General features: G+C 60.2%; 94 protein-coding genes and 1 pseudogene (2 of these 95 only partly in view). 46 read left to right on the forward strand and 49 right to left on the reverse strand.

Going from position 1 to position 115,343, the window contains the following annotated elements:
* The 3 genes in view from BM132_RS04190 to BM132_RS04200 are tightly spaced (at most 10 nt apart) and all read left to right on the forward strand, a layout consistent with a single transcriptional unit that may run on beyond the window.
* Positions 1–353, forward strand: the 3' end of a protein-coding gene (locus BM132_RS04190) for a helix-turn-helix transcriptional regulator (protein ID WP_092453479.1). It extends 730 nt beyond the left edge of the window; the window shows 353 of its 1,083 coding nt (coding positions 731–1,083); its start codon lies off the left edge, out of view; the stop codon is at positions 351–353.
* Positions 346–1,761 (forward strand): hypothetical protein, encoded by a 1,416-nt coding sequence (locus tag BM132_RS04195; protein WP_092453481.1) that lies wholly within the window; start codon positions 346–348, stop codon positions 1,759–1,761. Before BM132_RS04190 ends, BM132_RS04195 begins: the two co-directional genes overlap by 8 nt.
* A 10-nt stretch (positions 1,762–1,771) precedes the next feature.
* Positions 1,772–4,984 (forward strand): beta propeller repeat protein, encoded by a 3,213-nt coding sequence (locus BM132_RS04200; protein WP_092453483.1) that lies wholly within the window; start codon positions 1,772–1,774, stop codon positions 4,982–4,984.
* A 99-nt stretch (positions 4,985–5,083) separates the two neighbouring features.
* On the opposite strand, the gene BM132_RS04205 is transcribed toward BM132_RS04200, so the two are convergent.
* Positions 5,084–5,998: a LysR family transcriptional regulator gene (locus BM132_RS04205; RefSeq protein ID WP_047226434.1), complete on the reverse strand. Its 915-nt coding sequence runs from the start codon at positions 5,996–5,998 to the stop codon at positions 5,084–5,086.
* 245 nt (positions 5,999–6,243) lie between these two features.
* Between BM132_RS04205 and BM132_RS04210 the strand changes: the two genes are divergently transcribed.
* The 5 genes from BM132_RS04210 to BM132_RS04230 all read left to right on the forward strand — a co-directional run bounded on the left by BM132_RS04210 (position 6,244) and on the right by BM132_RS04230 (position 15,325).
* On the forward strand, positions 6,244–7,269 hold the full coding sequence (locus BM132_RS04210; RefSeq protein WP_047226435.1) for a zinc-dependent alcohol dehydrogenase family protein: 1,026 nt from the start codon (positions 6,244–6,246) through the stop codon (positions 7,267–7,269).
* Positions 7,270–7,953: 684 nt separating this feature from the next.
* Entirely contained in the window at positions 7,954–9,441 is a 1,488-nt protein-coding gene (locus BM132_RS04215; RefSeq protein ID WP_092453485.1) for a hypothetical protein, read from the forward strand.
* Positions 9,442–9,489: 48 nt separating this feature from the next.
* Positions 9,490–10,887 carry an aminotransferase-like domain-containing protein gene (locus BM132_RS04220; RefSeq protein ID WP_092453487.1) on the forward strand — a complete coding sequence of 466 codons (1,398 nt, stop codon included), beginning with the start codon at positions 9,490–9,492 and terminating at the stop codon, positions 10,885–10,887.
* Between the two features lie 91 nt (positions 10,888–10,978).
* Positions 10,979–12,625: a phosphoglucomutase (alpha-D-glucose-1,6-bisphosphate-dependent) gene (gene pgm / locus BM132_RS04225; RefSeq protein ID WP_092453489.1), complete on the forward strand. Its 1,647-nt coding sequence runs from the start codon at positions 10,979–10,981 to the stop codon at positions 12,623–12,625.
* A 231-nt stretch (positions 12,626–12,856) separates the two neighbouring features.
* Positions 12,857–15,325 (forward strand): UvrD-helicase domain-containing protein, encoded by a 2,469-nt coding sequence (locus BM132_RS04230; protein ID WP_092453491.1) that lies wholly within the window; start codon positions 12,857–12,859, stop codon positions 15,323–15,325.
* Between the two features lie 63 nt (positions 15,326–15,388).
* Here BM132_RS04230 and BM132_RS04235 read toward each other — a convergent pair whose 3' ends face one another.
* On the reverse strand, positions 15,389–15,667 hold the full coding sequence (locus tag BM132_RS04235; RefSeq protein WP_047226440.1) for a DUF1652 domain-containing protein: 279 nt from the start codon (positions 15,665–15,667) through the stop codon (positions 15,389–15,391).
* A gap of 189 nt (positions 15,668–15,856) precedes the next feature.
* The gene (locus BM132_RS04240; RefSeq protein WP_092453493.1) at positions 15,857–17,323 is read right to left on the reverse strand and encodes an MFS transporter; all 1,467 of its coding nucleotides are present in this window, start codon (positions 17,321–17,323) and stop codon (positions 15,857–15,859) included.
* A gap of 133 nt (positions 17,324–17,456) precedes the next feature.
* Here BM132_RS04240 and BM132_RS04245 point away from each other — a divergent pair, with 133 nt between their 5' ends.
* From BM132_RS04245 to BM132_RS04280, 8 genes are all read left to right on the forward strand, one after another.
* Positions 17,457–18,362, forward strand: coding sequence for a LysR family transcriptional regulator (locus BM132_RS04245; protein WP_092453495.1), 906 nt, complete (start codon positions 17,457–17,459; stop codon positions 18,360–18,362).
* A gap of 334 nt (positions 18,363–18,696) precedes the next feature.
* Positions 18,697–20,154, forward strand: a complete 1,458-nt coding sequence (locus BM132_RS04250; protein WP_092453497.1) for a serralysin family metalloprotease — start codon at positions 18,697–18,699, stop codon at positions 20,152–20,154.
* A 58-nt stretch (positions 20,155–20,212) separates the two neighbouring features.
* Positions 20,213–20,650 (forward strand): AprI/Inh family metalloprotease inhibitor, encoded by a 438-nt coding sequence (locus BM132_RS04255; protein ID WP_092453499.1) that lies wholly within the window; start codon positions 20,213–20,215, stop codon positions 20,648–20,650.
* A 133-nt stretch (positions 20,651–20,783) separates the two neighbouring features.
* Entirely contained in the window at positions 20,784–22,559 is a 1,776-nt protein-coding gene (locus BM132_RS04260) for a type I secretion system permease/ATPase (RefSeq protein WP_092453501.1), read from the forward strand.
* Positions 22,556–23,890, forward strand: coding sequence for an HlyD family type I secretion periplasmic adaptor subunit (locus BM132_RS04265; RefSeq protein WP_092453503.1), 1,335 nt, complete (start codon positions 22,556–22,558; stop codon positions 23,888–23,890). The genes BM132_RS04260 and BM132_RS04265 overlap by 4 nt, the downstream gene beginning before the upstream one ends.
* Before the next feature lie 14 nt (positions 23,891–23,904).
* Positions 23,905–25,254 carry a TolC family outer membrane protein gene (locus tag BM132_RS04270; protein WP_092453903.1) on the forward strand — a complete coding sequence of 450 codons (1,350 nt, stop codon included), beginning with the start codon at positions 23,905–23,907 and terminating at the stop codon, positions 25,252–25,254.
* Between the two features lie 116 nt (positions 25,255–25,370).
* The gene (locus BM132_RS04275; RefSeq protein ID WP_092453504.1) at positions 25,371–27,221 is read left to right on the forward strand and encodes a polyurethane esterase; all 1,851 of its coding nucleotides are present in this window, start codon (positions 25,371–25,373) and stop codon (positions 27,219–27,221) included.
* Positions 27,222–27,297: 76 nt separating this feature from the next.
* On the forward strand, positions 27,298–27,684 hold the full coding sequence (locus BM132_RS04280) for a hypothetical protein (protein WP_256244123.1): 387 nt from the start codon (positions 27,298–27,300) through the stop codon (positions 27,682–27,684).
* Positions 27,685–27,724: 40 nt separating this feature from the next.
* On the opposite strand, the gene BM132_RS04285 is transcribed toward BM132_RS04280, so the two are convergent.
* Entirely contained in the window at positions 27,725–27,949 is a 225-nt protein-coding gene (locus BM132_RS04285; RefSeq protein WP_092398217.1) for a YgdI/YgdR family lipoprotein, read from the reverse strand.
* Positions 27,950–28,172: 223 nt separating this feature from the next.
* Between BM132_RS04285 and BM132_RS04290 the strand changes: the two genes are divergently transcribed.
* The 3 genes from BM132_RS04290 to BM132_RS04300 all read left to right on the forward strand — a co-directional run bounded on the left by BM132_RS04290 (position 28,173) and on the right by BM132_RS04300 (position 34,184).
* A complete protein-coding gene (locus BM132_RS04290) occupies positions 28,173–29,825 on the forward strand; it encodes a VRR-NUC domain-containing protein (protein WP_092453506.1) in 1,653 nt (550 codons plus the stop codon).
* Positions 29,822–32,143 (forward strand): ATP-dependent DNA helicase, encoded by a 2,322-nt coding sequence (locus tag BM132_RS04295; protein WP_092453508.1) that lies wholly within the window; start codon positions 29,822–29,824, stop codon positions 32,141–32,143. The genes BM132_RS04290 and BM132_RS04295 overlap by 4 nt, the downstream gene beginning before the upstream one ends.
* A 109-nt stretch (positions 32,144–32,252) precedes the next feature.
* Positions 32,253–34,184, forward strand: a complete 1,932-nt coding sequence (locus BM132_RS04300) for a hybrid sensor histidine kinase/response regulator (protein ID WP_092453510.1) — start codon at positions 32,253–32,255, stop codon at positions 34,182–34,184.
* 25 nt (positions 34,185–34,209) lie between these two features.
* Here BM132_RS04300 and BM132_RS04305 read toward each other — a convergent pair whose 3' ends face one another.
* Entirely contained in the window at positions 34,210–34,440 is a 231-nt protein-coding gene (locus BM132_RS04305; RefSeq protein ID WP_092453513.1) for a hypothetical protein, read from the reverse strand.
* A 156-nt stretch (positions 34,441–34,596) separates the two neighbouring features.
* Here BM132_RS04305 and BM132_RS04310 point away from each other — a divergent pair, with 156 nt between their 5' ends.
* Positions 34,597–35,133, forward strand: coding sequence for a hypothetical protein (locus tag BM132_RS04310; RefSeq protein WP_092453516.1), 537 nt, complete (start codon positions 34,597–34,599; stop codon positions 35,131–35,133).
* A 4-nt stretch (positions 35,134–35,137) separates the two neighbouring features.
* Here the strand turns inward: BM132_RS04310 and BM132_RS04315 are convergent, their stop codons facing one another.
* Entirely contained in the window at positions 35,138–36,475 is a 1,338-nt protein-coding gene (locus tag BM132_RS04315) for a cation:proton antiporter (RefSeq protein ID WP_092453519.1), read from the reverse strand.
* Between the two features lie 219 nt (positions 36,476–36,694).
* Here BM132_RS04315 and BM132_RS04320 point away from each other — a divergent pair, with 219 nt between their 5' ends.
* The 4 genes from BM132_RS04320 to ligD are packed head-to-tail and all read left to right on the forward strand — an operon-like array spanning position 36,695 to position 42,777.
* Entirely contained in the window at positions 36,695–38,080 is a 1,386-nt protein-coding gene (locus tag BM132_RS04320; protein ID WP_092453521.1) for an iron-containing redox enzyme family protein, read from the forward strand.
* A gap of 8 nt (positions 38,081–38,088) precedes the next feature.
* Positions 38,089–39,090: a methyltransferase gene (locus BM132_RS04325; RefSeq protein WP_092453523.1), complete on the forward strand. Its 1,002-nt coding sequence runs from the start codon at positions 38,089–38,091 to the stop codon at positions 39,088–39,090.
* Positions 39,062–40,225: a carboxylate-amine ligase gene (locus BM132_RS04330; protein ID WP_092398234.1), complete on the forward strand. Its 1,164-nt coding sequence runs from the start codon at positions 39,062–39,064 to the stop codon at positions 40,223–40,225. Before BM132_RS04325 ends, BM132_RS04330 begins: the two co-directional genes overlap by 29 nt.
* Positions 40,222–42,777: a DNA ligase D gene (gene ligD, locus BM132_RS04335; protein WP_092453525.1), complete on the forward strand. Its 2,556-nt coding sequence runs from the start codon at positions 40,222–40,224 to the stop codon at positions 42,775–42,777. Before BM132_RS04330 ends, ligD begins: the two co-directional genes overlap by 4 nt.
* Before the next feature lie 23 nt (positions 42,778–42,800).
* On the opposite strand, the gene BM132_RS04340 is transcribed toward ligD, so the two are convergent.
* Entirely contained in the window at positions 42,801–43,412 is a 612-nt protein-coding gene (locus BM132_RS04340) for a Yip1 family protein (protein ID WP_092398238.1), read from the reverse strand.
* Positions 43,413–43,574: 162 nt separating this feature from the next.
* Here BM132_RS04340 and BM132_RS04345 point away from each other — a divergent pair, with 162 nt between their 5' ends.
* The 3 genes from BM132_RS04345 to BM132_RS04355 are packed head-to-tail and all read left to right on the forward strand — an operon-like array spanning position 43,575 to position 45,056.
* The gene (locus BM132_RS04345; RefSeq protein WP_092398240.1) at positions 43,575–44,075 is read left to right on the forward strand and encodes a CinA family protein; all 501 of its coding nucleotides are present in this window, start codon (positions 43,575–43,577) and stop codon (positions 44,073–44,075) included.
* A gap of 8 nt (positions 44,076–44,083) precedes the next feature.
* The gene (locus BM132_RS04350) at positions 44,084–44,602 is read left to right on the forward strand and encodes a hypothetical protein (RefSeq protein ID WP_092453527.1); all 519 of its coding nucleotides are present in this window, start codon (positions 44,084–44,086) and stop codon (positions 44,600–44,602) included.
* A 7-nt stretch (positions 44,603–44,609) separates the two neighbouring features.
* Positions 44,610–45,056, forward strand: coding sequence for a DUF421 domain-containing protein (locus BM132_RS04355; protein ID WP_092398244.1), 447 nt, complete (start codon positions 44,610–44,612; stop codon positions 45,054–45,056).
* Between the two features lie 69 nt (positions 45,057–45,125).
* Here the strand turns inward: BM132_RS04355 and BM132_RS04360 are convergent, their stop codons facing one another.
* Positions 45,126–45,983, reverse strand: coding sequence for an SDR family oxidoreductase (locus BM132_RS04360; protein WP_092398246.1), 858 nt, complete (start codon positions 45,981–45,983; stop codon positions 45,126–45,128).
* Between the two features lie 154 nt (positions 45,984–46,137).
* Here BM132_RS04360 and BM132_RS04365 point away from each other — a divergent pair, with 154 nt between their 5' ends.
* Positions 46,138–46,542: a VOC family protein gene (locus BM132_RS04365; RefSeq protein ID WP_092453530.1), complete on the forward strand. Its 405-nt coding sequence runs from the start codon at positions 46,138–46,140 to the stop codon at positions 46,540–46,542.
* Positions 46,543–46,731: 189 nt separating this feature from the next.
* Here BM132_RS04365 and BM132_RS04370 read toward each other — a convergent pair whose 3' ends face one another.
* On the reverse strand, positions 46,732–47,880 hold the full coding sequence (locus BM132_RS04370) for a MalY/PatB family protein (protein ID WP_092453532.1): 1,149 nt from the start codon (positions 47,878–47,880) through the stop codon (positions 46,732–46,734).
* A gap of 180 nt (positions 47,881–48,060) precedes the next feature.
* Between BM132_RS04370 and BM132_RS04375 the strand changes: the two genes are divergently transcribed.
* From BM132_RS04375 to BM132_RS04390, 4 genes are all read left to right on the forward strand, one after another.
* Complete coding sequence (locus BM132_RS04375) at positions 48,061–49,572, forward strand: methyl-accepting chemotaxis protein (protein WP_092453534.1); 1,512 nt, start codon at positions 48,061–48,063, stop codon at positions 49,570–49,572.
* Positions 49,573–49,723: 151 nt separating this feature from the next.
* The gene (locus BM132_RS04380) at positions 49,724–50,563 is read left to right on the forward strand and encodes a hypothetical protein (protein WP_092453536.1); all 840 of its coding nucleotides are present in this window, start codon (positions 49,724–49,726) and stop codon (positions 50,561–50,563) included.
* Between the two features lie 215 nt (positions 50,564–50,778).
* Positions 50,779–51,525 carry a YkgJ family cysteine cluster protein gene (locus tag BM132_RS04385; RefSeq protein ID WP_092453538.1) on the forward strand — a complete coding sequence of 249 codons (747 nt, stop codon included), beginning with the start codon at positions 50,779–50,781 and terminating at the stop codon, positions 51,523–51,525.
* Positions 51,526–51,774: 249 nt separating this feature from the next.
* Positions 51,775–52,683 (forward strand): AraC family transcriptional regulator, encoded by a 909-nt coding sequence (locus tag BM132_RS04390; RefSeq protein ID WP_092453540.1) that lies wholly within the window; start codon positions 51,775–51,777, stop codon positions 52,681–52,683.
* A gap of 50 nt (positions 52,684–52,733) precedes the next feature.
* Here the strand turns inward: BM132_RS04390 and BM132_RS04395 are convergent, their stop codons facing one another.
* The 10 genes from BM132_RS04395 to BM132_RS04440 form a co-directional block, all read right to left on the reverse strand.
* Positions 52,734–54,974 (reverse strand): xanthine dehydrogenase family protein molybdopterin-binding subunit, encoded by a 2,241-nt coding sequence (locus BM132_RS04395; RefSeq protein WP_092398260.1) that lies wholly within the window; start codon positions 54,972–54,974, stop codon positions 52,734–52,736.
* A gap of 12 nt (positions 54,975–54,986) precedes the next feature.
* On the reverse strand, positions 54,987–55,460 hold the full coding sequence (locus tag BM132_RS04400; protein WP_092453542.1) for a (2Fe-2S)-binding protein: 474 nt from the start codon (positions 55,458–55,460) through the stop codon (positions 54,987–54,989).
* 185 nt (positions 55,461–55,645) lie between these two features.
* Positions 55,646–56,965 carry an OprD family porin gene (locus BM132_RS04405; RefSeq protein WP_092453544.1) on the reverse strand — a complete coding sequence of 440 codons (1,320 nt, stop codon included), beginning with the start codon at positions 56,963–56,965 and terminating at the stop codon, positions 55,646–55,648.
* Between the two features lie 178 nt (positions 56,966–57,143).
* Positions 57,144–57,974 carry a phosphodiesterase gene (locus BM132_RS04410; protein WP_092453546.1) on the reverse strand — a complete coding sequence of 277 codons (831 nt, stop codon included), beginning with the start codon at positions 57,972–57,974 and terminating at the stop codon, positions 57,144–57,146.
* Between the two features lie 25 nt (positions 57,975–57,999).
* The gene (locus BM132_RS04415; RefSeq protein ID WP_092453548.1) at positions 58,000–59,031 is read right to left on the reverse strand and encodes an ABC transporter ATP-binding protein; all 1,032 of its coding nucleotides are present in this window, start codon (positions 59,029–59,031) and stop codon (positions 58,000–58,002) included.
* A complete protein-coding gene (locus BM132_RS04420) occupies positions 59,028–59,822 on the reverse strand; it encodes an ABC transporter permease (protein ID WP_092453550.1) in 795 nt (264 codons plus the stop codon). Before BM132_RS04420 ends, BM132_RS04415 begins: the two co-directional genes overlap by 4 nt.
* Complete coding sequence (locus BM132_RS04425) at positions 59,819–60,640, reverse strand: ABC transporter permease (protein ID WP_092453552.1); 822 nt, start codon at positions 60,638–60,640, stop codon at positions 59,819–59,821. The genes BM132_RS04420 and BM132_RS04425 overlap by 4 nt, the downstream gene beginning before the upstream one ends.
* A 48-nt stretch (positions 60,641–60,688) precedes the next feature.
* Positions 60,689–61,693, reverse strand: coding sequence for an ABC transporter substrate-binding protein (locus BM132_RS04430; protein WP_092453554.1), 1,005 nt, complete (start codon positions 61,691–61,693; stop codon positions 60,689–60,691).
* Positions 61,677–62,696, reverse strand: coding sequence for a LacI family DNA-binding transcriptional regulator (locus tag BM132_RS04435; RefSeq protein ID WP_092453556.1), 1,020 nt, complete (start codon positions 62,694–62,696; stop codon positions 61,677–61,679). The genes BM132_RS04430 and BM132_RS04435 overlap by 17 nt, the downstream gene beginning before the upstream one ends.
* A gap of 113 nt (positions 62,697–62,809) precedes the next feature.
* Positions 62,810–64,024 carry an MFS transporter gene (locus tag BM132_RS04440; RefSeq protein WP_092453558.1) on the reverse strand — a complete coding sequence of 405 codons (1,215 nt, stop codon included), beginning with the start codon at positions 64,022–64,024 and terminating at the stop codon, positions 62,810–62,812.
* A 152-nt stretch (positions 64,025–64,176) separates the two neighbouring features.
* On the opposite strand from BM132_RS04440, the gene BM132_RS04445 reads away from it, so the two are divergent.
* A complete protein-coding gene (locus BM132_RS04445) occupies positions 64,177–65,058 on the forward strand; it encodes a LysR family transcriptional regulator (RefSeq protein WP_092453560.1) in 882 nt (293 codons plus the stop codon).
* A gap of 43 nt (positions 65,059–65,101) precedes the next feature.
* Here BM132_RS04445 and BM132_RS04450 read toward each other — a convergent pair whose 3' ends face one another.
* The 14 genes and pseudogenes from BM132_RS04450 to BM132_RS04515 all read right to left on the reverse strand — a co-directional run bounded on the left by BM132_RS04450 (position 65,102) and on the right by BM132_RS04515 (position 81,555).
* A complete protein-coding gene (locus tag BM132_RS04450) occupies positions 65,102–65,881 on the reverse strand; it encodes an SDR family NAD(P)-dependent oxidoreductase (protein WP_092398282.1) in 780 nt (259 codons plus the stop codon).
* A gap of 75 nt (positions 65,882–65,956) precedes the next feature.
* Positions 65,957–67,219 (reverse strand): TIGR02270 family protein, encoded by a 1,263-nt coding sequence (locus BM132_RS04455; RefSeq protein ID WP_092453562.1) that lies wholly within the window; start codon positions 67,217–67,219, stop codon positions 65,957–65,959.
* Entirely contained in the window at positions 67,219–67,935 is a 717-nt protein-coding gene (locus tag BM132_RS04460) for a hypothetical protein (protein ID WP_092398286.1), read from the reverse strand. The genes BM132_RS04455 and BM132_RS04460 overlap by 1 nt, the downstream gene beginning before the upstream one ends.
* Before the next feature lie 560 nt (positions 67,936–68,495).
* Positions 68,496–68,916, reverse strand: a pseudogene (locus BM132_RS04465) (DUF4150 domain-containing protein); the annotation flags it as partial.
* Positions 68,916–69,956 carry a 3-oxoacyl-ACP synthase gene (locus tag BM132_RS04470; protein ID WP_092453564.1) on the reverse strand — a complete coding sequence of 347 codons (1,041 nt, stop codon included), beginning with the start codon at positions 69,954–69,956 and terminating at the stop codon, positions 68,916–68,918. The pseudogene BM132_RS04465 and the gene BM132_RS04470, both read right to left, overlap by 1 nt.
* Complete coding sequence (locus tag BM132_RS04475) at positions 69,953–71,065, reverse strand: DUF2169 family type VI secretion system accessory protein (protein WP_092453566.1); 1,113 nt, start codon at positions 71,063–71,065, stop codon at positions 69,953–69,955. Before BM132_RS04475 ends, BM132_RS04470 begins: the two co-directional genes overlap by 4 nt.
* Positions 71,066–71,080: 15 nt before the next feature.
* On the reverse strand, positions 71,081–71,527 hold the full coding sequence (locus tag BM132_RS04480) for a DUF6484 domain-containing protein (protein WP_092453568.1): 447 nt from the start codon (positions 71,525–71,527) through the stop codon (positions 71,081–71,083).
* An 18-nt stretch (positions 71,528–71,545) separates the two neighbouring features.
* Complete coding sequence (locus BM132_RS04485; RefSeq protein ID WP_092453570.1) at positions 71,546–73,771, reverse strand: type VI secretion system Vgr family protein; 2,226 nt, start codon at positions 73,769–73,771, stop codon at positions 71,546–71,548.
* 297 nt (positions 73,772–74,068) lie between these two features.
* Positions 74,069–77,164, reverse strand: coding sequence for an efflux RND transporter permease subunit (locus BM132_RS04490; protein ID WP_092453572.1), 3,096 nt, complete (start codon positions 77,162–77,164; stop codon positions 74,069–74,071).
* Positions 77,164–78,426: an efflux RND transporter periplasmic adaptor subunit gene (locus BM132_RS04495; protein WP_256244125.1), complete on the reverse strand. Its 1,263-nt coding sequence runs from the start codon at positions 78,424–78,426 to the stop codon at positions 77,164–77,166. The genes BM132_RS04490 and BM132_RS04495 overlap by 1 nt, the downstream gene beginning before the upstream one ends.
* Complete coding sequence (locus BM132_RS04500; RefSeq protein ID WP_256244127.1) at positions 78,423–79,652, reverse strand: alpha/beta fold hydrolase; 1,230 nt, start codon at positions 79,650–79,652, stop codon at positions 78,423–78,425. Before BM132_RS04500 ends, BM132_RS04495 begins: the two co-directional genes overlap by 4 nt.
* Positions 79,653–79,716: 64 nt before the next feature.
* Entirely contained in the window at positions 79,717–80,475 is a 759-nt protein-coding gene (locus BM132_RS04505) for a molybdopterin cofactor-binding domain-containing protein (protein WP_143092316.1), read from the reverse strand.
* 182 nt (positions 80,476–80,657) lie between these two features.
* Complete coding sequence (locus BM132_RS04510) at positions 80,658–80,891, reverse strand: hypothetical protein (protein WP_092453574.1); 234 nt, start codon at positions 80,889–80,891, stop codon at positions 80,658–80,660.
* Positions 80,878–81,555, reverse strand: coding sequence for a heavy metal response regulator transcription factor (locus BM132_RS04515; protein ID WP_092398302.1), 678 nt, complete (start codon positions 81,553–81,555; stop codon positions 80,878–80,880). The genes BM132_RS04510 and BM132_RS04515 overlap by 14 nt, the downstream gene beginning before the upstream one ends.
* A gap of 206 nt (positions 81,556–81,761) precedes the next feature.
* Here BM132_RS04515 and BM132_RS04520 point away from each other — a divergent pair, with 206 nt between their 5' ends.
* The 4 genes from BM132_RS04520 (at position 81,762) to BM132_RS04535 (ending at position 85,235) form a co-directional block, all read left to right on the forward strand.
* On the forward strand, positions 81,762–82,121 hold the full coding sequence (locus BM132_RS04520; protein ID WP_092398304.1) for a co-regulatory protein PtrA N-terminal domain-containing protein: 360 nt from the start codon (positions 81,762–81,764) through the stop codon (positions 82,119–82,121).
* An 84-nt stretch (positions 82,122–82,205) separates the two neighbouring features.
* Positions 82,206–82,454, forward strand: coding sequence for a DUF2933 domain-containing protein (locus tag BM132_RS04525; protein ID WP_092453576.1), 249 nt, complete (start codon positions 82,206–82,208; stop codon positions 82,452–82,454).
* A gap of 5 nt (positions 82,455–82,459) precedes the next feature.
* Positions 82,460–84,823 carry a heavy metal translocating P-type ATPase gene (locus BM132_RS04530; protein WP_092453578.1) on the forward strand — a complete coding sequence of 788 codons (2,364 nt, stop codon included), beginning with the start codon at positions 82,460–82,462 and terminating at the stop codon, positions 84,821–84,823.
* 205 nt (positions 84,824–85,028) lie between these two features.
* Entirely contained in the window at positions 85,029–85,235 is a 207-nt protein-coding gene (locus BM132_RS04535; protein ID WP_092453580.1) for a co-regulatory protein PtrA N-terminal domain-containing protein, read from the forward strand.
* Between the two features lie 259 nt (positions 85,236–85,494).
* On the opposite strand, the gene BM132_RS04540 is transcribed toward BM132_RS04535, so the two are convergent.
* The 6 genes from BM132_RS04540 to BM132_RS04575 all read right to left on the reverse strand — a co-directional run bounded on the left by BM132_RS04540 (position 85,495) and on the right by BM132_RS04575 (position 94,899).
* On the reverse strand, positions 85,495–85,827 hold the full coding sequence (locus BM132_RS04540) for a DUF2790 domain-containing protein (protein ID WP_092453582.1): 333 nt from the start codon (positions 85,825–85,827) through the stop codon (positions 85,495–85,497).
* Between the two features lie 146 nt (positions 85,828–85,973).
* Positions 85,974–89,123 (reverse strand): efflux RND transporter permease subunit, encoded by a 3,150-nt coding sequence (locus BM132_RS04545; protein WP_092453584.1) that lies wholly within the window; start codon positions 89,121–89,123, stop codon positions 85,974–85,976.
* On the reverse strand, positions 89,120–90,379 hold the full coding sequence (locus BM132_RS04550; RefSeq protein ID WP_092453586.1) for an efflux RND transporter periplasmic adaptor subunit: 1,260 nt from the start codon (positions 90,377–90,379) through the stop codon (positions 89,120–89,122). Before BM132_RS04550 ends, BM132_RS04545 begins: the two co-directional genes overlap by 4 nt.
* Positions 90,376–91,638, reverse strand: a complete 1,263-nt coding sequence (locus BM132_RS04555; protein ID WP_092453588.1) for a TolC family protein — start codon at positions 91,636–91,638, stop codon at positions 90,376–90,378. Before BM132_RS04555 ends, BM132_RS04550 begins: the two co-directional genes overlap by 4 nt.
* 651 nt (positions 91,639–92,289) lie before the next feature.
* Entirely contained in the window at positions 92,290–93,591 is a 1,302-nt protein-coding gene (locus BM132_RS04565) for an OprD family porin (protein ID WP_092453590.1), read from the reverse strand.
* Positions 93,592–94,149: 558 nt separating this feature from the next.
* Positions 94,150–94,899, reverse strand: a complete 750-nt coding sequence (locus tag BM132_RS04575) for an SDR family NAD(P)-dependent oxidoreductase (RefSeq protein WP_092398324.1) — start codon at positions 94,897–94,899, stop codon at positions 94,150–94,152.
* A 99-nt stretch (positions 94,900–94,998) separates the two neighbouring features.
* On the opposite strand from BM132_RS04575, the gene BM132_RS04580 reads away from it, so the two are divergent.
* A complete protein-coding gene (locus tag BM132_RS04580) occupies positions 94,999–95,358 on the forward strand; it encodes a winged helix-turn-helix transcriptional regulator (protein WP_092453593.1) in 360 nt (119 codons plus the stop codon).
* An 80-nt stretch (positions 95,359–95,438) separates the two neighbouring features.
* Here the strand turns inward: BM132_RS04580 and BM132_RS04585 are convergent, their stop codons facing one another.
* Positions 95,439–97,667, reverse strand: a complete 2,229-nt coding sequence (locus BM132_RS04585) for a TonB-dependent receptor (protein WP_256244129.1) — start codon at positions 97,665–97,667, stop codon at positions 95,439–95,441.
* 448 nt (positions 97,668–98,115) lie between these two features.
* On the opposite strand from BM132_RS04585, the gene BM132_RS04590 reads away from it, so the two are divergent.
* Genes BM132_RS04590 through phnE form a run of 4 tightly spaced genes read left to right on the forward strand, consistent with a single transcriptional unit; the run spans position 98,116 to position 101,346 of the window.
* Positions 98,116–98,967, forward strand: a complete 852-nt coding sequence (locus tag BM132_RS04590) for a putative selenate ABC transporter substrate-binding protein (RefSeq protein WP_092453598.1) — start codon at positions 98,116–98,118, stop codon at positions 98,965–98,967.
* The gene (locus BM132_RS04595) at positions 98,964–99,761 is read left to right on the forward strand and encodes a phosphonate ABC transporter ATP-binding protein (RefSeq protein WP_092453601.1); all 798 of its coding nucleotides are present in this window, start codon (positions 98,964–98,966) and stop codon (positions 99,759–99,761) included. The genes BM132_RS04590 and BM132_RS04595 overlap by 4 nt, the downstream gene beginning before the upstream one ends.
* Positions 99,755–100,582, forward strand: a complete 828-nt coding sequence (locus tag BM132_RS04600) for a PhnE/PtxC family ABC transporter permease (RefSeq protein ID WP_092453603.1) — start codon at positions 99,755–99,757, stop codon at positions 100,580–100,582. The genes BM132_RS04595 and BM132_RS04600 overlap by 7 nt, the downstream gene beginning before the upstream one ends.
* Positions 100,579–101,346: a phosphonate ABC transporter, permease protein PhnE gene (gene phnE, locus BM132_RS04605; RefSeq protein ID WP_092453605.1), complete on the forward strand. Its 768-nt coding sequence runs from the start codon at positions 100,579–100,581 to the stop codon at positions 101,344–101,346. Before BM132_RS04600 ends, phnE begins: the two co-directional genes overlap by 4 nt.
* Before the next feature lie 149 nt (positions 101,347–101,495).
* On the opposite strand, the gene BM132_RS28425 is transcribed toward phnE, so the two are convergent.
* The 6 genes from BM132_RS28425 to BM132_RS04635 are packed head-to-tail and all read right to left on the reverse strand — an operon-like array spanning position 101,496 to position 107,135.
* The gene (locus tag BM132_RS28425; protein ID WP_092453607.1) at positions 101,496–103,592 is read right to left on the reverse strand and encodes a hypothetical protein; all 2,097 of its coding nucleotides are present in this window, start codon (positions 103,590–103,592) and stop codon (positions 101,496–101,498) included.
* A 16-nt stretch (positions 103,593–103,608) separates the two neighbouring features.
* Complete coding sequence (locus BM132_RS04615; RefSeq protein ID WP_092453609.1) at positions 103,609–104,637, reverse strand: carboxypeptidase-like regulatory domain-containing protein; 1,029 nt, start codon at positions 104,635–104,637, stop codon at positions 103,609–103,611.
* Positions 104,638–104,659: 22 nt separating this feature from the next.
* Positions 104,660–105,070, reverse strand: coding sequence for a hypothetical protein (locus tag BM132_RS04620; protein ID WP_092453611.1), 411 nt, complete (start codon positions 105,068–105,070; stop codon positions 104,660–104,662).
* Positions 105,071–105,080: 10 nt separating this feature from the next.
* Positions 105,081–105,857 (reverse strand): GNAT family N-acetyltransferase, encoded by a 777-nt coding sequence (locus BM132_RS04625; RefSeq protein WP_092453613.1) that lies wholly within the window; start codon positions 105,855–105,857, stop codon positions 105,081–105,083.
* A gap of 49 nt (positions 105,858–105,906) precedes the next feature.
* Positions 105,907–106,425 carry a DUF4123 domain-containing protein gene (locus tag BM132_RS04630; RefSeq protein WP_177193349.1) on the reverse strand — a complete coding sequence of 173 codons (519 nt, stop codon included), beginning with the start codon at positions 106,423–106,425 and terminating at the stop codon, positions 105,907–105,909.
* 23 nt (positions 106,426–106,448) lie between these two features.
* Positions 106,449–107,135 (reverse strand): hypothetical protein, encoded by a 687-nt coding sequence (locus BM132_RS04635; RefSeq protein ID WP_092453615.1) that lies wholly within the window; start codon positions 107,133–107,135, stop codon positions 106,449–106,451.
* 187 nt (positions 107,136–107,322) lie between these two features.
* On the opposite strand from BM132_RS04635, the gene BM132_RS04640 reads away from it, so the two are divergent.
* The 4 genes from BM132_RS04640 to BM132_RS04655 all read left to right on the forward strand — a co-directional run bounded on the left by BM132_RS04640 (position 107,323) and on the right by BM132_RS04655 (position 111,978).
* Positions 107,323–108,702 (forward strand): UDP-glucose dehydrogenase family protein, encoded by a 1,380-nt coding sequence (locus BM132_RS04640; protein WP_092453617.1) that lies wholly within the window; start codon positions 107,323–107,325, stop codon positions 108,700–108,702.
* A gap of 172 nt (positions 108,703–108,874) precedes the next feature.
* Positions 108,875–109,582, forward strand: a complete 708-nt coding sequence (locus tag BM132_RS04645) for an HPP family protein (RefSeq protein WP_092453619.1) — start codon at positions 108,875–108,877, stop codon at positions 109,580–109,582.
* 134 nt (positions 109,583–109,716) lie between these two features.
* The gene (locus BM132_RS04650) at positions 109,717–110,823 is read left to right on the forward strand and encodes an enoyl-CoA hydratase/isomerase family protein (protein ID WP_092453621.1); all 1,107 of its coding nucleotides are present in this window, start codon (positions 109,717–109,719) and stop codon (positions 110,821–110,823) included.
* Between the two features lie 3 nt (positions 110,824–110,826).
* Complete coding sequence (locus BM132_RS04655; RefSeq protein ID WP_092453623.1) at positions 110,827–111,978, forward strand: acyl-CoA dehydrogenase family protein; 1,152 nt, start codon at positions 110,827–110,829, stop codon at positions 111,976–111,978.
* Between the two features lie 260 nt (positions 111,979–112,238).
* Here the strand turns inward: BM132_RS04655 and BM132_RS04660 are convergent, their stop codons facing one another.
* From BM132_RS04660 to BM132_RS04670, 3 genes are all read right to left on the reverse strand, one after another.
* Positions 112,239–113,012: an enoyl-CoA hydratase gene (locus BM132_RS04660; RefSeq protein ID WP_092453625.1), complete on the reverse strand. Its 774-nt coding sequence runs from the start codon at positions 113,010–113,012 to the stop codon at positions 112,239–112,241.
* A 124-nt stretch (positions 113,013–113,136) separates the two neighbouring features.
* Complete coding sequence (locus BM132_RS04665; protein WP_092453627.1) at positions 113,137–114,264, reverse strand: acyl-CoA dehydrogenase; 1,128 nt, start codon at positions 114,262–114,264, stop codon at positions 113,137–113,139.
* Between the two features lie 9 nt (positions 114,265–114,273).
* Positions 114,274–115,343, reverse strand: the 3' portion of a protein-coding gene (locus tag BM132_RS04670; protein WP_092453629.1) for an acetyl-CoA C-acyltransferase. Its footprint extends 118 nt past the window's final position; the window shows 1,070 of its 1,188 coding nt (coding positions 119–1,188); the start codon falls outside the window, past its right edge; the stop codon is at positions 114,274–114,276.

Genomic DNA, 115,343 nt, shown 5'->3' on the forward strand with positions numbered 1-115,343 from the left:
TCAGCCACCGCCAGGCCGAGACTCAAGTGGAACTGATCGCCGATGTCAGCGCGCAGATCGCCGTGCTGCTCGAAGAAACCCCACTCAGTGCGCAACAGTCCCTGGAGGTCATTCCCGGACAGGCGTGGAAGCGCCTGCGCGCCTGGGTGCCCCAGGATCGCGACACCCTGTGGTGGATCTTTGGCCTCAACGACAACATTCGTGTCCACGCGCCACAGGCCTGGGTCGACGAGATCGTCCAGCGCCTGCACAGCATGCACACGCTTTACCGGATGCCTGGCCTCGACGGCCGGCAACCTCTTTCAGCGGACACCGCTATCCAGGAACACAGCCTGAGGAATACCCATGGATAAAGAACGCCAACGCGCGCTTGAACAGTCCGTCAGCCTGTGCCCGATCTGGACCGTGCAAGCCGCGGACAAGGCCGGGCGCATGCTTGCGGAAATCGGCCAGGCCAACGGCATCCTCGCCAAGGTCTCGTCCACCGCCCAAAACGCCGCGATCAAGGGCGGCTTCGCGGCGGAGACTTGGCACGCCGAGTCATTCAATCTCGACGCGATCCTGAAGGACAAGGACGTGCGCGCCTTCACCGACAACTTCTCCAACACGCCGCTGGGCCGCAACGACATGACCCACGACATTGTGGTCATGCGCGGTGACGACCAGTTGGTGGGCGCGCAGCTTAAGTACTTCAAGAATGCCGAAGCGACGCAGAAGGCGTTTCGTTCCACTAAGGACGGCGTGCACGCCTACGAACATAGCGACCTATTCCTCGGCCCCTCGGACCAGATCGAAGGTGTGCGTCTCTCGGCTGAGCGCGACGTCCTGAGGAACCAGCAGACCCGGCCGGAGGTGTCCCGGGCCGCGGAAAAGGTCCGGGACAACACCAGCGGGCAACTGAACGTCGATGGCGTGCAATCCACTTCCTTGAGCAAGCGCGAGGCCGAGCACCTGGGCACCGCGAGCAAAACCGGCCAGGAGCTACACGACAACCTGCAAACTGGCTACCTGAACAAGGCGACGGTGCAGCAAAGCCTGCGCGCCGCTGGCTCGGCGGCGGTCATCACCACGGTGATCGCCGGCAGCATTAACACCTTCCAGTACATCAAGCAGTTCAAGGACGGCCAGATCACGGCAGAACAAGCCACCCTTCGCATCCTTGAGAACACGGTTATAGCCGCTGGCGACAGTGCCCTCAAGGCCGGCGTAGCCAACGCCAGCGTGAGTATCGCCGCGCGTTCGATGCCCGGCCTGTTCACGGGCACTCTGTTCCAGCGCAGCCTGGCCAACGGCGGCGTCGCCGGTGCGGCTGTGTGTGCGGTCGACCTGGTGCAGTGCCTGGTGCTGTTCTCGGCCGGCAAGATGAGTGCGCAGGAAATGGAAACCCGCACCGGCAAGAACCTGTTCCATACCGGCGCAGGCGTGGTCGGCGCGTCGGTCGGTGCCACTGTGGGGGCCATCGGCGGCCCGCCCGGGGCGCTGGTGGGTAGTCTGATTGGCGGCCTGATCACCACCCTCGCGATGAACATCGCCCTGGATAACCACATCGAGAAAGAGTTCCAGCTCACTCTCGCCAGCACCGAGCAGGTGGTGGGCAGCGCTATGGGCATGCATCAAACGCTAGAGTTCCTGCAGGTTTCCCAGCAGTTCTATGCCGACTTTCACAAGGGCCTGTACCTGTCCGAGCGCCACTTCGCCGGGCAGGCCCGGACCCTGGCAGGGCAAAGCAAACGACTGAAACACCAGATTGAAAACCTTTAAGGCCAATGAAATGACCGATACCACTGTTGAGGTACCGCAAGAGATCTTCGAACAGCCTCTCGAAGACGCAGACGCTCGAGCGATCGAAGCCCTGGTGAACCAGCACAAGGGCAATGCCGCCCTGACCCAGCAGTTGGCCCTCGACGCCTCGCGGGTCCTGGCGTCCAGCCAGGAACGCTTGGCCAGGCAGACCGGGGCGGGTTTTTTCAAGCGCCTGGGCAACAAGGTCAGCGGCAAGACTAGCCAGGACCAGTTGCACAACCAGGTCGACATGCTGCAGATGCAGAAATTCGCCTGGCACTACCTCAAGCAATTGCAGCAGCAAAACCTGATCAATGCCCAGAGCATCGCGGTGATCCGCAACAACCTGGGGACGATGAACGAATACATCATCGAGACCCGGGATTTCCTCTCGCAGGCGGTCGACAAGATCAACAGTCGCCTGGTGCAGGTCGAGAACCACGCCAGTTTCACCAACTGGTCGCTGCACATCGAAGCCAACAAGCGTCGCTTCAAGTCGATCCCGCGCAACCTGCTTGTGCTGCACCTCACCTATGACTTCATACGCAGCCACCACAATGTGGTGCTGACCTCGCGGGACGTCAACCATCTGGTCGTCACCCTCGACAAGCTGGGGATCGACTGCGACGAAGATGTCCGCCTGCTGGACTTCATTATGGAGCTGATCGAGGGAATCGAGCTTGCCGGCATCGATCGCTTCCGCGAAATGATAGCGCTGGGCTTCGACGAGCATGTGGTGGATTCGCACTTTATCCAGAAGAACATCTCGGGCATCGGTTTCAATGCGCTGTATTTCTTGTCCGATCAGTACGAGCGCATCGTCAGCCTCATTGATGACGAAGAGATCTGCCGCAGCGACGAAGACCGCGAGAAAATCATCTCGAAGTTGTTCGGTGAGGAGTTCTCCGGGCTGTCGACCACCTATGGCATCCGTGATCTGATCGGCGAGGTGATCGGCGGCAGCGCATTGGCCATCGACATCTACAAGGACGTCAATGGGCTCAACGTAATCGAGGAGGACGAGGAGCAGGAGCAGGAGCACCAAGAGGGCGAGCCGCTGTCGCTGACCTCGGAGTTGCCGGAGATCAAGGTGCACAGCTTCTTCGACACTACACCCGACGAAGAACCCCGGCGCATCTACCTGCGCCTGTTCGCCCTGGCCATCGAGGGTTCCGCAGCGCTGAACAAAGCAGGCGTGGAGTTCCTCGAACACCTGGCGGAAAAGGCCGGTTGTCCGGACATCGTCGGGCAGATCGGCCAGATCGCCGACAGTCCGCGCAAGCTGCAGGACTACCTGCCAATCATGCAGACGCTGCTCAACGAGAATGACCGCACCTACACCTGGCTGCTGGATGCCTTTTTCCTGCTGACCCTGTGCGGCCGGAAAATCGAGAACCCGTACATGGCGCGGATTCTCGCGACCCTCAAGCCGGCGCAGTTTCGCGACAACTTCCCACACCTGCAGACGCTGCTCCGGGAGACCGAGGAAAAGCCGTTGCTTGATGCCGCCGCGAAACTGGCCGCACAGACCCGTGGCTGGAAAAACATCGTTCGTTACCGCGTCCTGAGCTTCGAGCAGACCTACGAGGATATCGGCAAGAAGCTGCACACCGCCAGTTGGGCCGCGACGACCCTGAGCTTCGACCTGATTGCGGTCAGCAGCAAGGCATCGGACCATTCGTTCTACATGGAATCGTTCGACGATGGCTTCTTGGCCAAGGTCAGTTCGGCGGTCACAGCGTCCGCCTGCTCGGTAGGCCGCGGCCTGGCGCTGTCGAGCCTCAACACCATGCGCAAGAAGGCCAGCGAGCTGATTTCAGAACACAGCGGAGCCCTGAATTCGGCCAACGGCATGATTCGACGCATGACTCTGCCGCCGATCAACTTCGACAGCGAACTGAGCTACAGCGACTTCGACCTGGACAACTCGGCCTCGAACGACGACTGGCATGAACAGTTCTGCCGTTACGAAAGGCAGGTCGACAGTACCCTGAGCGCCTTCTCTGAAGCGTGTTCCGCTGCGGATCGCCAGATCGACCTGTTCAAGGCTGGTGAATTCGACAGGTCTGTTGTGGAGATCGAGGCGCAGGAGCGTGCCGCCCGCGAACTGGCCCGGCAGCAGGAGCGACTGGAGAAGTCGGCCGTCGTGGTCGAGATCGAGGGGCGCGCGCACCGCTTCAGCATCGAATGGCAAAACCTCGACAATCCACCCTGTGATCCGGAAAACATCCGCCAGATCAAGACCAACGGTAAGATCTGGCTGCTGGTCGACGACGATGGCGTGTTCCATCGCAGCGAAGACGGTCTGCACTGGCAGGTCGTGCGGCCGGATCCGCAGGAAGAGAAGCTACACGGCAAAACGCTGTCCGTCGTCGACGGGGTGTGGATCCTTATCGCGGCTTACGGCGACAGTTTCCACTTCTCCCATGATGGCTTGACCTGGCAGCGCAGCCAGGCGCCGGAGTTGCCCGACAGCTATGGCTATTCGGCGACCGAGGACGTCGTGCACTTCAGCGGCCAATGGCTCTGGCGCTTCACCGAGCGAGCCGAATACTCGTATGTCGAGAAGGGCATCATCTTCGACTCCACTAGGACGTCCACCTACTACAAGCCGCTGATCTACTGTGCCGAGCGCCTCGATGGCCCCTGGACCCGCTGGGATGGTACGCCGAACCTGCCCGAGGGGGTGGAGGCGAAGAGCATGCGCTCGCTACCGGGCTTGCCGTGCCTCCTGCTGTTCTGCAGCTACAGCTACTCGTACGTCCGGGACAGGAAGAAGAACGACGCCAAGTCGTTCGTCAATTACTACCTGCCTGGCAAGAGTGGGCGCACCTGCACCTGGGACAGCGACAAGGACGACTTCGACAATCCGCTGATCACCCGCATGAGCGGCAAGTTGATGTGCGTCTGCTGGGACCAGTATCTAACTTCGGACAAGGGTTACGACTGGAAACTCCAGGCGCAGGAATTGCGCGTCGACAGCGTCTTCCACCTGGAGCGCCTGAGCCTGTTCACCAGAGCCAACGACGCACAGCGCATCTACCTGAGCGAGGACGGCGAAGCATTTAAGGAGTTCATGCTCGAAGAGGGGCGCTGGCGGTATCTGGCGGCGAAGGACCATGCCATGTTGAGCGTCTACGAACTCAACGCCCATGAAACCTTCCTGCGCATCGGGCGCATCGTTTGCGAGCCGATGGGGTGATGGGAGGGGGGCGTCGATGCCTTGCCTCTGGAAGTGAATGGAACTCCATGGTTTGTGGAAAGGCAGAAATGATCAGCTAAGCAGCCTGCCCGACAACGCCTAGAGACTCTCAGGATCCCCAAAAAACATCTGAATCCGCGAACGCAACCAGCGCTCGCCCGGGTCGTTGTCCTGGGAGCCGCGCCAGGCCATGTGCAGCTCGAAGCTGCGCACCGGGATCGGCGGGTCTTCGGCGCGAACGCCGCCGGCGGCGGTCAGTGCGTCGGCGGTGTAGTCGGGCACGATGGCGATGATGTCAGTGCCCGCCAGCAGCGTGCTCAGGCCATTGAACTGCGGCACGGCCAAGACCACGTGACGCTTGCGGTCCAGTTTCTCCAGTTCTTCATCGATGAAACCGCTCAGGTCCCCGGCGAAGGACACCAGCGCATGGGGTCGGGCGCAGAATTCGTCCAGATTCAGTCGTCCTGGGGCCGTGTCGGCCCGCAGCACTTTGGGCATGCTGCGCCGCAAGACTTTACGCTTGGCGTTGGCCGGCAGATCCTCGGTGTAGCTGACGCCGATGGAGATTTCACCGGACGCCAGCAAGCCTGGCATCAGAATGTAGTTGACCCGGCGCACGACCAGGACAATGCCCGGGGCTTCGGCCCGCAGGCGCTTGAGCAGCATCGGCAACAGCGCGAACTCGGCGTCGTCCGACAGGCCGATGCGGAACACCGAGGTGCTGGTGGCCGGGTCGAACTCCGCCGCGCGGCTGACCGCCGTGGAGATCGAATCAAGGGCTGGGGAGAGCAGGGCGAAGATTTCGACCGCCCGGGCCGACGGTTCCATGCTACGACCGGTGCGCACGAACAGCGGGTCATCAAACAGGTTGCGCAGGCGTGACAGCGCGGCACTGATGGCCGGCTGGCCGAGGAACAGCTTCTCGGCGGCTCGGGTCACACTGCGTTCATGCATCAATGTTTCGAACACGATCAACAGGTTCAGGTCGACACGACGCAGGTCATTACGATTCATCTGGGGTCCTGGCAGATTCAGCAAGCTTGACGTGAGCGGCCATATGAGAACAATGACCGGCATGAATCTTACGGGGAAAGGCTGGTACTCTGCACCGGCTAATTTGAATATTCCTACAGGACGGATCCGATTTCTTGCTGCGGAATCAATGACAGGCATGTCGACTATTAATAGCCACTGATGGTCTTGGGTACAAAGCCCGGATAGAGTTCATGGCATTAGAGGTTACTTTGACGAGGTTTGCGATGTCCCGCACGATCCGTTTTCACAAGTTTGGTGGTGCCGAGGTGCTCAAATGCGAAGAGCATGCGGCGGCTCTTCCTGCGCCAGGAGAAGTGCAGGTCCGTGTCGAAGCGATCGGCATCAGCTGGTATGACACCCTGTGGCGCCAGAATCTGGCGTCGTCCCAGGCGCGCCTGCCTTCGGGCCTTGGTCATGAAATGGCCGGGGTGGTGACGGCTGTTGGAGACGGTGTCGACGACTTGGCTGTAGGCGACAAAGTCGCCAGTTTCCCTGCCGAGAGCCCTAACGATTACCCGGTGTACGGTGAGATCATCGTGCTGCCGCGTACCGCGCTGACCCGTTATCCCGACGTGCTCACCCCGATCGAAGCCGCTGTGCACTACACGCCACTGCTGATCGCCTATTTCGCCTACGTGGACTTGGCACGGGTCAAACCGGGGCAGTTTGCCCTGGTCACTGATGCCAGTCATTGTGCCGGCCCATCCTTCGTACAACTGGGCAAGGCCTTGGGTGTACGGGTGATCGCGGCCACCAAGACCGCTGATGAGCGTGAGTACCTGCTGTCGCTCGGCGCCGAAAAAGTCATCGTCACCGAAGAGCAGGACTTGCTGATGCAAATCAACAAGCTCACTGATAACCGTGGCGTCGACGTGGTGTTCGATGGCCTCGGCGGGCCGCAAATGTCGCTGCTCGGTGATGTGCTGGCGCCGCGGGGCAGCCTGGTGCTGTATGGCTTGCAAGGCGGCAACCAGACGCCGTTTCCGGCCTGTGCGGCGTTCCAGAAGAACATTCAGTTCTTTGTGCACTGCATCGGCAATTTTACCGGCAAACCGGAACTGGGCATCATCCAGGACCAGGTGGCATTGCAGCGGGCGCTGCGTGATATCAATCAACTGACCGCCGATCGCGTGCTGTTGCCGCTCAAGACCCGGGTGTTTCCGTTCTCCGAGTTTGTCGAAGCCCACCGTTACATGGGCGAATGCCCTTGCCGTGAACGCGTCGCCCTTCAGGTAGTCGATCCCGCCTGATTCCTCCCCCGCGCAAGAGTCAGCATGGAGACTCTTGCGCTGCCTTCGGCCTGAACCTGCTTTTCTTCCTCTCTTCTGCCATTGCCGCTCCGTCCGGCAATGACGCCCTTGTGCGCGGCAACCACGCCCTTGCCTGGGCGGTCCAGTTCGCTCAACACCCGAAAAGTGTTTATTTCCCAGGGAACTGAACTGGTTTTTGCCCTCAATCTGTATCTTCTAATCGTTATTTAAGTCCTGATAATTGAACGCTGATTTCCATCTCAAGGAAGAAGTCGTGGCGCAGTACAAGTTTTTAGAAAATCGTCATCCTTCGGGCAAAGGTGCATCAAGCGTTAATTGTTTTAACGCTATCAATCGACTGCGGGGAAAACTGACTGGGGCAGGGGGGCAGTTGAAGTTAGGCATGTTCTTTGTTTTTTGTACTCATTGTCTGAAGGACGCTGTCGGAAACTTCCTAGGACGCAACACTGAATCGCTGAAACCCAATGGCTCAGAGGCTTGCAGGCGCGTACCAAGGCGAAGCGGGCGAACTCCCCAGCTTATGTATCAAATAATTACGACAAGCAAAGCTTGAGCGTATTACCAATACTCTTTGCAGCACTAGAACAATTTTCCAGATCAACCCGTCGCTCGGTCACGCTATGCCAGTGCGACGCCGATATTTGAATTTCCAGGTATATGGCTATGAGTTCAATTCATGAGCAGGCAATGAATCACGTGTATCAACAGATATTGCAGCGATTGTCAGGTTTTTATTCCCGCGCGGAACGGACGGCGTTGCAGCTTTTGATCCAGCGTTTAATTGTCGCCGCCGGCGGCATCGACCGGATCGGCGACTATCGCGTGTTGACGGTCCAGAACGGCAGCCGGGACAGCTTTTATGTCCTGACCGCCTTGCGGGCCGCACAGTTGAGCATCGCGGGCAGGCATCCGGTGACCTTCGACTTGCGCGTCGCCACGCCACGCCTGAGCGAAACCACCCAGGCGACCCTGGAAAACATCCACCGCTGTTACAGCGCGCTGTTCGTCTACGACGACCCTCGGGTGGAACTGCTGATGGCGGATAACCGCGAGGTGGTGCCGTTCAATCACAAGCAGCCGTTGTCGGCGGCCGGGCATGAGGCCAATCGCATGGACACGTTGGTTCTGGGCCACCTTCGCTCGGTCGACAGTCCCCTGGAGGTAGGCGATCACGGCTACCTGGCGATGGCGGAGTTCTATCGGCATATGGCTCGCTGGGAGCGTGGCGTGGACTCGTTAGTCAGCAGTGATACGCCGCGCGAGCAAAAACAGTTCATGTCGGGCCTTCGGCGTGCTGCCCGCAAGGTCGGCCTGGCGACTGATCCATCCAGCGGTTTCGACAGTCTCTTCGCGCAACTCGATTCCTTGGGCGCTAATCCTTACCTGGGCTTCTATGGTCAGGACCACGGGGACGCATGGAGACCCGAGGGGCATTTCGAGGCGTGTCGGCGCGTGAGTCACATTGGTATCGACGACCTGATCGTCGACAGTTCGCAAGAAACCAACTGGCCGCTGTTCAGTGAATTCCTTCGGGTGCGGACCGATGAGCTCGTCGCATCGGCGCCGGAAAACGAATACCTGAGCCCACTGCTGTCAGCCCACCTGCATGGCCTGCAGGCCTGCTATCTGCAGGGGCGCAGCTATGAAGCGGGCTATGGCGACTATGTACAACGGGCGATCATGATCATGCATCGCAAGCAGTTGCCCGAGCACGTCTGCGAGCAGGCACGAATGCTGTTCGGCCCACCCACGGCCATCCCCGAGCGGCGCGCCCAGGCTGCCAGCGACGCGCACAAGACCCTGGGGCTCAATGAAACGCAACTGGTGTGCATGTTGTTCGCTCCTTTCGTGGAGCAAGGCGCCGGCCTGGAACACTTCCTGCGCTGCTGTCATCCCGGCATGCTGGTGGCGCTGCCGGATTTGCACAAGGCCATGCAGGGCGCGGCCATCGCCGATCAGGTGGCGCAATGGATGGTCGACGTCAGCGGCCTGTCCATCGACATGCTCGGCAAGCTGTATCGGGCCAGTATCACGCCGCCGGAGCAGGAACAGGCATCGGGAATGGATGCGCAGCAGCCTGTCGATGACGTCGACATTGAAGAAGCCGGGCAGGGCGACGATGCCATGCGCGAACGTGCGGCACGGCATTGAGGGACAGGATTTGACGGATTCATTCGCCACGTCGCCTGGCCCAACCCCATGAAAGGTTGCCGGGAAACAGACTTCGCGTATCAGGCGGTTTATCGTTACCTCACCACCCTGATCAACGAACTGGGCGCCGACGCCCGAGTGCGTTTGCCGTCATTACGGCAACTGGCCGAGCGCCTGAACGTGTCGATCTCTACCATCCAGTACGCTTATTCGTTGCTGGAGAAGGAAGGGCGGGTCTATTCGGTCGCCAAATCCGGTTATTACGCATTGCCAGTACCCTGCGTCGCGACACTGGGCGGCGGTGATGATTTGCTCGAGACCCTGTATGTCAATGCACGGCGACCGGGAATGCTGGTACTCAGCGCTGACGAGCCTGCGTCGATGCAACCGCTGGACAGCCCGCTGTTGTTACTGGAGCGTGAGCTGCTGCGTCAGTATCCGCGCTCCTCACAGATGCCCTCGCAGCCTTGGGGCGAGCTGGAACTGCGCACCGCGCTGGCGGCTCGCTATACGTCTTCGCCGGCCCGTTGCTGGAACGCCGACGATGTTTATATCGGCGCTGATCTGCGCGGTGTATTGGAGATTCTGATCGCCGTGCTGGCGCTCAAGGGCGCCACGGTGCTGATCGAGTCCCCCTGCGACTGGACGGTTCTGCGCTTGCTGCAGGCGGCCGATATCGACGTGATCGAGCTGCCACTGCTGGCGAATGGGGAGATCAATGTCGAGCAACTGGAACAATTGCTGACGAGTAAAGCGGTACGCCTGGTCATCCTGTCCTCGGTCCTGAATATGCCCAGGGGCACGCTCGTTCCTGAAAACAACCGTCGCGCCGTAGCGCGCTTGCTGGAGCTGCACGGCACATGGGTGCTGGAGAACGACAGTTATACAGACCTGGCGTTCGAAGCCGGGGTTACGCCTTTTCGAGACTTGCTCGACCCGGACCGGCTGATCGTCTATTCCACTTTCGAAAAAACCATCGGCCCCGAGGCCCCCTACGGCTATGTGTTGTCGCGACAGCTGACGCTGGAGCTGCAGCGACATTTCCTGCTGCGCGCGTTTCGTCTGTCACCGATTCGCCAGAAGGCCATCGCACGTTTGTACAGCAACGGACGGATCGATCAGCACTTGCTGGTGCTGCGACGATTGTTGCGTGAAGGTGCGCTATCGACAACGCAAATGCTGCGCGAGCGGCTAGGGGACAGCCTGCAATGGCTGGAGCCCCAAGGGGGCGCAACGATCTGGACCCGATCTTCGCGGCACGTCGATCTGCGACGGGTCTTCCAGCGGCTGCTGGCGCAGCGAATCGTCATTGCGCCGGGAGAGCTGTTCAGTTTGCAAGGGTTGTATGCACAACATCTGCGCCTGACCCACGCCTTGAGCGGTTCACACGATCTGGATACTGCACTCTGTGCGCTGGCCGATGCCTTGAGACTTGAGCAATCGTAACGGAGGGCGATGGATCGAACCCGTCGCGCCACGGTCGAACTGTCAGTAAACTGCATCCATTTTATCGAGCCACTCCATTCAGAGGTTTTGCATGACAGTCAGTCCATTTGCGGGCAAGCCGGCACCGGCAGAGTTGTTGATCGATATCCCGCGACTGGTGACGGCCTATTACACCGGCCGACCCGACGCCTCGGTGTCGACCCAGCGTGTGGCTTTCGGCACATCCGGGCACCGTGGCAGTTCCTTCGACCTGGGGTTCAACGAATGGCATGTGCTGGCTATCAGCCAAGCGATCTGCCTGTACCGTGAAGCCCAGGGTATCAACGGTCCCTTGTTCCTGGGGATCGATACCCATGCGCTGTCCACCCCGGCAGGCGCCAGCGCGCTGGAGGTGTTCGCTGCCAACGGGGTCACCGTGATGATTGCCGAGGCCGATGACTACACGCCCACGCCGGCGATTTCCCACGCCATTCTTTGCTACAACCGCGGCCGCACCACCGGTCTGGCGGACGGCATCGTCATCACCCCGTCCCACAATCCGCCGCAGAGTGGGGGCTACAAGTACAACCCCACCAACGGCGGCCCGGCCGATACCCACATCACCAAATGGATCGAAGCCAAGGCCAACGAGCTGCTGGCAAGCCAGTTGGCCGGCGTCAAGCGCGTCAGCTATGAGCAGGCCCTGAGGGCCGACACCACTCACCGTCACGACTACGTCAACACCTACGTGGCGGATCTGATCAATGTCATCGACTTCGATGCCATTCGCGCTGCCGGCTTGCGCCTGGGCGTGGATCCGCTGGGCGGAGCAGGGGTGCGCTACTGGCCCGCCATTGCCGAGCATTACCGCCTGGATCTGGACGTGGTCAACACTCAGGTGGATTCCACCTTCCGCTTCATGACCGTCGACTGGGATGGGCAGATCCGCATGGACCCGTCCTCCAGCCATGCCATGCAAGGCTTGATTGGCCTCAAAGAGCGTTTCGATGTGGCCTTCGCCTGCGACCCGGACCATGATCGCCACGGCATCGTGACGCCGTCCGGCGGTTTGCTGGCGCCGAACAACTATCTGGCGGTGTCCATCGACTACCTGTTCCAGAACCGTCCGCAGTGGCGTGCCGATGCCGCCGTGGGCAAGACGGTAGTCAGCAGCGGGCTGATCGATCGCGTAGCCAAGCGTCTGGGTCGGCGCCTGTATGAAGTGCCGGTTGGCTTCAAGTGGTTCGCCGACGGCTTGTTCGACGGTTCCTTGGGCTTTGGTGGCGAAGAAAGCGCCGGCGCCTCGTTCCTGCGCAAGGACGGCGGTGTGTGGAGTACCGACAAAGACGGCCTGATCCCGGCGTTGCTGGCGGCCGAAATGACCGCGCGCACCGGTCGCGACCCAAGCCAGGCCTACCGCGCCCTGACGGATGAACTGGGTGAGCCGTTCTCCGTGCGCGTCGATGCCAAGGCGAGCCCGCAACAGAAGGCGCTGCTGAGCAAGCTGGCACCGGATCAGGTCGCATCCACCGAATTGGCCGGGGAGACCATCCAGAGCATCCTCAGCCATGCACCGGGCAATGACCAGGCCATCGGCGGCCTGAAAGTCATGACTGAAAACGGCTGGTTCGCCGCGCGACCATCAGGCACTGAGGACATCTACAAGATTTACGCCGAAAGCTTCATCAGTGATGAGCACCTCAAGCAATTGGTGGTCGAGGCGCAGGCATTGGTCGACAGCGCCATTTCCGGACAGTGATTCAAACCCATCGCGAGCAGGCTCGCTCCCACATTGGCTTTGCGGTGCACGCAGGCCTCTGTGGGAGCGAGCCTGCTCGCGATGACGGTGGGTCGGGCGACACTGATGGCGATGTGCGACACCACTTTCACTTCATCGCCTAAATCCATGACTTACAAGCTTTTGAGTGGAATCCGCTGGCAAATACAGACACCATAGCCGCCATGGTTCTGAACACCGGAGTCCCTCAGCGTGTCGCAACACACTCCCGATCTTCCCCCCGAACTTCTGCCCCTGGCGCAGATGTCTTTACTCAAGCGCCTGGCCGCGCGTTTTTTGGGGCATGGCCTGACGCGACTTCGAGCCCAGCATCGGGCTTCCTGGCTGCACGGCCAGGCCGACGGCTTTCGCAGTGGCCATAGCGCCGGTTTTGACTACGGCCATAAGGAAGGCAAGGCCGAAGGGTTGGAAGAGGGCCGTCAGGTCCTGTTGATTCGGGATTCCCGAAGCACTGAACACCCGGCACCGAAAGTCGATGATCTGTTGTTCGATGACTGGCGCCTGCCGTTGACCGCCGAACTCAAGAAACGCATCAAGGCCGATGTTGCCCGATTGCTTCCTGCTCACGCCCAGCCGAGCGCCGCGCAGTGGAAGATGATCCTGAGCGATACGCCGTCTACCTCGGTCGTTGCCGGCGCAGGCGCCGGGAAGTCCACAACCCTGGTGCTACGTATTGTGCTGCTGTCTCATTACCTGGGTTTTGAGCTGGACTCGATGACCGTGGTGACCTTCACACGGGAGTCGCGCAAGGATTTCATTCACAAACTCATTGAGGTTTTCGCCCTCTGGGGGCGGACAATCAGCCTCAAGGAAGCTCGCGACCTGGTGCGAACCTTCCATTCACGCATCTTGCCCATGGTGCGCAGCCTGCCCGGGTTCGAGCGGCTCCAGGCGTTTGAAACCCTAAGCCATCGCACCGAATCGCCGGATGATGACGCCCAAGGCAATCCCTTTGAATTGCGCATCAACGATGCTCAGCGCCAACAGCTCAATGCCTGCTATCACGGTCTTTATCAGCGCGACGAGCGTTTTCGCGAACTGATCAAGCCGATGTCCCGCCATGCCTTGCAGCTCAAGGAGCTGGAACGCGACCACCCTGATGTGCAGAAACGTGTAGCCGTGACCGAGCTGGCCGCCCAGCGCGATGAAGAGCTGTGCGATGCGATCGAAGACCTGTGGTTTCGCGCCGGTGCCTGGCCGATCAAGGGCATCGTGCCAAAGCGTCAGGCATTCCAGATCAATGGCGCGACCTTTCATTGTCACGGCTATGTTCCAACTCTGGACGCCTGGCTGATGCTGGGTTTCGATCCGCGGGAAGACGCCCGACTCAGCCGGCCGGGCGCCAAACTGAGTATCCGTGCGGAGTGGGCGGTCAAGCGCACCCTGTTTCAAGCTTTCTGCTCTAAGCCATTGATATGGCTCGATAGTTATGAGGCGTCAAAGCGTGTATTGAGCGTGTTGGCCGGGGATGCCAGCGCAGGCCCAGGGTTCGATTACAAAGTGAAAGGCGAACTGGGTTCGGCACCGTTGCTGGATTGTTTCGTCGCGGCCGCCGGCTTTATCGAGAACCTGGGCCTGGACGTCCCGGACGCCGTGGGCCGGATGTGTTTTGCCCAGGATGACCCGGATCGTTATTTCTTTGAGGCCCTGAGTCGCTACTGGCGGGCATTTGAAGATCATTTGCTGGATCAGTCGCCGCCCGTCATGACTTATAACCGAATGTTCGCGCTGTTCAGTGAGCATTCCCCCGAGAACTTCAAGCTGTTGAGCGATGCGATACTGCGTCCTCTGTCGCACTTGATGATCGACGAGTTTCAAGATGTCTCGCCGCAGATCGTCTCCTGGCTTCGCGCCAGCCTGCGGGAAGTGCGCAGCCGCGGTCCCGCCATGCATGTGGGACGGGGCGCCCAACGTTCCTCCTTGCTGTGCGTGGGCGATGATTGGCAGTCGATTTACGGCTGGCGCGGCAGCTCCCCGAGTTATTTCATGGCGTTCAACAAACAGTTTCCTTCACCGGCAAACACCAGGGTCATGCTCACCGACAACTACCGTAGCCATCAGCACATCATTGACGCCGCCGAACACGTCGTGCGCGCGGCTGCGGCGATTCCCGGCAAAAAGGCCAAGGCCAGCGGCACGCCTCGAACCTTGAGCCCGGTTAATGTGCTGGACAGAGACGACGAAGGCCTGGCGAAGCGGCTGGACGAACACTACCGCAAAGGCGATTCAATCTTGATGCTCTATCGAAAAAGCAGCGATAAGCTTTTGATTGAAAAGCACATTCAACCAACAGTTAATGTGGATTCTAGCTTGCCGCACCCCGTGCGACGCCTCCGGCAGATGACTTACCACAGCGCCAAGGGACTTCAGGCCGATGCGGTGTTTTTGCTCGGTGACTGCCAGCACTCAACCAGTTCCCCCTACAAGAATCAGGTCTACCGAATGGCCGGGCTTGGCCAGGAGGGCGATGCCGAGCCGTACGACACGGTACAGAAAGACGAGATTCTGCGTCTGGCCTATGTCGGCATTACCCGGGCGGTGCAGCACTGCTATTGGTATGTCGATGGGCAGGACACACAGGTCAACAAGGCGCCCAAGGCGTCGGATCGGATAGGGACCGGCAAGCCGTTCTTTGCCGATCATCGCCGCGCCCGCAGCTGAGAACCTCGAGGCACGAACAAAACCGTCAGCCAAAAAGAAGCCCACTGCTGTGGGCTTCTTTTTTCAGGAGGCAAATCGTCGCAAGCCAACCGGTGGCACGAAGGCTTCCAACTCGGCTTCCACCGCTTCGATTATTCGCTCCACGTCAGGGGCGTTCATCACTGTCGCGCAGGGGATGCCTGCAATCGCGATCATGGTTTCGCCGCTGGCACGGTCAAACAGCCGGGCGACCATACTGCCCGGTGCGTCCATGCTGGCCTCGAATCCCATGGGATGAAAGTGCCAGCGCATCAACTGGCAGGCGTTGGGAAACGTAACCTTGCTGAAAGATCCTCTATTCATCTGTTGCCCACCTTCTTCATCAAGCGCTTCCGTTTGCTCATATCAGGAAGGAAGAGCCATCATGGCTCTACCAGTGAGAACTAAAAATAGCACCTGAAAATGAATGTCATGTGGCTTTTTTCAGGCCGTTTGGCGATTGGTTCACTTTTTTTGATTTGCATCACGACTTATGCCGTTTCGATCAGGCCCTCACTTTCTCTGGGCAAGGATGTCATTCCGCCCATCCAGAGGCTCTGGTTCACGGCATTGCAAGACCACTAGCCAGGCTAATAGCATCAACGATGTGGCTACGGCGAAGGTCAGATGCAAGCCATTTGTTACCGCTTCGGGGGAGGCGCGGACGATGCCATTCGTCGGTACAGTCAGGGCAAACACCGCGCCGAGTGCCGATGCACCGGTCAGGAAACCCAGATTGCGCGACAAGTTGAGCAGCCCTGAGAAGACGCCACGTTTGTCTGCTGGCACGTTCGCCATCACTGCGGTGTTGTTGGCCGTCTGGAACAGCGCATAGCCAAGGGTCGTTACCGCGATAGCACCGACATAGCCGCCCACACCGAGGGCCGGTGACATCAGAGACAGCATCAGGCAGCCGACAATCATGACCAGCAGCCCGGCGAGCCGCACAGGGCGCACGCCGAACCGGTCCACCAGCCGCCCGGCAGGCACACCCGTCAGCGCAGCCACCGACGGTCCCGCCGCCAACGCCAGCCCCACCAGCGCGGCAGGCAATCCAAGGGCGACGGACAGGTAGAAGGGCCCCACCAGCAGCGTCGCCATCATGACCGTTGCCACCAGAGCACTGGTCACCAGCCCGCAAACCAGCAGCCGGTCTCCCAGCAACGCCACGGGGATCAACGGCGCCGCGACCCGCCGCTGGGCCAAAACAAACAGACTGCCGCCCAGGATCGCCGTCAGCAACAGCGCCATATTCGGCCAGCCGAAGTTCCCTCGTCCCAACGTCGTGGCTAATGCATAGGCAGCAAGCGTTGCTGCCAATAACAGCGTGCCCAAGGCATCAAAGCGCGGGCGCCCGACTACCCGCATGGATGATTGGGCTGGCAATGAACGCCAGGCCAGGACAAACGTCAGCAGTCCAAGAGGAACATTAATCAAAAATAGCGCCTGCCAACCGAAACCGCTGATAAGCGCACCACCCAGTGAGGGACCAAGGGCGGTTCCGACTGCGGAGAGGGTGCCCAACAGCCCCATCGCGCTGCCGGTCTTTTCCTTGCTGACGGTTTCAGCCACCAGGGCCAGGGTTAACGTCATCATGATGGCCGCACCAAGACCCTGTAATGCCCGGCCTGCGATCAACAGCCAAAGCGAAGGCGCCATGCCGCATAGCGCTGATGCGAGGGTGAACAGCACGATCCCCGCCAGTAGTAACCGGCTACGACCGAGCAAGTCCCCCAATCGCCCGAGGCTGACAATCAGGGTGGTAATTGCCAGTAAATAGGCAAGGATGACCCACTGCACTTGCTGGAAGGAGGCCTCGAACGCATGGGCCAGGGTCGGCAAACCCACCGTCGCCACGCTGGCGCCCAGTGAGGCCAGCAAGGTCGACAGTGAAAGGCTGGTCAAGGCCCAGCGCGGTGAGAAGACCCGTTCTGCGCCCGTCGCGCTTGGCAGGCTGGGTTGGGTATTGGCTGGTTTCATCATGTCCTCTGGCTCTGCCGCTCTAAAAATGGAGCTGTCCGAACGTTACGCCCGGGCATAACATGGCGGAAGACGCATGGATTGCACTTTATAACTGCATACAGCGCCATCTATTCCAAACCAGGGCTGCGCCATGTCCACACCCGACCTCAATCTGCTGGTTACTCTCGATGTCTTGCTGTCGGAAGGCAGCGTGGCCCGCGCCGCTCGGCGACTGCGACTCAGCCCTTCGGCCATGAGCCGGGCGCTGGCGCGGTTGCGCGAAACCACGGGTGATCCGCTGCTGGTGCGAGCCGGGCGGGGCCTGGTGCCCACACCCCGCGCTTTGGCGTTGCGTGAGCAGGTCAGCCAACTGGTGCAGGATGCCCAAGCGGCGCTGCGCCCGTCCCAGGTGCCGGATCTGCGCCGACTGAGCCGCACCTTCACCCTGCGCACTCGGGAAGGGTTCGTTGAAAACTTCGCCATCGACTTGATCAACCGCATCAACGAGCAGGCGCCCGGTGTGCGGCTGCATTTCCTGGACAAGGCCGACAAGGACAGTACGGCGCTGCGAGAGGGCAGCGTGGATCTGGAAACGGCGGTCGTGGACAAGGACACCAGCCCGGAGCTACGAACCCAGGCGTTGTTCACTGATCGCCTCATTGGCGTGGTGCGCACGGGTCACCCGCTGAGTCGGGCCGAGGTGTGTACCGCCGGTTATGCGGCAGGCGGGCACATCGGCGTTTCCTTGCGGGGGCTGGACCACAGCGTCATCGACCAGGCCTTGCGGTCCTTGAACCTGACACGGCCGATCGCGATCACCGTCCCAGGCTTCTCCACTGCACTGGGCCTTGCCCGGTCCAGCGACCTGATCGCCAGCGTCCCTGAACGCTATACCACCCGCCTGCGCGTCGGCATGCACAGCTTTGCGTTGCCGTTTGCGCTACCGACATTCACGATTTCCATGCTTTGGCACCCCCGAATGGATGCCGATCCTGTGCACCGCTGGTTTCGCGGTTGTCTGCGGGAAGTGTGTTCAGGCAAAACCGTAGAGATTTAGCCGCCATTAGTTAGTAGCGTTTCGCTGGCACTTAGTTGCTAGAAGTGCGACGTGATTGGCAAATAGGTGGTTAACCTCATTTAATATTTAAATAGAATCTTGTCCTACAATCTTTAATGTCGCCCGCGAAATACCTGTACTAACGGGGCGCCGTGTATCTTTTGCCGTTGTTGAAGGCGTGAGTGTGTAAAGGGGTCAAAAAAATTCGCTGGACGTTTGATTTCCAATTGTGTCAGTTTTCTTGCGTCCTCAATTGGGCGAGTGATAGGACGCTCTCGCCAGAGATTGTTCTATCTGACAAAAACTGTTCCATTGCAAACAAGGAAGTGTGTTTATGTCGAAAGTCAAAACCAACGCTATTGATTCTGCCGAACAATTGCTCTGGGCGCCGCAATCACTGGCGGCGGCCAGCAGTGCATTCAATCAGATCAATAGTTTCAGCCACCAATACGATCGGGGCGGCAACCTGACCGTCAATGGCAAACCCTCGTACTCCGTGGACGAAGCGGCCACCCAGTTGCTGCGCGACGGTGCGGCCTACCAGGACCGGGACGCCAGCGGCAAGATTGAGCTGACGTACACGTTCCTGACCTCTGCCTCTTCGAGCACCATGAATAAGCACGGCATCAGCGGTTTCAGCCAGTTCAGCGCCCAGCAGAAAGGCCAGGCGGTCCTGGCTATGCAATCCTGGGCGGACGTGGCCAATGTCACGTTCACCGAAAGGACCAGCGGCGGCGACGGCCACATGACCTTCGGCAACTACAGCAGCGGCCAGGACGGCGCAGCGGCATTTGCCTATCTACCGGGCACGGGCGCCGGTTATGACGGGACTTCCTGGTACCTGATCAACAGCCGCTACACCCAGAACAAGAACCCGGAACTGAACAACTATGGCCGTCAGACCCTGACCCATGAAATCGGTCACAGCCTGGGCCTGGCGCATCCTGGCGACTATAACGCCGGCGAAGGCAGCCCGACCTACGATGACGCCACCTATGCTCAGGACACCCGAGGCTACAGCCTCATGAGTTACTGGAGTGAAACCAACACCAGCCAGGACTTCAGCAAGGGCGGCGTCGAAGCCTATGCCTCGGGCCCGCTGATGGATGACATTGCGGCCATTCAGAAGCTCTACGGTGCCAACACCAGCACCCGGACCGGCGACTCGACCTACGGCTTCAACTCCAACACCGGTCGCGACTTCTACAGCGCATCCTCGTCTTCGGACAAAGTCGTGTTCTCGGTATGGGACGCCGGTGGCCGCGACACTCTGGATTTTTCAGGCTTCACACAAAACCAGAAAATCAACCTCAATGGCGCCTCGTTTTCCGACGTAGGCGGCATGGTGGGTAACGTGTCCATCGCTCAGGGGGTGACCATCGAGAATGCCATTGGCGGCTCGGGCAGTGACTTGCTGATCGGCAACTCCGTGGCCAACGAACTCAAGGGCGGTGCCGGCAACGACATCCTTTGGGGCGCCGGCGGTGCCGACAAACTGTGGGGCGGTTCGGGCTCGGACACCTTCGTGTTCGCCGCCAGTTCTGACTCACGGCCAGGTGCGGTCGATCAGATCCTCGATTTCGTCAGCGGCCTGGACAAGATCGACCTGACCGCCATCACCAAAGGCGCGGGCCTGCACTTTGTGAACGCATTCACCGGTACGGCGGGTGATGCGGTGCTGTCGACATCAGGTGGCAACAGCCTGCTGTCGGTGGACTTCTCCGGGCACGGCGTGGCTGACTTCCTGGTCAGTACCGTCGGCCAGGCGGCTGTCTCGGATATCGTGGCCTGATGTCCTCGATCCCGTGGGAGCGGCCAGCGCTCTTGCGGGATCCTTCAGGATTGAACCTATGTGCAAAAGCCCTAAGCCCCGAGGTGTCCAGGCAGGTGCCTGGTTACTCGCTACGCTGATGATGTTTACCGGAGAAGTCGCCATGGCGCGCAGCCTGTTGTTAGCAGAACCTTCGCAGTTGGCCGGCCAGTGGCAGGCTATTCTGTCGGGGCCGCAGGAGTCTGCGCAGCCCCCATCGTCCCAAGACGCGCCGTCCAGCATCTGCTTTGTCGAGCTTCGGGCAGATCAAACCCTGGTCGGGCAAACCACCTGCCTGGGACAGTGGCTGGGCGATGAGCCGGTCCATTGGTTCACCGAGCCAGACGGCCTTTCACTGATTGGCAAACAGAACAACCGGATTCACTTGCAACTGCGTCAAGAGCAACACTATCAAGTCACCTTGAAATCAGGTCAGGTAGTGACGCTCGAACGGCGTCCACCCCAAACCATTCCTTAACACGTTGGTACAGTGTGCCAATGCCCCAGGCGCGCCTGTTTAAACAGGTGTGCACCGCACCGCGGCCCGATGTAAATCATTTAAAGATTGGCAAGTTGAATAACCTGGCAAAGCCAACAGCAAGGATATCTACATGAACATGACAAGGCGCGCTGCGACGGTGCCGCTGTTTAGAGCGCTGGGCAACTATAAAAGTATTCTGATCAGCGTCGGTTGTTTTACCGCACTGATTAATGTCCTGATGTTGGCGCCTTCGATTTATATGCTCCAAGTGTATGACCGGGGCCTGTCATCACAAAACGAAACCACGCTGTGGATGTTGTCGTTGATGGTGGTGGGCTTCTTCGTATTTATCGGGCTGCTGGAAATGCTGCGCAGCTTCATTGTTATCCGTATCGGCAGCCAGCTGGAAAGACGCTTGAACCTTCAGGTGTACAAGGCCGCGTTCGAGCGCAACCTGTGCCAGGGCGAGGGCAACGCCGGGCAGTCGCTGGGTGACCTTACCCACATCCGCCAGTTCGTCACCGGACCTGCGCTGTTCGCATTCTTCGATGCCCCGTGGTTTCCCGTGTATTTGCTGGTGATCTACCTGTTCAACGTCTGGTTGGGCGTGTTCGCCAGCGTTGGCACCTTGTTGCTCATCGGCCTGGCCTGTCTCAACGAAGTCATGACCAAAAAGCCGCTGGGGCAGGCCAGTGTTTACTCGCAACAGTCCAGCCAACTGGCGACCAGCCACTTGCACAACGCCGAGACCATCCAGGCCATGGGCATGCTCGGCGCATTGCGCGGGCGCTGGTTTGCCGTGCATTCGCGCTTTCTCGGCCTGCAAAACCAAGCCAGTGATACCGGCGCGGTGATCAGCTCCCTGAGCAAGACTCTGCGCCTGTGTCTGCAATCGCTGGTACTGGGGTTGGGGGCGCTGTTGGTGATCAGGGGCGACATGACCGCTGGAATGATGATTGCCGGCTCAATCCTGATGGGTCGGGTGCTAAGCCCCATCGACCAGTTGATCGCCGTGTGGAAGCAGTGGAGTGGGGCCAAACTGGCCTATCGCCGTCTCGACGCGCTGTTGCAGGCTTACCCAGCCCAAAACGAAGCGATGACATTGCCGCCGCCCAAGGGCCAGGTGAGCTTTGAACAGGTCAGCGCCGGCCCACCGGGGCGGCGCAACGCGACGCTGCATCAGCTCGGTTTCAGCCTGGACGCCGGGGAAGTGCTCGGGGTGCTGGGTGCGTCGGGGTCCGGCAAATCCACCCTGGCCCGCGTGTTGGTGGGGGTATGGCCGACCTTCGCAGGCACAGTGCGGCTCGACGGGGCCGACATCCATCGCTGGAATCGCGACCAGCTCGGCCCGCACATTGGCTATCTGCCCCAAGACATTGAGTTGTTCAGCGGCAGCATTGCCGAAAACATTGCCCGTTTTCGCCAGGCCGATCCGCAAAAGGTCGTCGCGGCCGCACAACAGGCCGGTGTGCATGAACTGATCCTGCGCATGCCTCAAGGCTACGACACCGTGCTGGGAGAGGATGGCAGCGGTTTGTCCGGTGGCCAGAAACAGCGCGTCGCCCTGGCCCGGGCAATGTATGACCAACCGAGCCTGGTGGTGCTCGATGAACCCAACTCCAATCTCGACACAGTCGGTGAAGCGGCACTGGCCGGCGCCATCGCGCAGATGAAAGCCCAGGGCACCACGGTCGTGCTGGTGACCCATCGCTCCTCGGCGCTGGCTCAGGCCGACAAGCTGCTGGTGCTCAATGAAGGCCACCTACAAGCGTTCGGTCCAAGTCAGGAGGTGCTGCGGGCTTTGTCCGGCCAACCGCAATCGCAACGCGACAAACCCCAGGCAGCCCCCAACGGGCTGAGCATGAGTCGCCAGTACTCGGCGGCCAGCAAACCCAGCGGCGCATGAGCAAGGATCGCGACATGAATCTGCAACACTCTCAAGACCTCGAACATCCCGAGCGCGATGCCCGTTTCTTCACCCGCCTGGGATGGGCACTGGCGATCATTGGTGCCGGCAGTTTTTTCACCTGGGCCAGCCTGGCGCCGCTGGACCAAGGTATTGCGGTGCAAGGCACCGTGGTGGTGTCCGGCAAGCGCAAGGCCGTGCAATCGATGAGCAGCGGCGTGATCAGCCGGATTCTGGTGCGTGAAGGCGAGACAGTGAGGCAGGGCCAACCGCTGTTCCAACTGGACCAGACTCAGGCTGCGGCCGATGTGCAATCGCTGCAAGCCCAGTACCGCATGGCCTGGGCCAGCCTGGCACGCTGGCAAAGCGAGCGGGACAACCTCCCACAGGTCAGCTTTGCGGCTGAACTGAGCCACGACCCCGACCCGCGCCTGGCGCTGGTGCTCGAAGGCCAGCGGCAGTTGTTCAGCAGCCGCCGCGAAGCGGTGGCCCGGGAGCAGGCCGCGTTGCGCGCCAATATCGAAGGCGCCACGGCGCAACTGGCGGGCATGCGCCGGGCTCGCAATGACCTCAATGCCCAGGCCCAGTCCCTGCGCCAGCAGCTCAGCAACCTGCAACCGTTGGCGGACAACGGCTACATCCCGCGCAACCGTCTGCTGGATTATCAACGGCAACTGTCGCAAGTGCAGCAGGAACTGGCGCAGAACAGTGGCGAAAGCGGCCGGGTGGAGCAGGGCATCGTCGAGTCCCGCCTCACGCTTGAACAACACAATGAGGAATACCAGAAGGAGGTTCGCAGTCAGTTGGCCGAGGCGCAACTCAAGCGCGAAACCCTGCAACAGCAGCTCAAGTCTGCCGCGTTTGAGCTGCAACACAGCGAGATCCTTGCCACCGCCGACGGCATCGCCGTGAACTTGGGCGTACACACCGAAGGCGCCGTGGTCCGTCAGGGCGATACCTTGCTGGAAATCGTGCCCCAAGACACGCGCCTGGAAGTGGAAGGGCGCCTGCCGGTCAACCTGATCGACAAGGTGGGCACCCAGTTGCCAGTGGACATCCTCTTCACCGCCTTCAACCAGAACCGCACGCCGAGGGTCCCGGGGCAGGTCAGCTTGATTTCCGCCGACCAGATGATCGATGAAAGAACCGCTGAGCCGTATTACATCCTGCGCAGCAGCGTCAGCGAAGTGGCGATGGAAAAACTCAACGGGCTGGTGATCAAGCCCGGAATGCCGGCGCAAATGTTCGTGCGCACGGGTGAGCGCTCGCTCATGAACTACCTGTTCAAACCGCTGCTCGACCGAGCCGGCTCCGCGTTGACCGAAGAATGAGGATGTTCGGGGGTATGAAGGGACGTTATTGGCTCGCCGCGCTGGCGGCGGTTATCTGCAACAATGCCTGGGCCATGGGGCCATTCGAGTTCTATGAACAAGCCCTGCGCAATGACCCGGTCTACCTGGGCGCGATCAAGGAGCGCGATGCCGGCCTGGAGAACCGCGCCATTGGCCGCGCCGGGCTGCTGCCGCACCTGGGCTACAGCTACAACAAGGGCCGCAACCAGTCCAAGGTCACCTACCTCAACGAGCGCGGCGCCAGCCAGCATGACGACCGCAACTACAGCAGCTATGGCTCCAGCCTGACCCTGCAACAACCGCTGTTGGACTACGAGGCCTACGCCGCCTACCGCAAAGGCGTGGCCCAGGCGCTGTTTGCCGACGAAAACTTTCGTGGCAAGAGCCAGGAGTTGCTGGTGCGGGTGTTGAGTGCCTACACCCAGGCGTTGTTCGCCCAGGATCAGATCGACATTGCCCAGGCCAGGAAAAAAGCTTTCGAACAACAGTTTCATCAGAACGAGCACCTGTTTGCCCAAGGCGAAGGTACGCGCACCGACATCCTTGAAGCCGAGTCGCGCTATGAGTTGGCGATTGCCGAAGAGATCGAGGCTCGCAACGAGCAGGACGCTTCCTTGCGCGAACTGGGCTCGCTGATTGGCGTCCCGACCCTGAACATTGGCGACCTGGCGCCCCTGAACGAAACGTTCCAGACCTTTGCCTTGCAGCCGGCCAGTTTTCAGGCATGGCACGAACTGGCCGTGAGCAACAACCCGACCCTGGCATCCCAGCGCCAGGCCGTGGACGTGGCGCGCTACGAAGTCGAACGCAACCGCGCCGGACACCTGCCCAAGGTCAGCGCCTACGCGACGATGCGCCAGAACGAGTCGGAAAGCGGTAACACCTACAACCAGCGCTACGACACCAACACCATTGGACTTGAGATCAGCGTGCCGCTGTACGCCGGTGGCGGCGTCTCGGCGTCGACCCGTCAGGCCAGCCGCAACATGGAGCGGGCCGAATATGAACTGGACGCCAAAACCCGGGAAACCCTGATCGAGCTGCGCCGACAGTTCAGCGCCTGCATGTCGGGGGTGAACAAACTGCGGGCATACCGCAAAGCCCTCAGCGCCGCCGAGGCGTTGGTGGTATCGACCCGGCAAAGCATCCTCGGCGGCGAACGGGTCAACCTCGATGCCCTGAACGCCGAAGAACAGCTCTACACCACCCGACGCGACCTGGCCCAGGCCCGTTATGACTACCTCATGGCCTGGACAAAGTTGCACTACTACGCCGGCACCTTGGGCGCGCAAGACCTGGCCCAGGTGGATGAGGCGTTTGTGCCGCCGGCGCTGACCCAATGACTGGCAGTGCTGTGTGACGAGGGGATTTATCCCCGCTGGGTTGCGAAGCAGCCCCACCCACAAGAGCTTCGCCGCTATCAGCAACCTTTCCAACAACAAAAAAAGAGGTCATCACGATGGGTATCTACGACTATAAAAACCTCGGCACCACCGAGTCCAAGGCGCTGGTCAGCGATGCAATGGCGATCATGCTGTATTCCTACCACAATCTGGACCACGGCTTTGCCGCCGGCTACCAGCAGAACGGCTTCGGTGCGGGGCTGCCCGCCACGCTGGTGACGGCGCTGCTGGGCAGCACCGATTCGCAAGGGGTGATCCCCGGCGTGCCGTGGAATCCCGACTCGGAACAGCTCGCCCTGGAGGCGGTGCAAGAGGCCGGCTGGACCCCGATCAGCGCATCGCAACTGGGCTACACCGGCAAGGTGGATGACCGGGGAACGTTTTTTGGTGAGAAGGCCGGCTACACCACCGCGCAGGTGGAAATTCTCGGCAAGTACGACGGCGATGGGCAACTGACACAAATCGGAGTGTCGTTTCGTGGCACCAGCGGCCCACGGGAGACTCTGATCAGCGACTCCATTGGCGACGTCATCAGCGATCTGATGGCGGCTTTCGGCCCCCAGGACTACGCGAAAAACTACGTCGGCCAAGCATTCGGCAACTTGCTCGGGGACGTCGCGGCGTTTGCCCAGTCCCACGGCTTGACGGGCCAGGACGTGCTGGTCAGTGGCCACAGCCTCGGTGGGCTGGCGGTCAACAGCCTGGCGGACTTGAGCAGCAGCCAATGGTCGGGGTTCTACAGCAGCGCCAATTACATCGCTTACGCCTCACCCACCCAAAGCAGCACCGACAAGGTACTGAACATCGGTTATGAAAATGACCCGGTGTTCCGGGCACTGGACGGCTCCACGTTCACCCCCGCATCGGTGGGCGTACATGATGCTCCGCAGGCGTCAGCCACCAACAACATCGTCAGCTTCAACGACCACTATGCCTCGGCGGCCTGGAACGTGTTGCCGTTTTCCATCCTCAACATCCCCACCTGGATATCCCACCTGCCCACCGGTTACGGCGATGGCATGGGCCGGATCCTCGATTCGGCGTTCTACGACCTCTCCGAGAAAGACTCCACGATCATCGTCGCCAACCTGTCGGATCCCGCACGCTGCAATACGTGGGTCCAGGACCTCAATCGCAACGCCGAAACCCACACCGGCAGCACGTTTATCATCGGCACTGACCGTGATGATCTGATCCAGGGCGGACAGGGCAATGACTATCTGGAGGGCCGCGCCGGCAATGACACCTTTCGCGACGCTGGTGGGTACAACGTGATACTGGGCGGGCAGGGCAGCAATACCCTGCAACTGCAGGCCTCGGTGAAGGATGCAAGCTTCGTCCAGGACGGCGCCGGGACCTTGTACGTGCGCGATGCCCAGGGTGCAATCAGCGTGACCCGCGACATCGATACGCTCGTCAGCAAAGAACCCGGTTTGTTCTGGGGGCTGGTCAAGGACGAGGTGAGCCACAGTGTCACGGCCAACGGCCTGGTGGCGGGCGGCAAGCTCACGGCGTATGCATCGTCGACCACCGGCACCTCGGCTGACGATACCTTGACCGCGCGATCATCGGGGGACTGGCTGTTCGGGCATGACGGCAACGATGTGCTACTGGGCGGTACGGGTAACGACACCTTTGTCGGCGGCTTGGGCAATGACCGGCTGCAATCGGGCGGTGGCGCTGACACATTCCTTTTCAATGGCGCGTTCGGCCACGATCTGATCAGTGGGTATGATGCCGGCGACAAACTGGTGTTCCTGGGCGTGCAGGGCGCCGGGGCAGGTTACGACTACCGCCAGCACCTGTCTCAGGTCGGCGGTGACACGCTGCTAGAGGTTGGTGACAGTTCGGTGACCCTGGTGGGGGTCAACCCCGGCCAGGTGGGAGGCGACATTGTATTTGCCTGATTCAGGATCGTTTTGAGTAGCCTGTGGCGAGGGGATTTCCCTCGCCACAGTAATTGATTTGAGGAGAAGTGAAGCAGTGAGCAGCAAGAAAAGCCCCATCATCGGCCTGATGGGGGCCTTGGCCTCGGCTGGCGCCTTGGCCGAATTGCCGGATCAATCGATTCTGACCCGCTATGGCATCACGCCCGAGCAATTGCCCGCCGCCGAACGAGGCAAACCGTTCGATGCGCCTTCGTACCTGCCTCGCTTTGAGATACAGACGCCCAAGTCATGGGTCTCTGTAGGCGTTGATGAAGCGAAGAGACCCGACATGACCGGGAATATCAGCATTGATCGTTCCACTCAACTGGAATACGAGCACTGCCTGCGAATGCAGGAACGGTCGTTGCGACGAAAAGGCGGGAAGATCAGTTGCGACGAGGGCGGCTTGGCGCTGGAGATGAGCCTGGATCCTATCCGCTGATTTCAAACAGGCCCTCTGCGGACAGAGGGCTGGAATAAACTCAGTCTTCCTTACGCACCGTCGCCACTTCATCGGCGCGGACCCGCACTTTTCTGCCGGAAATGTCTTCGAACTCATAGAAGCCGTCAGCGGTACGGGTGTTGGGGGCATCCTTGGTCAAATACTGGGTACCGTTCTGCAAGGTCACCACAGTTGGTGATGAGCAGCCGGCCAGAGCCAGTAACGCAGCGGCGACCAGGGGCAGACCCAGAATCCTGATGTTCATATCCGTAACCTCTCAATCAAAAAGGCGCAGTTCAGTTGATTAGACCGTGCCATCACTGTAGTTAACCGCCATTGGTCTCGCTTGCCGTAGGAAAGTTCATCGCCAGTGCTGGATTTTCCTCCTGAATGCGGGCGACCGCTCATCTTTTGCAGTTGCCTGCGCCCGCCGTAGCTGATATCTGTGCGCATAACCAGTACTCCGGCAGGCAACGGCACCTCTTTCCGTGACAAATAACCCTCTCGATGATCCCTTCTACTATCTGAACAACTTTGAGCAAGTGCTCGCCTGGTTGGCAGCGCGCTATGCCGATGTGCTCAGCGTCGAGGAGCAACGCTTCATCGACGATTTCGCCAGCTTGCCCCGTGCATCCCAGGGGTTGTTGGTGCGCATGGTGATGCGCAAGGGGCGGCATTTTCGCCATAGCAAGCTGCTGTACCCTGAGATTGGTGATATTGGCAGCGCGGTCGAACCTTTGTTGGCGCTGGGCTGGGTCGAGGATCAGGCGCCTCTCGGGCTTGTCGAGCTGTTTGAGGTGTTGCGCAAACAGGAAATCATCCTGTGCCTGGGTCACCTGATCGAACACCCCAAGGCGAAAAAGGGCCAGTGGCTCGAATCCTTGCAGGGCCATTTCGATCAACCACAGCCTTTTTGCACCTGGTGCCCGCTGCTGGAAGAGCGACTTTTCAGCCTGACGATCATGAACCTCTGCGACCGCCTGCGGTTGCTGTTTTTTGGCAATCTTTATCAGGACTGGTCGGAGTTCGTGCTGGCGGACCTGGGCATCTTCACCTATGAAACCGTTGAATTCAGTGTCCAGTCCCGTGGCCTGCGCAGCCGTCAGGATGTCGATGCCTGCCTCTTCCTCCACGAATGTCAGCAGCGTTTCGAAGCCGGCGAGCCTCTTGAAGAGATCGTTGCCCAAATCCATGCCTTGAGCCTGGACAACACCTGGCTGGAGCGACGCCGGGGCAAGCTGCTGTTTCAGATCGGCCAGCACGCGGAGCGCAGCGGCGACTTCACCTTGGCCTTGCGCATTTATCAGGATTGCAGCTACCCCGGCGCACGGCTGCGGATGATCCGGGTGATGGAACGCATCGGTGAGTACGCCCTGGCCCTGGAATGGGCGCAGGCGGCGGCACAAAAGCCGCAAAGCGCCGCCGAAACCCAGGCCCTGCTCAGGATCCTGCCCCGGCTGCGGCGCAAGCTGGGCGGCCCTCCGGTGCCGCGCACCATGGCGCGCAAGGTCGAGCGGTTGGACCTGCACCTGCCGCGTGTCGATCCGGCCTTGTCGGTGGAGTATCACGTTCAGGCCCATCTGCACGATGAAACCGCGCCGGTGCATTACGTGGAGAACAGCCTGATCAACTCGCTGTTTGGCCTGCTGTGCTGGCCGGTGATATTTGCGCCGTTGCCGGGAGCGTTTTTCCACCCATTTCAGCGCGGGCCGGTGGACCTGCTCAACGAGGACTTTCACGAGCGACGCGCCGAGCTGTTCGCGGCCTGTTTCGCGCAGCTCGACGATGGACGCTACCGGGACACCATTGTCCGTCGTTACACAGAAAAGTGGGGCGTGCAGTCGCCTTTCGTGTTCTGGGGCGCGCTGTCCGAAGAGTTGCTCCATCAAGCCCTCGACTGCCTGCCTGCTGAACACCTCAAGCACTGGTTCAGCCGCCTGCTGCTGGATATCAAGGCCAACCGCGCCGGCATGCCGGACCTGATCCAGTTCTGGCCGCAGCACAAGACCTACCGCATGATCGAAGTCAAAGGCCCCGGCGACCGCCTGCAAGACAATCAACTGCGCTGGCTGGAGTTCTGTCATGAACACCAGATGCCCGTTGCCGTCTGCTATGTGCAGTGGGCGGAGCAGGGCGCATGACCCAGGCGCCGGGCTACAGCATCGCCGTTCGGGCACTGTGCGAGTTCACCGCCAAGACCGGCGACCTGGACCTGCGCTTCACGCCGTCGCCCACGGCCATGGAGGGGATCGTCGGCCACCGTACCGTGGCCTCGCGGCGTAGCGAGGGTTACCAGGCCGAAGTGAGCCTGGAGGGCCGCTACCAGACGCTACAGATCAAAGGCCGGGCAGATGGCTACGACCCGGCCTGCAATCGCATCGAAGAAGTGAAGACCTACCGGGGCGACCTGGACAAGCAACCGGCCAATCATCGCCAGCTGCATTGGGCCCAGGCAAAAATCTACGGTTGGCTGATGTGCCAGAAGTTGCAATTGCCACGGATCGACGTGGCGCTGGTCTACTTCGACATCGTCAGCGAAAAGGAAACCTGCCTGACGCAAAGCGTTGAAGCGGTGGAGCTTGAGGCTTTCTTTGAGGCGCAGTGTGCGCTGTTCCTCGCCTGGGCCGAACAGGAGATGGCTCACCGACAGGCGCGCAACCTCGGTGCTCAGACGCTGGCGTTTCCTCACGCCGGCTTCAGGACCGGGCAACGACACCTGGCTGAGTCGGTTTTCAAGGCCATCAGCACCGGCCGCTGCCTGATGGCCCAGGCGCCCACCGGCATTGGCAAAACCGTGGGCACCTTGTTTCCGATGCTCAAGGCATTGGCGCCACAGCGACTGGACAAGGTGTTCTTCCTCACGGCCAAGACCCCAGGACGCAAACTGGCGCTGGATGCGGCCCGAGTGATTACCCAAAGCGCACCGTCGATGCCGTTGCGGGTGCTGGAGATGATCGCTCGGGACAAAGCCTGCGAGCACCCGGACAAGGCCTGCCATGGTGAAGCCTGCCCGTTGGCCCGCGGGTTCTATGATCGACTGCCGCACGCCCGTGCGGCGGCGAGCCAGGTCACGCTGCTCGATCAGGCGGCGTTGCGCGATATTGCTCTGGCCCATGATATCTGCCCGTACTACCTGAGCCAGGAAATGGCCCGCTGGGCAGACGTGGTGGTCGCCGACTACAACTATTACTTTGACTTCAGCGCCTTGCTCTTTGGTCTGGCCCAGGCCAATGGCTGGACCGTCGCGACCCTGGTGGACGAAGCCCACAATCTGGTGGAGCGGGGACGGCAGATGTACAGCGCGACCCTCGATCAGTCCGTCTTGGCAGCAGTGCGCAAAACCGCGCCCGAGACGTTGAAGAAAGCCCTGCAGCGAGTCAATCGCCAGTGGAACGCGCTGCATGAGCCCCAGGTTGCGGTCTATCAGGCGTATGAAAAACCACCGGAGAAACTGCTCCAGGCGCTGTCGCTGTGCACCACGGCTATCAGCGATTACCTCAATGACCATCCTCAGGGCCTGGATAGCGGTTTACAGGCGTTTTACTTCGATGCTTTGCAGTTTGCCCGGGTGGCGGAGTCCTTTGATGAGCACTTTCTGTTCGACATACACAAGCGTGAATATGGCCGTCAGCGAAGCGCATCGACCCTGTGCCTGCGTAATGTAGTGCCGGCCGCTTTCCTGCGACCCAGGCTGACGGCGGCCCGCAGCAGCGTGATGTTTTCCGCCACCCTGAGCCCCCGGCATTATTATGCTGACCTGTTGGGCGTCCCGGCGGACACTGTGTGGATCGACGTGGAGTCGCCATTCCAGGCGCAACAGCTTGATGTACAGGTTGTCAGCCGGATCTCGACCCGGTTTGCCCATCGCCAGGCGTCCCTGGAACCTATCGTCGCGTTGATGGCCCGCCAGTTCAGCGAGCGCCCGGGCAATTACCTGGCCTTCTTCAGCAGTTTTGATTACTTGCAGCAAGTGGCCGGACTGTTTGCCGAGCGGCATCCGCAGATTGCCACCTGGTCGCAATCACGCGGCATGGGCGAAGCCCCCCGGCAGGCGTTCCTTGAACGATTCATGGAACACAGCCAGGGGATTGGGTTTGCGGTGTTGGGCGGTGCGTTCGGGGAGGGCATCGATTTACCGGGCTCCCGCCTGATCGGTGCGTTTATCGCGACCCTGGGGATGGCGCAGTTCAACCCGGTCAACGAGCAGATGAAGCTGCGCATGGCGGCTATTTTCGGCGATGGCTACGATTACACTTACCTGTATCCCGGCCTGCAAAAAGTGGTGCAGGCTGCGGGTCGTGTCATTCGTACGCAGCAGGATCGTGGGGTGGTGATGTTGATCGACGATCGCTTCGGTGAGCCGAGAGTGCAGCACTTGTTGCCGCGCTGGTGGTCAGTTAGTCAAGAGCAGCACAACTGCTGTGGGAGTGAGCGTGCTCCCACAGGGGATCTGTGGTAAATCCCATATCGCGACCAAGCTGCTGATTCCCACGGATCTAATCACTATTTCCGATGCCACACTTGCTCCATACTTCGCAAAAAATTCTTCTGGATGCCTTGGCCAAAAAATGCTCGAAGACGCCCCCAAGACCGCACTCATCAACCAGGAACAGCGTTTTCGCCTGCTCATCGACGCCGTGGTCGACTACGCCATCTACATGACCGACCCCTCGGGCATCATCACCAGTTGGAACTCCGGCGCCCGGCGTTTCAAGGGCTACGAGGAATCCGAGATCCTCGGCCAACACTTTTCACGGTTCTACACCGACCAGGATCGCGCAGACGGTCTTCCGCAACGGGCGCTGGACACGGCCTTACGCGAGGGCCGTTTCGAAGGTGAAGGCTGGCGGGTGCGCAAGGACGGAACGTTGTTCTGGTCCCATGTCGTCATTGACCCGATCATCGATAGCCAGAGCGGCGACTTGCTGGGTTTTGCCAAGATCACCCGCGACCTGACCGATCGCAAGATGGCCGAGGAAACCCTCAAGCAAAGCGAACAGCAGTTTCGCCTGCTGGTGCAAAGTGTCACCGACTACGCCATCTATATGCTCGACCCCGACGGCCAGGTGACCAACTGGAACCTGGGTGCGCAACGGATCAAGGGTTATCTTCCGGCGGAAGCCATCGGCCGGCATTTTTCGATGTTCTATACCCCTGAGGACCGCCAGGCCGGTGAGCCACAACGAGCTTTGAGCATCGCCGCCAATGAAGGGCGCTTCGAAAAAAGGGGCTGGCGGTTACGCAAGGATGGCACGCGGTTCATGGCGCATGTGGTCATTGATGCGATCCGCAGCGACACGGGGACACTGCTGGGTTTTGCCAAGATCACCCGCGACATCACCGATGCCACGCGAGCGCAGCAAGCCTTGGAGCAGGCACGCGAAGCGCTGTTCCAGTCCCAGAAACTGCAAGCCATCGGCCAGCTCACCGGTGGCATCGCCCATGACTTCAATAACCTGCTGACGGTGATCCTCGGCAACCTGGAAATTGTGCGCAAACGCATGCCCAGCGACCCCAAGCTCATGCAATTGCTGGATAACGCCAGCCAGGGCGCGCTTCGCGGTGTTTCGCTGACGCAACGCATGCTGGCATTTGCCCGCAGACAGAAACTGTCCTCCGAATCGGTGGAACTGTCGGCGCTGGTGCAGGGCATCAGTGGTTTGCTGCAAAGCTCCATCGGCCCTTCGATACACATCCAGACCGACTTTGCCCAAGCGCTTTCGCCGGTGCTGGCCGATGTCAACCAACTGGAACTCGCCATCCTGAATCTGGCGACGAACGCTCGGGATGCCATGCCACATGGTGGGCGGATACTGATCACCGCCCGGGAACGCTCAGGCACCGAGGCCGGAAAGGACACGCCGATGGCACCAGGGCAATACATTTGCCTGTCCATCACCGACGAGGGCGAAGGCATGGACGAGGCCACGCTGGCTTCGGCCGTGGACCCGTTCTTCACCACCAAGGGCGTCGGCAAGGGCACGGGCCTGGGCTTGTCCATGGTGCACGGCCTGGCCGAGCAATTGGGTGGCCGCCTGATGCTCAAGAGCCGCAAAGGTGAAGGCACTACCGCTGAGCTGTGGTTGCCAATAGCTGACAGTTCAGCGCCAGACAAGGCGCCGCCCCAGGCCACGACCACACAGCCGGTGAACGAGCTACGGGTGTTGGTTGTGGACGATGACAGCCTGGTGCTGACCAGCACCCGGCTGCTGATCGAAGACCTGGGCCACCGCGTGCTTTGCGCCCCATCAGCGGCTCAGGCGCTGCAGATGTTCGAGCTCAACCCGGACATCGATCTGGTGATCACCGACATGGCCATGCCGCAGATGGATGGTGCGCAATTGGCGAAACTGTTGCGTGACCGGCACCCGACCCTGCCCATCATCCTGGCCACCGGTTATGCCGAGCGCCTGGAAGGGTTCGCCACGCAATTGCCGCGGCTGACCAAACCGTTCAAGCAGATCGACCTGGTGCGGATCATTGGGCAGGCGATGAAGTAGCCTCAGGCATGCACCTGCCACAGGTTCATTCGGTATTTTTCTTGAACCCGCGCAGATTCATCGCACACAGGCAGAATTGCAGCACGATCAGCGCATAGGCGTCGGTATGCAGCCCCCAGACGACCCACAGGATATTGCTCGCGATAAAGCAACTGAACCCGGCCACCCGCCGTCGGGGCTGACGTGAGCCGATCAGCCAGGCGGCCAGAACCGTGACCACCATCGCCGGCCATTGCACCCATCCAAGATAATCCACCGGTTTCTCCTCAGGTTTTTGATGATTTAGAGACCTTGCCCCTTGGTGAGTGTTTCGTTGGACCGTGGCCGCACCTCTGGTCTGTTGGTTGGAACTTGCCTGTGCGGCCTTTCTTCTAAGGAGTCCCAAGCCCTGACTCGAGGCGCAGCCTGCGCAATGCCCAGAATACTCACCCGTCAGCCCCAGGATGAAGAACTGACGGAACACAATGCCAAGCTGTTCGGCTCGCCCAAGGACCGCCTGGATTTCTATCGCCGGGAGATCCAGTACGAAACCAGCATCCTGGCCAATCGAACCGATGCGTACCTGGCCGCCCAGTCCTTCCTGGTGATCGCCTTTGCTTCATGCATGGCCAACCTGAACCCGGAGTGGGGCAAGTTGTTCACGTTGATCGTGCCGCCATTCCTGGCGCTGCTGGGCTTCTTGAGCTCGCTCAACGCCTGGCCGGGGATTCGCGCGGCTTACGAGATCATCGATCATTGGCATTTCAAGCAAAGCGAGTTGTTGCGCGCAGAGCCGTTGATGGGCCTGGCCTACGATGAATCCCCGCTGTTCAGCGAACAGGAATCAACCCACAAGGGTTATCGCAAGTCGTTGCTGTTTTCGCTGCGTACCCCATGGATCTTTGCCACGTTCTGGGTGTTGCTGGGGGTGTACTCGATCTATATCCAAGTGAGTGATCCAGGCGGCTGAAGGCTCAGTTCGATTTTTTGTGGCGCTCATACCAGGCCAGTATGGGTTGGGTGCTCAGGCCATGAACCAGAATGCTCAGGGCCACCACTGACAGCGTGATATCGATGCACAGCCGGACCAGCTCTGGCTGCAAATCATGGTTCACGGCATAGAACAGATAAAACAGACTGCCGATGCCGCGTATGCCGAACCAGCCGATCAGCAGCCGTTGCGGCCTGTCCAGCAGCCGGCCCCATGGCAACACCAACAAGCTCAACGGGCGAATCACGGCAAACAGCAGGCCGCCGATGACCAGCGCCCGCCAGTCCCAATGAGTGGCAAGCACCACGCCCAACAGCGTCACCAAAAACACTTCCATGGAACGCTCCACCAGACTGCCGAAGGCGAGCATGTCGCTCATCATGACCCCGGCGGCCACCTGACCCTCTTCCAGAGTCTCGGCGTCACCCCGGACCGCGTCCCGGGGGGTGACCGCTTCGTGCCCCACGACCGGTTGCACCAGGTGTTCGGCCGGAAGTGAGTGTTCATCCGTCGATTGCACCTCGGCCTGGCGCAGGCCCAGGCCGGCGGCGAACACCGAAAGAAAGCCATAACCCTGGAGGGCTTCGGCCACGACATAAGCCAGGGCAATCAGTGCCAGGGCCAGGTAATCGTTGGGCGAGAGCGTGCTGTCGGCGTTCTTGATGCGCATCGACAGGGTTAACCAGCCGATACCACGCCCCATCCAGTAACCGGTGAGCAAACCGACCGGCACCGCCCACAGCACATCCTGCAGCATCCAGTCGCCGAGAAAACCAAGGCCGTCCTCGCCCAGCAACAACAAACCCAGAATCACAAAGGGGAAGGCCGTGCCGTCGTTCAAACCGGCTTCCCCCGACAGGCCAAACCGCACCTGGTCGTCATCCCGGGCATCGTTGACCTGCACCAGCGCGGCAAGCACCGGGTCAGTCGGCGCCAGGATTGCCCCGATCAACACCGACACGCCCCAACCGAGGCCGAACAGGTAATGCAGTATCAGGCTCAGGCCCGCGATGGTCAGGATCATCACCGGCCCGGCCAGGGTATAAGCCACGCGCCAACTTCGGTCCCTGAGGGGCAAGCGTAACTTGAGGCCGCTGACGAACAACGAAAACACCACCGCGACTTCCGTGAGGTGTTCCATCCAGGCCGAGGAGTCGGCAATGTCCAGCCTCAACAGCTCCAGGCCCGCCGGCCCGATGGCGACGCCCAAACCCAGGCAGATTGCCGAGGTGGTCACCGGCATCCAGCGCAGGTAGGAGGACGTTAGGGCCAAGGTCAGCAATACGGCGCCGAGCACCGCTACCCATACCGTAAAAATCATTGCTGCTCCTTGGATAGCGGACAGGTCAAACAGGGGAGCCAATGTTCGGCTCCTGTCAGTGATTCGAGCGCCGCAGCGAAGCAGGGGTTCCCATCGAAGCGGTACGCTCCCGTTTGTCCGGCAGCATTTCACCCCAAGGGAATTTTTCGTCATTCCCGGCGCTCTGCAAAAGGAGAGACGTGTTGATTCAGCGTCCTGCCGAGAACCCAAGAGGCCCTTATGACTGCGCTGACACCCCTCCAATCCCGGCCTGCCACCGTGCATTCATTCATGGATGCCGGGAACGTGCGCCAATGCTATGAACGGCTGCTCCATGGCCCCGACGATGCTGACAAGCAGGCCGTCGCCCAGGCCTTCCTCCAGCAATGCCTAGGGCAGGCCTCGACGCTGCCCCTGGAAATGCCCGGCGACCCTGCGGCCCTGCAAGCCTGGGTCGAGCAACACAGCGCCGGTGTGGCCCGCCAGTACGCCGAGTATCTGGAGCGGCGCAAGAACGCCGGTCCGCGAGAGTTTTTCACTTGCAAGGCCCACGCCTTGTATTTCCTGCAGGCGGTTGCGCCGACCAAACGGGTGGATGGCGCGTGGTTGTATGGCGTGCTCAAGCATTGGCACGACCATCGTTTCGAAGGGCTGCTGTGCACCTATCTGGAAGAGCTGGGGGACGGCAATCCTTCGCAAAACCATGTGGTGATCTATCGCAAGCTGCTCGCCGAACACGACCTGTCGGACGCGCCCGACATTGAAGACGAGCGCTACCTGCAAGGTGCCGTGCAATTGGCCCTGGGCTATGCCGGCGATGAATACCTGCCTGAAGTGATCGGTTACAACCTGGGTTACGAACAATTGCCCTTGCACCTGTTGATCAGCGCTTATGAGCTGACTGAGCTGGACATCGACCCTTACTACTTCACTCTCCACGTCACGATCGACAACGCGAGCACCGGTCATGCCCGCAAGGCCATCCAGTCGCTGCTGCAACTGCTGCCGATGGAAGCGGATCGCGAAGCCTTCTGGCGCCGGGTCACCCTGGGTTATCGCCTCAATGACCTGGGCCAAGGTAGCCGAACCATCATCGAGTCATTCGACCTGTATCGCGAAGTGCTGGAGATGCTCGAACGCAAACGCCCGTTCGGCCAGCACATGCATTCCGATTACTGCAAGTTCGAAGGCAAGACCGTCAATCAATGGCTGGCAGCACCTGGACAGCTGGAGGGTTTCCTGACGGCGATGCAAAACAAGGGCTGGATAAAACGTCATGAAGATCCGCAGAACAGCCGGTTCTGGACCCTGATCGAAGGGGCGGGCGCGGCCATGTTCGGGGTGTTCAGCCCCTATGAAAAACAGTTGCTGCACGACTGGATCGCCGGTGACTGGCTGAAAGGGGGCGCCCGAAAGGCCCCACGCCGCACCCAATGCGCCGCGTGCGAACCACCGACGCCGACCGAGGATCCCGATGTACAGAGCCTGCAACAGACCCTGCGCGGCCAGGCGCCCGATGCGCAGATGCAGACCCTGATGCCGTGGCTTTCGGCACGCTGCCACAGCCATCCGGCCGGCCTGCTGGCGACTCGTCGTTTCATCGAACTCAAATCCGCGCTGCGCTAGGAGCCCGCATGAATCAGGAAGAACGCCTATCAGAAACCGACCTGGCGCTGTTGCAATTGGGCCGACGCCTGCAAGCCGACGGCTATCGCTTCATTACCCCGACACCTCTGACCCACGAACGCGTCAACCAACGGCCTGGTAATGAGCGCTCCAGGACCCTGAGGGATGTGTTCGGCTGGTCGCGCCCATTTGCCCCGGGGCTGATCAGCGCCGATGAGCAGCGTCAATTGCAGCAAGCCGAGGTGCTGGAGGAGCGCGACGGCCTGCTGCATAGCCGGGTGCGCTGGTCGAGCCTTGACGGCCTGTTGTTCGCTCATTCGCAATTTCCCACCCAAGCCAACGACGCGGTGTTTTTCGGTCCCGACAGCTATCGTTTCGCCCAGCTGATCCATACTTATCTGCAACAGAACTTCACGGCAATACATCGGGCCGTGGACATCGGCTGTGGCGCCGGTGTCGGGGCGCTGGTCATTGCTCGCGCCCGGCGCGAGGCACAGGTGCTGGCGGTGGACATCAATCCAATGGCCCTGCGCCTGAGCGCGGTCAACGCAGCGCTGGCCGAGGTGTCCAACATCGAGATCGCCCGCAGCGATGTGCTCCAGGATGTGGAGGGCGACTTCGACCTGATCGTCGCCAATCCGCCGTACATGGCCGACCCCAGTGAACGGGCCTACCGCCATGGCGGTGGCGCACTGGGCGCCGGGCTGTCGCTGCGCATCGTCGAACAGGCCCTGCCACGGCTGACGCCCGGTGGCTCGCTGGTGCTCTACACCGGTGTGGCGATGGTCGATGGTCGTGATCCGTTTCTCGAGGCGCTTGAGCCTTGGCGCGACTCGCCGGATTTCGGCTGGACCTACAAGGAATTGGACCCGGACGTGTTTGGTGAAGAACTGCTCACCCCGGGTTACCAGGATGTAGAAAGGATCGCCGTGGTGGCGTTGGTTGTAACCCGCATCGGCGCGGGTATCGGAGGGACTATCGATGAACAGGCGACTGAAGTTCGGCATTGAAGAGGAGTATTTCATCACCGATCTGCAAACCCGTTGCATGCCGGATCAACCCTCGACAGAGGTTGTCGCGGCGTGCCAGGCGCTACTGGGCAAGCATTTCGCCCATGAAATGTTCCAGTGTCAGATCGAGATGGCGTCGCCTATTTTTCGCAACCTGGCCGAGGCGGCCGATTATCTGTCCCGGGTGCGCACAGGCCTGACCCAGTGCCTGGCCGCCCATGGCCTGGGCCTGCTCAGCGCAGGATCTCATCCCATGGCGACCCAGGGTCTGCAGCCCACCGACGAACTGCACTTTCAGCAACTGTTCGACGATTACCAGCGGGTGGCCCGCCGTAGCGTGGTCTCGGGCCTGCATGTGCACGTAGAGGTGCCGGCCAATAAGGACCGTGTCCGGGTCATGAACGAGGTGCTGCCCTGGCTGCCGATGTTCCTGGCCCTGAGTGCTTCGTCGCCCTTCTGGAACGGCGCCTACAGCGGGTTCAGCAGCTACCGTCAGGTCGCTTGCGATGAATGGCCGCGCATGGGCGTGCCGGAGTTCTTCGAGGACGAATCGGCGTTTGCCGGCTACGTAGACATGCTCATGCGCACCGGATCCATTCGCCAGCCCAGCGATTGCTGGTGGGTGATGCGGCCTTCGTCGCGTTATCCCACGCTGGAGCTGCGAATCTGCGATGCCTGTCCGCGCGTTGAAGATGTCCTGTGCCTGGCCTCGCTGTTTCGCCTGATGGTGGCTCATGCCATTGCACAACCTGCACCCGGTGCGCACTTCAGCCTGACCTCCCACTGGATCCTCAAGGAGAATCGCTGGCGGGCCAAGCGTCATGGAACCCTGGCCGAGTTCATCCTAGAGGGGCAGGAGCAGCCGATGATGATCGGGGAGTGGATCACACTGGCGGAGCAAACCTTTGGCGAAACGGCCGCCGCGCTGGGCGTTGAGGATGTGTTCAAGCAGGCACGGCGTATCGTCCAGGAAGGCTCCAGTTCCGATCGGCAAATCGTGCTCTACGAACAAGGGCTGCTGCTGGGTGACTCCACCGAGCACGCCTTGAGCAGGGTGGTCGATCAATTGTTGGCCGAAACCGCTGGGATGCCCGTGGCCGACCCGTCGCTGTTGCAAGTGGCAGGTGGTCCATGAGCAGCAAGACCCTGGAGGATTACAACCGGATGCGTGACTTCGCCGCCACCCCGGAACCGGCGGCCAAGCGTTCACGTAAATCGGCGAAAACCGCTCATGCCTTGCAGTTCTGTATTCAAAAGCACGACGCCTCACGGCTGCATTATGATTTCCGGCTGGAGCTGGACGGTGCGCTCAAGAGCTGGGCGGTGCCCAAGGGGCCGTCCCTGGACCCCAAGGTCAAGCGCTTGGCGGTGCATGTTGAAGACCATCCGCTCGATTACGCGACCTTCGAAGGCAGCATCCCCGAAGGTCACTATGGCGCCGGCGACGTCATTGTCTGGGATCGGGGCGTGTGGATTCCCCAGGGCGATGCCCACGAGGCCTATGAAAAAGGCCGGCTCAAGTTCGAGTTGCAAGGGGAAAAACTCAGCGGCCTGTGGAACCTGGTGCGCACCCACATGCCCGGCAAGCAGGAGCAGTGGTTCCTGATCAAGCACCAGGACGCAGCGGCACGCCCCGAAAGTGAGTACGACGTGGTCCAGGCCGAGCCGGACAGCGTGCTCAGCGAGCGTACCCTTGTACCCAAGCGCCGTGGCAAGTCTGCCGTCCAGGTCAAGGCAGTGCAGCAACCGAAAAAAGCCACCACGGCAAAACCGTCCAGGAAAACCTCGACCACCACCCTCAGCGGCGCGGTGGCCGGGCCAATGCCCAAGTCACTCAAACCGCAACTGGCTACGTTAGTAGAACGCGCGCCTGACGGCGAATGGCTCTATGAAATCAAGTTTGACGGCTACCGCGTCATGGCCCGCATTGAAAACGACGACGTCAGGCTGATCACCCGCAACGGCCATGACTGGACCCACAAGCTACCCAAACAGGCCGAGGCCCTGGCCGGATTGGGGCTGGAATCAGCCTGGCTGGACGGCGAAATGGTGGTGGCCAACGACCAAGGCGTACCGGACTTCCAGGCCCTGCAAAACGCTTTCGACGCCGGCAGCAGCAACAAGATTGCCTACTACCTGTTCGATCTGCCTTACCTCAATGGCATGGATCTGCGCGAGGTGCCCGTGCAAGAGCGGCGGGCCGCGTTGGCGGCGGTGCTTGCGAGCAACAAGAATCCGCTATTGCGGTTCTCCGATGCCTTCGAAGAAACCCCTGAAGCCTTGCTCAACAGTGCTTGCCAAATGCAGATGGAAGGATTGATCGGCAAACGCATGGGCAGTGCCTACGTTTCCCGGCGCAGCAACGATTGGATCAAGCTCAAGTGCAAGAATCGCCAGGAGTTCGTCGTCGTCGGTTTCAGTGAGCCCAAGGGCGCCCGCAATAGCTTCGGCGCCTTGCTGCTGGGGCTGCACGATGCCGACAGCGGGCAACTGCGCTATGCCGGCAAGGTCGGCACAGGGTTCAATGAGCAAACGCTCAACAGCATTCACCAGCAATTGTTGCCCCTGGAAAGAACAAAGGCTGCGGTGGTCAACCCACCCACCGGATATGACGCCAAAGGCGTGCATTGGCTGGAGCCGACGCTGCTGGCTGAGGTGGCGTTTGCCGAGATGACCAAGGAAGGCTCGGTCCGCCATGCCGTGTTTCATGGTTTGCGCAACGATAAACCGGCGAAGGCGATCACCCAGGAGCTGGCCAAACCCGTGAAAAAGACCGCGAAAAAGGCGCCGGCCATGGACGGCAAGGTGCGTATTACCCACCCGGAACGGGTCATCGACGCCAGCAGCGGCACGACCAAGCTGCAACTGGCCGAGTACTACGCCAGCGTCGCCGAATTCATCCTGCCGGAATTGGCCGATCGCCCCGTGGCACTGGTCAGGGCGCCGGATGGCATTGCCGGTGAGTTGTTTTTCCAGAAAAACGCCGAGCGCCTGGCGATTCCTGGCTTCACCAGCCTCGACAAATCATTGACCGGGCAGCCGGTGATGATCATCAACAATGCCGAAGCGTTGATCGGCGCGGTGCAAATGAGCACGGTGGAGTTGCACACTTGGAATGCCACTTCGGTGAACCTGGACAAGCCTGATCGCTTTGTGCTCGATCTTGACCCGGATCCGGCCCTGCCTTGGAAAAGCATGGTGGAAGCGACGCACCTGACCTTGTCGGTACTCGATGAACTAGGGCTCAAGGCGTTTCTCAAGACCAGCGGCGGCAAGGGGATCCACATTGTCGTGCCCTTGACCCGCAAATTGGGTTGGGACGAGGTCAAGGGCTTCAGTCATGCGATTGTCAGCCACATGGCCAAGCTATTGCCGGATCGCTTCTCGGCGGTCTCAGGGCCAAAGAACCGGGTAGGGCGGATCTTCATCGATTATCTGCGTAACGGTCTGGGCGCCACCACCATCTGCGCCTATGCCGCGCGAACCCGTGAAGGGTTGCCGGTGTCGGTGCCGATCTTTCGCGAGGAAGTCGCCGAACTCAAGGGCGCGAATCTGTGGAACGTGCACAACGTCCATGAGCGTTTGGCACAAGTGGGTCACGAGCCGTGGGCGGGCCTGAAGAAGACCCGCCAAAGCATCACCGCCGACATGCGCCGACGCATTGGTATGAAAAAGACCGAGAAGTAATCTTGTTCGGTGCCTCCCGACTGTCAACTCACCGGAACGCGCAGGTATTCCGGCTGCAAGACGTTGAACCACAGCAGGATCATTTCCACCAGGATGGTCACCAGCACCAACAGCCCTACGCCCCATACGCTGGCCGAGTACAACAGACCTTGTTCCTTCTTGATGTTCATGAACTTGGGCAGGCCAACAAACAGCAAAAAGGTCGAGTAGGCCGACGCCATTGCCAGCGCGATCACCGCCAGCCAGCGATTGGGGTAGAGCCCGAAGATCCCGGCCAGGAAGTAGGGCGTGGCGGTGTAGGCGGCAAAACCAATGCACTGGTTGACCGTAGGGCGGGCATCGAAGGTGCGCGACATCCAGCGGATGAACAGCCCCATGAGCATCACGCCGGCCACGATGGTCAGGTACAGCAGCACACTCAGTTGAAGGGCGCTGGCCGTGCTGAGCCGTACCGTTTCGTTTTCAGCCAGGCTCCAGCCGGTCCAGGTGGTCCCAATGAACAGGCACACCACGGGAATCAGGGCGAGCAACAACAGGTGAGCCAGATAGTGGCGCGGGTGAGCTTGTTCCTGCTCGCGGATGTCTTTCCAGGCAAACTCGGGGTGGGTGAACAGTTTGACGAAAGGGGCAGACATGACGACCTCCTGATCAGTACAGCCTCTGGTGAGGCCCATACGGATTTGAGGTTCAGGATCGGCCCGGGGTTCATTTATTTGGAGTGCCCGCGGGGCGTGATCCGAGGGAATGAATCAATACGGCCGGGGTCAATCCATCAGATCCCTGAAGGACTGTATGCCATGACTGTTGCTTGCTCCCTGGTTGATTACCTGCGTGAACACCAGTTGCGCCTGACGACGGCTGAATCCTGCACAGCCGGCAAAATCGTCACCCTGTTGGCCGAAGTGCCGGGCAGCGGCTCGCTGATTGAAAGCGGTTACGTGGTGTATTCCCCAGAGGCGAAGCAACGATTGCTAGGGGTCAACCCATGCACCATCGACACCTTCAATCTCACCAGCCGTGAGGTGGCCGAGGAAATGGCCCTCGGCGCGCTGCGCGACGCCAATGCCAACGTCGCCGTGGCCACCACCGGCATTCTCGGGCCGGACGACATGGACGGCATTCCGGCGGGTACCGTCTGTTTTGCCTGGGCGTTCGATATGCGCGGCGAGCGAGCGCTGTTCAGTCGCCAGGAGAGGTTTTTCGGCAGTCGCAACCAGGTCCAACGGTGGGCCGCTGAACATGCCCTTGTGCAGTTGCGGCACTTTCATCAACGTGCACTGGCGGGTGAACGCAGATAGGAGCCCCCATGACCCATCCCACTGAATCCGAGGAGTTGCGCAGCCGCCAGTTCCCGGTCCGTGAAGACATGGCCTACCAGCTCAAGGTCTGGCGTTTCGAGCGAGTGGGTTGGTACGTGTTGGTATTGCTGGTGATCCTGACGTTGCTTGGGGTGTTCTCTCGCGGCCCGTTGAGCACTCGAGATGTACACAGCGGTGATGGCCGACTCGGCGTCGAGTACGAAATGTTCCACCGCAACGGTTCTACCAACCCCATGGTCATCCATCTGAAGGGGCAACCCAATGCCGTGCTGGAGGTGGAACTGGTCGGCCAGTGGCTGGAGGGTTTCGAGGTGCAAACCCTGCAGCCCCAGCCCGTGCGCTCGGCGAGTGCGCAGCGGGGCCTAAAGCTTTGGGTCCAGGCGGATGCCAAGGGAGAGGCCAGCCTTTACCTGTCACTGCTGGGCGATGGGCTGGGGCTCTATCACAGTCGTATTGCCACGCCCGGTGGCGCCACGGTCAGTTTCGATCAATTCATTTTTCCCTAGGTGACGTATGGACTCTGTGCTGCGGGCTGCCGCGATCTATGGGGCGTTGCTGGTACTGTTCAAGATCGCTGGGCGTCGCTCCCTGGCGGAAATCACCACGTTTGATTTTGTCCTGCTGATGATCATCGGCGAGGCCACTCAGCAGGCGTTGCTGGGGGACGATTTCTCGCTGACCAATTCGTTGATGGTGATCGTGACGCTGATTGCCATCGATGTCGGTCTGTCGTTGCTCAAGCAACGCTCCCAATGGGTCTCGCAACTGATTGACGGCGGCCCGACCATTATTGTGGAGGATGGGCGAATACTGAAGGCGCGCATGCGCCATGCCCGACTCATAGAAGAAGACATCATGGAAGCGGCACGGTCGAGCCAGGGGATCGAGACACTGGAACAGATCAAGTTCGCGATTATCGAGCGTAACGGCAAGATCTCGGTGATTGCCAAGGAGTCGTGATCTCCCTTCACATGATTTATGGCGAGGGCTAAATCCCCTCGCCATAACAGCTGCGTATCACTGCTTGACTCACAGGATCGGCTTGCCGCCCGTAATCCCATACCGGGAACCGGAAATGTAGCTCGCCTCATCCGAAGCCAGCAGTACATAGATCGGCGCCACTTCCACCGGCTGGCCAGGACGGCCAAGGGGCGTCTGGGAGCCGAAGTTCTGCACTTCTTCCTCAGGCATGGTGGCGACAATCAGAGGTGTCCAGATCGGCCCTGGCGCCACGCTGTTCACCCGGATGCCCTTGGGCCCGAGCATCTGCGCCAGGCCGCCGGTGAAGTTGGCGATGGCGCCTTTGGTGGTGGCGTAGGCCAGCAGAGTCGGCTTGGGCATGTCGGAGTTGACCGAAGTGGTGTTGATGATCGAGCTACCCGCCTTCATATGCGGGACGGCGGCCTGGCAGATCCTGAACATCGAGGTGATGTTGATATCAAACGTGCGCACCCACTCTTCGTCGGGGATGTCTTCCAGGTTTTCGTGGGTCATCTGGAACGCCGCGTTGTTGACCAGAATGTCGATATGCCCGAAACGGGCGACGGTTTCGTCGACGATCTTGCGGCATTGGGCCTTGTCCGCCAGATCGCCGGGCAGCAACAGGCATTGGCGGCCGGCCTGTTCTACCCAACGGGCAGTCTCCCTGGCGTCTTCATGCTCGTCCAGGTAGGAAATGGCCACGTCCGCGCCCTCGCGGGCGAAGGCAATCGCCACGGCACGACCGATGCCGCTGTCGGCGCCCGTGATCAAGGCGATCTTGCTTTCCAGGCGTCCGGAACCGGTGTAGCTCTGTTCTCCGCAGTCTGGATACGGGTCCATCTTGCGTTGAGTACCGGGCACCGGTTGGCTTTGTTTTGGAAACGGCGGGGTAGGGTAGTCAGTCATGACATTCTCCAGGCTGGATGTATAGTCGATGGAGGGTGGACTGTGGGCCTTCAGGCAGAGTTCGGTCGGATTCCGGGGCCGGTCGATGAGCGCGAGGTGCCTTGCGATCGACATCGACTTAATGTGGGGCGAATGTGAATAAGGAGCAGGCCATATGTTCAGTCACATACAAATCGGCGCGCGGGACCTGCCAGCAATGGTCGCGTTTTATGATGCCGTGCTGGGCTGCCTCGGGTTGGTACGCCTGCCCAGCGAAAACGACTCGGGCCCGCCGGGAGAAGGCTGGCATCAACCCGGCAAGCGTTGGCCCCAGGTGTTCGTGCAATTGCCGTTCAATGGTTTGCCCGCGACTTGGGGCAATGGCATGCAAGTGAGTTTTGCCGCCGATTCACCGCACACCGTGCACGCCGCCTGGGCGCAGGCCATCGCCCTGGGCGGCACCGACGAAGGCCCGCCGGGCCCGCGTCCCCAGTACTCGGAAGGGTATTTCGGGGCCTATTGCCGCGATCCGGAGGGGAACAAGTTGTGTTTTGTTTATGCGCCGGATATGTACGATTAACTGAGCATCCTGTTGCTGGAGTGGACCTATCTGTGGCGAGGGGATTTATCCCCGTTGGGCTGCGCAGCAGCCCTAAAACGGATCGCTCGGTGTGTCAGGTTAATCTCATGGGCTTTTCATTGGGGCTGCTGCGCAGCCCAGCGGGGATAAATCCCCTCGCCACAGATGAGTTCCAGTCAATCGGAGTGATCAGCCCCTGGCCTTCAAGCTTCGCTCCATCCGCGCAATCCCTTCCTCCAGCAGCGCCCGTGGGCAGCCGAAGTTCAAGCGCACGAACTGCCCGGCATCGTCGCCAAAATCCAGTCCGGCGCTCAGGCCGACCTTGGCTTCTTTCAGGAAGAAGCCCTGCGGGTCGTCCAGCCCCAATCCCGAGCAATCGAGCCAGGCCAGGTAAGTCCCCTGGGGCACGGTCATGGTGATGCCTGGCAGGCGGGTCTTTACGGCGTCGACCAGGTAGTCGCGGTTGGCTTGCAGGTAAGTCTTCAATTCTTCCAGCCACGGGCCAGCGTCGCTGTAGGCCGCGCGGGTCGCTTCAAGGCCCAGGGCGTTGACGCTGTCGACCATGCCGGCCCGGGCGCTGTTGACCCGCTCGCGGACTTTGGCGTTCTGGATGATGGCGAATGAAGTTTTCAGTCCGGCAATGTTGTAGGCCTTGCTGGCCGACATCAGGGTAATGGTGCGCTCGGCAATCTCAGGGCTGAGGGTGGCGGTGGGGATGTGCACACGACCGTCGAAGCACAGTTCGGCATGGATTTCGTCAGAGATGATCCAGGCATTCTGCTCCAGGCAGATATCTGCCACGGCCTTGAGTTCTCCCCGGCCAAACACTTTACCCAGCGGGTTGTGAGGGTTGCTCAGCAACAGTGCACCACCGCCGTGCAACGCATCACGCAGCGCGACCAGGGGCGTGTGGAATTCGCCGTTGAGCGGGTTGAACGGCAGTTCCACCTTGTTCAGTTGCCAATGAGCGGGAGCATTGCGCAGCGGCGGGTAATTGGGCACCTGTACCACAACGTTCTGCGCAGGCTCCACCAAGGCGTGCAGCGCCATGTTGAACCCTGGTTCGACACCCGGCAGGAAGACGATCTGCTGAGGCTCGACGCGCCAGGCGTACTTGTTCCAAAGGTCCGCAACGATGGCGGCGCGCAGCGAGTCCTGGGCCACGCTGTAGCCGAGCATGGGGTGTTCGAGACGTCTGTGCAGTGCGTCGATGACCACCGGCGGAGCAGGGAAGTCCATGTCAGCCACCCACATGGGCAACACATCGGCGGGGTAGCGACTCCACTTGGTGCTACCGGTACCGTGGCGCTCCAATACCGTGTCGAAATCGAAAGTCATGGTGGTTCCATCAGGTCTGGGAATGAGATGGCGAACATCATAAAGCAAAGATCAATGAAAAAAGGTAGGTGGCCCAGTGCCACTAACCAGGGGTAATCGGCTACAGTTCCATTCCGACACGCCGATAAGCCTGCGAGCGGCATTGGTAACGGATCCTCCACCCTCGAAAAGGACAGCCCCATGACATCGCCCGTGCGCTTTAACGATCACTACCGTAAAGCTGATCGCATCATGCTGGGGCTACTCTGGCTCACTTTTGTCTACTCCCTGTGCCTGGCCTTCCTGCACTCCACCTTCAGCCAGGCGCTGCTGATAGGGGCGACGACCTGCCTGCTGACCACCGTGCTTTATCGCGGTCTGGGCGGCACCCGGGCCATGCGCTGTGTCATCGCCGTGGCGCTGATGGTCATGGCCGCCTTGCACATCAACCAGACCCGTGGCGTGATCGAGTTCCACTTCGGGATTTTCGTCCTGCTGGCGGTGCTGACGTTCTACCGTGACTGGCTGCCGATCATCGTGGCCGCCGCCACTATCGCTATTCACCACGTCGGTTTTCACTGGCTTCAGCACCAGGGTTATCCGGTATTCGTCATGGCCAACCACGGCGGCTGGACCATGATTTTCATCCACGCCTTCTACGTGGTGGTGGAAAGCGTGATCCTGATTTACCTGGCGAACCAGAGCTTGGCCGATGCCACGGAAAACCAGGATGTGCTCGATAAAGTGCTGGCCGCCGCCATGCAGTTGAGCAGTGACACCCAGACCCAGCGCAACCGGGGGGACAAAGTCTCTTCGTCCGAGCGTTTCGATCATTTCCTGCAGCAGATCACCAACCTGGTAGACGGTGTGGTGCGCGATACCCGCAACCTCTCGGACTTGGGCCAGGATCTTTCTCAGGTCGGCCAGACACTGGAGCACGGCGCCAGGCATCAGCTCAATGAAGTGGCACAGATGAGCGGCGCGATTGGCCATCTGGTCCAGGCCATGGACAGCATTGCCGGGCATGTCGGCCAGACGGTACAACGCGCCGGCCAGGCCAGTGAACAGGTCAACCGCGGGCGCAGCACGGTTGACCAGAGCCGCGAGGAAATTGTCGAGTTGGCCGGTCGCCTCAACCTCACCAACGAAACCGTGCAAGGCCTGGCCGAGCAGGCGCAACAGATCGGCCAGGTGCTGGATGTCATTAACAGCATCGCCGAACAAACCAACCTGCTGGCCCTCAACGCCGCCATCGAGGCCGCCCGGGCCGGGGAGCAGGGACGCGGTTTTGCGGTAGTGGCGGACGAAGTCCGGACCCTGTCGCAAAAGACCTCGACGTCCACCACGGAAATCCAGCAGATCATCGCCAAGCTGCAACAGGGCAGCCGTCAGGCAGCCCTCGCCATGCAAGACAGCCAGGAAGGTGTACAACGCTGCGTATCGGCCAGCCAACTCGCCTCGCAACTGCTACATGCAGTGGTAGAGGACATCGCGGCGATCAACCACTTCAACGACCTGATCGCCAGCACCACCCAAGAACAGTCCGAGGCCTCGAAGGGCATCAATGAACGCTTGCAAAGTGTCCAGGCAGTCGCTGAGCGCAACGCCGATAACATTGGCATTTTGACTCGGAGCAGCCAGTGCCTGCCACCGTTGGCGGAACGATTGGCGGTGTTGGGGCAGGCGTTTCATCGCAAAGGCGGGGCGGTTTGACTGGCTTGCTTCGCGCTGGCGAATACACAATTGCAGGGGCGGATTTCACGCAAGGCAGCTTCGTACTGACCCTGCATCGGCAGTGCCAACAGACATGGAGAGTTGTTCCTGGAGCTTTTGGCGTTAAAAAGTTGACAAGGAGGTAAACGGAATGAGCAAAAACCAAGCCGATCAGGTGCACTGCTATCACTGCGAGGGGGACTTTACGGGGTGGGAGCATGTGCCTCCGCAAAGCTTCTTTTTCAAGGGCGAACGAGGCGGGTTGATCACTGTTCCATCCTGCGATTTGCATAACCAAAAAAAGTCCAAGGATGATGAGTATATTCGTGCGATTTTACTCTCTTCTGCCAAGCTCGACGATAAGCCGCATCTCGCCCCACTGAGAGATGTTCACGAGAGGGCGTTGTGGCATGCAGGTAACCGTTTGGGTGATTGTATTAAGGATAAACAACAGGCCAAAAAAATCTTAGATATCATCGAAAAGCATACGGGTGATCCTGTCGCTGGGATGAAGAGCTTTTCAGATATGGCGCAGGCAGGAATTGGCACCGGTTTGTTGGGTTTGTTAAGTGTCGACCTGAAAGATGAAACCGTTGTGGATGCAAACGGTGAAGAACAACAAACGACCTCATTTGTTTATGATCGACAACGATTTGATAATTTCTTCGAGTGTATTGCAAAAGGGTTGTTTTTCCATGAGGCAAAGTGGACGTGGTTGGGCAAGGTTATTTTATTGCCACACACCTTCCTTAGAGACGATGCATCTGATGCAGAAAAAAATCTCAGTGAGCACTTCCGTCAGATGTTGAATCGCCAGTCTGCCAAAGGGGAGCATAAAGAGGTGTTTTTTTATGATGTGCTCACCGTCGTCGATCCTGACACTAATGATCCAGAAAAATACATTATAAATTTTTGCTTTTTTGACACTTTTGAGTTTACTGCGGTGCTTTCAAAAGAGAATTTCATTCCCTATAAATTTGCTGCTAAGTGAAGGTTTGCAGTATCCGATGGAGAGTCTGTCTGGAGCATTGAGACATCGGCCCAGTGCAGCCACTGTAAATCACCTTGAATCGGGCAACTATTCCGGCGGATCCGGCAAGCGGATCTGTTCTTCGCTCCACATACTTTCACGCCCCTGAGACCCTGTCACGGATGTATGCGCGTGGCAGGCCTGTCTGGTCGAAAACATGTGTGCGAGTGTTTGATATGGAAAACAACGCTATCCGGTTTGCCTGCAACGGCTGCGGGATCTGCTGCAAAGGCCGTCTGATTCCGCTGACACTGGCGGAAACCAGGCAGTGGCTACAACGGGGGCATGAGGTGGCGGTGATACTGGAGGCGTTTGATGAGTCGACGTGGGATTCGCAACCTCATCAGTTCACTCACAGTGCCCAGCGAGCCGTGGAGGTAACCAGCGGCGAGGCCAGGATCCGGGTCGTTGCGGTGTTGGCGGGCAACGCGTTGGAACAATGCCGGAATCTCGGCGACGACGGCCGTTGCGGTATCTATGAGGAGCGGCCACTGGTCTGTCGAATCTACCCGATGGAAATCAATCCCTTCATTGCCTTGGACCCCGGAAACAAAATTTGCCCTCCTGAAGTCTGGGAGGAGGGTGACATCTTGTTCACCGACAGGGTGGTTGATCCGCTCCTGGCTGATCAGATCGAACGCTCCCGTCAGGCTGACAGGGACGACGCACACGCCAAAATTGCCCTGTGTGAGGCCATGGGGCTGAACGTTGCGGCGTGGAAGGGTAACGCGATGGCCGTGTATCTGCCTGACCGAGCGCAGTTGCTCGAGGCCTTGGATCGCCACAACTGCGGGATAGCTGCGCCGGCAGGTCCGGATTGGAAGGTGCGGGTCGACGCCCCGGCGTTACGCCACCAACTGCATCAAAAAGGGGTGGCGTTGGACGATCAACTCTCAACCGATTACATCTTCCACCGGCTGTAGGCTCAAACTGGAGTCATCACTTTGGGCATACTGCACCTCTGAAACATCTTGTTATATCTAGCCATGCGTGATGGGTGTCACGGATGGCTCGTTGAATCGTGCAAGAAATTGCGCCGATCAGGCAAGCGACTCGAGCCGCCGGCCCTCCATACTGCGGCCATGCTGACCCACGACGGTTTGCGGTTACGGCGAACGTCATCCGCGGTTGCCCGTGGGCAGCGATGGGGCTGATGGTTTAAGGAGTCGAAGGTGCAACCCAATACTGAACACGACCAGACCGCTGGCGATATCAACCGCCTGGCCGTCGCGGTCAGTCAGATTCTATCCAGCGAAGGCGATCGGGTGACCGACATTCCTGGCTTGAGCCTGCATCGGCGCCAAGCGGTCACCGCCCCCATGCACTGTATCTATGGCTTGGGCATTGGCGTCACTTTGCAGGGCCGCAAGCAAGCCATGATAGGGGACGAAATCCTGACCTATGTGCCTGGCCAGTCCATGGTGACCAGCGTAGATCTACCGGTTATTTCACATATCTCTCAGGCCAGTGCCGCCAAGCCATTTCTGGGCATGATGCTGAGATTTGAAAGCGCCACGGTGATGCAAGTGGCCGAGCGTATGCACCTGTCCCAGCGCATGAGAGATGGTGCGTTTCGCCCGATTACCGTGCAACCCCTGGATGCCGGGGTGCTGGATGCCCTGATGCGTTTGGTGAATCTGCTCAAAGAGCCGCAATTGTTGGAGGCTGTGGCTCCGCTGATCAAGGAAGAAATCATCGCTCGCCTGTTAAGCGGTTCCCACGGCCCACAGTTGCTTCATGTGGTCACCGCCGGCTCGCCCAGCCAACACATTGCCAAGACCGTCGCCTGGTTGAAACTCAATTTTCGTCAGGCATTGCGCATGGACGATTTGGCGGCACAAGCGCACATGAGCCCTTCTACCTTTCGTCAGCACTTTCGCGCCGTGACAGGAATGAGCCCGCTGCAATACCAGAAGCAGCTGCGGCTCCAGGCGGCCCGGCAGTTGATGCTGAGCCAGAACGTCGACGCCAGCAGTGCAGGGGGGCAGGTTGGGTACGAAAGCGCTTCGCAGTTTAGTCGCGAATACAGCCGCCTGTTTGGCGAACCGCCGCAACGGGATATCAAGCGTATTCGTTTGTAACAGGGCGGCACGTCTGGCGGTGCAACCACCAGACGTGCATCGCGCTGTTGTCACGTCATCTTGAACGGCAATTCCCGCAACGGCTTGCCCGTAAGACTGGCGATGGCATTGGCAAAGGCCGGAGCCAGCGGCGGCAGGCCTGGCTCGCCCATTCCCGTGGGCGGTTCGGCGCTTGGCACGATGTGCACGGCAATCTCCGGCATGTCGGTGATGCGCGGCACGCTGAAGTCTGCAAAATTACTCTGCTGCACGACGCCGTCCTTCAAGGTGATGGCGCCTCCGGGCAGGCACATCGACAATCCCATCAACGCGGCACCTTGCACCTGAGCCTCGACACTGCGCGGGTTGACCACCAGGTTGCAATGCACACCCGCAGTCACTTGGTGCAGCACCGGGCGACCGTCCTCTAGCGAAGCTTGCACCACGTAAGCCACCACCGAACTGAACGACTCATGCACCGCCACGCCCCAGGCATGCCCAGCCGGTAGCGGGCGTTTGCCGTATTCGCTCTTGTCCACCGCCAATTGCAGCGCAGCGCGATGGCGCGGGCTTTGATCGGCGAACAGTTTCATCCGGTAGGCCACCGGATCCTGCTTCGTTGTACGGGCGATCTCATCGATCAAGGTTTCCATCACAAACGCCGTATGGGTGGAACCTACGCTGCGCCACCACAGGATGGGGACGTTGACGTTTGGGTGATGGACCGTCAGGCGCATCGGCAGCGGATAAGGATCACGCATCCCTTCCGTGGCGGTGGGGTCGATGCCGTTTTTCACCCGGCCACCAAACACGGTGCCGGTGAGAATGGATTGCCCGACCAAGGCGTGATCCCAGGCCAGGACCTTGCCGCTTTCGTCAAAACCGATGCGCGCACGGTGCAGGTGCATGGGGCGGTAGTAGCCGCCCTTGATGTCGTCTTCTCGGCTCCAGAGTGTACGGACAGGGGCATTGAGCCCTGCAGCACGGGCGGCCTTGGCCACCTCGCAAGCCAACACGACGAAGTCGCCTGTGGGCACGCCGCGCCGGCCAAAACCACCGCCGGCCGTCTGCACATTCATTTGTATTTGCTCGGGTTTGAGGTTCAGCACCTTCGCAGCCGCTGCACTGTCGCCGCCGGGAAACTGCGTACCGACCCACAGTTCGGCGCGGCCTTCGTTGAGCTGCACCGTACAGTTCAACGGTTCCATGGGGGCGTGGGCGAGGTAGGGGAATACGAACTCGGCTTCCAGTTGATGCGTTGCGGTTGCCAGCGGCGTCATGTCGGCATCGAAGCGCAGTGGGCCGGGTTGACCGGCCAGCTCCCGGTACTGGAGCAATTGTTTTTCGCTGTCCACCTTTTCGACGGACGCCAGGTCCCACTCCAGCTTCAAGGCATCGCGTGCGAGCTTCGCCTGCCAGTAACCATCGGCGAGCACCGCGACACCTTCAGCGCCGCCGTCCAGCGGCACGCGCAGCACAGCTTTCACGCCCTGGGTGGCGCGTGCGGCGCTGTCATCCAACGAAGCGATTCTGGCACCGAACACCGGCGGGTGAGCAACCACGGCTGTGAGTTGCCCTGGCAGATGCATATCGATGCCGAAGTCCTGCTGGCCACTGCTCTTGGCCTTGGCGTCGATGCGCGTGGTGGCATGCCCAATGATGCGAAACTCCTTGGGATCCTTGAGCGTCACCTTTTCGGGCACAGGCAGCGCCATAGCGGCTTCGGCCAATTCGCCGTAGCTGGCTTTACGGCCCGCTGGGCCGAGTACCGTACCGGCCTGGGTGCTCAAGCTGTTGGCGTCGACGTTCCAACGCGCGGCCGCCGCGGCGAGCAGCATGGCGCGGGCGCGCGCGCCAAGTTCGCGGTACTGGGTATAGCTGTTCTTGATCGAGTTGGAGCCGCCGGTGAGGTGCACACCAAAGATCGGATCCTGGTAAGCAGCGTCACTGTTGCCGTTGCGCGCTCGCACCAGACTCCAGTCGGCATCGAGTTCTTCGGCAAGAATCATCGGCAGACTGGTCTGCACGCCCTGGCCGAACTCCAACCGGTTGATCGTCACGGTGACTTCGCCGTTGGGCGCGATCTGCACGAATGCCGACGGTTGCTGGTTTGGCTTGAGTGGCGCTGCGGCCCCGCCGTTGGCCTCTTGCGCCAGGGCCAGATGAGGAAAAGCGCCCAGGGCCAGACCGCCGATGCCGACAATCTTGAGGAAGCTGCGGCGGGGAAGGGTGGTGGGGCCGTCAGCCTGATCATGCTCAAGCATGTGCTGCAAAGCGCGGGGAATTTCGTCTGGAAAAATCTCGTTCAACATGGCGAACTCCGGTCAGGCAAGGGTCTTGGCGGCATCTGCCACAGCCACGCGGATGCGCGCGTAAGTGCCACAGCGGCAAATGTTGCCGGCCATCGCCGAGTCGATTTCGGCCGCCGTAGGTTGCTTACCCTTGGGCTGGGCTTTGAGAAACGCCGTCGCGCTCATGATCTGGCCGCTCTGGCAGTAGCCGCACTGCGCCACGTCGTGTTTGACCCAAGCTTCATGCACGACGGTGCCGACCGGGTCACTGCCATCGGTGGCCGCTTCGATGGTGGTGATCTTCTTGCCTTGGGCGGCGGCGATTGGGGTCACGCAGGAGCGAATGGCCTGACCATCCAGGTGAACGGTGCAGGCGCCGCATAAGGCGGCGCCGCAGCCAAACTTGGTGCCGGTCATGCCCAGCGTGTCGCGCAGGGTCCAGAGAATCGGGGTGCTTGGGTCTACGTCGACCGTATACTCACGGCCATTGATGTTGAGGGCGCTCATAGCGGTTCCAGCTCCGGAAGGTTTGGCTCTGGTTAACTATAGGAAGCAATTCAGGGGGCTGATTGCATAATCCGCGCGGATGATTGCCCAATCGTGCGAATCAGCCGACGTGGGGCAAGCGCTGATAAAGGGCCAGGAGAGTTTCACGCAAGTTCCACTCCCTGGCCCTGAATGGCGCTGGACGCTTACATCAGGGGAATGCTGTAACTCACGATCAGGCGATTCTGGTCCTGGTCGCGGGCGACTTCACTTCGGGACATCGCGTTGCGCCAGCCAAAACCCAGGTTTTTCAACGTACCGCTCTGGATCACATAGTCCAGGGAGATATCGCGCTCCCACTCACTGGCGTCCTGGCCGCTGGCGGTCTGGATATTGTCGCCCTTGAGGTACATCACCGACGCCTTCAAGCCCGGAACGCCAAGCGCTGCGAAGTCGTAGGCATACTGGGCGAATGCCGTGCGCTCACCCGCCTGGATGAACGTCTGAATAGTCCGGTCGGTGTAGAGATAAAGGCTGGCGCCGGCTTCGCCTTTACCCACCAGGCCACCCTGGTTGAGTTGGGCAAAGTTGCTGTCTTCAGACACGCTTTGATAGCCGGCGGTAATGGCATGACCACCCAGCGAGTAAATGAACGCCGCGCTCCAGGTATCGTTGTCGATTTCGCCGCTACCGTCCTTGGTGTAGCCGCCCAGTTTGTAACCACTGGCGCGACCGGCGGCGCTGCTGTTCTTGCCGTCGGAGGTGGTCTTGAAGTAGCGCAAGTCGGTTTTCAGCGAGCCGTATTCGCCCAGCGGCAACACATGCAACAAACCGGCGAAGTGCTGTTGGTAATAGTCTTCGAGATTGGCGTAGTAATACTGTGCAGTCAGATCCTTGGTCAGCTTGTAGTCGCCACCGGCAAAGGTAAATTTATTGCTTTCCTGGCTGCCGCCCGCAACGGCCAGCCCGGCGCGGTCACTCGATGCACGCCCGGTGGCGTGTTCCAGTTGGCCGGCGGTGAACGTCAGGTTGTCGATTTCATTGCTGGTGACTTGGCCACCTTCGAACGTTTGCGGCAACAGACGGCCATCGTTGGACACCAGGATCGGCAGCTTCGGTTGCAAGGTGCCGTAGCGCAGTTCGGTCTTGGAGACGCGCATCTTCGCCGTTGCGCCGAGACGAGCCCATTGGTCGGCAGCCTTGTCACCGTCGTTGGGAAACATCGAACTGCCCACATGGCGACCTGCGCCACTGTCGAGTTTCAAACCCAGCAGGCCGATGGCATCCAGACCAAACCCCACAGTGCCGTCGGTAAACCCGGACTGATAATTGAGCATGAAGGCCTGGCCCCATTCCTCAGTCTTCGAGGGCGCGGCGGAACCGTCACGGTTATCGTTGTTGAAGTAGAAATTGCGCAAGTTCAAGTTGGCCTTACTGTCGCTGACAAAATCAGCAGACGCCAACGGACTCAGGACAATACTCACGCCGCCGGTTAATAAACTCAGTACGTTGAATAGCGTTTTCATCAGGACGAACTCCAGCGCGGAACCTCTGTTCCGGGCACAGTGAAAAGGCAGCAGGAAGCCCTCGGCCGATCACATGATTGGCCGATGCGTTCAATAACTCGTTAGAAAATCTTCAATGAATAGAGTGGGGTAGGGATTAAATCTCCAAAGCAAGCCGTCAGTGAAAGTCCCTGGGTTATCAGTCGATCAATCCATGAGCGTCATAAAACGGATACGGTCCGGGATACTCGCCAAATACGCCGTTATGGGTCACCAGTGCCTGCCCCTGCCAGTGGTGCAGCAGATACCCCGGCGGTTCCAGATTGAAATGCGCGGGAGCGGCTGGCTGTAGATCCAGGACGATTTGATGTGAGGTGCCGGGGCACACGCAGCTCAGGCTGCCGCCGAAACGCCGTTGCATCGGCCGATGCAAATGCCCGCACAGCAAGCGCTCCACCTGCGGGTGTCGGGCGATGACCTGCTCCAGTGCCGCCGCGTTGATGAAGGGTTCACGGTCCATATGGCCAATACCGCTTACAAACGGCGGGTGATGCAGCACCAATAGCGTCGGCGCATCGGGGCGGCAGGCCAGTTGTTCATCGAGCCAGCGCAACTGGCTGTCCAGAAGCTGACCGCCATGGGCGCCGGGAATGGTGGTGTCCAGGCCAATAAGGCGTATCGGATGCTCCTCCACCACCCAGTCCAGGGGGGCGTCAGCCCGTATCGGCAGGTAGCGGTGGTCGGCAAATGCCGCCCGCAAATGCTCGCGATTGTCGTGGTTACCAGGCACCAGGTAGCAAGGCATGTGCAGGCGCGCCAGTTCAGGGTGCAGCGCGGCATATTCATCAGGGCGGCCGAAGTCCACCAGGTCGCCACTGACCACCACGATGTCGGGACGCGGCACCAGGGTGTTCAAATGATCAACCGCACGACGCAACGCAGCGAGGGTATCGACAACGCCGTAAGTCAGTTTTTGCCCGGCTTTAAGGTGCAGATCACTGATCTGCGCGATGAGAAACGGATGATTCAAAATAAGGCCTCTGAAAACACAAAGATCACGATGACAGGGTGAACAGCACTTGTGGCTCGACGGCCAGGGCAATCAGGGCACCGGGGGCGTGGATAGCGCTATCGGTGCTGTCCACCAGCAAAGGTTGAGCCGCCCCCACATCCACCAGCAGACGGCTTTGAGCCCCCTGGAAAAACTGGCCCACCAGACGCCCGTGCAGATGGCCTTCGCTGTCCATCACCCGCAAATGCTCGGGGCGGCAATAGACCGTGGCGGGCAGGTCGGCGCCATTCCATGGCAACTCACCGCCACTGACCTTCAAGCCATGGGGCGTGTGCTCGATCACCGAAAAAGCATTGAGATTGCCGACAAAACGAGCGACGAAAGCGTTGGCAGGCTGCTGATAGATGTCCCGCGGGCTGGCCAGTTGCGCGACGCGGCCGTGCTCCATGACCAGGATGCGATCTCCCAGCGCCATGGCTTCGCCCTGATCGTGGGTGACGAACACAGCGGTAATGCCCAGGCCGCGTAGCAACTGGGCCAACTCGCTGCGCAGGCGTTCACGTAACTGCGCATCCAGCGCCGCCAACGGCTCGTCGAGCAACAACACCCGGGGCCTGGGTGCCAGGGCGCGGGCGAGGGCGACCCGTTGGCGCTGGCCGCCGGACAATTCGTGAATACTGCGCTTGCCGTGATCCTGTAAGCCGACAAGTTCCAGCAACTCCGAACAGCGCTTGGTGCGCTCGGCGGGGGACACACCGCGAACTTTCAGGCCGTAAACAATGTTGCCGGCCACATCCAGGTTGGGAAACAGCGCATAGTTCTGGAACACCATGCCCACGTCGCGACGTTCGATGGGGAGGCGGGTGACGTCACTGTCGCCAAAAAATACCTGGCCCACGTCCGGACGCTCAAGGCCTGCGATCAGGCGCAGGGTGGTGGTCTTACCGCAACCGGACGGGCCGAGGATCGCCAGGGTTTCTCCAGCCTCAATGCTCAGGTCCAGGTCATGTACGGCAACGGTGCCGTCAGAGAACGCCTTGCGACAACCCTTCAGGCGAATAGTGGTTCCGCTCATCGATTTGCTCCACGGGAAAGGCGCGCGCTGATGGCCTGCAACGCAACAAGCAGCGGCACAATCATCAACAGGAATATAAGGGTGTAGGCGCTGGCGACTTCCAGCCTGGCCGAGGCATAGCTGTCGGCCAGGCCCACAGGCAAGGTTTTGGTCATCGGGGTGTGGAGCATCCAGGTCAGGTTGAACTCACCCAACGACAGGGTGACGACCATCAAGACCCCGGCGAGAATCCCCGCCCGACAGTTGGGCACCACCACGCTGAAGAAGCGCCGGATCGGCCCGGCACCCAGGCTGGCGGCGGCTTCTTCCAGGACCGGCAGGTGCTGGCGTTGCATCACCGCCATCACCGGGCGCACCAGAAAGGGCAGGGTGAACAGCACATGGCCGACGAGAATGAATAACCAACTGCTGCGAAACCCGCCGAACTGACCATAGGTGAGCAGCAATGCCAAGGCACTGGCCAGGCCGGGCATCGCCACCGGCAACACCATCAGTTCCTCGAACGCGCGGCTGAAGCGGTTGTTCATCCGTACCAGTGCGTATGCCGCCGGCACCCCCACCACACAGACACACAGCGCACAGGCGACGGCCAACTGCAGGGACAGCCAGACCGTCGACGAATACGCCTGCCAGACTTGCACCAGCCAATCGAACGTCAGGCCGCTGGACAGCCCCTGGAAGTAATTTCGCGTCAGCCCGGCCAGCAGTGACATCACCACCGGCACCAACATGAATGCGCACACCAGCAGGGTAAACGCCAGTTGCCCGACAAACAGCGTTGAACGTCTCACAAGACTGTCCTCGAATCTTTGGCCAGCCGCCGGGCCAGCAACAGGACCGCCCAGGTCACCAGCCCCAACACCACCGACAGCGCAGCGGCCACGGCGAAATTGGCGTAGTTGGTAAACACGTTGTAGATCGCCACCGGCGTCACGTTGAGCCGGGTACCCAGGGTGAAGGCGGTACCGAACGCGCCCATGGAGGTGGCAAAGCAGATCGCCCCGCAGGAGACCAATGCCGGCGCCAGGCCGGGGACAATGACGTCACAGAGCACACGCCAATGATTGGCCCCCAGTGAACGAGCGGCCTCTTCCAGGCTGCGATCCAGGCTCTCACAAGCAGCCATCACCGTAAGGATCACCCGCGGAATCGAGAAGTACAGGTAGCCGATGCACAACCCCATCAACGAGTAGGCGAAAATCCAGCGCTCACCCACCAGGGCCAGACCCAGGGTGGCGAACAAGCCTTGGCGGCCGGCCAGCAGGATCACCAGGAAACCAACGACGACGCCGGGAAATGCCAGCGGGAAGGTCAACAAAGCGACAAGTACCGAACGGCCGAAGAAACGCTGGCGACTGAGAAAAAAACCACTGAAGCCGCCCACCAACAGCGCCGCGAGGGTCGTTGCCAGAGCCAGCAGGCAGGTTTGCGCCAGACTGCCCAGGTATTGCGCGCTGCTCAGCACCTGCCAATAGCCGCTGTCGCTGCCATCGCGACGTTGCCCACCGAGCAAGACCAGGTGTGCCAGCGGCAACAACCAGAAGGCGAACAGCACCGCCGCCGCGGGCGCAAGCGCCCAGGCAGCGGTCGGCCGTAAGCGCGGCACCATGGCCCAGCCCGACAGTACGTTCCGGGCTTTTACTGCCGAGACGGTCACTTACTTGACCTCGCTCAGATAACGTGCGGAAAAGGCTTCCTGCGCCGCGGCCATCTGCTCGTAGTTGACCACGCCGGCCCGGGCGTAATCGCTGTCGGGCAAGAACTGCGCGGCGACGTCGGCCGGCATTTTCATTGCCCGCACCGGCCGCAGGTACGCCTTGGCCCAGAGCGCCTGGCCTTGCTCGGACAAAACAAAATCCAGGACTTTCTCGGCGTTGGCCCGATGGGGGGCGTTGTCGACAATGCTCATCACGTAAGGCACGCTGATGCTGCCTTCCTTGGGAATCACAAAGGCGACGTTGGCGTTGTCTTTGTAACGAGCCCGATAGGCGTTGAAGTCGTAGTCCACCAGAATCGGCAACTCACCGGACAGCACCCGCGCATAAGCCGTTTGCTTGGGCACGATCGGCGAGTTTTTCGCCAGCTTTTTGAAGTAGTCGATGGCGGGGGCGAAGTTATCCAGATTGCCGCCCATGGCCTGGTTGATCGCTACCGCCGAGACGTAACCGACAAAAGCACTGGACGGGTCAAGGTAGCCAACCATGCCTTTGTACTCAGGCTTGAGCAGGTCGGCCCAGCTTTGCGGTACGGGCAGGCCGCCCAGCGCATCGACGTTGACCATGATGCCCAGGGTGCCGGAGTGAATGGCAAACCAATGCCCCTCGGGGTCCTTCAAACCCGCCGGGATCTGCTCCCAACCCTTGGGTTTGTACGTGCCGACCACCCCGGCTTTTTGCGCCTGCAAACCGAACGTCACGCCGTAATACACCACGTCCGCCACCGGTGCGGCCTTCTCGGCGACCAGTTGCGCCAATGACTGTCCGGAGTTCTTGTTGTCCAGCGGAACCTGCACGCCAGTGGTATCGGCAATCGCCTTGAGCTGCGTGCCCCAGTCGGCCCATTCGGGTGGACAGTTGTAGCAAATGGCCGTTTCGCCGGCGTGGGCCAGGCTGGCCGCGCCGCATAACAGCAGTGTCGCCAGGGTTTTACGCAAGTGGATCATCAAGCGTCTCCTCGTAGGGTTGAGTGCTTTCGCCCGGCCGGATATGACAAGGCAGGCAATGGGAAACCGGGGTGGCGCCAGCAATCTGCGCCAACAATTGATCAATCACGGTGCAGGCCAGTGCCTCGATGGGCTGAACAACACTGCACAGCGTCGGGTGCATTTGGGTGCCGAGGGCGATGCCGTCAAAGCCAATGACCGAGAGTTGCCGGGGCACTTGCCAGCCGTTGCGGCGCAGTTCGGCGATCAAGCTAATGGCCAGCAAATCGTTGGAACAGACCAGTGCACTGAGCGCCTGGGGGCCATGCAATAGCGGCTCGATGGCGGCGAAGTCAGCCTGGGTATGGGCGGGCATTTCAATCACCGGCAGGCTGGCGAGGGCGGCTCCACGCATTGCCTCGCAATAACCGGCATAACGCAGGCGAGCACGGTCGGACTGCAGGGCAGGGCCGGCGACCATGCCGATTCGAGTGTGTCCAGCCTCCAGCAGATAACGGGTGGCGAGCGCCATGCCTGCGCGGTTGTCCACCGACACCGCGCTGTAATCCGGATTACCCGGCTGGTGATAAGCCAGCACAAAGGGCGTGTCCTCACTGTCCAGGCTTTGCAGCACCCGGTTGCTCTCGGCGTCGGTCACCGTGAGGACCAGCCCATCGACGCGCTGGCGTAACAACTCCTCGACGACCGCGCTTTCGCGCTCGCTGTTGTAGTCGGTGGTTGCTAACAACAGGTTATATCCGTGGGCACGCGCAGCGCGCTCCATCGCCTGAAACTGCTCGGCGAACACCGGATTGAGCAGGTTGGGCACCACGACACCGATCAGCTTGGTCACTTGCAGGCGCAGTTGGCGACCAAGACGGTTAGGCCGGAAACCCAGCTGGCGCGCTGCGGCGAAGACCTGTTCCCGGGTGGTCGGACGGACCACTTCAGGGGAGGCAAAGGCTCGCGCCGCGGTCGCCCGCGAAACCCCTGCCAGCCGTGCAACTTCTTTCAAATCAGTCATTGTCACTCGCTTGAGATCGATCTCATTGGCGTGGACATTACTGAGGGTGTATGGCGTTTCGGCGACGCAGTGATGACGATTTGATGTCAGTTGCTGATATCTATCGTTGAGAGCTATCCGGGGCGCATGCTTGTTGTAAACCCGTACTGCCTGGCGGACCACACCACTGCCAACGTCAGCAGCAAGAGCGCGACCAGCACAGGCGCAAACGCAACGACACCCAGATGATCGAGCAGGATGCCCCCCACGATCCCGCCGCCGGCAATGGCGACGTTCCAGGCCGTGACCAGCATCGACTGGGCGAGATCGGCCGCGTCTCCGGCCGTTTTGGCGATTGCCGTTTGGAACAACGTCCCGGCCCCGCCAAAAGCGACTCCCCAGGCCGCCGCTGCGATGTAGATCGCAGCAGGGCTGTCGCTCATGGCGCCCAGTGTCAGGGCCGAGATGGCGAACAGTGCCGTGCTGGCAAGGGTCAATACCCGTAGATGGCGATCAATCAACACGCCGACGACCCAGATGCCCAGCAACGAGGCGACCCCAAAGACCAGCAGCACCAGGTCGATCCGCTCGCCCAGGCCCGCCGCCATCAGGAACGGCGCGATATAGGTAAAGAGAATGTTGTGCGCCAAGACAAAGGCCAACACCACAAACAGCACCGAGCGAACGCCTGGCAGGGTGAAGACGTGGCGCAAGGCAACGCGTTTGTCGGTGGTTTGCCCGGGAAAGTCAGGCACTTTGAGTCTCACCCAGACCATCAAGGCGACGGCGAACAAACTCATGATGGCGAAGCTCATCCGCCACCCGATCAAATTACCGAGCAAGGTGCCGGCCGGTACGCCCAGGGATAACGCCAAGGGTGCGCCAACCATGGCAATCGCAATCGCCCGACCTTTCTGGCTCTCGGGCACCATGCGGGCGGCATAACCGGCCAACAAGGCCCAGAGCAGCCCGGCCGATACGCCACCCAGCAAGCGGGCAATGATCGTCAAGCCATAATGGGACGAAAGCGTCGTGACCGTATTGGCAACGGCAAAACCGGCGATGGCCAGCAGCAACAGCGACCGGCGCCGCATGCCTTGGGTCGCGGCCGTCAAGGGAATGGCCGCCAGCAAGGAACCTATCGCATAGACCGTGACCAACTGGCCGGCGAGGGCTTCGGAGATCGCCAGCCCTTCGCTGATCTGTGAGAGAAGGCCGGCGGGCAAGGCTTCGGTGAGAATGGTCACGAACGCCGCCAGCGCGAGGGCGAACAGTGATCCGATGGGGAGCGGCGCAGCGTGTTGAACGACCTCGGCATCGTCGTCGATATGGGTATTGGCAATCGTCATGTGTCACCTGCTTGGTGCGCTTCTGACCCGCCGGATAGCGGCGTCAAGCGCAGATTGATAGGTGTCCACTACGGTAAGTGCCGCTCTTTAGTGAGACAAGAATGCTAGAGTGCGCAACACATCGGAAAAAATGTCCGCAATGGGAGCCTGGCGTGGAATCACTGAGCGGGATTGATTTTTTTGTTCGCGCGGCCGAAACCCGCAGCTTTTCAGAGGCGGGCAGGGCGCTAGGCATTTCGTCTTCGGCGGTGGGCAAAAGCGTGGCCCGGCTCGAGGAAAGACTGGGGGTGCGGCTGTTTCATCGCAGCACGCGCAGTATCACGCTGACGGCAGAAGGGACGCTTTTCCTTGAACGTTGCCGACGCATTCTCTGTGAAATCGAAGCGGCCGAACTGGAACTGTCGGAAACCCGCAAAGCGCCGAGGGGCAAACTGCGCGTGAGCTTGCCCCTGGTTGCAGATTTGGTCATGCCGACGCTGATGGCCTTCATGCGCCGCTACCCCAGTATCGAACTGGACCTGGATTTCTCCGACAGGCTGGTGGACATCATTGAGGAAGGTTTTGATGCCGTCATTCGGACCGGAGAGCCAAACGACTCCCGGCTGATGTCCCGCCCGTTAGGTGCGTTCAAGCTCGTCGTGGTCGGTTCGCCCCGGTACTTCGCCGAGCGCGGCACACCGCAGGTGCCGGCGGATCTGCTGCGCCACGCCTGCCTGCTGTACAAATTCCCCAGCACGGGCAGGCTGCAGGTCTGGCCGGTGAACGGGGAAGGGCAGTCCGATCTCAACCTGCCGGCCACCCTGGTCTGCAACACCACCGAAGCGTTGCTGTACGTCGTGCGCGATGCATTGGGGATTGCCTGCGTGCCGGATTTCACCGTGCGCGCTGCCATCGCCGCCGGTGAGCTGGTTACCGTCCTCGACGAGTTCAATCGGCATCAGAGCACCTTCCGCATGCTCTGGCCTTCAAGCAAGCACCTGGCGCCGAAACTGCGGGTGTTCATTGATTTCATGAGCAGCGAATTGTTCCAGTGACTCACTGGCGATATGTCCCAACCCCTGTGGGAGCCTGTTCAGCTCAAGGGGCTTTGTTCTCGACCAAACAGTTTCCGCCATCCACCACGATGACTTCGCCAGTGAGGTAGCTCGCCTCTGAGGACGCAAGGAAAGCAACCACTGCGGCCACCTCTTCGGGACGTCCGGCCCGGCCCATCGGTGTGTAACCGGCCGCCTTGGCTTCCTCGGCAGTGGTCGACCCTGTGGTGATCCAGCCGGGCGCGACGCTGTTTACGGTGATCCCTTGCTGGGCGACTTCAAGCGCCAGGCTCATGCTCATTCCAACCATCGCCGCCTTTGCGGCGCTGTAAGCCGCTTCACCGGGGTTACTGCAGCGGGTGCCGGTCGTGGAACTGATGTTTACGATGCGCCCGTAATGACGCGCCCGCATGCCGGACAGAACGCCCTGTGTAAGCAGAAAAGCCGTGGTCAGATTTCGCGCCAGGGTAAGGTTCCAGGTATGCAGATCCATGGTTTCCAAGTCGGAAAAAAACTCCGGGCTTCCTTGCATGGCCATGCCCGCGTTGTTGACCAGAATATCGATCTGCCCCCAGAGAGACTCTGCCCATAGAATAAACTCACGCACCTGATGCTCATCGGTAAGATCGACGGCCCGCCCTTGAACTTCGAATCCTTCGGCACGCAGTTCTGCGACTCGATCATTGATTCGCGCACTGCTGGCGGTGACGATCAGTCTGGCACCTGCAGTACCCAGTCTGCGGGCGATGGCCATGCCGATCCCAATCTCACTTCCAACCCCACTGACAAGGGCCACAGGGTTCTGTCCGGTTGCGTTTGGCATGGAGCCTCCAGAGGGGTGTAAGTAATGATCAGGTGTCGGAGCCTGAGTTGCGTTTGAGCTATATAAACACCCTGATCAACGCCCGAACACCCCCGTCCTCCCCAACAACTGCTTTTGCCGCCAGGCCGGTGCGCTGGTGGGGAAAAGCACTTCGGTTGGTCGATAGCGGGCGATACCGCAGGCGGCGGCGATGCGCTGGCGTTGCTGGCCCTGGGCAAGGGCGTGCCGAAAACTGCCTTCGCTCTGCATGTGTCCCAGCACATAACCGACGCCCGCCTGGAAATCGCCGCCATGGGCCTGCCACCAAGCGGAGATTGACTGCGGGTCGGGCCAGGGTAGATTTTCGTCGGGGTCCATCGCCACGTTGGTGTCTTGCGGGTCATCGTTCGGGCCTGCGTCGAAATCGGGCAGGTCCTGCAGTTCCAGATCGAGCAACGCCAGGTCAGCGCCGGTGATCAGACTGAAGGCTTCACCGGCGACCCGGGCATAGGGCAGGTCGCTCATCTGCTGGATCAACCATGGTACACAGACCGGATCGCCCAGCAGCCCAAGGGCTTGGATGCCGATACGCCGATCCCGGGGATCCTGGACCAACTGGCGTATCCAGGCGATGCTGGGTTCGCGTTCCTGCCAGGCCAGCAATACGCAGAGCGCGCGGTACTGGAACTCGCCAGGTTGTTCGGCGAATTGTCGCAATGGCTCCAGGGCTTGCGCGTCGCCCATCTGTGCGGTGGCCCAGTTGGCCCAGAAGCGCGCGGCCGCATTCTCATGCAGACGATGGGTACGAATCGTCGGCAGCAGGTCACGCCGGCGCAGTTCGCCGGCCGTACGGGTCGCCCGTGCCAGCACGCTGGGGTCGGCATCGGAAAGTCCGGCAAGCAGGGCGGCGCCAGGGTCGTGGCGATGCATGCCGCAGGCGGCCAGACCGAGGTGGCGGAACTGTGGGGAGGGAGAGGCGAGCATACGGTCGATCCAGGGCGATACCCGCTCCCAGTCGAGCCACCCCAAGGCCATCAAATAACCGCGTTCTGTTTCCGGCGCCTGTCGTAAGTGTTCGCTAAGGCACGACAACATTTTCCCATCGGCCGACTCGAAGGCCAGCACCACGCAGGCAAACATCTCGCCGACAGCGTCTGGTCCAATCTGGGCCAGCAAGGTGTCGTAGCCCGCCTGGCCAGCGATGGCCAGGCCGTCGATGTGCGCCTCGATGCGCAGGTCGAGTTTGCGCAGCTCTTGCAGGTCGTAGTGCGAGGCGCGTACGGCGTAGCCGCGAAGCATGCTGAGAAAAGAGACTTCCTCGGCGTGAAGGGCGACCGTCTGAGCCACCACGCCGTCCATCAATCCTTCCACACGAACCGCTGGATCATGTCCAGCACGGTATAGCCGGCCGCATTGAAACAGCGCGGATCATCTTCGGGCAATTCCCACAGCTCACGCATCCGTTGCGCGGACAAATAGCGCTCGCGCACCCCGGTGATCGATCCCGGTCTGCGTCCGTGAAGACTCATTTGCGGCGCGGTGAGGCGCTGCATGATTTCATCCAGCGAGACGCTGTGAAACTTGCCCTGATCCGCAAGCAGGATGAATGCTTCGGCATCCACCTGCCGCACGACCGTCATGCACACTGCCAGGAAGTCGCGCTTGACCTCGGCATCGAACTGACCGTCCGTACCGTCCTCAAACTCAAAGATTGCCGGAAACGCACGGTCGCTGAAATTGAACTGGAGCCCGCCGCGATCCGTTCCTTCGCCATCAGGAAAACTGCACAGCGTCGCGAAATACCGTCCCTGTCCGAGCCTGAGCTCTACCTCGAGGCTCAGCCAGCGATACCGCTGCAGACATTGTTCCAGAGACACACAGTCGGTCGCGATCGAGGCAGTATCGAGCCACTCGCCGGAAACAGGGTCTACCACCAACTCTGACACACAGTCCGGCAATTTCGCGGCCATGATGTGTCGGGTCTTCAACGCAGTGATCACGGCCAGCAACTTCCCTCTCAGACTGTCCTGAGGTAGCGAAGGGAAGTGGATCGATATCGGATACGAAAACGCCATACGCTAGTGCTCCTGAATCTTTCCCGACATGTGTGGCTTGTTTTCCTTCCCGAACTTTTTTTCCAGGTTACTCCGCTGGCCTTTCGGGACGGCGACATGCACGACGGTTCCCGGGCCAAACACATCCGGTCGCTGTGCCAACTGTTCTTCCCGCTTGAACTGTGAGAGCCCGACTTGGCCCCAGCTCGCCTTGCACTCCTTGACCACACCCTCACGCGTCACCACGTCGAACTCCTGGATCACCAGGCCGCAGTCCCGGCAGGTTATTTTTACCGCCACTTCCTTCGCTTGGGTCTGCTCAGCCACTTTTACCTCGAAGCGCTCACCCTTGATCAGGGTGTCGTATTTCAGCGCCGCCTCGAACAGCTCCTGCTTCTCACTGGGGCTATTGGCCTTGTTGGCCTTGTCCACCATTCGATCCAGCTTTTGCTCCCTGCGCTGCTGCAATTTTTTCTGTCGACTGATGCGCACCTGCTGGTTGATCTCGTGTTCGTCCTTGGGTGGGTCACGCTTGAGGTTGGTATGAGGGCAGGACGAATCCTGGGCGACGCCGTCAGTGGTCGGGCCCGGGGGCGTCTGCGCTGGCATCGACGCATGATTGTGTGTGGTCAGGTCCAGGTGCCGGTCGACGTTCTGCCCCTCGAACTTGACGTCCATCGACCATGAAACGAAATACACCTTACCCTTGATCTTGCTGGTGACTATACCTTTCTTGGGCGCGTTGCCGGCCTCGTCGCCGGTGCTGGTTTTGAAGTAGCTCTGGTCTTTGAGCATGACTTCTTTGCCACTGATCCTGACCGTTCGGCTGCCGCGCGACGTGTCTTTTGCATAACCGGTATTCGGATAGGGGATGGGTACACCCAGCGGGGTAGGCGGCGCTTGAGGTGGGGTGAAGCAGACATCCGGAAACCTGGCGATCGATACTCCGTCTCCCGCCTTGCAGGAAATCTCCCGATTGTTGGCAAAAACCTCATTGGCCATCAGGCAGCCCTCGCGGCCTGATAACTGAGTAGCGCGACCGCGCGCTGGCCGGCGTCGTTGCCCAGGTGGCAGAAGATGTTCGGCCCTTCGCCATAGCCCTTGCGACAGGCGGCCAGTGCCACGGCGAGTATCACCGGGCCGATGGCGGCGCCGACTTCGCCGATGCAGTCGGCGGGATGCCAGAGATGGAAGAACTCTTTGCGTACCCGCAGGCTGCGGCTCAGGGCCAGAGAGGCTTCCTTGAAGTAGTACTGTTCGCCGCAAATATCAGTCAGACGATAATCCATCTGCTCCAACCCGCAGCCCGCTTCGTTCAGCGCAGCGCGTATGGCCTGGGTCAGGCCTTCAGCGCGCAACGGGATATCTTCGGCCTCCACCGTGGCTGGCTCCATGCCAAAACCCAGGCCGATGCAGGCCAATTGCGGCTGATCGCTGGCAAAGGGGGCGGCGATCACCACGGCGGCGGCCCCCTCGCCGGGAATAAAACCGTTGGAGTTCTGACTGGTGAGCAGGCGTTCGCGTTCTTCGAAGGCGGCCAGGGTCGCTCCCTCAAGAAACGAGTCGACGCCGGCAATCAGCACGTGGCGATGGCCGCCCTGATGAATCAGCGTGCGCGCATTGAGCAGGGCCACGGCGGCACTGACCCGGCCACGGGCGATGATGGAAGAATCGGGATGAAAACGCAGGCCCAGTTCGGCTTCGATGGCGTGCAGCAACCCCTGATCGAGACCGGCGAGGCGGCCGGGGCGCTCGGCTTCCGCGATACCCAGCAGCAGCGGCGTTTTGTGTGGATCGACCCCGGGGGTGCTCTGCAGTGCCTCGGCGATTGCTCGGCTGGCCATCTTGATCAGCTTGGTGCGGTCGAGCCACGGTTGTTCCAAGGGCACGCTGGCGGCGATCAGCCATTCGCCGCCGCTGTCGATAAAGCGGGTTTCCTGAAAGTTGTCGATGGCGCAGCGGATCGCCGCGCAGCTTGCCGGTGCGCTGAGGCCGACAGCGCTGACCATGCCGGAGCCAATGATCCAAAGAGCGCTCATCACGGCATTTCCTCGGGGGCACGCCTGGCTTTGACCAGCGCACCGAGCGACGGGTAATACTCCTTGCCCAGCTCACGGGCACGCCACCAGCCCGTGGACGCAGTGCCGACCAGCACTTGGGCAATCTCGAACATGTTGCGTCGAAGCGCACGAGAGACACGCCAGGTCAACTGCACCTGGCGAGCGTCTGTGTCGATCAACAGAGTATCGATCACCGCGTGCACCGTTTCATGACCGCCTTTTTTCAGGAAAAAGGTCACCGGAACGTCCATTTTGGGAATGCGAAAGCCAGCGCGCTCCTGGGCGGTGAGGTTTAGCAGCAGCACCTCTTCGCCGCCGCGCAAGTAATCGAGCTGCTGATCCTCAGGCGTTGCCTGAAAATAGCGGTTGTCGAAATCCTCTGGCAAAAACGGAAAGCAGTCGGCCAGCCACGCATCGTCATAAGTACCGGCGTAGCGGACACGTTGCGGCCAGCTACGCCCGAGTGGGCCGAGGGCCATGGGGCGGAAGTCGCCAAAGGGGCTGTCGATCGGCTTGCCCAGTTCCTCGGTGTTCGGCATGGGCATGCCGACGATGTTGGAGCTATTAATGCGGCGTGAGTACCAGCCGCAACCGTTTGGGTTATCCGGGTAGCAGTCACGCATTTGCGGTGCATTCGCCACGGGATGAGAGCCACCATAGGCCTGGGCGTAGGAGATGCTTTGTTCGGTAAAAGGTTGCGGCAAGCCGGGAGAGACGCCCAAGAGCCCTTGTTGCCATTGTCGGGGGCCGAGGACGGAAAAAGCCTTGCTCACCCGACCGACGCGAATGCCGGCGGCCAACTGCGTCACCGGCCGTCCACCGGGTGCATAGGCCTTGCCACACACCAGCACATCGCAGCATGGTTTGACCGGGGCGAAATCCATTTCCTGCAACGGGGGGCTCAGACCAGGCTCGCCGAGGAAGGTGTCGGCCATCAGCAGCGGTTGCTGGGTCTCTGCGAGGGTCGCGGCGCGGCCGTCTAGCGGTAGACTGAACGTGCCTTTGGCCACCACGACCAAGGATTCGCGACCATCGGACCCCAGGCTCAGGGTATAGGCAGCAAGCAGTTTGCTGGCGTTGAGCAGTTCCATAGGCCGCTGACCTGTCTAGTTGATTTGCACCGAACCACCCTTTATGCGGTTGACCCCGCTGGAACGGCTGGACAGGTAGGCGCCCTGGATGATCACTTTGCCCGCGCGGGTCAGGGTGATGCTGGCTTTGCCGCAACGCAGGACGATCTCGCGTTCGGCGCTCAGTTCAATACGTTGCTCATCCAGGCGCACGCTGGCGAAGGGCGCTGGTGAGACCGGCGCGCCGAGCAGAAGACCGATCACCAGCGGACGGGCCGGGTCGCCTCCTTCGAACATCAACGCCACCTGACAACCGATGTCCCCAGGGCTTAGCAACGCAGTGTTACGTGCAACGATGCCACTGCTGTTCGCGCAACCTGGGTAAGTGACCGTGGGCGCGCTGGCGTCCGGCAGATCGAGCAGGGTGCCGATGACGACTGTGTCTATGCGGGCCTGGGTGGGGAGGGGCTGTTGAACCGTCATAGAGATATCTCCACTGTTCTAGTTCTGCAAAATCTTCTGTCCCTTGATCACCACGTTCCTGTTGGCCTTGACGTTGATGGCGCCGGAGCCGTCGATGGTGATGTTCTTGCCACGAATCATGATGGTGCCGTCCTTTTTCAAAGTGATGCTCGCATCGCCCGTGGTCAGGCTGATGGAGTCGCCGGCGTTGAGGACAAAGTTCTTGCCAACGTCCAGGCTGTCGTTCTGCTTGATGTTGGTGGTGCGGTTACGGGCGACGTCGCGGGATTCGTTCTGGCCGATCTGGGTACTCTGGTTGCCGTTGATCTCGATCCCTTCGTTGCCTTTGACCGTTTCGTTGCGGTTGCCGGTGATGCCGATGGTCTCGTTACCGCCCACGTCTTCGGTGCGGTCGCTGACGATGGTGATGTTTTCAGTGGCACCGACCTTTTCAGTGCGGTCCGCGCCTATGGTGATGGTCTCGTTGTTGCCCACCTTTTCGGTGCGGTTGGCGCCGATGGTGATTTTCTCGTCGCTGCCCACATCTTCGGTGCGGTTCACGCCGATGGAGATGGTTTCGTTGTTGCCGACGGTTTCCTTGCGGTCGACGCCGATTTTGATGGTTTCGTTGTTGTCCACCGTCTCTGTGCGGTCGTGTTTGACGTGCACGGTTTCGTCGTTGTCGATGGTCTTGCTGCGGTCATGGCCGACCCAATGGGTCTCGTCATTCTCGACTTCGATGTCCTGATTCTTCTCGGCGTGGATAAACAGTTGCTCCGCGCCTTTCTTGTCCTCCATGCGGATCTCATTGAAGTTGGCCTGTGAGCCGTCCTTGCTTGAGCGACTTTTCACGCCACTCTGAGTGGCATTGGCGGGCAGCTTGTAGGGCACGGTCTGTTCGGCGTTATAAACGCGACCGGTGATGATCGGCCGGTCAGGGTCGCCTTCGAGGAAGCTGACGATCACTTCCTGACCGATCCGCGGGATCTGCACAGCCCCCCAGTTTTTGCCAGCCCAGGCTTGGGACACGCGAATCCAGCAGGAACTGTTTTCGTTGGATTGGTCATGGCGATCCCAGTGGAAATGCACCTTGACCCGGCCATACTGGTCGGTCCAGATCTCCTCGCCACTGGGGCCAACCACCACGGCGGTCTGCGGCCCACGGACAATGGGCATGGGCGTCAGAGGGAGAGGGCGGAAGGTCTGGCCGGCATCCATGCAGTCCAGCTCGCTGACGAACTGTTCAGCCGAGTCTGACTGCCCGCTTTCATAGACTTCCTGACGGATCTGATAGCGCGCGACCACCACCAGGTATTCGCGATTCTGGTCCGCACGGTCATAACCCGTCAGCGTGAACAAATGACCAGAGCCCAGCCCGCGGGCTCGGCCGCGCAACTGCACGCGCTCGAACTGGCTGTGGATGGCTTCGATGCGGGTACGCGCGTAGTGATCGCCATCGTTGCTCTGCAGGTACTCGCCTGGGTAGTCATAAAGCGGGTGGTCAGCGTTGCTGTGGTTGCGTACCACACTGGAGCGCACCTCAAGGCTGGCGCGTGGGCGCAGGAAGTCATAGTCGTTCAGCGCCAGCGAACCAGGCTGGACTTCCCGTGCCAGTTGCCAGTCATAGAAATGGTCGCGCTCGCGCATTTGCCGATCGGGTGGATAGAAGGGGACAGCGTCGTAGTCCGCCGGCGTGGAGTGAGCGCCATAGGCGTCGGCCAGCACCAGAACATGACGCTCCTTTTCATGGCGGAAGTAGTAATAGATGCCTTCCTGTTCCATCAGCCGGCTGACGAAATCGAAGCTGCTTTCGCGGTACTGAACGCAATATTCCCACTCACGGTAGCTGGCGCTGAGGCTGTCTTCAAAATCAGAAAAACCGAGGTCGCGAAACACCTGCTTGATGATGTCCGGCACGGTCTTGTTCTGGAAAATCCGACAGTCCGAGGTCCGCGTGAGCAGCCAGAACCATGGTCGCAGACTGACCCGATAACCCGCGAACTGGCCGTGGCCGGTCAGTTGCCGGCAGCTGCTGACAATGCCGTGGAAATAGCGCTTGCCTCCGTTGTACAACTCCAGGGTCAGACCCATCGGTTTGCCCAGCAATTGATCGAACTTGATCGCCCGGTCTTCGGAGGTAAGGTCCAGTTCGTAGTGAAACAACCGCCCCAACTCTTCGCTGCCATCCATGCTCTGCAGCACCAGGACATCGCCGCCGAGGGGGCTGTCGACCTGTACCAAACGGTTGTTTTGAGTGATTGCCATCGACGGCTTCCTTGGCTCGTGTTCGGGCGTCAGTGGGCCGTAAGGAAGACGGCGTACTCAAGGTCGTCGCCATAGGGGGGAGCAGGGGGCGTTGTGTCGAACAATCTTGTGTCGAACAATCGGTGTACATTCACCACAGAGGTGATCTCCATATCGGCCCTGCGATCTGCACTGAGTCAGAGCAGACGTACGATTAGATCCGTCTCTCTGACAATAGCACATGTGTCGGGGAGCAATCGCCGGAGGGTGGACGGCTAGTGTCGAAGCCTTCCTTGGCAAGGCGTGACGGTCTGCAAATCACACGGAGTGCTCCCGGTTGGCGACAGGCTGGGCTTTTTTCCGGTGGCACAGGTGATCGAGTGTCACGAACACCACCGGCGTCGTCAGCAATGTCAGCACCTGGCTGAGCATCAAGCCACCGACAATTGCGACCCCGAGCGGTTCGCGCAACTCGGCACCCGTGCCGAAGGCCATCATCAAGGGCACGGCACCGAGCAGGGCGGCCAGCGTGGTCATGAGAATCGGCCGAAAACGCGCCAGGCACGCCTGATGGATGGCGTCGCGAGCGGACAGGTGGCGTTCGCGCTGCGCGTGGATGGCGAAGTCGATCAGCAGAATACCGTTTTTCTTGACGATGCCGATCAGCAGGATCAGGCCGATCAGTGCCATGATCGAAAAGTCCAATTGCCAGGCCCACAGCAACACAATCGCGCCAATGCAGGCTGACGGCAGGGTTGAAAGGATGGTCAGTGGATGCACCAGGCTTTCATAAAGCACACCCAGGATGATGTAGACGGCTACCAACGCGGCCAGGATCAGAAACGGTTGGCTGGCCAGGGACGACTGGAACGCCTGGGCAGAGCCCTGGAAGGTGCCGTTCATTGACGTCGGCATGCCGATCTCGCGTTCGATGTCCTGAAGTGCCGCCACCGCCTGCCCGAGTGCAACTCCAGGGGCGAGGTTGAAAGACAGATTGGCGGCCGGCAGCATGCCGTTGTGGTTGATGACCACAGGGCCGCTCGCCGGCGGCTCGATCCGCGCAAACGTGAGGAGTGGCACCATCTGCCCGGTCAGCGGCGAACGCAGGTGGAAGTAACTGAGGCTTTCGGCATTGCCGCGCTGTGCCGTGCTCAGCTCGAGTATCACTTGGTATTGGTTGACCTCGGTCTGGTACTCGCTTATCTGCCGTTGCCCGAAGGCATCGTACAGCGCGTTGTCAAGGTCTTGGGCGGTGAAGCCATAGCGTGCGGCCTCGTCGCGATCCAGGGTGATACGGGTGATGTTGGCATCCAGTTGCAAGTCATGGGAAGCATCACGGAACAGCGGGTTGGCCCGCAGCCGATCGGTCAGCGCGGTGGCCCAGGTCGCCAGCTCGGCACTGCTCTGCGCACGCAACACGTATTGATACTGCGCACGGGGCTGGCCGGCACTGAGGTTGATGTCCTGCACGGCGCGCAGAAACACCTGGATGCCAGGCACTTGCGCCAGTTGCGGGCGTAGCCGGTCGATGACCTGACTGACCGTCTCGTCCCGCTCCCCGGGGTCGTTCAACACCAGCCAGACCCGACCATTGCCGATCGAGTCGGTGATGGTGCCACCGACGGCGTGGTTATAACTGATGACCGCCGGATCCTTGCTGAAAATCGCTTCCAGTTGTTTGTGTTTCTCGACCATCTCCTCATAGGGGATGTCGGCCGAGGCCTGGGTAAATCCTAGGATGAAGGCTGTGTCCTGCAACGGAAAGAAGCCTTTGGGAATCACGATGAAACTGGCCACGCTGAGGGCCACGGTTCCAAAAAACACACCTAGCATGATTCGCTGATGACCCAGGGTCCAAGTCAATGTGCGATCGTAGAGCTTCAGCAAAGCGGCGAAGAAGTCTTTGTCCGACTTCACACGATGGCTGGGCGCCTTCATGAAAAGGGAGGCGAGCGTCGGGGCCAGGGTCAGGCAGACCACTGCCGAAATCATGATGGCGGCCACGGAGGTCAGGGCAAACTCGCGGAACAATCGACCGATCACCCCGCCCATGAAGAGCAGGGGGATGAAGGCGGCAATCAGCGACACACTGATGGACACCACCGTAAAGCCGATTTCACTGATGCCCTTGAGCGCCGCTGTGCGTTTGTCCGCACCCAGCTCCAGGTGTCGGTGGATGTTTTCGATCACTACGATCGCATCATCGACGATGAAACCGACCGCGATGACAATCGCCACCAGCGTCAGGTTGTTCAGGCTGAAACCGGCCAGGTACATCGCCGCGCATGTCGACACCAACGATACGCCCAGTACAGTGGTGACGATCAGCGTGGCTGACAGTTGTCGCAGGAACAACGCCATGACGCCGATGACCAGAACGATCGCGATGCCCAGCGTCAACTCCACCTCATGCAAGGACGAGCGGATGGTGCGGGTCCGGTCGTTCAACACCTCGACCGTCATGTCTGCTGGCAAGGACGCCTTGAGTTGGGGGAGGGCTGCCTGAATCCGATCGACGGTGGCGACGATGTTGGCCCCCGGCTGTCGCCGGATCACGAGTACGACGCCCGATTGGCCATTGGGCCAGCTTTGCGTGTAGTCATCCTCCGAGCCCAGCGTGACGCGTGCCAGATCCCGTACCCGCACGGCCGAGCCGTTGCGGTAGGTGACAATCACATTGTCATATTCATGGGGTTCGAAGAGCTGATCGTTGACTTCCAGATTGGAGATTCGGTGTTTACCGAACAAAGCCCCCTTGGGCAGATTGACGCTGGCCCTCTGCACTGCGGTGCGGATGTCTGCCAATGTCACGCCGGCAGCCGCGAGAACCTCTGGACGGGCCTGGATACGGATCGCCGGACGGCGCTCGCCCACGACGTTGATCAGGCCAACCCCCGCCAGTTGACTGAGTTGGCGAGAGAGCACGGTATTGGCCAGGTCACTGACTTCCATCGGCGACAAGTTAGCGGAGTAAGCGCTGAGAATCAGGATCGGACTGTCGGCAGGATTGACCTTGCGCCATACCGGCAGGCTAGGCATGTCGCTGGGCAAACGCGCCGACGCATTATTGATTGCCGCCTGGACTTCCTGCGCGGCGGCGTCGATATTTTTGTCCAGCGTGAACTGCAGCGTCAGCGTCAGCATGCTCAACGAACTGGCCGAGGTCATCTCGGTAATGCCGGGTATCGAGCTCAGTTCGACTTCCAGCGGCGTCGCTACCGAGGAGGCCATGGTCTGGGCACTGGCTCCCGGCAGTGTCGCGGTGATCTGGATCGTCGGAAAATCGGCTTCTGGCAACGGTGCGATGGACAAACGGGGGTAGGCGATCACCCCAAGCAATACCAGAGCAAAAGTCAACAAAATAGTGCCGATGGGGTGATCCATACACCAGGCGTAGACATTGCGAGCGGCCATTAGAAAACACTTCCGCGGGCGATCGAGGAGGGTGCTGTATCGCGTCCCTCAAGAATATGCACCTGCGTGCCCGGACGCAGTCGGGAGTGGCCGTCGTCAACGATCCGGTCGCCGGCTTCAATGCCTTCGACCACCGCAATGTCAGCGTCGGCGTAGGTGACCGTCACTGGCTGAGGATCGGCCTTGCCGTCTCTGACACGCCAGACGAATGTATTTTTCGCGCCCTGTCGCAGAGCACGCTGCGGCACCACCATGGCCTCGCGCAGTATCGCGGCCTGCACAGTGATCACCACCGATTGATCCGGCCATAGGCGTCCGTGGACGTTAGCAAAGTCGCCTTTGATTCGCACCGTCCCAGTGGCGTCGGAAACCCGGTTATCGATCAGGCTCAGGTTTCCCTCGCTCAAAAGTTCACCGTCGTCGCCCGAGTACGCGCGAAGGGTCACCGGCGCTTGCCCTGAGCCGGCAACCAGCGTACGCAACTGCGGCAGGAGCGCCTGGGGAAGCGCGGCCTCGATGCTGATGGGGTCCAGCTGAACCACTGAAAACAAGGCTTGCGTGTCACTGGCCCGGACATAACTGCCTTCATGAACGTTACGGATGCCGATCCGACCATCAGTAGGGGACAGGATGCGAGTGTGGGACAACTGCACCTGATTGGCGGTGACGGTCGCTTGCTGGCTCTGCACCGTTGCGCGCAATTGAGCAACCATCGCTTCTTGCTGGTCGAGGGTTTGCGCCGATATCGCCTGGGTCTTGGCCAGTACCCGGTAACGCTTGAGATCAAGGCTCGCCGAAACCAACTGAGCTTGAGCCACAGCCGCTTGTGCCTTGGCGTGCTCCAGAGCGGCAATGATGGCGCGATCATCGATACGTGCCAGGAGATCTCCGCGCTTGACGACCTGACCTTCTTTGACCGGCAACTCCAGCAGAAAGCCGTCAAGCTGGGAGCGGATTTCAACGCTGTGCAGAGAGCGCACGTGACCTATCGCGTGGATGAGTACAGGCACGTCGCGGTGGCGCATTTCGATTGTACTGACCGGAACCGAAGGCGGCGCGGTTGTCACAGCAGCCACCGACTCTCGCGACCACAGCCACCAGGTTGCGCCACCCATGATCAACAAGCAGCCAAGTGTCAGCGACACACTGAAAAAGGTACTGGGAATCTTCGATTGCAACATGACGACAACTTCCCTGCGGAATTTAAAGTTCACAACCAACGAAACGGTCCAGCGAAACCGGGTATTCGATATCGCAATCAATCCATGGCCAGTTCGGACCGAGGATTTAAGCGATCGCTGTCATTTGTAGCGCCACCGCCAATGCCCGGGGCGCCGGGATGCCCTTGAGCCCCGGCCTCCAGCACCTGCGCCATCACCTCGGACTGCCAGGCGAAATACGGGTTGTAGGTCAACCGTGCGTGGACTTTGCCGGGCTCTCGATAACCCCAGTCCGAATACCAGACAGGGCCACCGGCCTGGCATTGCTGGTACGCCATGTCGCTCTGGCCGTTCCAGCACAGGCGCTGGTTACCTTGGCGACCGTATTGCGGATTGTCGGGGGAGAACAGCACGCCCATATGGGAAAACTGACTGATGTGCTCGGCCGGCATCTGATCGCTGCGCACCAGCAGGCGTGAACTTTGCAGTTCGTTGGCGAGGTTGCCGTACCAGATCATCCGCGACGCCGGGTTGGGGAAGCGTCGAAGGAAGGCGTCCCGGACAAACTCCACATCCACCACCGAGTCATGGGCCGCACTGACCACCAGGACCGGGCGGTCGAACGCCTGTGCTGCCAGCTTGCTGCGCACGGCGGTACTGCTCAGGTAAAACTGGGCGAAGCCATTGGTCGGGACATTCTGGTAGCGCAGTGACGTCTGCTGCGGAGCGGTGCTGGACGGCTGCCGTAGCCACGGCTTGACCTTCGCCAGCCAAGGCAACACCCAATCAAACGCAACATTGGACTTGAACGCCGGGGAAAACAGCAGCAGCCCGGCGATCGATTGATCGTCCATGGCGTAAGCCACAACCAGGTTGGCACCGGTGGAGAAGCCGCCCAGATAGACCTGGCCGACATCCTTGCGCAGCAGCGTCACCTGTTGTTCCACGGTGCGACGCCAATCATTGATGTCAACGTCGAGCATATCGGCCGGCCGCGTGCCGTGTCCGGGCAGCAGCACGGTGCGTACCCGATACCCTTGGCTGGCCAGTTGTGTCGCGATATCTACGAACGAGCCGGGCGAATCGCCAAGGCCGTGAACCAGAAGAACGCCTCTGCCATTGGGCTGCGCGGGCACCCACTCACGGGGAGCGTTCCAGGCCAGTTCCAAAGTGTGGTCCGGATTTTGGAACTGCCGATTGCGCTCAATCTGTGCCAAGGTTTGCAGGCGGTAGTCGCCGAAGCTGACCGGCATCGGCGGGGCGGCCTCGACCGGTGCGCGCGCGCAGCCGGCAAGGCCGATCATCAAGAGCGCGTAGAGTGCTTTCATCGGTTTTCCTGTGTGTCCATGTTGATATTCCATCAAAAACGAAAGATGTACCCCGCAGGCGGTGTCATCGATATACCGTTCTTTCGAGCAATTGGCTTCTGAACGGTAAGTGGATGGCGCGGGCGCCCGCGGCGTTGCAAATCCCATTGCACAAAGCCCGGACGACAGGCACGTAAATCGGCTGGCTGGGCTGGCGGGCCTCAAGGGTCTGAGTGGGATTGATCAGGTACACCGCGATTTGCCTCGGCAGCAACGAGAGGAGTGGCCAGTTGGTGCGATTGTCATCTACCGGGCTCGGATTAGCCGTGGTAGGGCCATTATCACCGGACGTCACGAACGCCACCCCCATCAGGCAGGCGCCTTTAAGCTGCGAGCGCAGGCGACCAGGGTTTTCTGCAAGCCCCAAGTCCGCAACAACCACCACGTCATGAACGCTCACGTGACCCTCGTCACTCACCTCGACGTCGAGCACGACTGCCACGCAGGTCTGCGAGTCATAGTGGGCGGCGATGCCCTGCGCTCGGCCATGTCCTGAGGGTTTGCCCCAATGCCCCTTGGTGGCCGCTTCGGCGATGACGTTGCGCATTCGATTGGCATCGAAACCTGATGGCGGCCCAGTGCCGTCGCTCACCGTGGACGCCGAATCAATCAGGGACAGCAGGTAGTCCTTTTGATCCAGCTTGCGGGCTCGGACCTGCGCGGCCACGAATCGCTGCTCGGCGAACACGCAGAGCAGCAGGTCTTTTCTATCCAGATTGCTGTCAAGCGTCGATGGCCAGGTGAATTGATTAAGAGCGCTGTGGTGGGCATCAGGGTGGCTCATTTGCGTTTCTCCTTCCGGCTGACATCGCAAGACCAGTCATGGCGTTACTTTAGGCGGGCGGAGCTGACGTCAGGGTGACGGGTGCCTGACAGGAACATGTCAAACGCGGATCCCGCTCAATGTGAAGGTCAGTCGCTGGAGGCTGGTCAGAACGACGCTTTGAGCGCAGGAACAGTGTGTGGTCACTCGTAGCGCTCTGAGCGGATGGCTGCTACCAGCTGCTGAAGTTCCTGTGGCACCGGCTCAAGTGGAATCCGCTCCTTTTCCACCAGGGCCTGTCGGTCCAGCATCTTGAAGTGGTGCTGGCTGAGCATGTTGAAACTCAGCCCCGCTACCGTCAGGACGGCAATCACCGAGGTCATGAACATCAAGCTCATGCGTGCGGTCAGCGGTGCTTCATATTCACTCCGGCGCATCCATCATGTACCCCATGCCGCGGGCGGTATGGATCAGCTTGAGATCGAAATCGTCATCGATCTTGGCGCGCAGCCGACGTACAGCGACCTCAATCACGTTGGTGTCGCTGTCGAAGTTCATATCCCAAACCTGCGAAGCAATGAGAGACTTGGGGAGCACCTCGCCGCGCCGGCGCAGTAGCAGTTCCAGCAATGAAAACTCCTTCGCCGTCAGGTCAATTCTTTTCCCAACCCGGACCGCGCGCCGCTTCATCAGATCGACTTCCAGATCGGCAATTTTCAGGGTGGTTTGCGTGGGTGAGCCATTGCCTCTGCGCAGCAGCGTTCTGACCCTGGCCAGAAGTTCTGAGAAAGCAAATGGCTTGATCAAGTAGTCATCCGCGCCCAGTTCCAACCCTTTAACGCGATCCTCTACACCATCGCGTGCGGTCAGGAACAGCACTGGAATGTCTTTTCCGGCTGCGCGCACCCTGCGCAGTACTTCCCATCCGTCCAGCCCCGGCATCATCACATCCAGGATCAGCAGGTCATAGGGCTCGCTCAGCGCGTGCTGCAGGGCATCCGTACCTGTCATAACCCGGTCGACATTGAATCCCGCTTCGGTGAGGCCTTGCTGCAGATATGCACCGGTTTTGGGTTCATCTTCAGCTACCAGTAGTTTCATGCGAGCAGACTCCAAAAAACGGGTGGCCTGAGTTTGTAGGCAAACAGCGGCCCCAACCAGAAGCTTACGAAAATGTAATTCTGACTTCAGGTCACTGACAGGGGGGGGGTCTAGGGTGCAAGCATGAGCACTAGGTTGTGCTTTCGGCCCTCGATAGACCAAAAGCAGAGGTGCCGGTCATAGTTTGCACTGATGGAGACTGCCCCATGAAATCGCTGAAACCTTTGCTTCTGGTTGGTTCGCTACTGCTGTCTTCTATGGCTTGGGCCGAAGGGGGCAGCGACCGTGTATTCGAACGCATCCAGCAGATGCGCGACAAAGCAGAAGCCGTGCTGATCCAAGCGGAGAAGGCCCCGGTCGGCGAGCGGCATGTGCACATAAAGGAGCATATGAACATGCTCGAAGAGATCATGAGCCAGCTGCACAACGAACATCCTGCCCCAGGCATGTCCGCCGAAGAGCATCTGGCCTGGATGGAGAAGCATGACAAGTTGGTAGACGACGTGCTGGGTCAAATGAGTCGCGAGCACAAGCTGATGATGGCCGACAAGGAATGCCATCCGTAAAAATTCCCCCATCTTCCAGGCCTTCCGTGATTGCTCCTTTGGCCTAGCGGCGCCTCTTATGGTCATTGAATCGAGGCTATTGTCATGGACCACACGCACGACACCGGCACTACTGAACCAGCTTTTTGGAAGAGCAAGATTGGCATCGCACTGATCATGCTGGCCATAATCGGCATCTTCTATGTTGCGCGCGAGCACTACGGTCATCTTTCGCAGGCTTTGCCATACCTCATCTTGCTGCTATGCCCGCTGATGCATTTGTTTGGCCACAATCATGGCGGGCACTCCCACTCCAGCGGAGCCGCGGTTTCCAAGGACGAGGATAGGAAGTAAATCGAATGCAAAAGACCTCCTGCCATCATGACCAGGGCCATGCACATCATTCGCACGGCCACTCTGAGAGCCAGCGCGATCCGGTATGTGGCATGGAGGTGAAACCTGACAGCCCTTACCGCGAGATCGTTGAAGGGACGACCTATCGCTTCTGTAGTGCGAAGTGCCTGGAGAAATTCCAAGCACACCCTCATCAGTACATGAGCCATCAGTCTCATGGGGGGCATCACCAGCACGCGGCTCCAGCACCTACATCGGTGTCAGTAGGTGCTGAATACACCTGCCCGATGCATCCAGAGATCCGTCAACCGTCTCCCGGAAACTGCCCGATCTGTGGGATGACGCTGGAACCTGTCATCCCGGAGCTGGAAGAGGAGGAAAACCCAGAACTGAAGGACTTCTCACGACGGTTCTGGTGGACCCTGCCATTGACCGTCATCGTGACCGTGCTGGCGATGGCTGGTCATTCCTTGCAGCTGTTTCATGGAACATCCCAGAACTGGGTTGAGTTGGTTCTGGCAACACCCGTGACGCTTTGGGGGGGCTGGGTATTTTTCACTCGTGGAATAGACTCCATCCGGCACCGCAGCCCCAACATGTGGACCCTAATCGGATTGGGAACTGCAGCTGCCTACCTCTACAGTGTGGCAGCTACCTTGGCCCCGCAGTGGTTCCCGGCGGCCTTCGTTCAAGATGGACGCATCGGCGTCTACTTCGAGGCCGCTGCGGTGATCATCTCGCTCACGCTGTTGGGCCAGATGCTCGAACTCAAAGCCCGCTCGCAGACCTCTGCCGCCATTAAGTCACTGCTGGGATTGTCCCCCAAGACTGCCCGGCGCATCAGACCTGACGGCCAGGAAGAAGATATTCCGCTGACCCACGTCCATCAGGGTGACCACTTGCGTGTCCGGCCGGGCGAAAAGGTCCCGGTGGATGGCACCGTGCTGGAGGGCGAGAGCGCTGTCGATGAATCGATGCTCACCGGCGAACCGGTGCCCGTCAATAAGCGGGTAGGGGATCCCCTGATCGGTGCCACCCTGAATACCCACGGCAGCCTGGTGATGGAAGCGCAGAAGGTGGGCGCCGAAAGTATGTTGTCGCAGATCGTCCAGATGGTGGCTAGGGCCCAGCGCTCCAAGGCGCCCATGCAGCGTATGGCCGATGCCGTGGCAGGGTATTTCGTGGTGGGGGTGATCCTGATCGCGATCCTGACATTTTTTGGCTGGGGGCTGTTCGGGCCGGAATCAGGTTGGGTATTTGGCCTGATCAACGCCGTGGCCGTACTGATCATTGCCTGCCCATGCGCCCTGGGCTTGGCAACGCCGATGTCGGTCATGGTCGCGACCGGCAAGGCCGCCAGCAGAGGTGTGTTGTTCCGCGATGCCAGCGCTATCGAAAACCTCTGCAAAATCGACACCTTGATCGTCGACAAGACCGGGACACTGACGCTGGGAAGGCCGGCCTTTCATAGTGCAGAGGGAACCGGGTCGTTCGATTCGGTCGAGGTTCTGCGCTTGGCTGCAAGCCTCGACCAGGGCAGCGAGCATCCACTGGCTCATGCCATTGTCGATCATGCGCGTGAACAGGGTCTTGCCTTGGTGAAACCGGAGACCTTCGAATCTGGCTCAGGCATTGGTGTGCGCGGAGAGGTCGATGGCCATCGACTGCAGCTCGGGAACACCGCGCTGATGGAGGAGGCGGGCGTTGACATTACCCCACTGCGTAACCGTGCAGAGCAACTGCGCTCGGAGGGTATCAGCATCATCTATCTGGCAGTCGATGGCCGCCTGGCGGGCCTCCTGGCCGTTTCCGATCCGATCAAGCCAACCTCCCAACTGGCCGTCGCTCAACTCCAGAGCGCGGACGTGAAGGTCATCATGGCCACTGGCGATGGTCTCACCACCGCAAGAGCTGTGGCGAAGCAGTTGGGCATCGAGGAAGTGCATGGCGAGGTGAAGCCGCAGGACAAGGAGAAACTAGTCGCCGACCTGCAGAGCTATGGCCGGCGTGTCGCCATGGCAGGCGACGGCATCAACGATGCGCCGGCCTTGGCCAGGGCCGACGTCGGCATCGCCATGGGCACGGGCACCGACGTGGCGATGAATAGCGCCCAAGTGACCCTGGTCAAGGGAGACCTGATGGGCATCCTGCGAGCGCGCACCTTGTCAGTGGCCACGGTGAAGAACATGAGGCAGAACCTTGCCTTTGCATTTCTCTACAACGCGATGGGAATCCCGCTAGCGGCCGGGCTGCTGTACCCGCTGACGGGGCATCTTCTGTCGCCCTTGATCGCTGCTTTGGCAATGAGTGTCAGTTCAGCCTCGGTGGTTTTCAATGCGCTTAGGTTGAAAACAACGGACGTTGGCTAGTCTGCTAATTAGTAGGCGGGTAATCTCAGGCAGCAAGCTGCCGGACTTGGCGGTTTTGCACAACTCCAGCGTGTTGTACTGCAGTCTGACAGAACCGTAATGTTCGGATCAGGTTGCTGACAGGGCTTCGTGGTTAACGTAGCAGCGAGCTTAACGCTCGCCCCCATTCGTTACGGGGGCTTCTAAACTTACGAGGATTTACGAAATGAAATCGATCAAAACCCTGTTTGTAGTTGCTGCCCTGAGTGTTTCCAGCCTGGCGTTGGCCGAAGGCGGTGCCGATCGCACGTTTGCACGCATGGAACAAGCCCGTCAGGCTTCGCTGGAAGCCTATCAATTGGCCAAGCAGCAGAAGGATGAAGCCCCCGTCGCCGGCAGCCAATCCAAACAGGCTGAACACGCCAACTGCTGAGCCCCTCGACCTTTCAGAAATGTAATCACCCGGATGGCTGAGATATGGCAGTTTCATACTGCTTGGTGTCGGGGGAACTGGCGCAGCGCGCAAGTCTTGAAGACCAAATCTCCCGACACTGAAGCAGTCAATGAACCCGAGACCGGATGCACATCAGCGGCTCATCTGACTGATTGGACGTAACGGCATCAAAGCAAAACCACAAGGCGTACTTTAGGGTGACTTGGAAATTACATTTCAGTCAGCGTGATGTCATTTATTAATTTTGGTTCCGGCAGCCTGTCCCGGTTACCCGGTATTCAAGAATATTCAAATTGCCGTTGGAATCCTCATATGTCATCTGGGCCGGCATCACACCACAGCTTGAACCCGTAGGGGTGCTGGCTACGACCTTGGCGATGTCAAGCTTCATGCCATAGCGGTAGTGAACGACTTCGGGACGATTCTTCCCGTTAGTCGCAGCATATTTTTGTATGGCCTGTTCATTGGCTTGAATCATCCGACCATAAACACGATCAGCGCCACCTTCTGCCATGGCTGCAGAAGAAATAGCCATAATTGTAAGTGCGGCGATAGCGTTGAGGGCTTTCATATTTAATAACTCCTTCCAAGTAGTAATTAAAATATACCCTTGCAACCTGTCACAAAAATGAAGTCGAAGTTACATCGCCGTAATGCTGTTTGTGCTGTTACTCAGGCGAGCCGCACTTGGTGTGCGGCTCACCTGAGCGTCTGGAGTTACAGCGCCTGCGGAGCGCGAACTTTTCCTGTGCGCTGTCTTCGCATCAGCCAGTAGGCTGCCGGCAAGACCAGCATGGACATCAGCGGGGCGGTGATCATGCCGCCAACCATGGGGGCGGCGATACGTTTCATCACCTCTGAGCCCGCTCCACCGCCCCAGAGAATGGGCAGCAGGCCGGCGATGATCACGGCAACCGTCATCACCTTGGGACGAACGCGCAGCACCGCGCCTTCACGAATGGCCTCAAGCAGGGCCGGATCACCGCTGCGCCCGGCATCCAGCCGAGCATGCCAGGCGTTCTTCAGATACAACAGCATGATCACCCCGAACTCGGCCGAGACGCCGGCCAGGGCGATGAAACCCACCCCAGTGGCCACCGACAAGTTGAAGCCGAACCAGTAGAGCAGCCAGATGCCGCCAGACAGGGCGAAGGGCAGGGTGGCCATGATCAGCAGGGCCTCACTGAAGCGGTTGAAGGTCAGGTAGAGCAGCACGAAGATAATCAACAAGGTCGCCGGCACCACCCAGGCCAGCCGCGCATTGGCACGCTCCAGGAACTCGAACTGTCCGGAGTAGGAGACGGTCATGCCAGCGTCGTGTTGTACCCGCTCAGCTACGCGTTGCTGCAGCTCGTGCACGGTCGATGCCAGGTCGCGTCCACGGACATCGACATAGACCCAACCGGACAGACGCCCGTTCTCGCTGCGAAGCATCGGCGGCCCTTCGGTCAGACTAACCTGGGCGACGGTGCCCAAGGTGATCTGCTGGCCGACTGGGGTGAGGATCGGCATACGCCGTAGCGCCTGCGGACTGTCCCGCCACTCCTTGGGATAGCGCAGGTTGATCGGGAAGCGGGCGAGCCCCTCAACTGTCTCGCCGATATTGCTGCCGCCGATTGCGCCCGATACCACCGCCTGCACGTCGGCGATGCTCAGGCCATAGCGTGCCGCGGCCAGTCGATCGATCTGGATATCCACATAGCGCCCCCCGGTAAGGCGTTCTGCCAATGCCGAACTCACCCCAGGCACCTCTTTGGCCACCGCCTCGATATCGCGAGTAATGCGTTCGATATCGACCAGGGAGGTTCCGGAGACCTTCACGCCGATGGGGCTCTTGATCCCCGTAGCCAGCATGTCGATGCGGTTGCGTATTGGCGGCACCCAGATGTTGGACAGCCCTGGGACTTTCACGGCGCGATCCAGCTCCTCAATCAGCTTCTCCGGCGTCATACCCACGCGCCATTGCTCGCGCGGCTTGAACTGCACGGTGGTCTCAAACATTTCCAGCGGCGCCGGATCGGTAGCCGTCTCCGCTCGCCCGGCCTTGCCGAACACCCGGGCCACCTCCGGCACCGTGAGGATCATGCGGTTGGTTTGCTGCAGCAGTTGGGTTGCCTTGCTCGCCAGCAAGCCGGGCAGTGCCGAAGGCATGTACAACAGATCGCCTTCGTCCATGGGCGGCAGGAACTCTCCTCCGAGTCTGCTGAGGGGCCAGAGACTAGACACAAAGACCAGCACGGCCAGCGCCAGCGTCACCTTGGGCCAGGCCAGCACCCACTCCAGCACCGGCCGGTATGCGCCGATCAGCCAGCGGTTCAAGGGGTTCTGCTGTTCGCTGGGGATATGCCCACGAATCCAGTAGCCCATCAGCACCGGTACGAGGGTGACCGAGAGGCCGGCAGCGGCGGCCATGGCATAGGTCTTGGTAAAGGCCAGTGGGCCAAACAGGCGTCCTTCCTGGGCTTCCAGGGTAAAGACCGGGAGGAACGATAAGGTGATGATCAGCAGGCTGAAGAAGAGTGCCGGTCCGACTTCGGCCGCGGCTTCGCCGATAACTCGCCAGTGTGCCTCACCCTGGAGCGGCTCATTGGGGTGTCGTGCCTTCCAGGCCTCGATGTGCTTGTGTGCATTCTCGATCATCACCACGGCGGCATCGACCATGGCGCCGATGGCAATGGCGATACCGCCGAGCGACATGATGTTGGCGTTGACGCCCTGGTAGCGCATGACGATGAAGGCCATCAGGATACCCAGGGGCAGGGTGATGATCGCGACCAGCGACGAGCGCAGGTGCCAGAGAAAGATCAGGCAAACCAAGGCAACCACCACGAACTCTTCCAGCAGCTTGTAGCTGAGGTTGTCGATGGCACGGTCGATCAGTTGCGAACGGTCATAGGTAGTAACCACCTCGACGCCGGTCGGCAGGCTGGATTTTAGGCTGTCCAGCTTGGTCTTCACGGCAGCGATGGTGTCCCGGGCATTCTTGCCGGAGCGCAGGATGACCACGCCACCGACCACTTCCCCCTGGCCGTCCAATTCGGCAATGCCGCGACGCATCTCTGGCCCCAGTTGAATGGTGGCCACCTGGCCTAGCAGAACCGGAATTCCGCTTGCCGAAGCCCGCAGCGGCACATTGCGAAAATCATCCAGGCTCTCCAAATAGCCCGAAGCCCTCACCATGTACTCGCGCTCTGCCAGTTCCATTATGGCGCCGCCGGTTTCCTGGTTGGCGCTCTTCAGCGCCGCTTCGACCTCCTGCTGAGTGACCCCATAAGCCACCAACTTTTGCGGATCGAGCAGCACTTGGTATTGCTTGACCATGCCGCCGAGGGTGGCCACTTCGGCTACGTTGGGCAGGCTCTTGAGTTCGTATTTGAGGAACCAGTCCTGCAGTGCCCGTAGCTGGGCAAGATCATGCTGGCCGCTGCGGTCGACCAGGGCGTACTGGTAGATCCAGCCTACGCCGGTGGCATCCGGGCCCAGAGTGGTGGTGACACCCTCCGGCAGGCGTTCCTGGGCCTGATTGAGGTACTCCAGCACGCGCGAGCGCGCCCAGTAGAGATCGGTATCGTCTTCAAACAGCACATAGACGAAGGAGTCGCCGAAGAAGGAGTAGCCGCGCACCGTCTTCGCCCCCGGGACCGATAGCATGGTGGTGGCCAGTGGATAGGTCACCTGGTTCTCGACGATCTGCGGTGCCTGGCCGGGAAAGCTGGTTCTGATAATGACCTGGGTGTCTGAGAGATCCGGCAACGCGTCCACCGGCGTGTTGCGCAACGACCAGATCCCTAAAGCGGTGATGAACAGGGTCGCCAGCAGTACCAGGAAGCGGTTGCCTATCGACCAGTGGATCAGGCGCGCGATCATGGCTGCTCTCCTTGCTTGTCGAGCCGCTCTGCATTGTTCTGCTCGACATGGCGGGCCATGACCCCCTGAAGGCTGGCCTCCGAGTCGATCAGGAACTGGCCGGAGGTAACGACCGACTGCCCTTCCTCAAGACCGGACAAAACCTCCAGACGCCCATTGGCCTCGCGGCCCAAGGTTATTTCCAGGGGGCGGTAGCGTCCATTGGCTTCGGCCAGCATCACCAGCGCACGCTTTCCGGTGCGAATCACGGCTTCACTCGGGACTAGTAGCGCGGGATGCCCGGCTTCGCTGCTCAGGTGCACGGCGGCGAACATGCCGGGGCGCAATTTACCGGCGGGATTGGGTAACTCGCTGCGTACCGTGAGCGTACGCGTCTGCGGGTCGGCACTCGGTAGCAAGGCAACGACACGACCTTGCAGAGGCTGTTCCGGGAAGGCGGTCAGGGTGGCGGCGACGCTAGCGCCAAGCTGAACCGCCCCAGCTTGATCTTCGGGGATTGCTGCATCGAGCCAGACCGTGGACAGCCCGTTGATCCGTGCCAGATCCTGGCCGGCTGCAACGGTCATCCCGGCACGCACGTCCAAGACCTGTAGCTCACCGGCGATAGGCGTGGTGATGGTCTGAACCGCCCGTGGCTGGCCGCTGCGACGAACCTGCTCGACCAACGCTTGAGGCATGCCCAGCAGGCGCAGGCGCTCCTGGGCTGCACTTATCAAGCGCGTGTCAGCAGTACGCAACACCGCCAGGAACTCCAACTGGGCGGCAGACCATTCGGGAATCAGCAGGTCGACGAGGGGCGTACCGGCGGGCAGTACATCGCCAGGGGCATGTCCGTAAGCCCGTTCGACGAACCCACCAGATCGGGCCTGCAGCTTCGCCACCTCGCGCTGGTTGTAGGCCAGGGAACCGACGGCCTCGATACCCGAAGGCAGCACACCGCGAATCACTGGTGCGGTGCGCATTCCGAGGTTTTGCACGGCTTGAGCGGGCACGCTCAGGGTCGAGGAGTCCTGCCCAGCACCTGCGTACTTGGGGACAAGCTCCATATCCATGAAGGGTGACTTGCCCGGTTTATCGAAGCGCTGGTCAGGTTGCATCGGGTCATACCAGTAGAGCACTTTGCGCTCATCCGTCGGTGCGGGAGTTGACATGACCTCATGTTTGGCCGGCCTCTCGGCCAGCCAGTAGCCACCGCCTGCCGCGGCAATGCCCATGGCCAGCAAGGCCGCGGAAAAACCTAATGCTGAAATCTTCATTGCAGGCCCTCCACATAGGCGTAGTACAAGCTCGCGGAGAGCTGACTCAGCTTGCGCTGCTGTTCGATCTGGCGCAGCTGAGCCTCGATCAGCTCGCGCTGAGCGGTGATGACGGATGCCAGCTGACTGTTGTCGGCCTGATAGGCGGCCAGTTCGAGATCGGCACGTTTGCTCGCCAGAGGGATCAAGGTTTTCTCGGTACGCGCCAGCGCTCTGCGTAGTTGCTCCAACTCGGCAAGGCCGCTTTCCAGCTCAGCCTGATGGACGCGCAGCAGCACTTCCTGCTCGGCTTCCATCTGCGACACACTCTGTTGCTTGGCGTTGATCTTGGGGCCCTGACGTGTTCCGACGAACAACGGTAGGTCGAAGGTAAACTGCACCATCACCATGTCGCCAAACTGGTTGTCGCGGTTGTTGTAGGCAAACTCTACGCCCCAGTCGGGAGTTTTCTCGGCTACAGCCTCATTCAACTCTGCGCTGGCCTCGCCAACCCGGGCAGATGCCGCACGCAAGTCGGGATGCTGAGCCAAACGATGCTGCAGTTGCGGGACGTCCATGCTCAGGCTGGGTGTGCCTCCCGCCAGAAGCTGATCAGCTTCGTTGCCTATCCAGCGGCGTAGCTTGGCCCGAGCAATCGCCACGTCGCGATTCAGTTCATCCCGCCGATCCTGCAAAGCCAAAGCTTCCTGGTCGGCCTGCAGCAGTTCGCCAGGCTGAGCGCTGCCGCCGGCGATCAGCGATTGCACCGTCGAGCGGAGCATCTCGATCTGCCGGTCCAGTTGATCGAAGAGGCCAACACTGTGCTCGGCGTAGTACACATCCAGCCAGCTCAATGCCGTCTGGCGTTTGACCTCAAGCTGCATGGCGCGCTGCTCGGCCTCGGCCCGGACAACGGAGGCCTCGGCCAACTGGCGACGGGCCTGGCGTTTGTCGCCATTAGGAACCTCTTGCATGAGTCCAATGCGGCGCATGGTCATCGAGTCCCGATTCAGGGCGTAACGATCAGGCCCCTCGATGGGCAGGTTGTCGATGCCGAGAATCAGCTTGGGATCGGGCAGGGCGTCCGCGGGCCCTACGGCCTGCTGTGCCGAGGCGACCCGTGCTTGTCGTGCAAGGTTCTCAGGTGCGCGCTGTTCGGCGAGTGCCTGCGCTCGTTCGAAGGTCAGGGGCTGCGCCTGCGCGGCAACCCAAGGTACTGCCCAGAATGCGGCAGCTAACACACCGAGATAGCCTCGGCGTGGGAAAAGGAAAGCGGACATGCTTTCGCCTCCAATGCGATTGATCGGGGTCGCTACCACGAAACTTGGCCGCGACGATGCGCCTGACTTTAAGGCGCGGGATGATCACTGCATTAGACGAAACGAGGAGGGCGCCAGAGTCCTGCGGGCTCTCGCTTAATCACCGACTGGGTCAGCAATATCTCGGGGCGTGAGGGGAGAGGGGATATGCTCTTGATCACGGTGGTCTGGAGAAGTCCTCCGGTCTTGCATTCCTGGCCGGATTTGCAGGGGGACTTACTGGCCACCCCATCAGACTTGTCCATTTGTTCGCAGCACGGAGCATCGGCCGTTGCATGGCCCTGATGATCGGCGCTCTGCATCGGGCAAGGTGGTGCTGGCATGCTGAAAGCCATACCGCCGAAGGTCGGCAGCACGAGGCTAGCAATCATTACCAGGATCAATCCAATCCGACGCACAGCAATTCACCAGGAGGGGCGATAGGGCGACGATAGCAGATTGCTCCGAGGCATGAACGCTCCTTTTGACGATAACAGCACTTCGTTGATTTGGATCACATAGACCTTCTAATCTCGCAGCGCGACTCTATGAGAATCACACTTTCACGTTTCGCTAGTGGATGAGATATCCAGTTGCCTATAGAGATCCGTCGTTTCTTCAACGGGTGAGGAATCACAGCAGTTTGAAGTTGTACTCAAGGACAAAGTAAATGCGGTCGATGTCCGCCCCGCCTTGTGCTTCGTTCGCCCGATGAGAAACGTGGGTGAAATGCACTAAAAGATCTTTCGCCGGCCCGGACTGGACGGTGTAGCTTAGATCAATGTCGCGCTCCCAGTGCTTCCCGCCTTTGCCTTGCTGAGGGCCATACTCCTGTTCGCTAGGATCAAAAGGGAAGTAAGCCCCTCCTTGCGGTGCATGAGTACCGTCGATATCACGTCCAGTCACATACCGTGACATGAACTTGAGCCCAGGAAATCCCATGGATGCGAAATCCAGGTCGTAGCGGGCTTGGTAGGAAAGCTCATGGGGGCCATTGAAATCGGCGAACTTGATGGCGTTGGCTAGGTATATGGAGTCGCCCCCTACGAAATCGAAAGGCGTGTCACCATGATTTTTTTGGACCGCCAGGGTAAAGGCTTGGTTGCCAATATTGTGTTTGGCAGAAAGGCTATAAGCTGTTGTGTTGATGCCTCCCGCAACTGAGCGCCCGTAGTCAATCGTATGGTAGATGTTGAAATCTACAAACGTATCCCAGCGACGGGCATACACGTTCGCGTAATACTGTCTCCAAGTGTCTGTTAGCTGGGATGAATACAGCCTGGCGCCTAGGTTCTTGTTGGGCGTGAAGTCAGCCCCAACGAAGCTGATTGAGCCCATATCGGTGTTAACGCCATACCCGGCAAAATCCCCTTTAGAAGAGGAGGAATCCTGGTTTTTGAACGCCGTGAATTTGCCACCGACCAAGTGTATGCCCGTAAGCTCGTCACTTTCTAAGAGCCATCCCGTTGCGTATTCGGGTTGCAGACGTTTGTCGGAAGTGTCGAAGACTGGGGTTTCTACTTCCATCTCGCCGAACTTGATAAAGGTCTGCGAGAGGCGAGTCTTGATCACGCCGCCGCCGTCGCTGAAGTTTTGTGCGGACTCTCCATCACTGTCGACGGGTAAAAGCCCGGTTCCTGAGTGTCCCTTACCGCCATCGAGTTTTTGCCCGACAAAAGCATGCACATCCATACCAAAACCAAATGTTCCGGGCGTGAAGCCTGACTCAAACGTCGTGATGAAGCCCTGTGCCCATTCTCGCTGGTAATTTTTCGCGGCGTTTTCGGAGCGGTTATCATTGTTTAAGAAGAAATTTCGGCTGATAACGTTGAGCGTTGCATCCTCTAGAAAGTCCGAGGTTCTGGGCTCTGTCGAGTCTGCTGCCATAACCTTTCCAACACACAACAGGCACCAGCAAAGCACCGGGTTCTTCATGGTGTACCTCCGAATAGAGGTAACCTCAGGGGCTCGCTTAGGCGGTCGAGGATCAGTTGCTCAACCAGGTTTTCCCGCCAAGGCGTGAGGCCACTTGTAGTGGTCTTTCGCGTTTGTGTGGCTGACGCGCGGGCGACGTTGTGCTGAACGTGGGCCATAATAATGTCCTTGAAACGATGGGAATGCGCCAGCGCATTACACGAAGGGTCAGCACCACCTCCTTTGGATAAACAGGTATGCGCAGAGGGTTTCATTCTTGGTGGCAGGGTCGTGGCTTGCGAGTTAAATGTTGTTAATTCCACTCACCCAAGGCGATAGACACCATCTCGGGAGCAGTCAGCAGTCAGCAGTCAGCAGTCAGCAGTCAGCAGTCAGCAGTCAGCAGTGTCCAGGGGACGAGGGGACGAGGGGACGAGGGGACGAGGGGTGCAGGTGACACTATGAGCAAACACCTCTACTACACACGCTGTTTAACATAATATACATTATGCGTATCATTGCAGTGCGTCATCAGAGGCAGTGCCCATCAGATTTCAATGGGCAAAACCCCTCTCAATATCAAACCTGGGCAAAACCTCCATCCACGAACATTTCGCTGCCGGTCATGAAGCTGCTTTCATCTGACGCCAGGAACAACGCCGCTGCTGCGACTTCTTCGGGCTGACCAATTCGACTCAGCGGCAACTGTGCGGTCATGTCTTCAATGATCGCGTCTTTCTGGCCGGTGCCGGCAAGCGCCATGTCCAGCCCCGGTGTCGAGATCGGCCCGGGTGAAAGTACGTTGACGCGAATACCGGTGCCTTTCAGATCCAGCGCCCAGCTCCTGGCGAAGTTACGCAGCGCGGCCTTTGTGGCGCTGTACACACTGAATGCCGGCGTGCCCATGCTGCCTGTGGTCGAGCCGGTGACGATTATCGAGCTGCCTGCGTGCATCAGTGGCAGCGCTTTTTGCACGGTGAACAGTGTGCCTTTGACGTTGATGCCGAATGTGCGATCAAACGACTCTTCGGTGATTGATCCGATGGGTTGGAAATCGCCAAGGCCGGCATTGGCAAACAGCACATCTATGCGGCCTTTGGCAGCTTTGACCTGGGTGAAGATACGATCCAGATCGTCCAGATTCGAAATGTCACCCTGGATGGCAATAGCCTCAGGGCCGATCTGGTGTAACGCCTTGTCCAGTTCTTCCTGCCGGCGTCCCACGATAACCACCTGCGCGCCTTCCGCTGCAAAACGAATGGCACTGGCCAGGCCGATGCCGCTGTTGCCGCCGGTAATCACTGCAATTTTTCCGTTAAGCCTGCTCATGGTTAACTCCCAAGAATGTTGAGGCCCAACTCTAGATCCAGGCTATTCTTTTGAATAGTATGCACCTTTTAGTAAGTACCCCCCTTGGAGCTTCAGACCATGGTCAACAACAGCTTTAATTGCGGACTCGAAGCCGCCCTGTCCGTCATTGGCGGCAAATGGAAACCCTTGGTCTTGTATAACCTGGCGAAAAATGTTCACCGGTACGGCGAACTGAGACGTGCGATCGGCGGCGTGACCGATAAGGTGCTGATCCAACAGCTCAAGGAGCTGGAACGCGATGAAATAATTGCACGCATCGACTTCCATGAAATACCACCCAAGGTCGAGTATTCCCTCACGCCTTTCGGGCAATCCCTGGCGACTGCGCTGGGCGGGCTGTGCACATGGGGCACGGAACATATGCAGACGGTCGAGCGCATCAGCGCACGTCGCACGTCTGCCCTTGCCCATTCTTGAACCCCTGCTCATGAACCTAACTAAACTGAATAGTCATTTAGTTTAGTTATCAGGACACAGGCTCGCTCCGAGGTCGAGAACTACCAGCGCGTTCGCAAAGTCATGCCGACGCTGCGCGGGTCGCCTGTAAGCACTCCGTAATCACCTGCGCCAAGCCGGGCGTAAACCGCGGTGATGTAGTTCTTGTCGAACAGATTGCGCGCCCACAGTTCGGCTTCCCAACGCCTGTTGCTGCGGCGCAGTCCAAGACGCAGGTTGGTCAGCCCGTAGGATGGCTGATAGCTGCCCGGGCCACCTTCGAGCGTGCCGTAGTAACCGCTGCGGAATTTGTAGTCCAGGGCGCTGAACAGCTCCAGGCCATGCTCCAGTGGGTAGCGATAGTCGATTCCGGTATTGGCGTTCCACTCTGGGGCGTTGAACACGCGTTGACCTCCCAAGTCGCAGGACCACTGCGCGCTGGTTGGCGAGCACGGCGCGTTGGGAAAATCACGGTAGCGTGCGTCACTCCAGGCGATCCCCAGCCTCAAGTCAACCCGTTCGCTGGCACGTAGCTGCGCGTCCAGTTCGATCCCGCGCAGGCGCACTTTGCCGACATTGATCAGGTTGTCGCGGATCGGCGGCGAAAACTGGTTCGCCGGCGCACGGTTGGTCAATGCCTGGTAGTCGTCGACATCGGCCTGGTACACAGCCAGATCGAGCACGCCGCGTTCGTTCCAGAAGCTGCGCTTGAGACCCACTTCGACCGAAGTGACCCGCTCCGCATCGAATGTCGATGAGACATTGGGGCCGATTACGTCGAGATTGATCCCACCGGCCTTGTAACCGCGCGACCAACTGGCATAGCCGAGCAGGTCATCGGCAAACTGGTAGCTGAACGTCAATTGCCCGGAAAGGTTGCTCTCCTCGATCGCATCACGTCGGTAGTACTCGCCGCCGAGCGCGACGCTGCGCAGCAACGGGCCCGCCAACTGCGAGATCAGGTCCGGACCCAGTGGCGACAACCCCGAAACGCTGCGCGACAGCCAACCCTGCTTGCGCTCGCGGGTGTAACGCAGCCCTGGTGTGATCGCTAGACGGTCCGTGGCATGCCAGGTGAGTTGACCGAACACGGCGCGGCTGTCGGTGCGCTGCTGACCGTCGAAGTCCTGCTGCGCGCCATCGAGCAACGACGGGGCAATCATTCCGGGCGTAATGCCCAGCCAGTCGATTTCCGGTCGATCCCCCAGAAAATAAGCGGCCGCGTCCTCGCCGAAACGCACGCCCACCTCGCGGTTCAACTTCTGCCGCAAATAATAAAGGCCCACCACGTAGTCGAAGTGTTCGTTGGGTGAATCGGCCAGGCGCAACTCCTGGCTGAATTGATGCTGATCGAGTTTCACGGCGGCGCTTTCGGCCACCGACAGCGGCATGCCATCGCCGTCCTGGTCAGCATCATAGGTCCAGTCCCGGTAACCGCTGATGCTGGTCAGCGTGGCGCCGCTGTCGAGCAGCCAGTTCAACTCCAGCGTTGTGCCGGTCTGCAGCGTCTTCACCGTGCTCGGTTCGTCTTGCTGCACGCGACGCGCATAAGGGTCTACAGGCAGTTGGCGGTAGCCAACGAAGGCGGCTCGATCGATGCTCGTCTGGCTGTAGTTGCTGGCCGCAAAGGCGTTGCCCTGCTCGTCCTGCCAACCATACTCACCGATCAGCCGCGCGCTGAACGTTTCGCTCGGCGTCCACAGCAACTGACCCCGTAGGCCCTGGCGGTTCTGGTCACCCAGGTGGCTGCCGTCGTAAGTGTTCTCGATGAGGCCATCGCGCTCTACGTCGTAGCCGGTCAGGCGCCCCGCCAACACACCATCGATCAGCGCGCCTGAAACCGTACCGCGATACTGACGCAGGCCATCACTGCCCACCGACACCTCGCCATTGCCCTGCGGCTCGAAGGTGGGCGCGCGGCTGCTGATGTTGATCGCACCCGCCGTGGTGTTCTTGCCATACAAGGTGCCCTGTGGCCCCCGCAACACCTCGACCCGCTCGATGTCGACCAGGTCGACCAGCGACATGCCCTGGCGCCCGAGGTAAACCCCATCGAGAAACACCCCGACACTGCCGTCCAGACCATCGTTGTAGGAGCTCGAACCGAGTCCGCGAATACCGTAGCTGGCATAGCGCGCACTGGGCACGGCTACCAACAGACTCGGCACGCGCTGCTGCAGGTCCTCGGTACGATAGATGCCGGCATCGTTCAATTGCTCGCCATTGAGCACGTTCATGGCAATCGGCACTGCCTGCACGCGCTCCTCGCGGTGGCGGGCAGTGACCTTCACCTCGTCGAGCACCAAGACGGAAGGCCGGCCAGGCTCAGCCTGTTCAGCACCAGGATCCTGATCATCAGCCTGTGCCCCACTCAGATAGAACCAACATACAACATGAAACAGGCATCCATAACGCACTCTGGGTTCAATCATCCTGGACACAGCAAACCTCTGATAGCGAACTGACATGTATCATCTGCGAGGCTACATCATCCAGACTATGGAAAAAATCGTAAACGCTCGGGACAATCCAGCCCCAGGGTGCGGTAACAGCCAAGAACTGTTTGCATCGCGCGTTTGAGCTTGTAGGATCCGCGCATTGTGACTGGATGGCCGAGATTCACCACGGCCAAAAACGACCGTTAGCACACTCATTCGTCTACCCTCACAAAGCGCCAGGCGGTTGTTCGCGAGTGCCTGGCGCTTCAATATTCTTGCGTTAACGTACCGGAGATTTTCCATGCTCAAGCGTTCCCTGGCATTGGCCGTCGGCTTGACCCTGTCTGTCAGCGCCCTGCTGGCCCAGGCTGCCGACACCCTGAAAGTCAGTGCAATTCCCGATGAAGCCCCTACCGAACTGCTGCGCAAGTTCAAGCCCTTGGGGGCGTATCTGGAACAACAGACCGGCATGAAAGTCGAGTTCATTCCCGTGAGCGACTACCCGGCTGTGGTCGAGGCGCTGGCGACCGACCGCATCGACCTGGCCTGGCTGGGTGGCTTCACGTTCGTGCAGGCGCGCTTGAAAACCGGTAATGCGATCCCGCTCGTGCAACGCGAGCAGGACGCCCAATTCACCAGTAAATTCATCAGCGCCGACCCGGCGGTCAAATCCCTCGCCGACCTCAAGGGCAAGAGCTTTGCATTCGGTTCGGTGTCTTCCACCTCTGGCAGCCTGATGCCGCGCTATTTCATGCTCCAGGACGGTATCAAGCCGGAAAGCTACTTCAGCCGCGTAGGTTACTCCGGCGCCCATGACGCCACCGTCGCCTGGGTCCAGGCCGGTAAAGTGGACGCTGGGGTACTGAACGCCAGCGTCTGGGAAAAACTGGTCGCCGCCGGCAAGGTCGACACCGCCAAGGTCAAGGTGTTTGCCACCACCCCGGCCTACTTCGACTACAACTGGACGGTGCGCGGAACGCTCGACCCGGCGCTGGCAGCCAAAATCAAGGCAGCCTTCCTGGCACTCGACCCGGCAAATCCGAAGGACAAGGAAATCCTCGATCTGCAGGCTGCCAGCCGCTTCATCGAAACCAAGCCTGAGAACTACAAGGGCATCGAAGAAGCCGCACGCGCCGCCGAACTGCTCAAATGACATTAGATCTGACCCAGGTCAGCGTGACCCACGCCAACGGCGTCCAGGCGCTACGTGGCATGGAGCTGCACATCGGTGCCGGCGAACAGGTCGCCATCATCGGTCCGTCCGGCGCGGGTAAATCGAGCCTGCTCAATCTGCTGGGCACGGCCCTACCACCGGCGAGCGGTGAAATGCAGGTACTCGGTGAGCGAGTCTGGCAGTTGTCTGCCCGCCAACGACAGCGCCTGCGCGCGCGCATCGGCCTGATTCACCAAGCGCCGCCTCTGCCACCGCGCCAGCGCGTGGTCACGGCGGTGCTCGCTGGCAAACTGGGGCAATGGGGCATGGGCAAGAGCCTGCTGAATCTGCTGCACCCGCTGGATGTTTCCGGCGCACGGGCGGCATTGGCCAGGCTGGATCTGGGTGACAAACTGTTCGCGCAATGCCAGCAACTCTCTGGCGGCCAGTTACAACGCGTGGGTATTGCCCGGGTGCTGTATCAGGCCCCCGAGGTATTGTTGGCCGATGAACCGGTTTCGGCCATGGATCCGGTGCTGGCCGAGCACACCCTTTCAGTGCTCTGTCGCCATGCCCGGGAGCACAACGTCACCCTGGTCGCCAGCCTGCATGCGGTGGACCTGGCCCTGGCGCACTTTTCGCGGATCATCGGCCTGCGTGACGGACAGATCCTGTTCGACCTGCCGACCGATGCTGTCGACCGTGAACGGCTCGACAAACTTTACGCCAATGAGCAGTTGCAACCCTCGTCTGCACCACCCTCCCCCTTGAGTGTGCAGATCCCCCGATGCTGACACGCGATACCCGAGACCCCGCCAGCGGCCCTCGCCTGCTGCTCTGCCTGTTGGCGTTTGTCCTGCTGTGGCCAGGCATCCACTTCAGCGAGCTGGACCTTGGCGTGTTGCTGGCGAGCGACAGTCAAAGCGAGATGGGCCGGTTTGTCGCCGCCTTCTGGCCACCAGCCCATGGCGATGCGTTCATTGAGCTGCTCTTGCAAGCCACCTTGCAGACCCTGGCCATCGCCACAGCCGGCATGGCCCTGGCATTGCTGTTCGCCGTTCCCGCCAGCCTGCTGGCCAGCCGTGCCCTGTCGCTGTCGGCGGCCTCCCGTGGCGGCCAACCGGGCTATTGGGGGCAACTGCTGCGTTGGCCGGTACGCGGCCTGCTGATTTTCCTGCGCAGCGTGCCGGAAATCGTCTGGGCGCTGCTGTTCGTACGCGCGGTCGGCCTTGGTCCGACGGCCGGGGTGCTGGCCATCGCCATCACCTACAGCGGCATGTTGGGCAAGGTCTACGCGGAAATCTACGAGTCGGTCGACCAGCGTCCGGCCCATGCGCTGTTGCAGGCCGGCAGCGGCCGACTGACAGCCTTCTGCTACGGGATCCTACCCAATGTCGCGGCGGACCTGCTGTCCTACACGGTGTACCGCTGGGAGTGCGCCATCCGCGCCTCGGTGGTGATGGGCTTCGTCGGTGCCGGTGGCCTGGGCCAGCAAATGGACCTGTCGTTGCGCATGTTCGCCGGTGGTGAAGTGGCCAGCATGCTGTTGACGTTCCTCGTCCTAGTCCTGCTGGCCGATCAACTCAGTCGCCTGCTGCGCTGGAGGCTGGCATGAACCGCCTGATCAACGCGCTATTGTTCCTGTGCATCGGCGCAGCTGTCGTCGCCTCGTTCGCCTATCTGGGCATCGACCTCGGCCAGCTTGGCGACAGCGGCAACCTGAACCGGATGGGCGCTTATGCCCAACGTTTTCTCAGCCCGGACCTGAGCCCCAGCCATCTGAAAGCAATCGGCCACGGAGCCCTGGAAACCATCGCCATGTCCGCCCTTGGCACCCTGCTTGCGGCGGTGTTCGGCCTGGTATTGGCCTTGCCTGCCGCTGGACGCTTCGGTTGGCCGATGCAAAGCGCCTCGCGCCTGATACTCAACGCCATGCGCGCGGTTCCTGAACTGGTGTGGGCGGCGCTGATGGTCCTGGCTGCAGGGCTGGGCCCCAATGCCGGCACCCTGGCATTGGCCCTGCACACCACCGGCGTGCTCGGTCGGCTGTTTGCCGAAGCGCTGGAAAACACCCCACCAGAACCGGCCGAAGCCATTCGCCTGCAAGGCGGCAATGCCGTGTGGGCGTTCTGTTACGGCACCCTGCCCAACCTGATGCCGCAGCTGTTGGCCTACAGCCTGTACCGCTGGGAGAACAACATCCGCATGGCCAGCGTGCTCGGCTTCGTCGGCGCTGGCGGATTGGGGCAAATGCTTTATGTCAGCCTCAGCCTGTTCCAGGAGGCGCAGGCCAGCACGGTGATTCTGGCGATGCTGTTGCTGGTCCTTGCGGTCGATACGCTGAGCAGTTGGAGCCGTCAGCGCTGGGTCAAGGCCTGACGGCTACAGATCCGCGCAATCATCTGTCGCTCAAGGACCCAATAAAACCCGATGCCAGCGATCTGGCGTCGGATTCTCCAGGCAGGAGCAAGCAGTCTTATGAAGAGGATAATTCAGCTGCCGCCATTACCAAGCGACAACTTTCGATCTTACCTTCGCCTTCTCTTCCTCCTCGACTCGTTCTCGTCATCCTCGTCCCCCTCGTCATCCTCCTCTTCGTCTAGGTCGTCCTCGTCCTCGTCCTCGTCACCCTCATCATCGTCATCGTCATATCCGTAGTAGTACATCTCCCGCTGCTGCCGTGTGCGTTCGTCACCCAGATCATCATCCTGGGCGGGATACAAGAGAGGAGAAAAATAGGGATCCTCTTCATCTTCATCTTCATCTTCATCGTGATCTTCATCGTTATCGGAAGAAGAGCTTTCATGTCCGTCTTGGATATTCGAAGCAAAGACAACGGGAAGCGCTGGCTGAACCGGTACCGTGGAAGGGGCAATACTGTCCTCGTCATCGCCCTCCTCTTCTTCCTCAAAATCCCCGTCGTCATCGTCATCGTCATCGTCATCGTCGTCATATCCGTAGTAGTACATCTCCCGCTGCTGCCGTGTGCGTCCGTCACCCAAATCATCATCCTGGGAGGGATATGGGAGAGGAGACAAGTCCGGGTCTTCCTCCTCGTCTAACCAAGGAATGCTGGATACCTCCATGTCATCAAAATCCGGGTCCACATCACCCAAGGTCGACGGCAAGACCGTGCCCAGAACGCCACGGGGATGTGGCAACACGGCACGCGGAAAAGCGATGACATGGAAGATTTGGTCGAGGGCCTCTCCTACTCTGTCGGGCGCCGCTCGCCTGGAGCGTCCCTGCTGCGCGGCGAGATAGTAAGCACGCCGATTGTCGCCATTCTCCCCCTCACACTCCGCAATGATATCGAGGGCTCGCTTGATCAAGTCTTCGTCTGTCTCGGCAACAGCGACGCCCCTATAGAATGCTTTCTCCTCCGCACTCCGTCGAGAGAACAGCAGGAACCCCGCACGAATCACATTGATCATGGCCGAAGCGTTATCCCGATAGCCATCCGTGTCGAAGGAAATTGCATACTTCACACAAGCGAGACCATCGAGGGTGTCGATCGCGTTGATAATCGAGATATTGGTTAATCCTTCTTCTTCAATCAGTGACTTGAAAGAGGCCATCAACCCCTTGTTTTTCGGGTTTCCGGCAATCACGACCTTGAACTGATCGTCAAATACTTCGGCCCTTTCTCCAATGGCCAACGCCAGCGCCCGCAACGTTGCCGCCGTGACATGCCTGCCACAAATAGTCCCGAAAATCAGAATACCTTTCAGTTCGCGATGCGGGTTTGGGGGCAAACGGCTGATAGCTGTCGATGACGATGACGATGACGATGGGGGAGCGTGTCGGGTGGTTTCTTTCAATCGTGCTATCCAGTGGCCAATCACTACATCGTAGTCAAATCCCGTTGCAGGCAGTTTCGTCGTGCTCTCGGAACTCGAACTGGAACTGGAACTACCTCCTCCGATGCTCAAACTTGAACTTGAACTTGAACTTGAACTTGAACTTGAACTTGAGGCCCCGCCGCCTGAACGAGGGAATATTTCAGGACCGAGTGCCAGGCCTCTTCGCAAGGCATCCGCGGCCTCGCCACTCTGTGTGCGCATGAAGTTGGGCACCTGGGACAGATGAATCACCTGGGCGGCGCCTCCCAGCAAACGGACAAGTTCAAGGCGGACAGTGGGGTTCAGTGCGATTATGCCGTCCAGGTGGGGGCTGAGTTTTTTAAGCATGCCCTGGCCGCGGAACTCATGCACCGTCAGGATAAACCGGCACTCCTTACCGGACTTTTTGCATAGAGCTTTGATGCTTTCCACCAGTCCCTTATGAATACCGCGTCCCGTGTGGGCGTTTGCCTGACCGGTGAACCTCATATGCCAGTTCACCACCACAACGGGGACGCCCAGTGAATGCCTGATCAGATCATCCACGGCCTCCAGCGTCACTTGATTGAATTCCTCCTGGTTCTCCGGTTGAGTAACGGTTTGCGAGGCCATCGCATGAAACCCTCTGACACACGCGGCCTGGGAGCTGCTCGCCGAACGGAAGAAATCCAACATCCAGTTGTAATAGGCGCCATCGCCGTTGCGGATGTCGATGTTGACCGCGGCCCCGAACGAGATCAGCAGTGCATAACGTTGTCTGTCCGGGACCGGCGCCAGTTCCATAGGGGGCTCCTGCGCTTTAGCTGCGATAAAGGGCCGCGAGGCGACGTTTCAAGACCTCGCTCAGATCATCGAGCGACTCCTCGCCTAGTACCTGACACATCCAGGCGAGTTCCTCTGGTTGTAGTGCACGGTCGTGGCGTTGGCTGAATCCCAGCGCCTGGGCACGTCCGGCGAAACCGCTGTCCGAGTCCGCGGGATCGATGTGTCCGAGCTGGAAAACGTAGGGCTCGACGAGAAACCCAGTCTGCAAGAGCACCTCCACCGTTACCGCATCCGGGGCAATGGAGTGCTTCAATACGCCATCGCCATCCAGCCGACCAGGGCGATCGGGCAGTGGTTTTCCGTCGGCCGAGAGGGTCCGCACAATACAGGGCAAATCTCGCCTGGGTTCACCTCGCCAGTCGAGGAATCGCACCTGAAACGTCTCAGGGACATCCTTGCGCTTCACGATATGGCGCGTGTCCAGCGTGGCCAGCATCGAGTTCTGCCTACGTTCGGGAATATGCACTGACTCACCGGGCTGCAACAGATAGGGACTGCGCCCAGCCTCTCGCAGCGCCACGTTGGGCAGTGCTTCCCATAGCGTACGCAACGCGAAACCGTGCCGGAACGCCAGGTCGGCGAGGCATTCGCCCGCTAGAACCGTGTGTTCGATTACATTTGTAACCACGTCCCTCCTCGGTTCCCAGGTGATGGGTGCCAGGGGCCCTTGGATGGAAGGGACGATGCTCTCCTGACGAAGTGCAATCCAGGCGTCACGGTCCCAGTCCGGAAAGGTCAACGTGAAGTTACCGGGCGAAAGCCCCTCAAATCGTACCTGCCCCGAGTGTCTTGTCACGCTGTACCGCGCGCGCGTCGGCCCATCGTGCAGTGCCACCGCGACATCGACGAGAGGTTGCTCATCCTCGCCCACCACCAGGACTTCAATGGCATGCGAAGACGTCTGGGGACAGCCCATCACAGGCCCGCTCGTTTCAGCAGGCCGGTTCGCGGCGTCGCTGGCGCGTTCGGCGTCATCCAGTTGGGCAAGCAGGCGTGGGTCCATAGAGCTCCAATAAAGCGCAACGTCATTCGTGCGCAGGGTGGGTGTCAACGCTGCCTTGCACCAGCGCCTCGTTGGCAACTTGCGTGGCGACGCGATAACGAAGCTCATCGAAAGCCCGATCCAGGCGCTCCGAAGCGCTGCTTACACGAGGGTCGGTGAGAGTCTGCATGACCCACTGCAGCTGCGGTCGTTTGATAAAATCCCAGTCCGTGACCGCGGACAGATGAAGAAACCGCCATTGCAGATGAGCACTATGAAGCCCCAGCGCGGCCGCCTGCGTCAGAGCCCGCTCCACGCGCCCTGGCCAGAGATCCCCACGTTCAGCATCAACATCCGGAAAGTGCCGCCGCAGATGTTCGCAGGCTAACGCGACGAAGGTTTGTCGTGTCACGGTGGCCAAGGCGGACAGTTGCTCGTCTCGAATGAAAAACATAAAACGCCCCTCAAGGTTCTCCAGACGTTTTTCCCTGGAAAAAGCGCCTGAACACCGCGCTCGCCGTGTCGCACACTTGCCTGCCGATATCCTCCCTGGGACCGGCGCACCACAGTTCAAGCAGGCGATCCATGGCAGGTACGGTGGCGATGGTGTTGAATCCGGCCTTGGCCAGTGCAGCCCGCGACTGAAAATTGGCTGGCTGCGTGACCGCGAAAATATGCTGTATGCCGCGAAGACTCGCCAACGTCCGCGTCAGCTCCAAAGCCCCCGTGCCAAAGCCTTGCCCCTGTTGTCGGGGCGTGATCCAGTAGGTCATCAGCGCGGCTCGTCCAGCGAGGCACAAGCGTATCGAGCCGACAAAACCTGAAGTGCGGCAGAAAACTGCTATCGCCAACAGTTCGTCGGGGCGCATTCCCGCTTCGTGGATATAGCGTTGAGCGTCCGCCAGGCAATGAAGTCGAGGTACCCCCGCCGATGCCGCCAAGTCGGCCTGCCGCTGCGCCTCGTAGAGCCAGGCCGCGTGCTGCACTCCTAGCACGCTCAGGTACATGCTCTTCGCCGATAAAGTCGGATCACTCACCACGTCACCGCCAATCAGGCGCTGGCAGTTTTGCCGCCACCGAGCCAGCTCGCCCTGCTGGACACGGTATTGTGCGTTCTCCGGCACCAGTTGTGCGGCAGTGGCAAAACACTCCGCAGCGCGGTCCTGAAGGCCCAGCCGCCACCATCGCAATCCCTGCCGCATCCGCCTTTGCGCGACGCTCCGTTCAGCCTGCGTGCTCATGCCGGTCGTCCCTGCCTCCACTGTCTTGTCGTGTTGGGTGATGACGTGATCAGAACGCCCCTGACAACACGCGCATGGTCTGAGCCTGGCTGTCAAACGATGTCCAGCGCGCGCCCTCCTCCGATTCGACGAGCAGTCGCTTCAACGGCCCGAGAAATTTCGTGAACTCCTCATGGGTACAGGTCGGCAGGAAGATCGACAGCACCCGTGGGTCGTAATAACGAAATACCAGCCGTTTTCCCTCCCGTGTTTGAACGTGAAGGAGTTTTTTACAATGTAACCGTATGTGGAACATATCCACTGAGGCCGGCGCGACGATGAATATCCCCCAGGCTCGTCCCCAGCCGTTGCCAAGCATCGCCATCGTCGCGGGTGACCCAGGTGTTAGCTTTACAAGATAGGGTGCCGCTGCCCGTAGGCGCGGGGTCAGCCAGCCGGAGTATAAGCACCAGAATGTGAGTTCGCCGTAACGAACCATTTTTGAAATCCGGGGATCGCGCGCTCCGTCGAGCAACCAATAGACCTGTTGGCCAGAATAATCACCTTCGTCTGGCCACAGCAGTGTCATCAGTCGGTCTAGCGCGCAGGCGTTCATGGGGTGGGGCAAACCTCAAGGAGCGGGATTGCTTCCCTCGCCGCGGCCTCAAGCCTGGCCGCCTCAAGGTCCTGCTGGGCGTGAGTTTCCTCAACTGCGGCTGGGGCGATGACCTGAAGTTGCTCTCTGGTCACCACCGGCTTCACGGCTCTTGCAGGTTCAGCGCCCCGAACCGCACTATCTACCCCTCCCCCCGGCAGCCTGATGGGCTTCGTCGGCTCGTGCTTATAAAAATAGGCACATAAATTCCCGTTCTGGAGGTGGTTCGCAACCTGTCGCAGAACCTCTTCATCACCCAGAACCTGGATCAGGGAAACCTGGCTGGATAATAAAGCGCGTAGCCGGTGTATATGACCAGCACCGCGCAAATACCGACGAACAAAGCTTTCCACCTGCCAGCTCTCATGCAGGCTCAGCTTGACTGCAAGACCATCGTAGCTTTCGCGGCCCCTATTTGATTCGGGCTGCCTGTCACCAAAACTGCCTCGCTCACCCACTTCGATGCGGTCCAACCCGCTGAATAAACACAACCGCATCGTCTGACAATCCCTTTGATGGAAATGAACTGATCCCTGTTTCTCTTCCCTTCCAGATCTTTCGCTATCGGCCCGCCAGAACGCCTCGACACGTGCAATGTGGAGGACATTGTGCGTTGAGCACCCGCAAACTTTGTATAGCAGCATCGCTCAAGCTGCTCCAGAACTAAATTCCGCTGTAATGAAAGTGACCGGACTCGAAGCGCTACCTCCCACGCGGTTGCAGCCTGTCAGCGAACTGAAATATCCCCGACTTATTCTGCAGATGCGCGCATTGCGGCGATGTGCGGGTTGTACGTGCCTGCCCGTTCGGAAATGATCCAGGGAGTCCGCCATGAAAATCAGTGTATTCGGTAGTGGTTACGTGGGATTGGTGCAAGCGGCCGTGTTGGCCGAGGTGGGCCATGACGTGGTGTGCATGGACATAGACGAACAGAAAGTCGAAAGCCTGCGCCAGGGCCAGGTGAGTATCTTCGAACCCGGTCTGGCCGCGCTGGTGCGTGAGGGGCTGGAGGCCGGACGCCTGCATTTCACCCACGATGACCAGCTTGCCGTGCAGCACGGCCAGGTGCTGTTCATCGCCGTGGGTACACCTTCCAGGGAAGATGGCTCGGCCGATTTGAGTCAGGTCCTGGCCGTCGGTGAGGCGGTCGCTCGTTACCGCGAACAACCAGTCCTTGTCGTCGAGAAGTCGACCGTACCGGTGGGCACCGGCGATGCCTTGCGGGCGCACATCGACAAATGCCTGCTCAAGGCCGGCCGTTTGTTGCAGTTCGATATCGTGTCCAACCCCGAGTTTCTCAAGGAAGGCTCGGCGGTGGCCGATTGTCGCCGCCCGGATCGCATCGTGATCGGCTGCGAACGCGATGAGGTGCGCGACACCATGCGCGATTTGTATGCGCCCTTCAATCGCAACCATGACCGGATTCTGTTCATGGACCTGCGCAGCGCCGAGCTGACCAAATACGCAGCCAACGGCATGCTGGCGACGAAGATCAGTTTCATCAACCAGATCGCGGAGCTGGCGGAACACCTGGGTGCTGACATCGAAGCCGTGCGCCTGGGAATCGGTGCGGACTCGCGCATCGGTTATCACTTCATTTACCCAGGCTGCGGCTACGGTGGCTCGTGTTTTCCCAAGGACATGCGTGCGCTGATCCACACGGCCGAGCAAGCCCACTGCTCCAGCGATCTGTTGCAAGCAGTGGAAACCATCAACCAACGGCAGAAACACAAGCTGTTCGAACGCATCCAGGCGTTCTACCAAGGCGATTTGCGCGGTAGAACGTTTGCAGTGTGGGGCTTGGCCTTCAAGCCCAACACCGACGACATGCGCGACGCACCGAGTCGTACCCTTCTGGAGGCGTTGTGGGGTGCCGGCGCCAGTGTCCGCGCCTTTGACCCGGAGGCCATGCAGCAGACCCAGCAACTGTATCCCGACGAATCGAAGCTGATGTTGATGGGCACGCCGGAATCGGTTTTGCCGGGGGCCGATGCACTGGTGATCTGCACCGAATGGCAACCGTTCAAGGCGCCGGATTTCGATCTGATCCAGCAACGACTCAAGGCTGCGGTGATTTTCGATGGCCGTAACCTGTATGACCCGGACCGCATGGCAGACAAGGGCTTTACCTATTTCCCCATAGGGCGTGGGCAATCGTGCAACCTGCCGATTGCTCAGCAAACCTGGTTTCAAGCTTCCAAAAGCGCATGATTCCTTTACTTCAAAATAAGTGCACTCAAACAGCATTAATATGAATTTGTAAGCAAGGGCCGCGAACGGCACACTGTGCATCGTTCCTCCCCCAACTGTTGGAACACTTAAAGGGCTTTCAGGGATTCTCCCGTAAGCCCCTTTTTTTGTTCGTTTTTTGGATTTTCGCTGAATGCTTTCGCGCTGGTTCCCCGCTGCTATCAATACCCGCCCCACCGAATGGAGCCGGGCCGCCATCGGCATGGCGCTGGGGACGATGTTCAGTGTGTGGCTGTGTAGCCAGGTCTTCGGCCTTGAAGTGGCGCAACACCTGATTGGCCCGCTCGGCGCCTCGGCCGTGCTGTTGTTCGCCGTCTCTTCAGGCGCCCTCGCCCAGCCCTGGTCGATCTTCGGCGGTTACCTGTGCGCCTCGGTGCTGGCATTGCTGGTGGCCCATGTCCTGGGCCGCACCCTGGGGAGCGCCTGCCTGGCGGCCGGCATGGCGCTGGTGTTGATGTGCTGGTTGCGTTGCCTGCACCCTCCGGCGGGCGCCCTGGCAGCGACGATGGTATTGGCCGATCCGTCGATCATCGCCTTGGACTGGCAGGCCGTCGGCGCCGCCATGCTGGCCGGCTCCACCCTGCTCTTGAGTGCATTGGCCTACAACAACCTGACGCGCGTGCGCTATCCCAAGCGAGCCAGCGAGCCGACGCCGGTCATTCCCGCCGACCAGTCCCCCGTCGACAGTCAGGCCATTACGGCTGAGGACTTGAAGCTCGCTCTTGAGCAAATGGAAGCATTCTTTGACGTAACCCCCGAAGATCTCGAGCAATTGATCCACGCCAGCGAACGCAATGCCAGGCGTCGCAGCATCACGCAAGTGCTCTCGGGTCGCGGCTGAACCTGTGGCTGCTATAAATATGCAGACAGGACCTGCACGTATCCCGGTTGTGCAAGGCAAATTTGCACTGGTACGATCCTGACCGGGTACGCGCGACACAATTCATAAAGAACAATAAAAGCAGGGAGTTAGCGATGACAGCTCAGGTTTCATCACAAGCCTCGGGACCCATCGAAGCCGTGGCTCATGAAGTGCTGGTCGAAGTGCGCAACCATATCGGCCACTTGACCCTGAACCGCCCCGCCGGCCTCAACGCCCTGACGCTGGGTATGGTGCGCAGCTTGCGGCAGCAACTCGATACCTGGGCTCTGGACCCACAGATCCGCGCCGTGGTACTGCGCGGTGCCGGCGACAAGGCGTTTTGCGCCGGCGGCGATATCCGCTCGCTGTATGACAGCCACAAGCAGGGCGACAACCTGCACCAAGACTTCTTCGTCGAGGAATACGCCCTCGACCTGACGATTCATCATTACCGCAAACCGATCCTCGCCTTGATGGATGGTTTCGTCCTGGGCGGCGGCATGGGCTTGGCACAAGGCGCCGACCTGCGGGTGGTGACCGAACGTAGCCGCCTGGGCATGCCGGAAGTCGCCATCGGGTACTTCCCCGACGTCGGGGGCAGCTATTTCCTGCCGCGCATTTCTGGCGAACTGGGCATCTACCTGGGGGTCAGTGGCGTACAGATCGGTGCTGCTGACGCGCTGTATTGCGGGCTGGCCGACTGGTATCTGGACAGCGACAAGCTCGATCGGCTCGATGAGCGCCTCGACCGCCTGGAATGGCACGACGCCCCCCTCAAAGATCTGCAAGGCCTGCTGGCGAAACTCGGCATGCAGCAGTTGCCTGCCCCGCCTCTGGCCGACCTGCGCTCGGCCATCGATCACTTCTTTGCTCTTGCGGACGTGCCAAGCATGGTGGAGCAGTTGCGACAGGTCACCGTCGCCAACAGCCATGAGTGGGCGCTGAAAACCGCCGACCTGCTGGAGACCCGCTCGCCCCTGGCCATGGCCGTGACCCTGGAAATGCTACGGCGCGGCCGGCATTTGAGCCTGGAAGACTGTTTTGCCCTGGAACTGCATCTGGACCGCCAATGGTTCGAGCGCGGCGACCTGATCGAAGGCGTGCGCGCCTTGCTCATCGACAAAGACAAGAACCCGCGCTGGAACCCGCCGACGCTGGAGGCGCTGGACAAGCGCCATGTGGCGAGTTTCTTCGACGGCTTCGACGACCACGGGAACTGAACCATGCACGACCTTGAGCTGACCGAAGAACAAGTGATGATCCGCGACATGGCCCGGGATTTTGCCCGTGGCGAGATCGCCCCCCATGCCCAGGCCTGGGAAAAAGCCGGCTGGATCGACGACGCCCTGGTGGCGAAGATGGGTGAACTGGGTCTGCTGGGCATGGTGGTGCCCGAGGAATGGGGCGGCACCTACGTTGATTACGTGGCCTATGCCCTCGCGGTGGAAGAAATCTCCGCGGGCGATGGCGCCACCGGGGCGCTGATGAGCATTCACAACTCGGTGGGTTGCGGGCCGGTCCTCAATTACGGCACTGAAGAGCAGAAACAGACCTGGCTGGCCGATCTGGCCAGCGGCCAAGCCATTGGCTGCTTCTGCCTGACCGAACCCCAGGCTGGGTCCGAAGCCCACAACCTGCGCACCCGCGCCGAACTGCGGGACGGCCAATGGGTCATCAATGGCGCCAAGCAATTCGTCAGCAACGGCAAGCGCGCGAAACTGGCGATTGTCTTTGCGGTGACGGACCCGGAGCTCGGCAAGAAAGGCATTTCCGCGTTTCTGGTGCCCACCGATACGCCGGGGTTCATCGTCGATCGCACCGAACACAAGATGGGCATTCGCGCCTCGGACACCTGCGCCGTCACCTTGAGCAACTGCAGCGTCCCCGAAGCCAACCTGTTGGGAGCACGAGGCAAAGGCCTGGCAATCGCCTTGTCCAACCTCGAAGGCGGCCGCATCGGCATCGCGGCGCAGGCCCTGGGCATCGCCCGTGCGGCGTTTGAAGCAGCCCTGGCTTACTCGCGGGACCGGGTGCAGTTCGACAAGCCGATCATCGAACACCAGAGCATCGCCAACCTGCTGGCCGACATGCACACCCGGCTGAACGCCGCCCGCTTGCTGATCCTCCATGCCGCCCGCCTGCGCAGCGCCGGCAAACCATGCCTGTCGGAGGCCTCCCAGGCCAAGCTGTTTGCCTCGGAAATGGCCGAAAAAGTCTGCTCCTCGGCGATACAGATTCATGGTGGGTACGGCTATCTAGAGGATTATCCGGTGGAGCGTTACTACCGCGATGCGCGGATTACCCAGATCTATGAAGGATCGAGCGAGATCCAGCGGATGGTCATCGCCCGGGAGTTGAAACACTACCTGGTGTGATGGCTGCAAAAGCATCGCGAGCAGGCTCGCTCCCACAAGGTCCGGTGGCGAACGCAAATGCTGAGTACACCAGAGACCCACTGTGGGAGCGGGCTTGCTCGCGAAAGCGGTGGTTCAGTCACTTCTACGCTGGATGTGCCGGCGTCTTCGCGGGCAAGCCCGCTCCCACAGGGTTTCGGTGGCGTACGTCAATGCTGCGGACACCTCCGGCACGCTGTGGGAGCGAGCCTGCTCGCGATGGCGTCAATGAAGACGCCGCATTACTTGTCCTGAAACTCCGGCGCCCGCTTGGCCACGAACGCCGCCATGCCTTCCTTCTGATCATGCGTGGCGAATGCCGCATGAAAGACCCGGCGCTCGAAACGCACACCTTCGGACAGGCTGACTTCAAAGGCGCGGTTGACACTCTCCTTGACCATCATGCTGATGGGCACTGACTTGGAGGCAATCAGAGCGGCGGTTTTCAGCGCGTCGTCGAGCAATTCATCGGCCGGCACGATGCGCGCGACAATGCCGCAACGCTCGGCCTCCACTGCATCGATAAAGCGGCCGGTCAGGCACATTTCCATGGCCTTGGCTTTGCCCACTGCGCGAGTCAGGCGCTGGGTGCCACCCATGCCCGGTAGCACCCCAAGGTTGATTTCCGGCTGGCCGAACTTGGCATTGTCACCGGCCAGGATAAAGTCGCACATCAACGCCAGTTCGCAACCACCGCCCAAGGCAAACCCGTTCACCGCCGCGATGATCGGCTTGCGCCGGTTGGCCACTCGGTCGCTGTCGCTGAACAGGTCATCGAGGTAAATCTGCGGATAGGTCAGCTCTGCCATCTCTTTGATATCGGCACCGGCGGCAAAGGCTTTTTTCGAGCCAGTCAGCACGATGCAACCAATCTTCGGATCAGCCTCCAGCGTATCCAGCGCCTGGTTCAGCTCGCTGACGATCTGCGCGTTCAAGGCGTTCAACGCCTGGGGACGGTTGAGGGTGATCAGGCCAACGCGGTCCTTGATCTCCAATAAAATCGTTTCGTAGCTCATGCAGGACTCCTGTTAAGCATTTGTATATTTATCGATCCCCCGTAGGAGCTGCCGAAGGCTGCGATCTTTTAAAAGACCAGAATCAAAAGATCGCAGTCTTGGGCAGCGCCTACGAAAGCGCTGTTCAAAGATTGCGCGAAATGACCATGCGCTGAATGTCGCTGGTGCCTTCGTAGATCTGGCAGACCCGAACGTCGCGGTAGATGCGCTCCAGCGGGAAGTCGTTGAGGTAACCGTAACCGCCCAGGGTTTGCAACGCCATGGAGCAGACTTTTTCGGCCATTTCCGAGGCGAACAGCTTGGCCATGGACGCTTGCACCAACGCCGGCTGGCCGTTGTCGCGCAAAGCAGCGGCGTAATGCACCATTTGCCGCGCCACGGCGATCTGGGTCGCCATGTCCGCCAGGCGGAACGCCACGGCCTGGTGCTCGATGATCGGTTTGCCGAAACTTTGCCGCTCGCGAGCATAGTCGCGGGCCGCTTCGAACGCCGCGCGGGCCATGCCCACGGACTGCGCCGCAATGCCGACCCGCCCGCCTTCCAGATTTGCCAAAGCGATCTTGTAACCCTCGCCCTCCTCTCCCAAGCGGTTGCCCACCGGAACACGCACATCCTCGAACAGGATCTGGCAGGTGTCGGAAGCGTGCTGACCAAGCTTGTCTTCGACCCGCGCCACGCTGTAGCCCGGCGAATCGGTGGGCACGATGAACGCACTGATGCCGCGCTTGCCGGCGCTCGGATCGGTCACCGCAAACACAATCACCACCCCGGCGTTCTGCCCGGAGGTGATGAACTGCTTGCAGCCATTGAGCAGGTAGTGGTCGCCATTCAGCTTGGCGCGGGTCTTCAGACCGCTGGCGTCGGAACCGGCCTGGGGCTCGGTCAAGGCAAAGGCGCCCAGCATCGCGCCGCTGGCCAGCGGCTTGAGGAAACGTTCTTTCTGGTCGTCGTTGCCATACTTGAGAATCGGCACACAGCCCACCGAATTGTGCACGCTCATGATCGTCGAGCACGCACCGTCGCCGGCGGCGATTTCTTCCAGGGTCATGGCGTAGGCCAGGTAACCGGTGTCGCAACCGCCCCACTGTTCCGGCACGAGCATGCCGAAGAACCCCAGCTCGGCCATCTCGCCGATGGCTTCTTTCGGGAAGCGGTGCTCACGGTCCCACTCGGCGGCGAACGGTTTCAAGCGTTCCTGGGCGAAGTCTCGGGCCATGTCGCTGATTTGCGTCTGTTCTTCAGTCGGGAGCATGTCGATTCCTTAATACAGGCATTCAACGGCCATGGCCGTGGCTTCGCCGCCACCGATGCAGATGGCTGCGACGCCACGCTTGAGGCCTTTCTGGCGCAGGGCCGAAAGCAGCGTCACCAGGATCCGCGCGCCCGACGCACCGATGGGGTGGCCCAACGCGCAGGCGCCGCCATGGACGTTGACCTTGTCATGGGGGATCTCCAGCGCGCCCATGGTCGCCAACGCTACTACCGCGAAAGCCTCGTTGATTTCAAACAGCTCCACGTCGTCGAGCGACCAACCGGTTTTGTCCATCAGTTTCTTCACCGCGCCGATGGGGGCGGTGGGGAACAGGCTCGGGGTGTCGGCAAACGCGGCGTGGCCGTGAATCACCGCCAACGGCTTCAAACCTCGCTCCCGGGCCTGGCTCTGGCGCATCAGGACCAGGGCTGCGGCACCGTCAGAGATGGAACTGGCATTGGCTGCGGTCACCGTTCCGCCCTCACGGAACGCCGGTTTGAGCGAGGCGATCTTGTCCAGGCGGGCCTTGGGCGGCTGCTCATCGTGGCACACGGTGACCTGTTCCTTGCCGACCATGACCTGCAACGGCACGATCTCGGCGTCGAAACTGCCGTCCTTGATCGCCTGTTGGGCGCGGGTGGTGGAGGCGATGGCGAAGGCATCCTGGGCTTGGCGACTGAAACCGTTGGCTTCAGCGCAATCTTCGGCAAAGGTGCCCATCAGGCGGCCCTTGTCGTAGGCATCTTCCAGGCCATCGAGGAACATATGGTCGAGCACCTTGCCGTGGCCCATGCGCAAACCGCTGCGGGCACGGTCGAGCAGATACGGTGCGTTGGACATGCTTTCCATGCCGCCAGCCACGACCACCTCGGCGCTGCCGGCGATCAGCATGTCATGGGCGAGAATTGCCGCTTCCATGCCCGAACCACACATCTTGTTGAGCGTGGTGCAGCGGGTCGACTTGTCGAGCCCAGCCCCCAGCGCGGCCTGGCGCGCCGGGGCCTGGCCCTGGCCTGCCGCGAGCACACAGCCAAACAGCACTTCTTCCACCGCATCAGGCGCAATACCGGCCCGCTCCA

Origin of the sequence: Pseudomonas sp. NFACC45 (assembly GCF_900113505.1) — a bacterium.
GTDB lineage: Bacteria > Pseudomonadota > Gammaproteobacteria > Pseudomonadales > Pseudomonadaceae > Aquipseudomonas > Aquipseudomonas tehranensis.

Coding starts and splice junctions, on each gene's coding strand:
- BM132_RS04195 (WP_092453481.1), top strand. CDS start 346: ATGGATAAAGAACGCCAACGCGCGCTTGAACAGTCCGTCAGCCTGTGC.
- BM132_RS04200 (WP_092453483.1), top strand. CDS start 1,772: ATGACCGATACCACTGTTGAGGTACCGCAAGAGATCTTCGAACAGCCT.
- BM132_RS04205 (WP_047226434.1), bottom strand. CDS start 5,998: ATGAATCGTAATGACCTGCGTCGTGTCGACCTGAACCTGTTGATCGTG.
- BM132_RS04210 (WP_047226435.1), top strand. CDS start 6,244: ATGTCCCGCACGATCCGTTTTCACAAGTTTGGTGGTGCCGAGGTGCTC.
- BM132_RS04215 (WP_092453485.1), top strand. CDS start 7,954: ATGAGTTCAATTCATGAGCAGGCAATGAATCACGTGTATCAACAGATA.
- BM132_RS04220 (WP_092453487.1), top strand. CDS start 9,490: ATGAAAGGTTGCCGGGAAACAGACTTCGCGTATCAGGCGGTTTATCGT.
- pgm (WP_092453489.1), top strand. CDS start 10,979: ATGACAGTCAGTCCATTTGCGGGCAAGCCGGCACCGGCAGAGTTGTTG.
- BM132_RS04235 (WP_047226440.1), bottom strand. CDS start 15,667: ATGAATAGAGGATCTTTCAGCAAGGTTACGTTTCCCAACGCCTGCCAG.
- BM132_RS04240 (WP_092453493.1), bottom strand. CDS start 17,323: ATGAAACCAGCCAATACCCAACCCAGCCTGCCAAGCGCGACGGGCGCA.
- BM132_RS04245 (WP_092453495.1), top strand. CDS start 17,457: ATGTCCACACCCGACCTCAATCTGCTGGTTACTCTCGATGTCTTGCTG.
- BM132_RS04250 (WP_092453497.1), top strand. CDS start 18,697: ATGTCGAAAGTCAAAACCAACGCTATTGATTCTGCCGAACAATTGCTC.
- BM132_RS04255 (WP_092453499.1), top strand. CDS start 20,213: ATGTGCAAAAGCCCTAAGCCCCGAGGTGTCCAGGCAGGTGCCTGGTTA.
- BM132_RS04260 (WP_092453501.1), top strand. CDS start 20,784: ATGAACATGACAAGGCGCGCTGCGACGGTGCCGCTGTTTAGAGCGCTG.
- BM132_RS04265 (WP_092453503.1), top strand. CDS start 22,556: ATGAGCAAGGATCGCGACATGAATCTGCAACACTCTCAAGACCTCGAA.
- BM132_RS04270 (WP_092453903.1), top strand. CDS start 23,905: ATGAAGGGACGTTATTGGCTCGCCGCGCTGGCGGCGGTTATCTGCAAC.
- BM132_RS04275 (WP_092453504.1), top strand. CDS start 25,371: ATGGGTATCTACGACTATAAAAACCTCGGCACCACCGAGTCCAAGGCG.
- BM132_RS04285 (WP_092398217.1), bottom strand. CDS start 27,949: ATGAACATCAGGATTCTGGGTCTGCCCCTGGTCGCCGCTGCGTTACTG.
- BM132_RS04295 (WP_092453508.1), top strand. CDS start 29,822: ATGACCCAGGCGCCGGGCTACAGCATCGCCGTTCGGGCACTGTGCGAG.
- BM132_RS04300 (WP_092453510.1), top strand. CDS start 32,253: ATGCTCGAAGACGCCCCCAAGACCGCACTCATCAACCAGGAACAGCGT.
- BM132_RS04310 (WP_092453516.1), top strand. CDS start 34,597: ATGCCCAGAATACTCACCCGTCAGCCCCAGGATGAAGAACTGACGGAA.
- BM132_RS04315 (WP_092453519.1), bottom strand. CDS start 36,475: ATGATTTTTACGGTATGGGTAGCGGTGCTCGGCGCCGTATTGCTGACC.
- BM132_RS04320 (WP_092453521.1), top strand. CDS start 36,695: ATGACTGCGCTGACACCCCTCCAATCCCGGCCTGCCACCGTGCATTCA.
- BM132_RS04325 (WP_092453523.1), top strand. CDS start 38,089: ATGAATCAGGAAGAACGCCTATCAGAAACCGACCTGGCGCTGTTGCAA.
- BM132_RS04330 (WP_092398234.1), top strand. CDS start 39,062: ATGAACAGGCGACTGAAGTTCGGCATTGAAGAGGAGTATTTCATCACC.
- ligD (WP_092453525.1), top strand. CDS start 40,222: ATGAGCAGCAAGACCCTGGAGGATTACAACCGGATGCGTGACTTCGCC.
- BM132_RS04340 (WP_092398238.1), bottom strand. CDS start 43,412: ATGTCTGCCCCTTTCGTCAAACTGTTCACCCACCCCGAGTTTGCCTGG.
- BM132_RS04345 (WP_092398240.1), top strand. CDS start 43,575: ATGACTGTTGCTTGCTCCCTGGTTGATTACCTGCGTGAACACCAGTTG.
- BM132_RS04350 (WP_092453527.1), top strand. CDS start 44,084: ATGACCCATCCCACTGAATCCGAGGAGTTGCGCAGCCGCCAGTTCCCG.
- BM132_RS04355 (WP_092398244.1), top strand. CDS start 44,610: ATGGACTCTGTGCTGCGGGCTGCCGCGATCTATGGGGCGTTGCTGGTA.
- BM132_RS04360 (WP_092398246.1), bottom strand. CDS start 45,983: ATGACTGACTACCCTACCCCGCCGTTTCCAAAACAAAGCCAACCGGTG.
- BM132_RS04365 (WP_092453530.1), top strand. CDS start 46,138: ATGTTCAGTCACATACAAATCGGCGCGCGGGACCTGCCAGCAATGGTC.
- BM132_RS04370 (WP_092453532.1), bottom strand. CDS start 47,880: ATGACTTTCGATTTCGACACGGTATTGGAGCGCCACGGTACCGGTAGC.
- BM132_RS04375 (WP_092453534.1), top strand. CDS start 48,061: ATGACATCGCCCGTGCGCTTTAACGATCACTACCGTAAAGCTGATCGC.
- BM132_RS04380 (WP_092453536.1), top strand. CDS start 49,724: ATGAGCAAAAACCAAGCCGATCAGGTGCACTGCTATCACTGCGAGGGG.
- BM132_RS04385 (WP_092453538.1), top strand. CDS start 50,779: ATGGAAAACAACGCTATCCGGTTTGCCTGCAACGGCTGCGGGATCTGC.
- BM132_RS04395 (WP_092398260.1), bottom strand. CDS start 54,974: ATGTTGAACGAGATTTTTCCAGACGAAATTCCCCGCGCTTTGCAGCAC.
- BM132_RS04400 (WP_092453542.1), bottom strand. CDS start 55,460: ATGAGCGCCCTCAACATCAATGGCCGTGAGTATACGGTCGACGTAGAC.
- BM132_RS04405 (WP_092453544.1), bottom strand. CDS start 56,965: ATGAAAACGCTATTCAACGTACTGAGTTTATTAACCGGCGGCGTGAGT.
- BM132_RS04415 (WP_092453548.1), bottom strand. CDS start 59,031: ATGAGCGGAACCACTATTCGCCTGAAGGGTTGTCGCAAGGCGTTCTCT.
- BM132_RS04425 (WP_092453552.1), bottom strand. CDS start 60,640: ATGGTGCCGCGCTTACGGCCGACCGCTGCCTGGGCGCTTGCGCCCGCG.
- BM132_RS04430 (WP_092453554.1), bottom strand. CDS start 61,693: ATGATCCACTTGCGTAAAACCCTGGCGACACTGCTGTTATGCGGCGCG.
- BM132_RS04435 (WP_092453556.1), bottom strand. CDS start 62,696: ATGACTGATTTGAAAGAAGTTGCACGGCTGGCAGGGGTTTCGCGGGCG.
- BM132_RS04440 (WP_092453558.1), bottom strand. CDS start 64,024: ATGACGATTGCCAATACCCATATCGACGACGATGCCGAGGTCGTTCAA.
- BM132_RS04450 (WP_092398282.1), bottom strand. CDS start 65,881: ATGCCAAACGCAACCGGACAGAACCCTGTGGCCCTTGTCAGTGGGGTT.
- BM132_RS04455 (WP_092453562.1), bottom strand. CDS start 67,219: ATGGACGGCGTGGTGGCTCAGACGGTCGCCCTTCACGCCGAGGAAGTC.
- BM132_RS04460 (WP_092398286.1), bottom strand. CDS start 67,935: ATGGCGTTTTCGTATCCGATATCGATCCACTTCCCTTCGCTACCTCAG.
- BM132_RS04475 (WP_092453566.1), bottom strand. CDS start 71,065: ATGGAACTGCTCAACGCCAGCAAACTGCTTGCTGCCTATACCCTGAGC.
- BM132_RS04480 (WP_092453568.1), bottom strand. CDS start 71,527: ATGACGGTTCAACAGCCCCTCCCCACCCAGGCCCGCATAGACACAGTC.
- BM132_RS04485 (WP_092453570.1), bottom strand. CDS start 73,771: ATGGCAATCACTCAAAACAACCGTTTGGTACAGGTCGACAGCCCCCTC.
- BM132_RS04490 (WP_092453572.1), bottom strand. CDS start 77,164: ATGGCCGCTCGCAATGTCTACGCCTGGTGTATGGATCACCCCATCGGC.
- BM132_RS04500 (WP_256244127.1), bottom strand. CDS start 79,652: ATGAAAGCACTCTACGCGCTCTTGATGATCGGCCTTGCCGGCTGCGCG.
- BM132_RS04505 (WP_143092316.1), bottom strand. CDS start 80,475: ATGAGCCACCCTGATGCCCACCACAGCGCTCTTAATCAATTCACCTGG.
- BM132_RS04510 (WP_092453574.1), bottom strand. CDS start 80,891: ATGCGCCGGAGTGAATATGAAGCACCGCTGACCGCACGCATGAGCTTG.
- BM132_RS04515 (WP_092398302.1), bottom strand. CDS start 81,555: ATGAAACTACTGGTAGCTGAAGATGAACCCAAAACCGGTGCATATCTG.
- BM132_RS04520 (WP_092398304.1), top strand. CDS start 81,762: ATGAAATCGCTGAAACCTTTGCTTCTGGTTGGTTCGCTACTGCTGTCT.
- BM132_RS04525 (WP_092453576.1), top strand. CDS start 82,206: ATGGACCACACGCACGACACCGGCACTACTGAACCAGCTTTTTGGAAG.
- BM132_RS04530 (WP_092453578.1), top strand. CDS start 82,460: ATGCAAAAGACCTCCTGCCATCATGACCAGGGCCATGCACATCATTCG.
- BM132_RS04535 (WP_092453580.1), top strand. CDS start 85,029: ATGAAATCGATCAAAACCCTGTTTGTAGTTGCTGCCCTGAGTGTTTCC.
- BM132_RS04540 (WP_092453582.1), bottom strand. CDS start 85,827: ATGAAAGCCCTCAACGCTATCGCCGCACTTACAATTATGGCTATTTCT.
- BM132_RS04545 (WP_092453584.1), bottom strand. CDS start 89,123: ATGATCGCGCGCCTGATCCACTGGTCGATAGGCAACCGCTTCCTGGTA.
- BM132_RS04550 (WP_092453586.1), bottom strand. CDS start 90,379: ATGAAGATTTCAGCATTAGGTTTTTCCGCGGCCTTGCTGGCCATGGGC.
- BM132_RS04555 (WP_092453588.1), bottom strand. CDS start 91,638: ATGTCCGCTTTCCTTTTCCCACGCCGAGGCTATCTCGGTGTGTTAGCT.
- BM132_RS04565 (WP_092453590.1), bottom strand. CDS start 93,591: ATGAAGAACCCGGTGCTTTGCTGGTGCCTGTTGTGTGTTGGAAAGGTT.
- BM132_RS04575 (WP_092398324.1), bottom strand. CDS start 94,899: ATGAGCAGGCTTAACGGAAAAATTGCAGTGATTACCGGCGGCAACAGC.
- BM132_RS04580 (WP_092453593.1), top strand. CDS start 94,999: ATGGTCAACAACAGCTTTAATTGCGGACTCGAAGCCGCCCTGTCCGTC.
- BM132_RS04590 (WP_092453598.1), top strand. CDS start 98,116: ATGCTCAAGCGTTCCCTGGCATTGGCCGTCGGCTTGACCCTGTCTGTC.
- BM132_RS04595 (WP_092453601.1), top strand. CDS start 98,964: ATGACATTAGATCTGACCCAGGTCAGCGTGACCCACGCCAACGGCGTC.
- BM132_RS04600 (WP_092453603.1), top strand. CDS start 99,755: ATGCTGACACGCGATACCCGAGACCCCGCCAGCGGCCCTCGCCTGCTG.
- phnE (WP_092453605.1), top strand. CDS start 100,579: ATGAACCGCCTGATCAACGCGCTATTGTTCCTGTGCATCGGCGCAGCT.
- BM132_RS28425 (WP_092453607.1), bottom strand. CDS start 103,592: ATGGAACTGGCGCCGGTCCCGGACAGACAACGTTATGCACTGCTGATC.
- BM132_RS04615 (WP_092453609.1), bottom strand. CDS start 104,637: ATGGACCCACGCCTGCTTGCCCAACTGGATGACGCCGAACGCGCCAGC.
- BM132_RS04620 (WP_092453611.1), bottom strand. CDS start 105,070: ATGTTTTTCATTCGAGACGAGCAACTGTCCGCCTTGGCCACCGTGACA.
- BM132_RS04625 (WP_092453613.1), bottom strand. CDS start 105,857: ATGAGCACGCAGGCTGAACGGAGCGTCGCGCAAAGGCGGATGCGGCAG.
- BM132_RS04630 (WP_177193349.1), bottom strand. CDS start 106,425: ATGACACTGCTGTGGCCAGACGAAGGTGATTATTCTGGCCAACAGGTC.
- BM132_RS04635 (WP_092453615.1), bottom strand. CDS start 107,135: ATGCTGCTATACAAAGTTTGCGGGTGCTCAACGCACAATGTCCTCCAC.
- BM132_RS04640 (WP_092453617.1), top strand. CDS start 107,323: ATGAAAATCAGTGTATTCGGTAGTGGTTACGTGGGATTGGTGCAAGCG.
- BM132_RS04645 (WP_092453619.1), top strand. CDS start 108,875: ATGCTTTCGCGCTGGTTCCCCGCTGCTATCAATACCCGCCCCACCGAA.
- BM132_RS04650 (WP_092453621.1), top strand. CDS start 109,717: ATGACAGCTCAGGTTTCATCACAAGCCTCGGGACCCATCGAAGCCGTG.
- BM132_RS04655 (WP_092453623.1), top strand. CDS start 110,827: ATGCACGACCTTGAGCTGACCGAAGAACAAGTGATGATCCGCGACATG.
- BM132_RS04660 (WP_092453625.1), bottom strand. CDS start 113,012: ATGAGCTACGAAACGATTTTATTGGAGATCAAGGACCGCGTTGGCCTG.
- BM132_RS04665 (WP_092453627.1), bottom strand. CDS start 114,264: ATGCTCCCGACTGAAGAACAGACGCAAATCAGCGACATGGCCCGAGAC.